Below are 112,594 nucleotides of genomic sequence, written 5' to 3' on the forward strand. Positions count from 1 at the left end.
CAGTACTCTGGAAAAGCTGCTAAAAACAGACGGCTTCCTGTAACCCCTTTCGGGCCCACAGCAACTGGCGGGCCCGCATCGGCTACATCAATAATCTCGTTTTCTCCCTCACGACACAGGCACGATCAGGTCGAGCTCTTTGCTTATTTCCTGATGATTCCCATGGGAAATAACATGTTGTGGGATCAACTGACCATGGGCGACAGATTTGGACGGAATATAAATGCCGTCAGTGAAGGGAATAAAACGCTTCGCCTGATATACTTAAAAATGCTAGGGGTATTCGAATACTTCACCAATAACCGATTGACGTAAAAGAGAAACCAGCACATTCAGGATGTGCTCACCAGAATAGTTTTCAGTATTAACCGCAACGGCAATCGCCTTAACATGGACTGAATACCTCCGTAGATAAAACATTTCAGCACGGGCATTCTTATTCTGATTCATTATGACGTATTCCTCACAGGATTGATTTAATAAGCATTCCTTAACTGTGGGTCCCCCTCTTTGAGACGAATTAAACAGACCAAAAAAAGCATCAACAATCTACGGATTTACCGGTATGATGGCGGATTAATTAACTAAAATTACTCTGTACCATGGCAGAAATTACCCCTGCAGAACTCTCCGCCAATAGTGACGAGACGCAGCTTTTCCGCCCAATGATCGGCGCACGCAATCCGCATATGCAAACCATGCTGCCGCGCCTGATACGCCGTCGGCTGCGCTTTACCCCCTGGTGGCAAAGAATCGATACGCCGGACGGCGATTTTATCGACCTCGCCTGGAGCGAACACCCGTCAAAAGCACAGCATAAGCCGCGCCTGGTGGTGTTTCACGGCCTGGAGGGCAGCCTGCACAGCCCATACGCTCACGGGTTGATGAATGCGGCAAAACAGCGCGGCTGGCTGGGCGTGGTGATGCACTTTCGCGGCTGTAGCGGCGAACCAAACCGCATGAACCGCATCTATCACTCCGGCGAAACTAACGATGCCAGCTACTTCCTGGACTGGCTGCGCCGGCGCTACGGCGCTCGTCCGACCGCCGCGGTGGGATTTTCGCTGGGCGGTAATATGCTGGCCTGCCTGATGGCCCAACAGGAAAAAGCCTGTTCGCTGGCGGCTGGCGTCGTGGTGTCGGCGCCGCTGATGCTGGAGCCCTGCTGCTACCATATGGAAAAAGGGTTTTCCCGTTTCTACCAGCGCTATCTGCTGAATCTGCTGAAGGCTAACGCCGGGCGAAAACTCAAGGCCTGGCCCGGAACCCTGCCCATCGACAGAGCCCGCCTGAAACGCATTCGCCGCATCCGGGAGTTCGACGATCTGATTACCTCGAAAATCCACGGTTTTCGTGATGCCCTGGACTACTACCGACGCTGTAGCGCACTGCCAATGCTGCCGCAAATAGCCCGACCGACGCTGATTATCCACGCGAAAGACGATCCCTTTATGGATCACCAGGTCATTCCGGATCTCGACCATCTGCCCCCCAACATTGAGTATCAGCTGACCGAGCACGGTGGCCACGTCGGCTTCGTGGGGGGAACACTACGACACCCGGAAATGTGGCTGGAAAAACGTATTCCCGACTGGTTAAGTCAATTCCTGGATGGATAAATGATTATTCCCTGGCAGCAGATATCGGCGGAAACGCTGGATAGTCTGATAGAAGCCTTTGTGTTGCGCGAAGGCACCGATTACGGTGAACATGAGCGTTCGCTCGAACAAAAAGTGGCGGATGTAAAGCATCAGCTACAAACCGGCGAAGCCGTTGTGGTATGGTCGGAACTTCATGAAACGGTCAACATCATGCCGCGCTCGCAATTCCGCGGCTAATATCTGGTTTACCAAACAATTCGCCGTGTTTCAGTGGCTACACCCCTGTACTCAAGGAGTTGCTCAGCTATGTCCACCAGGCATCCGATTATCGCCGTCACCGGTTCCAGCGGTGCGGGAACCACCACCACCAGCATCGCATTTCGTAAGATTTTCGCCGAACTTGGGCTCAGAGCCGCCGAGCTCGAAGGTGACAGTTTCCACCGCTATACCCGCCCGGAAATGGATATGGAGATTCGCAAGGCCCGGGATTTAGGGCGCCATATCAGCTATTTCGGCCCGGACGCCAATGACTTTGGTCTGCTGGAAAATACCTTTACCGAATATGGTCATAGCGGTACGGGAAAGTCCCGCAAATATCTACATACCTACGATGAAGCAGTGCCCTGGGATCAGGTGCCAGGCACCTTTACTCCCTGGCAGCCGCTACCAGAACCTACGGACGTGCTGTTCTACGAAGGGCTGCACGGCGGCGTGGTCACCTCGCAGCACGATGTGGCGCAGCATGTGGATCTACTGGTCGGCGTAGTACCCATCGTCAACCTGGAGTGGATTCAGAAACTGGTGCGCGACACCAGCGAGCGCGGCCATTCCCGTGAAGCCGTGATGGATTCGGTGGTGCGTTCGATGGAAGACTACATCAACTACATCACCCCGCAGTTCTCACGTACCCACATCAACTTCCAGCGCGTGCCGACGGTAGATACCTCTAATCCCTTCGCCGCCAGAGAGATCCCGTCGCTGGATGAAAGCTTTGTGGTGATCCACTTCCGGGATCTGGAGGTCGATTATCCCTGGCTGCTGGCGATGCTGCAGGGCTCGTTTATCTCGCATATCAATACGCTGGTGGTGCCGGGCGGCAAGATGGGACTGGCGATGGAGCTGATTATGACGCCGCTGGTGCGGCGCATTATGGAAGGTAAAAAGATAGCCTAATCCCTGGCTGGGGAGGGGAATCTGTCTCCCCTCCCCAGCCAGCATCAGCCTTCCACCACCTCATATGAATGGGTGATATTCACCGCTTTACCCAACATCAGCGCCACAGAGCAGTATTTCTCGGCAGACAAATCCACCGCACGCGACACCGCATTGTCTTTCAGATCCTGGCCGGTAACGATAAAGTGCAGATTGATATGAGTGAACAGGCGCGGCGCCTCTTCACGACGCTCCGAGGTTAGCTTCACCTCGCAGTCGGTCACGCCGTGGCGACCCTTTTGCAGAATAGAGACCACATCGATGGCGCTACAGCTTCCCACCGCCATCAGCACCATCTCCATCGGACTGGGGGCCTTGTCGCCGGAATTCCCGTCCATCAGCACCTGATGCCCGGAGGCGGACTCACCCAGGAAAGTCAGGCCCTCAACCCATTTTACTCGTGACTGCATGTTGTCGCTCCCATCAAGCCATTCTTCCCCACAGAGTAAGCCGCCGCAAAGAAAGTCGCAACAGAAGGCGATCCGGGTCAAGCTGAAACGAGACAATAGGAGACACCCGGAAAAAGCTATGCTAAAACACTGAGGATACCCTCTCGCGGCGCGGCGAAGCGCGTACGGGATGAAATTTCACGTGAAATTTATGTAGCTTACAGGCTTTTCTCATGCCAGATCCCCAAGAGCGGGGACAAACGATCAATACGCCCGGAGGCCCATATTCTTCCGGGCGTCAGCTTATAACCAGAGGATAACCGCGCATGGTGCTTGGCAAACCGCAAACAGACCCGACTCTCGAATGGTTTTTGTCTCATTGCCACATTCATAAGTATCCATCGAAGAGCACACTTATTCATCAGGGTGAAAAAGCCGAAACCCTCTATTACATCGTTAAGGGCTCTGTCGCAGTACTTATCAAAGATGAGGAAGGGAAAGAGATGATCCTCTCTTACCTGAATCAGGGGGATTTCATTGGTGAACTGGGGCTATTCGAAGAAGGCCAGGAGCGTAGCGCCTGGGTACGGGCGAAAACCGCCTGCGAAGTCGCTGAAATCTCCTATAAGAAATTCCGTCAGCTGATCCAGGTAAACCCGGACATTCTGATGCGCCTTTCCTCGCAGATGGCCCGCCGTCTGCAGGTCACCTCAGAGAAAGTGGGCAATCTCGCCTTCCTGGATGTGACAGGTCGTATCGCACAGACTCTGCTGAACCTGGCAAAACAGCCGGACGCAATGACCCATCCGGACGGAATGCAGATCAAAATCACCCGTCAGGAAATCGGGCAGATCGTGGGCTGTTCCCGCGAAACCGTTGGCCGTATTCTGAAGATGCTGGAAGATCAAAACCTGATCTCCGCACACGGGAAAACCATCGTCGTCTTCGGTACCCGTTAATCCCGGTCTGTAACGGCGTGTTGTGGCAACGCGCCGTTTTTCTCTTTGCCACTGACGCGTTACCCTGTGCCAATGCGCCGACTGATCTATCACCCCGAAGTTAACTACGCGCTGCGTCAGACCCTGGTACTGTCGCTGCCGGTGATTATCGGGCTAATATTCGGTAGCCTGCAACAGGGCCTGCTCTTCTCGCTGGTTCCCGCCTGTTGCAATATCGCGGGCCTGGATACCCCCCATAAACGTTTCTTTAAACGCCTGATCGTCGGCGGCTCGCTGTTCGCCTTTAGCAGCCTGATGGTGCAGCTACTGCTGATGGAAAAGCTGCCACTGGCCGCCATCTTCTTCGGAATGGCGCTGTTACTGGGCGTTACGGCGGAAATCAGCGCCCTGCATGGCCGCCTGTTGCCTGCTTCGCTTATCGCCGCGATCTTTACTCTGGGGCTGGCCGGCAATATGCCGGTCTGGCAGCCGATGCTGCTGTATGCGCTCGGCACCCTGTGGTACGGCGCCTTTAACTGGTTCTGGTTCTGGATGTGGCGTGAGCAGCCGCTACGCGAGACCCTGAGCCTGCTCTATCGCGAACTGGCGGACTACTGCGAAGCCAAATACAGCCTGCTGACCCAGCATACCGATCCGGAAAATGCGCTGCCGCCGCTGCTGATTCGTCAGCAAAAGGTGGTGGATCTCATCAGCCTCTGTTATCAGCAGTTGCATATGCTATCTGCCACCAGCCGCCAGAATGATTATAAGCGCCTGCTGCGCGTCTTTCAGGTGGCGCTGGATCTTCAGGAGCATATTTCCGTCAGCCTTCACCAGCCTGAAGAGGTACAGAAACTGGTAGAGCAGAGCCACGCGGAACCGGTGATTCGCTGGGCGGCCCGTACCGTGGCCGCCCGGCTGCGCGTAGTCAGCGACGATATACTCTACCACCGCTATCCCCGGCGCTTTAGCATGGAAAAACCCATCTCCGCGCTGGAAAAGATTGCCCGCCAGCATCCGGAAAACCCGGTGGGGCAGTTCTGCCACTATCACTTCAGCCGTATCGCCCGACTACTGCGCACCCAGCGCCCGCTCTATATTCGGGATCTGATGGCCGACCGGCAACAGCATCTTCCGCTGCTTCGGGCGCTGCGCAGCTATCTGTCGCTGAAGTCCTCGGCGCTGCGTAGCGCAGCGCGCATTGGAACCATGCTTGCCATCGCCAGTCTGCTTGGCGCCGCGCTCAATCTGCCCAAACCCTGGTGGATACTAATGACCATCATGTTTGTCACCCAGAACGGCTATGGCGCCACCCGGGTACGCATTCTGCACCGGGCGGGGGGAACTATCGCGGGTCTGTTAATTGCGGCGGGCGCGCTACACTTTAACGTACCCCAGGGCTATATTCTGGCGGGAATGCTGCTGATAACGCTGATTGGCTACCTGATAATCCGTAAACATTACGCGCTGGCGACCGTCGGATTTACCATCACTGCGGTTTACAGCCTGCAACTGCTTTCGCTGAGCGGTGAGCAGTTTATTATGACCCGACTGGTGGATACGCTGCTCGGTTGCCTGATCGCCTTTGGCGGCATGGTCTGGCTGTGGCCTCAGTGGCAGAGCGGCCTGCTACGACAGAATGCCCACGATGCGCTGGAGCGCGACCAGCAGGCCATCCGCCAGATCCTGAGCGACGATCCACAGCCCGGCCCGCTGGCCTGGGAGCGAATGCGGGTCAATCAGGCCCATAATGCGCTCTATAACTCGCTAAATCAGGCAATGCAGGAGCCATCATTCAATAACCGTTACCTGGCCGATATGAAGCTATGGGTAACCCACAGCCAGTTTATCGTCGAGCATATTAACGCCATGACGATCCTGGCGCGCGAGCATAATATGCTGACGCCAGCGCTGGCCCAACGCTATCTGCAATCCTGTGAAATCGCTATTCAGCGCTGCCAGCAACGGCTGACCTGGGACAACCCCGACGACAGCGGCGCCATTCACGTACTGGACGACCCCGAGGCGCTCACCATTGGCCCAATGAGCACCATGGAGCGCCATCTGGATCGCATCCTCAGCCATCTGAATGCGATGCATACCATCTCTTCCGTGGCCTGGCATCAGCGCCCCCACCACGGCGCCTGGCTACGCCGCCGTCTGCAAAGCCACAAATAATCATCCCAGGGCGATTTTCTGCACCGCTTTGGCGAAACGCGCCATGCCTTCATCGATGTCGGCGTCTTCCACCACCAGCGACGGCGCCAGACGAACCACGTCCGGCCCGGCATTCAACACCATAACGCCCTGCTCCGCTGCTGCGTTCAGCAGATCCCGGGCGCGCCCTTTATATGCTTCACTCAACTCAGCACCAATCAGTAGCCCCATACCGCGAACTTCGCTGAAAATATTGAATTGCTCGTTGATCTGACGCAGATGGTCGACAAAACGCTGACGCTTGCTCTGAATGCCACCCAGCACTTGTGGGGTATTAATGATGTCGAAGGCCGCTTCCGCCACCGCGCATGCCAGCGGGTTACCGCCATAGGTCGAGCCATGGGAGCCCACGTGGAAAGCAGAGGCAATCTCCTGGGTCGTCAGCATCGCGCTCACCGGGAAACCGCCGCCCAACGCTTTGGCGCTGGTCAGAATGTCCGGCGTCACACCGTAGTGCATATAGCTGAACAGCTTGCCCACGCGACCCATACCGCACTGTACCTCATCAAAGACCAGCAACGCCTGATAGTGATCGCACAGGTCACGCAGCCCCTGCAGGAACTCCGGCGTGGCGGCGGTGACTCCCCCTTCTCCCTGAATCGGCTCGACCACCACGGTACAGGTGTGGTCATCCATGACGGCTTTCACGGCGTGCAGATCGTTAAAGGGCACATGGATAATATCAGCAGGTTTAGGGCCGAAGCCGTCTGAATACTTGGGCTGTCCACCGACCGATACGGTAAACAGTGAACGCCCGTGGAAAGCATTATGGAAGGCGATAATTTTGGTTTTGTACGGACTGTAGCGCGTGGAAGCATAGTAACGCGCCAGCTTAAAGGCGGTTTCATTGGCTTCGGTGCCGGAGTTCATGAAAATCACCCGCTCAGCGAAGGTCGCGTCAATGATCTTACGACCCAGACGCAGCGCCGGTTCATTGGTGAACACATTGCTGGTATGCCACAGAGTCTCTCCCTGCTGCTTCAGCGCCGACACCAGAGCCGGGTGGCAGTGTCCCAGTGCCGTGACGGCAATACCACCGGCAAAGTCAACGTACTCTTTGCCCTGCTGGTCCCAGACCCTGCTGCCCTGCCCCTTCACCGGGATAAACTGCGCCGGTGCATAAACGGGCAGGATGACATCATCAAAAGTGGCGCGAGTAATCGCTGAATTTTCATTTGCCATGGGTTAACCGTCCCTTTTTTACGCACATCTTTAATTGAAAATATAATCATTAAATATGCATAAAAAATCACACACTGGCAAACATAAAATCAGCGCTTCAGGAAGTTTTCCAGCAACCGGTGCCCCTGTTCGCTCAGGATACTCTCGGGATGAAATTGCACCCCCTCCAGCGCCAGCGTCCGGTGGCGCAGCCCCATAATCTCCTGCTCATCACTCCAGGCCGTCGCTTCCAGACAGTCAGGTAAGGTAGCGGGGTCCACCAGCAGCGAATGATATCGGGTCACCGTCAGGGGATTATTCAGCCCCTGGAATACACCGACGCCCGTATGGCGGATAGCGGAGGTCTTGCCGTGCATCACCTTACCGGCACGTACCACCGATGCGCCAAACGCCTGGGCGATCGCCTGATGCCCCAGACAGACCCCCAGAATCGGCAGCCGACCGGCGAAATGGCGGATAGCAGCCAGAGAAATGCCTGCTTCATTGGGCGTGCAGGGACCGGGGGAGATCACCAGTTGCCGGGGTGCCAGCGCCGTTATCTCATCAAGCGAGAGCTCATCATTACGCTTCACCCTGACATCAGCCCCGAGTTCGCAGAAATACTGGTAGAGGTTCCAGGTAAAAGAGTCGTAGTTGTCGATCAGTAATAGCATAGCGGCTCCGGCAAAAATGATACCGCGCTATTCTACGCTTTTTCCCCTGCTACGCTCACGACAGTTGCGAACAACGCCTCCAGTGGCGCCGGATCGCCCATAGCGCTACTCTGGCAGGCATCGCGCCATGCCTGTGGGGTAACGGGTTTCCAGTCCAGACAGTAACCAGCGTGGATCGCCATCTGTTCAAAGAAAATACGCTGAGTACGACCGCTACCGAGCCGGAACGGATGCAGAACATTAATCTCGCCGTAATACCAGGCCAGCCGCGTCACAAAGCGATGGCGCTCCAGCCCCGCCAGATAGTGCTCATTCTCCAGCTTTTGCATCAGCGCATTACCCTCTTTTTCGATTCGGGTAAACAGGCAGAAAGGCGTATCTCCCAGCGAAATATCCACCTGGCGCAGTTCGCCGGCCCGATCGAACAGTTCGATAAACAGATGATGATGGATGGCGCACAGCCAGGGCAAGCCGCGCAGTACCGGGCCCAGCTCCAGCGTGGCAAGGCGTTGCGTCGTCAACGCCAGCGCTTCGCCGCTCAGTGCGTTACCCGCGGGCTCCGGCGCGCGCCCGGAATCAGGGATCTCCAGCCGACAGCTGTCCTGAAAGCAGGGCAAGCGTCGCTGTTCCCACAGGCGGATTTTTTGTTTGTCGGTGAGTTTTTTGGTCATGACACCTCCCGTACGCAGCCCGTTTGCCACAAGTATAAGCAGCAATTCCGGACCGCGTCGGGGGCAGAGCAGCACGCGGGCGTCAGGGCCCGCGCGCGAAGAGATTAAGGCAGAGGCTTCACAGACAGAATAACGATCGGTTTTGTCGGTACATTCTGGTAAGGGCCGACATCGTGAGTCTGGGTCTGAGAGATCTTATCGACAACGTCCATTCCTTTCACAACTTTACCAAATACCGCATAACCGAAGTCACGCTGGCCGTGGTCGAGGAAAGCGTTATCGGCCACGTTGATAAAGAACTGGCTGGTGGCGCTGTCTTTATCTGCCGTACGCGCCATCGCAATAGTGCCACGGGTATTACGCAGACCATTGTCCGCTTCGTTCTTAATCGGCGGCTTCGGCTGCTTCTGCTGCAATTCTTTGTTAAAACCGCCGCCCTGAACCATAAAGCCCGGAATCACGCGGTGGAAGACGGTACCGTTATAAAAACCGCTGTTGGCATAGTCCAGGAAGTTTTGTACTGAAACCGGCGCTTTCTGGCTATCCAGCTCAAGTTCAATATCGCCTGCAGAGGTATTCAACAGAACGTGCGGGGAGCCTTTTGCCGCCAGTGCGGCGGGAGAAAGCGTTGAAAGGGCAAACACGGTAACGACCGCTGCCAGGGTCGATTTCAGCATGAACGGTTCCTTTGAGAAGCTTGAGGGGAATTGATTGATTTTAAAGAGCCTCGCTGCGTCATGCCAGCCATTTACCTTTTTTTACGATGGCTCCATGACTGGCAGCTAAAACGGTTTTTTAGTTCAAAAACGGGACTCAAAACACAAAACAAAAAGCTTATTTCATAAAATAAACAGTAAAAAGTTTAAATTGATCACATTAATGTCTAGACTTCGAGCGCTTACCGCGCCGTCAATGCGCTTTACACTTCTATTCACAGGTTCGTTATGACCAGTCACAATCGTATCAAGCTTACCTGGATCAGTTTTCTCTCCTACGCCCTGACCGGGGCGCTGGTGATTATCACCGGAATGGTCATGGGAAATATCGCAGATTACTTCGGTCTGCCGGTCTCCAGCATGAGTAATACTTTCACCTTTCTTAACGCCGGGATCCTGATCTCCATCTTCCTGAATGCCTGGCTAATGGAAATCGTTCCGCTAAAAACCCAGCTGCGTTTTGGCTTCATATTGATGATCCTGGCGCTGGCGGGGCTGATACTCGGCCACAGCCTGGCTCTCTTTTCCGCCTCGATGTTCGTCATGGGCCTGGTCAGCGGTATTACCATGTCTATCGGTACCTTTCTGATTACCCATATGTATGAAGGCCGTCAGCGCGGCTCCCGGTTGCTGTTTACCGACTCCTTCTTCAGCATGGCAGGCATGATTTTTCCGATGCTGGCCGCCTTTCTGCTGGCGCGCAGCCTTACCTGGTACTGGGTGTACGTCTGCATCGGCCTGATCTACGTCGCCATTTTCCTGTTGACCCTGGGCTGCCAGTTTCCGGCCCTGGGGCGCCACGCCGCTCCTGAGCAGCAGAAAGCGCCGAAAGAGAAATGGGGAATCGGCGTTCTGTTCCTGTCCATCGCGGCACTCTGCTACATCCTCGGCCAGCTGGGTTTTATCTCCTGGGTCCCGGAATACGCCAGGCAGTTGGGAATGAATCTGAACGATGCCGGCAGGTTGGTCAGTAACTTCTGGATGTCCTATATGCTGGGCATGTGGGCCTTCAGCGTGATACTGCGTTTCTTCGATCTGCAGCGCATCCTGACGGTGCTGGCGCTACTTGCCACGCTGCTGATGTACGGCTTTATTACCAGCAGCGCCCCACATCTGCCGTGGTTTATTCTGGCGCTTGGCTTTTGCTCCAGCGCTATCTACACCTCGATTATCACCCTGGGCTCGCTACAGACCCGGGTGGCGTCACCGAAACTGGTTAACTTCGTGCTGACCTGCGGCACCATCGGCACCATGCTGACCTTTGTGGTCACCGGCCCAATAGTCGCCCACAGCGGGCCACAGGCAGCGCTGTTTACCGCCAATGGTCTCTATGCCGTGGTCTTCCTGATGTGCCTGCTACTGGGATTTGTCTCCCGTCACCGCCAGCATGCCAGTATCGTGAAACAGTGACCGATCTACTCACGACCGATTCCTCCCTCTCGGGGGGAATCGCTCCCCAACCTGCCAATATTCCCCCTAAAGAAACTGCTCAATTAAAAACCAGCATTTTCCGCCACTTAGATATCCACTTAAAAATCAAGAATATACCCATTAAGGGGTATACAGGAGCGAAATTGATCTGAATCAATAATAACCGGTGCTGAATCGTTAAAGTCATCGGTAATAGAAAAGAAATCGAGGCAAAAATGAGCAAAGTCAGACTCGCTATTATCGGTAACGGCATGGTCGGCCATCGCTTTATCGAAGAGCTTCTTGATAAAGCTGAACCCGGGCAATTTGATATCACCGTTTTTTGTGAAGAGCCCCGTATCGCCTACGACCGTGTCCACCTCTCCTCTTACTTTTCCCACCATACTGCTGAAGAACTGTCGCTGGTGCGGGAAGGCTACTACGAGAAACACGGCGTACAGGTGCTGGTTGGCGAACGCGCCATTACCATCAATCGCCAGGAGAAGGTTATCCACTCCAGCTCTGGTCGTACGCTTTACTACGACAAGCTGATTATGGCTACCGGCTCCTATCCATGGGTACCGCCCATTAAAGGCGCCGAAACCCAGGACTGCTTCGTCTACCGTACTATCGAAGACCTGAACGCCATTGAAGCCTGCGCCCGTCGCAGCAAGCGTGGTGCCGTAGTCGGCGGTGGGCTGCTGGGTCTGGAAGCGGCCGGTGCGCTGAAGAACCTGGGGGTAGAAACCCACGTCATCGAATTCGCCCCCATGTTGATGGCCGAACAGCTCGACCAGATGGGCGGCGAACAGCTGCGCAATAAGATCGAGCGCATGGGCGTGAAAGTTCACACCAGCAAGAACACCCAGGAGATCGTTCAGGGCGGCCAGGAAGCGCGTAAAACCATGCGCTTTGCCGACGGCAGCGAGCTGGAAATCGACTTTATCGTCTTCTCTACCGGTATTCGTCCCCAGGACAAGCTGGCGACCCAGTGCGGCCTTTCCGTAGCGCAACGTGGCGGTATTGTTATCAACGACCAGTGCCAGAGCTCTGACCCGGATATCTACGCCATCGGTGAATGCGCCAGCTGGCATAACCGCGTATTTGGTCTGGTCGCCCCTGGCTACAAGATGGCGCAGATCGCCGTTGACCATCTGCTGGGCAATATCAGCACCTTTGAAGGCGCCGATATGAGCGCCAAGCTGAAACTACTGGGCGTGGACGTCGGCGGTATCGGCGATGCGCACGGCCGCACGCCGGGCTGCCGCAGCTATGTCTACCTCGATGAAAACAAAGAAGTTTATAAGCGCCTGATCGTAAGCGAAGACAACAAAACCCTGCTGGGTGCGGTACTGGTCGGCGATACCAGTGACTACGGCAACCTGCTACAGCTGATGCTGAACGCCATTGAGCTGCCGGAAAACCCGGACTCGCTGATCCTGCCTGCCCATGCGGGCAGCGGCAAACCAGCTATCGGCGTGGATAAGCTCCCCGACAGCGCGCAGATCTGCTCCTGCTTCGATGTCACCAAAGGCGCCCTGGTCGCCGCCATCAACAAAGGCTGCCACACCGTTGCCGCGCTGAAGGCGGAAACCAAAGCCGGTACCGGCTGTGGGGGTTGTATCCCGCTGGTCACCCAGGTGCTGAACGCCGAACTGGCGAAACAGGGTATTGAAGTGAACAACCACTTGTGTGAACACTTCGCATTCTCCCGCCAGGAGCTGTACCACCTGATCCGCGTGGAAGGCATTAAAACCTTCAACCAATTACTGGAAAAATACGGTAAAGGCTACGGCTGTGAAGTCTGTAAGCCGACCGTAGGCTCCCTGCTGGCCTCCTGCTGGAATGAGTATGTGCTGGAGCCTCAGCACACGCCGCTGCAGGACACCAACGACAACTTCCTGGCGAACATCCAGAAAGACGGTACCTACTCGGTGATCCCCCGCTCCGCAGGCGGCGAAATCACCCCGGAAGGGCTGATAGAGGTAGGTCGTATCGCCCGTGAATTTAACCTCTACACCAAAATCACTGGCTCCCAGCGTATCGGCCTGTTCGGCGCCCAGAAAGACGATCTGCCGGAAATCTGGCGTCAGCTGATTGAAGCGGGCTTCGAAACCGGTCACGCCTATGCCAAAGCGCTGCGTATGGCGAAAACCTGCGTCGGCAGCACCTGGTGCCGCTACGGCGTGGGCGACAGCGTCGGCTTTGGCGTTGAGCTGGAAAACCGCTACAAAGGTATCCGCACCCCGCACAAAATGAAGTTCGGGGTTTCCGGCTGTACCCGTGAATGTGCCGAGGCCCAGGGCAAAGACGTTGGGGTTATCGCCACCGAAAAAGGCTGGAACCTTTACGTTTGCGGTAATGGCGGGATGAAACCGCGCCACGCCGATCTGCTGGCCGCAGATCTTGACCACGACACCCTGGTCCGCTACCTCGACCGCTTTATGATGTTCTACATCCGTACCGCCGACAAACTGCAGCGTACTTCGGTCTGGCTGGAAAACCTGGAAGGCGGCATCGACTACGTGAAGAGCGTCATCATCGACGACAAGCTGGGCCTTAACGCACAGCTTGAAGCTGAGTTGGCCCGTCTGCGCGAAGCCTTTGCCTGTGAATGGAGCGAAACGGTAAATAACCCGCAGGCCCAGGTTCGCTTCCATCACTTTATTAACAGCCCGCAGCGCGACCCGAATGTGCAGGTGGTGCCTGAGCGCCAGCAGCATCGTCCGGCCACGCCCTATGAACGCATTCCGGTAACCCTTGTGGAGGAGAACGCATGAGCCAGTGGACCACCGTCTGCCCGTTAGCCGACATCCTGCCCGCCACCGGCGTCTGCGCCCTGGTGGGTCAGCAGCAGGTGGCTATCTTCCGCCCGCGTGCGGATGAGCAGATCTACGCCATCAGCAATATTGACCCCTTCTTCGAAGCCAGCGTGCTGTCGCGCGGCATCATTGCCGAACACCTGGGCGACCTTTGGGTCGCCAGCCCGCTGAAGAAGCAGCGCTTCCGTCTGCGCGACGGACTGTGCATGGAAGATGAGGGCCGTTCCGTGGCGCACTTTGAAGCCCGCGTCCAGGACGGCCAGGTACAGATTAAAGCCTGATACACCACGCCCCCTTCGGCCACGCAGGGGGCGTTATTTTTTGGGGAAATACCCGATCATAAAGGGTATCCCCGGCCCATTTATTTTTCTTTTTTACTTTTTTATTTTGACTTAAGGATAACCACTGCATGTTCACCGACACCATCAAGCTGTGTGCGGCGAATGCCGCGCGCATTGCCCGCCTCAACCGCACCAATCCTCTGGGTTTCTGGATAGCCTCCGCTATGGCCGGCGCCTATGTCGGACTGGGTATCATCCTCATCTTCACCCTCGGTAATTTGCTCGATCCCTCAGTACGTCCGCTGGTAATGGGCGCAACCTTTGGTATCGCCCTGACGCTGGTGATTATCGCCGGTTCCGAACTCTTTACCGGCCATACCATGTTCCTGACACTGGGCGTCAAAGCAGGCACCATCAGTCAGCGCCAGATGTGGGGCATTCTGCCTCAGACCTGGCTCGGCAATCTGCTGGGCTCGGTGTTCGTGGCGCTGCTCTATTACTGGGGCGGCGGTAGCCTGCTGCCGGTAGACACCAGCCTTATCCACAGCGCGGCGCTGGCGAAAACCACGCAGCCGGGCATGGTGCTGTTCTTTAAAGGCATCTTGTGTAACTGGCTGGTTTGTCTGGCGATCTGGATGGCAATTCGCAGCGAAGGGGCGGCGAAGTTCATCGCTATCTGGTGGTGCCTGCTGGCCTTTATCGCTTCTGGCTACGAGCACTCCATCGCCAATATGACGCTGTTCGCCCTCTCCTGGTTCGGTAACCACGGCGACAGCTTCACCCTGGCAGGGATCGGCCATAATTTACTGTGGGTCACCCTGGGTAACACCGTCTCCGGCGCTATTCTGATGGGGCTGGGTTACTGGTACGCCACACCGCGCGCCGAACGCCCGCAGCCTCAGCGCACAGAGGCTCAGGAGCAGGTCGCAGGCTAACCCCTTCTCTCTCCCCGCCCGCGCCATATTCAGCGGGCGGGGTTGCTGGTATGCTGTTTTGCCTTGCCGGGTGTCCCAACGGACGCCATCGCAGCCCGGCGAGCATTACCGATAAAAGATGAGGAAAAAGACACCGTGGATCACCTGCCCATATTTTGCCAGTTACGTGACCGCGCCTGCCTGCTGGTAGGCGGCGGCGATGTCGCAGAGCGCAAGGCGCGGCTTCTGCTGGAGGCAGGCGCCAGTCTGACCGTTAACGCGCTCGACTTTGTTCCTCAGTTTCAGGCCTGGGCAAATGCCGGGCTGCTGACCCTGGCGCAGGGCCCCTTTGACGAAGCGCTGCTGGATGAGTGCTGGCTGGCCATTGCCGCCACCGACGATGACGCGGTCAACCAGCAGGTCAGCGACGCTGCCGAAGCGCGGCGTATCTTCTGCAACGTGGTGGATGCCCCTAAGCAGGCCAGCTTTATCATGCCCTCCATTATCGACCGTTCCCCGCTGATGGTCGCCATCTCTTCCGGTGGTACCTCTCCGGTGCTGGCGCGTCTGCTGCGTGAAAAGCTGGAATCGATACTGCCTTTGCACCTGGGCCAGGTCGCCCACTACGCGGGCCAGTTACGCAAGCGCGTGAAAGACCGTTTTACCACCATGGGCGAACGACGCCGCTTCTGGGAGAAGTTTTTCGTCAACGATCGGCTGGCCCAATCGCTGGCCAACCGCGATGACAAAGCGGTTACCCAGGTCACCGAAGCGCTGTTCAATGAACCGCTGGATAATCGCGGCGAAGTGGTACTGGTGGGCGCCGGGCCGGGCGACGCCGGTCTGCTGACCCTGAAAGGGCTACAGCAGATCCAGCAGGCCGATATTGTGGTTTACGATCGGCTGGTTTCCGACGACATCATGAACCTGGTGCGTCGCGATGCGGATCGGGTTTTCGTCGGCAAGCGGGCAGGCTATCACTGCGTTCCCCAGGAGGAGATTAACCAGATCCTGCTGCGCGAGGCCCAACGCGGTAAGCGCGTGGTGCGTCTTAAAGGCGGGGATCCTTTTATCTTCGGGCGCGGAGGCGAAGAGCTGGAGGTGCTGTGCAACGCCGGCATTCCCTTCTCGGTAGTTCCGGGGATTACCGCCGCATCGGGCTGTTCCGCCTACGCCGGTATTCCGCTGACTCACCGGGACTACGCCCGGGGCGTGCGCCTGATCACCGGCCATCTTAAGCACGATGGCGAAGAGCTTAACTGGCAGAGCCTGGCGGCTGAAAAACAGACTCTGGTGTTCTATATGGGCCTGAATCAGGCGGCAGAGATCCAACAAAACCTGATTGCCCACGGAATGTCGCCGAAAGTGCCGGTGGCGCTGGTGGAAAATGGCACTGCCATTACCCAGCGGGTAGTGGACGGGACTCTGGCGCAGTTAGGCGAACTGGCACAGCAGGTCAAAAGCCCCAGCCTGATTATCGTCGGCCGCGTGGTGGCCCTGCGCGATAAGCTGAACTGGTTCTCTAACCACTGATTCGCAATAACAAAAAAGCTCCCGGTGGGAGCTTTTTTGTTGGTTAGTTGCGGTTACGGCTGCGCGACAAAGCCGATAGCCTCATAGACCTTTTTCAGCGTCTCCTGGGCGCGGGCGCGGGCTTTATCCGACCCTTCCTTCATCACCTTTTGCAGGAAAGCTTCGTCATTGCGGTAGCGGTGATAACGCTCCTGCAGCTCGCTCAGCATTCCGGAAACCGCATCCGCCACTTCGCCTTTCAGATGGCCATACATCTTGCCTTCGAAGTGCTGTTCCAGCTCGCTGATGCTCTGGCCGGTAACGCCGGAAAGAATATCCAGCAGGTTAGAAACCCCGGCTTTGTTGGTCAGGTCATAGCGCACTACCGGCGGCTCGTCGGAGTCGGTTACCGCGCGTTTGATCTTCTTCACTACCGCTTTCGGCTCTTCCAGCAGGCCGATCACGTTGTTGCGGTTATCGTCCGACTTGGACATCTTTTTGGTCGGCTCCAGCAGCGACATCACGCGGGCGCCGGACTTAGGAATGAACGGCTCAGGGATCCGGAAAATCTCGCCATAAATGGCGTTAAAGCGCTGGGCCACATCGCGGCTCAGTTCCAGATGCTGCTTCTGATCTTCCCCAACCGGAACCTGATTGGTCTGATACAGCAGGATATCCGCCGCCATCAGCACCGGGTAGTCAAACAGACCGGCGTTGATATTTTCCGCATAGCGGGACGACTTATCCTTAAACTGAGTCATGCGGCTCAGCTCGCCGAAATAGGTGTAGCAGTTCAGCACCCAACTCAGCTGCGCATGCTCCGGCACGTGCGACTGAACGAAGATGGTGCTTTTTTCCGGGTCGATGCCGCAGGCCAGATAGAGCGCCAGGGTATCCAGAGTCGCCTTACGCAGCTGCGCAGGATCCTGGCGAACCGTAATCGCGTGCTGGTCGACGATGCAGTAGATGCAGTGGTAATCATCCTGCATGTTCACCCACTGACGCAGCGCACCCATATAGTTCCCGATGGTTAACTCTCCTGACGGCTGCGCGCCGCTAAAGACGATGGGCTTAGTCATTGGCTCATTCCTGATGTTCGTATTGGGGAAGCCCAAGCAAGGGCAAAAGTTCATGGAAGCGATCGAGCACCTTGTCAGGGTTGCTAAGCGCGATCGCTTCGCCGTAATTGTAACCGTAAGTCATACCGACCGAGGGACAACCCGCGGCCCGGGCGGCCTGAATATCATTACGCGAATCGCCGACGAAGAGCAATGCTTGCGGGGAAATGCCCAGCCGCTCCGCCACCCGAAGAATCGGTTCCGGGTGCGGCTTTTTGTTCTCGACATCGTCGCCGCCGATAATCGGCTCGAAGTAACCCGACAGCCCCAGGCTTTCCAGGATCGGCCGCACAAAGGGGGTGGGCTTATTGGTGACCAGCGCCAGCGCCACACCATGCTGTTTTAGCGCGGCCAGGGTTTCTGCAACCGCCGGGAACAGGAAGCTCCCCTGTTCAGCGACTTCGCCATAATAGCGATCGAACAGTTTGCGCATCATACGGCGCATTTCGTCGTCCGGCTGCGGTTCGCCTTTACCTTCGGCCTTTTCTTTCAGAGCCCAGCATAACGCCCGCTCCGCCAGCACATCGGCGCCATTGCCAATCCAGGTAATGACCCGATCTTCACCGGCCCGAGGCAGCTCCAGCGCGTAAAGCGCGTTATCCACCGCCTCGGTCAGACCCGGAGCGCTGTCCACCAGGGTGCCGTCAAGATCGAAGGCAACGGCACGCAGGGTTGAAAACTTATCCATGACTCACCTTTGCCAGTTCACTACGCATCTGATCAATTACCGCTTTATAATCCGGCTTCCCGAAGATAGCCGATCCCGCGACAAACATATCGGCTCCCGCCGCGGCAATCTCGCCAATGTTGTCGGCCTTCACGCCGCCATCCACTTCCAAGCGGATATCCAGACCAGAGGCATCAATGCGCTCACGTACCTGACGTAGTTTTTCCAGGGTATGGGGAATAAACGACTGTCCACCGAAACCGGGGTTGACTGACATCAGCAGGATCACGTCCAGCTTATCCATCACGTGGTCCAGATAAGTCAGCGGCGTGGCGGGATTAAAGACCAGTCCGGCCTTACAGCCGTGCTCTTTAATAAGCTGCAAAGAGCGATCGATATGTTCAGAAGCTTCAGGGTGGAAGGTGATGATGCTGGCGCCCGCCGCCGCAAAGTCGGGAATGATGCGATCCACCGGTTTCACCATCAGATGTACATCAATCGGCGCGGTAATACCGTAATCGCACAGCGCCTTAAGCACCATGGGACCAATGGTCAGGTTAGGGACATAGTGGTTGTCCATAACGTCGAAGTGCACCACATCGGCACCGGCCGCCAGCGCCTTCGCGGTATCTTCCCCCAGCCGTGCAAAATCGGCCGAGAGGATAGAGGGGGCAATCAGATACTGTTTCATCCACTTCTCCTGTTCAACGCTTCGTCTGCGGCGGCTAAGGCCTGAAGCGGCTTGTAGAGCGCCAGTAGTTCGTCTACCTTCTTACGCGTTCCGCCATTGCTGCTGATGCTGCGCCGGACGCTCACCTTGTACAAATCCGTCGCCTGCTGGTACCAGTCCTGAGTCAGCACGGTATCGTGGTTGGAGATCAACACCGGAATGCCGCGCCCGGACAGCTCTTCCGCCAGACGGGCCAGCTGTTGCTGATGCGCCAGGCTAAAGCTGTTGGTGTGGTAAGCCGTAAAGTTGGCCGTTGCGGAAAGCGGCGCATAGGGCGGATCGCAGTAGACCACCGAACCCGGCGGCGCATCACCCATGCTATCGATATAGGACTGGCAGTGGAAGGTGGCCTTCTGCGCCTGAGCCGCAAAGTGATACAGCTCAACCTCAGGAAAATAAGGGCGGCTGTATCGGCCAAACGGCACATTAAATTCGCCGCTCAGATTATACCGGCACAGGCCATTGTAACCGTGGCGATTAAGATAGAGGAACAGCACCGAACGCCGCAGCGCGTCGCGGCTCTGATTGAACTCATCGCGCAACGCATAATAGGCATCCGAGGTGTTATTCGCTACACAAAACAGCGCCCGCGCTTCACGTACATACTCCTCCGGCCGTTCCTTCACGATGTTATAGAGCTGGATCAGATCGCTGTTGATATCAGCCAGAACATAACGCTGGTAATCGGTATTGAGGAATACCGAACCTGCGCCAACGAAAGGTTCGATCAAACAGTCACCTTTGGGAAGGTGACGTTTGATCTCTTCCAGCAGGGGGTATTTCCCCCCCGCCCATTTCAAAAAAGCGCGATTCTTTTTCATGCTGCCTGACAATTTTATACCTTCTCCAGCTGTGGAGAAGCTCCGACAGCATACTGCGCTTCGATCATTGTTTCAGGTCGGACTGCACCTGAGCAACAGGTTTGGTCCACGGATTTCTGGCCTGTACGCCGGAAGGCAGTGAGGCCACTGCGCTTTTCGCCGCATCTTTAGAGGCGTAGACGCCTTTGACCAACACGTACCAGGGTTTACCGTTACGTACCGTCTGATAAACCACATAGTCCTGCAGGTTCTCTTTCTTCGCCCAGGCGCTCAGATTGTTGTAGTTCGAAGAGCTGCTCAACTGCAGCGTATAGTGACCGGAAGGCGCGGACTGCAACGCACCGCCGTTACCGCTCAATACCTTGCTGGTAGCGGCGACCGTCGGTGCCGTCTGCTGAGTCGAACTGGTGGTCGCCGCTTTCTGCGTCGGCTCAGGCTTGCTGCTGGCCGTGGTCGCAACCTTCTGCGCAGGCTGAGTGGTTTCGCTCTTCGCTTTCACCGGCTCGCGAGTCGCCTTTGCGGTGGAAGCCGTACTCTTCGGCGCGCTGGCATGCTGCTGCGTGCTGGTCCGCGGCGGCTGTTCACTTACCGTTTTCTTACGCTCCTGACGAGGCTCACTGCGGTGAGAGGGCTGCTGAGACGCGGTCTGATGCGGCGCGCTGCTCGCCGTGCTGCGGTGGCCATTACCGACCGGCGCCACAGTAGCTGGCTGGGTCGGCAGCGTTGAAGAGCCTGGGCTTGCGACAACATCCATCTGCTGTTGATTCTGCTGACCCCGATCGCCGGTCAGCGCAGTGTTCAGATCGCCCTGAACCTCAACGCGCTGCTGGCCCTGTTGTGCGACCTGAGGCTGGGACTGCGTCGGCGTTTGGGAAACCGGCGGCAGAGAGATATCCTGCGGGTTACCGTTGTTCTGCGCATCGCTGCCCTGAGGCGCCATGGCATTATTATCAGGCTGCGGGTTGCCGTTATCGGCACCGTTGGCGGAAAGGTCAATATTCTTCTCGCCGCCGCTGTCTGCCGTACGGTTATCGTCAGAAGAAGGCCCCTTCAGCGCAGAGCCAATACCGATAATCACCAGCAGCAGTACCAGAATCCCCACCCCCATCATAATGTGCTGACGCGAGGCAGGTTTACGGGCCGGGGTAGCTTTACGGCGGCGCGGGCGACGCTCATCGTCGTCATCGGCCGCGGGGCGGACAGTTTCACGCTGCGGCTCGTCATCCGCCGTCTCTTCACGGCGACGACCGGGACGAACATCATCTTCATCAATATCAACATCATCGACGTTGATACTGGGTTCATTATCACGCTCATGGCTGGCGCCGTTACGCTGGCGGCCAGAACGTCGGTCACTGGGATCGGGTTTCAGCTCGTCTTCCGGTTTAAACTCATCCATTTAACACCCCCACTCACAGGCCAACGCCTGATAAAAAAGCACTGTTAGCGCATCAACTACGGAGCCGCCCGCGGGCGGCTACCTGTCTGCCCGATATTGGTCCGGGCATCTGTTAACTCTTATTGTTCACGCTGGCAGGCAATCGGCAATAGCCTCCAGCACTAAATCGTGCGCCACGCCCGCGCGAACTTCACTTTTCCCGATAGCCTGCGGCAATACCAGACGTAATTCGCCGCCCAGCACTTTTTTGTCACGCAGCATATGGGGAAGATAACTTTGCGGCGCCATCTGTACCGGGCCTTCCACCGGCAGCCCCGCACGCGTCAGCAGCGCTATAATACGCCGGGTATCGTCTTCGGAGAACTGTCCAAGGCGCTGGGCGGTGCGTGCCGCCATCACCATACCCGCAGCAACGGCTTCGCCGTGCAGCCAGTTGCCATAGCCCATTTCAGCTTCGATGGCATGACCAAAGGTATGGCCCAGATTCAGTAAAGCACGCAGACCACTTTCCCGCTCGTCGGCCGCCACAACCTCTGCCTTCAGTTCACAGCAACGACGGATACACCAGGACATCGCCGCTTCATCATGTGCCAGCAGCGCATCCAGATTCTGTTCAAGCCACGTAAAGAATTCGGCATCGAGAATCACGCCATATTTGATGACTTCCGCCAGGCCGGAGGCCAGCTCACGGGCGGGCAGCGTCTTCAGACAGTCGAGATCGATAATCACCGAGGCAGGCTGCCAGAAGGCGCCAATCATATTTTTACCCAGCGGATGGTTAACCGCCGTTTTGCCTCCTACCGAGGAGTCTACCTGCGCCAGCAGGGTGGTGGGCACCTGGATAAAACGCACGCCGCGCTGATAGCAGGCGGCAGCAAAACCGGTAAGGTCACCAATCACACCGCCACCAAGGGCAACCAGCGTGGTATCGCGACCGTGAGGCTTTTTCAGTAGTGCGGTAAACACCGAATCCAGCGAAGTCAGGCTTTTATACTGTTCGCCATCCGGCAGAATAATCTGGTCAACCTTAACGCCCGCCTGTTCCAGCACGGCGCGCACAGGTTCAAGGTAGAGAGGCGCCAGGGTTTCGTTGCTGACCAGCATAACCCGATCGCCAGCAGCCAGGGGCCAGAATGCATCCGCTGAGTTGAACAATCCGGATGCGATGGTGATGGGGTAACTGCGTTCCCCAAGGGTGACGGTCAACCTCTCCATGACGCTCAGTACCTTTTTTGCTTGTGCTGACGAACGAGTCTGTTATCTAAACAGAATTAGTTGTTTTCCAACATATGAATAATCTGGTTGGCAACAACTTTAGCACTTTGATCGTCAGTGCGGATCGTCACATCAGCAATCTCTTCATACAGCGGATTGCGTTCACCGGCCAGATTTTCCAGAACCTCGCGCGGCGGCGCATCGACCTGCAGCAGCGGGCGCTTTTTATCGCGCTGAGTGCGTGCCAGCTGTTTCTCGATGGTCGTCTCCAGATAGACAACTACGCCGCGTGCAGAGAGACGATTGCGGGTTTCGCGGGATTTGACAGAGCCACCGCCCGTAGCCAGCACGATACCCTGCTTCTCTGTGAGTTCATTAATGATTTTTTCTTCACGATGGCGGAAACCTTCTTCGCCTTCAACGTCGAAGACCCATCCCACATCCGCTCCGGTTCGTTTCTCAATCTCTTGATCAGAATCGTAGAATTCCATATTGAGCTGCTGAGCTAACTGGCGCCCAATAGTGCTTTTGCCGGCACCCATAGGCCCAACCAGAAAGATATTGCGTTTCTCTGCCATTTTTTCGGTACTACGTAAGACAATTCGTTGATGATAAACCCACCCCATTCGTACCCTGGGGGCGAGACATGAACTGAAACCTCATTGCGTGAGTTCGAGAATCAGACTGAAAATTATCTCAACACTCAAGGTAGTTTGGCAACCGAATAAATCAGCGTCGGGGCGCGAAAACCGCCGCAGACGCCATCGTCGCTACCAACGCAAGGGAAAGCGCCGGACTACCTGTCCCGGAATCGGTACACCTTGTATGATAATTCCCTGCCGCCGTCAAATTCCTGAGGCACATCTGCCGTAAAAATAGCATATCGCGCCATTCGTGCACGGATGAATCGCATTCTACCGGCCCGTTATCTCAATAAGTTATCCCTCTTTAAGCAGATGCGGTGTGATAAACACCACCAGTTCGCGCCGCTCTTTGCTACGCCCATCATGGCTGAACAGGTGCCCCAGAACGGGAATCGCCCCCAGTAGCGGTACGCTGTCTTTATCGCTCTGGCGCCGCTGCTGAAAAATACCGCCCAGCGCAATGGTTTCCCCTTCCCGCAGCTCTATCTGGGTTTCGATTTCCTGTTTATCGATGATGAGCGTTTCGCCATCAGCCTGTTTAAGTTTCTGGCCAGGCATGTTCTGACTGATTCTCAGCTTCAACCGAACCCGACTGTGGGGCAGGATAGTGGGCGTCACCTCCATGCCCAACACTGCTTCCCGAAACTCAATCCTGCCACTGCCCTTCTCAGTACCGGCGACCTGATAGGGGATCTCGCTGCCCTGTTTAATGCTGGCAGGCTGCTGGTGCGCCGCCAGCAGCCGCGGGCTGGCGATAAACGCCAGTTGGTGTTTCTGCTCCAGCGCCGACAGTTCTATTTCCAGCAGGCGCCCATTGATACGACCCACACTAAACCCGATACGGCTGCTGGCTGCCGCCACAGACAAATCAGCGCTCAATGAACTTCGACCCTCCGCACGGGCAGCGCGGGACCATTTGATGCCCAGCTCCCGCAGGCTGCTTTGGGTCATAGAGACGATATGCGCAATCAGTTCGACCTGCCCCATCGGACGATCCATCTCGGTGACCCACGAGCGAATACGCGGTAGCGCAGCGCGGATATCATCCACCAGCAGCCGGTTGGTTCGGGCATCTACGGTAATAGTTCCGCGAGCGCTTAATACATGCTCCCCGGATTCCCGTAACGCCGCAGCCAGCTCGCCCGCGCTGGCGTGGCTCAGGGGGAAGATCTCTCGCAGTAGCGGTCGCCTGTCCCGTGGCGTATTACGGGCAGCTTCCTGTTGTTCGGTACCCGGCGTTTTTCGTCCCGCAGGCCAGACGCTCACCAGATTGCCTTTACGCTCCCAGGCCAGCCCCGCAGCCTGGGTCACCGCGCCGAACGCCTGCTTCCAGGACAGGGCCGTCAGATGTAAAGAGAGCTCGCCTTCCACGCCTGGGGCCACCACCAGGCTGACCTCCTGGCTTTCCGCCAGCGCCTGTAGCACCTGCACTACCGGCGCCTCATCCGCACTGAGTGAAACTTCATCAGGGACTGCCGCCAGCCCCGTGACGGCCCAGAGAAATCCGAACAGCATCAGGCTCCTTCCTGCCATAGCCTCCTCCTTGCGGCTCGCGTTCCAGCACAATGGCCGGGCAGCGCGCCTGTGATTTCAGATAAACCCGACGTTCCACAATCTCCGTCACTTGCCAATCTGGCCAGGGAGTTTCGCCGTGATACAGGCGACGCCAGCCTTCCGGCACGGCGACAATCGCGACCGCACGCCCCCCATTGCCCTGCACCGTCGCATGCAAGCGCCAGGTGTGAAAAGGGACGGCGCAGGGATCCGGCAACGCCTGAAAAGGGTCGCGTAGCGTAGCCTGAAGCGGTACGTTCAATACCAGCAGAACCATCCATCGCCAGCGCTTCATTGTTCTGCCTCCAGCCGTAAGGTCAGGTTAAGCGCCGGGGCGCCAGGCTCCAGTTGAAATCCGCGCAGTACAACATCGCTTTCCGCCAGTAACCGAAAAAGCCGTGGCAAAGTCGGCCAATCCACCGAGAGGATCAGCACGCCCTCATCCGCCTGCCACGACGTTATTTGCCCGCCGCTGGCCCGGGCCAGCCTCAGGGCAGAAAAAGGACGCACTGGCGGCAGCAACGTCGCAGTGGTTTCCTGCTCCTGCAACCACATCTGACGTAGCCTGATACGCTGCTGCACCCACTCCCGATCGGCCTCACGCAACTGCACCGCCGGGCCTGATGGTAGCGCCGTCATCCCGACCATCACCAGTCCCCATATAAAACCGCAGATCGCACGACGCCTGCGCGGCCCCAGTAACCAGTCGTCAAGGCGCGGCGGCATCATGACCTAACCCAAATTGCCAGGTGAACTGCCATTCACGGGGCCCTTTGTGTACCAGCGCCCCGGCGCGGGCATGGCGAAAATCTGAATGTTGACCGATCGCCTGCTCCAGAGCGCTTAGCGCATCGGAAGTGCGCGCCAAACCGGAGATGCGCCATCGACTTGCATCCCCTTCCAGCCGGGTAAGCCAGACGTCGTCAGGCAACAATCCCGACAGAGACAGCATGGCATCACGCCATGCCAGAACCTGCGCGCGCCTGGCATGCCGGCGCTGATTTTCCTGCTGTTGCGCCTCACGCTGACGCTGCCGAATATCGGCCTGTTCCAGCGCCTGCGTCAGCCATTCACGGTGTTGCCGATCGCTTTCGACCAACAGCATCTGGCGCCGGGAGTCCAGAGAGCCGAGCGCAATGCGATACCCGTGAACGGCCAGCATCGCCATCAGGCTCCCGGACATCACCGCCCCCCAGAAGCGCAAGCGCTGCTGCGCCAGACTGCGGCGCCAGGGAAGCAAATTAATAAGCCTCATTGCGGTAGCCTCGCCAGCGCCAGTCCCAGCGCGATCGCATAGCATTCCCCCTGTTCCGGCAGCGGCGGTTGCAGACGAGACAGGACCCGCCAGGGATCAAATTCACGCACCTCATCGTTTGTCAGCTCGCCAGGCGAACAGCAGATCAGATGCCGGGCCGTCACCGACAGACGCTGGCACAGCGTCACGCAGTCGGGAACCTCCTGACAGGGAAGCGATCCCCAGCGGGCATGGCGAACCCATAGCCACTCCGTCGCCGTTCTGCAGACCAGGCAGGCATCATCGCTATCGTGAATAAAAGGCAAAAAGCTGAACAATGCGCAGGCTTCCGGCGCTATCGCCGTGAGCCTCAACCGGGCCTGGCGCATGCTTGCGACCAGCCGATCCACATCGCTGGCGCGGGCCGCGGTGACCGCAAAACGCGGCTCACCGGGAACGGGGCGGAAATCCAGACACAGCGTCTGTTCCGCCATCTGGAGCTGACGCCCGGTCGCACTGGCCACATAGTGGCTATACTGAAGTTCGCTCAACTCCGGTGGGGGCGCCGGGATCTCCCGTTGCAGCGTGCGGCGGGTGGGAAAGCCCAGACACAGGCAATAGCCCAACGGAAGCTGCCGGTGCCAGCCATTAAGTGCGACGCTCAGCTTTTCCCCTTCATTTTCCCCGTCGACAGGCAGCCGCCACCAGCGCTGTAAGCACCACGCGCCGCGCCGCCGTGAGACCGCCACCGCCCTGATGACATCTTCCTGAATATCCACACCAATTCGCCAGTTACCGAACGCCATAAATGCTCCTCCCTGATGTCTGTTCTGAAATATGGCGACACCCCCACTAATTCGGGCGACGGAGACAGTCCGAATGACGACGGGTGTATCAAAGCGCCTGGCTTGCCTTTATACTACCGCGCGTTTGTTTATAAACTGCCCGGTCCAAACGAAATGGGAAATTCCGAGTGAAGTTCGTAAAGTATTTATTCATCCTTGCAGTGTGTTGCATCCTGCTGGGAGCGGGCTCGATATATGGTTTATATAAATATGTTGAGCCTCAGTTGCCGGATGTGGCCACGCTGAAAGAGGTACGGCTCCAGATCCCCATGCAGGTCTATAGCGCCGACGGTGAACTGATGGCGCAGTACGGCGAAAAGCGTCGTATCCCCCTGAAGTTAAACCAGATCCCTCCCCAAATGGTGAAGGCGTTTATCGCGACCGAAGACAGCCGCTTCTTTGAGCATCACGGTGTAGATCCCATTGGTATCTTCCGCGCCGGTAGCGTCGCTATGTTCTCCGGCCATGCCTCTCAGGGCGCCAGTACCATTACCCAGCAGTTAGCGCGTAACTTCTTCCTTAGCCCGGAACGTACCCTGATCCGTAAGATCAAAGAGGTCTTTCTGGCGATTCGCATTGAGCAGTTGCTGAGCAAGGATGAGATCCTGGAGCTTTACCTGAATAAGATTTACCTCGGCTACCGCGCCTATGGCGTGGGCGCAGCCGCACAGGTTTATTTTGGTAAATCGGTGGATCAGCTCACGCTGAGCGAAATGGCGATGATCGCGGGTCTTCCCAAAGCGCCTTCCACCTTCAACCCGCTCTACTCGCTGGAGCGCGCCACCGCACGTCGTAACGTGGTGCTATCGCGGATGGAGCATGAAGGCTATATCACCGCCCAGCAGTATGCTCAGGCGAGCAGAGAGCCGATTGACGCTAACTATCACGCGCCGAAAATCGCCTTTTCCGCCCCCTGGCTGACGGAGATGGTGCGCCAGGAGATGGTGAAGCGCTACGGTGAGGACGCCTATAACGACGGTTATCGGGTCTATACCACTGTTAATCGCCAGGTCCAGCAGGCGGCTGAAAAAGCGCTGCGTGATAACGTGATCGCTTACGATATGCGCCACGGCTATCGCGGCCCATCGAATCAGTTGTGGAAAGTCGGTGAGACGCCCTGGCCCCAGAAAAAAATCATCAGCGAACTGAAAAAGTTACCCACCTACGGTCCCCTGGTGCCGGCAGTGGTGACCTCCAGCTCTCCTATAGAGGCCGTGGCACAAATCGCTGACGGTAGCGCCGTGTCCCTGAAGATGGAAGGCATGCGCTGGGCCCGCCCCTGGCGTTCTGATACTCAGCAGGGCCCGACACCCCGTAAGGTGACCGATGTGGTCCAGACCGGGCAGCAGATTTGGGTGCGTAAGGTCGATGACAACTGGTGGCTGGCTCAGGTACCGGAAGTGAATTCATCCATCGTCTCCCTGAATCCGAAAGATGGCGCGGTACGGGCGTTGGTTGGCGGTTTTGACTTCAGCCAGAGCATGTTTAACCGCGCCACTCAGGCGCTGCGTCAGGTCGGCTCCAACATTAAGCCGTTCCTGTATACCGCAGCGATGGACAAAGGCTTTACCCTGGCCAGCATCATCAACGACGTACCGATTTCACGCTGGGATGCCGGGTCCGGCACCGACTGGCGACCGAAAAACTCACCACCTCAGTATGCCGGCCCTATTCGCCTGCGCCAGGGACTGGGTCAGTCGAAGAACGTAGTGATGGTGCGTGCCATGCGCGCTATGGGCGTCGACTACGCCGCCGAATATCTGCAGCGCTTTGGCTTCCCGGCGCAGAACATCGTACGTACCGAGTCACTGGCGCTGGGTTCCGCCTCTTTCACGCCGCTCCAGGTTGCCCGAGGCTATGCGGTCATGGCTAATGGCGGTTTTCTGGTGGATCCTTACTTCATCACCCGCATCGTTAATGCTCAGGGCGAAACCCAGTTTGAGGCCAGACCGAAAATCGCCTGCCCTGAATGTAATCTGCCGGTGATTTACGGCGATACCCAGAAATCCAACGTGATGGAAAATCAGGACGTGGAGAATGTGACGACCTCTCAGCAGCAGCGCAATATGGGTCTTCCCCAGCCGCAGCTTGAGCAGGCGAATCAGGATCTGGTTTCCCGTAGTACGGCGCCAGAGTATGCGCCGCACGTGATCAACACGCCGCTGACCTTCCTGATTAAGAGCGCGCTGAACACCAATATCTATGGCGAACCCGGCTGGATGGGTACCGGCTGGCGTGCGGCCCGTGACCTGAAGCGTCACGATATTGGCGGTAAGACCGGAACCACCAACAGCTCGAAAGATGCCTGGTTCTCTGGTTACGGTCCGGGCGTGGTGACATCGGTGTGGATCGGCTTTGACGATCATCGCCGTAATCTGGGGCGTACCACCGCATCTGGCGCCATTAAGGATCAGGTTTCCGGCTACGAAGGCGGCGCGAAAACCGCGCAACCCGCCTGGGATGCCTTTATGAAGGTGATTCTGGAAGGGGTTCCTGAAGAACCGCTAACGCCGCCGCCAGGCGTGGTCACCATCAAGATCGACCGGGCGACCGGGCAGCTCTCTAACGGCGGAAACAGCCGCGATGAGTACTTCATTGAGGGAACCCAGCCCACGCACCATGCGGTGCGCGATGTCGGTACCACCATTATCGATAATGGCGAAACCCAGGAACTGTTCTGATTAACAAAAAACGCCCGTAACGGGCGTTTTTTTATGGTGCATTGAAAAAAATCAGCCAGTCACCGCCGGCGGCAGACGCCCCTGGGCTATCAGCCACTCCCGCAGCAGGAACAGCGCGCTGATATTGCGCGCTTCACTGAAGTCGGGTTCGTTCAGCAGATCCATCATTCTGGCAAGCGGCCAACGCACCAGCGGCAGCGGCTCTGGCTCATCGCCTTCCAGCTTTTCAGGATAGAGCGATTCAGCCACCAGAATATTCATTTTGCTGGAGAAATAAGAAGGTGCCATCCCTACCTGTTTCAGGAAAGTCAGCTCGCGCGCGCCGAAGCCGATTTCCTCTTTCAGTTCCCGGTTCGCCGACTGCTCTACCGTTTCTCCGGGATCCATCAACCCTTTGGGGAAACCCAGTTCGTAACTTTCAGTGCCCACGGTATATTCGCGAATCAGCAGCAGGTGGTCATCGAGAAGCGGCGCAATCATCACCGCTTCGCGATCGGTAGGACGCATGCGTTCATAAACACGACATTCACCATTGCTGAAAGTCAGATCTACTGCTTCAATAGTAAACAGTCGGGAACGTGCGACCGTTTCGACATGTTGAATTTTCGGTTTTTGCAGATTACTCATCTCGACCGCTTTAGCAGGTACATTTCGGGCATTGTGCGACATGGCGCACGGTTTCGGCAATGTCAATTGCCTCTTATTTACATTTCTGAAACTTTCATATCACCAACCACGTATCACACTCCCCTGTCAAGTTATTGTTCCTGAAATGAGAATTTGCCGATGTAACCATCGAAGCGGCTCTGCTACCATTGCTCTACCGCTGGTATGCCTGAAAAATAATTCCTGTCACGCGTCATACCTGCCAATGATTATCTGTTTTCCAACGCGCTGGAAGGGTCACTGTTTGCTGCGCTTAGAGAAGAATATTGACGGTTTGACGGAAAAAGCATGAGCACTGTATCTTTTTTCATCGCAGCCATGCTGGCCTGTCTGGCAGTAGCCGGGTGGAGGTTCTGGCGTAGTCCGCGCTTCCAGTTGCGCAGGGAGCTGCACGCCTTCACCGGCACTACCACCCGTAAGCTGACGGGCGACGAACGTTCGGCGATTGAGAACTACCTGTCGTCGCTGTCACGCACGCGCCAGGAGATTACCCCAACCGGGGCCAGCACCACATCTGCCACTCTGGCGCTTAACGCCCTGAGCGACGAAGTGCTGTGCCTGACGCGATCCATTACCCGCTACGGTCTGTCTACGGACGATCCCAACAAGTGGCGCTATTACCTCGACGCGGTTGAAGTCCATCTGCCCCCGTTCTGGGAGCAGTACATCACCGACGATAACAGCGTGGAGCTAATCCGTACCGACTCAATGCCGCTGGTGATTGCGCTTAACGGCCACAGCCTTCTGGAATATCAGCAGGAAGCCGATGCCTTCCCCGCCACGCAGCCCAATAACCGTCAGGCATCTATCCGCGGCGAAGAGAGCGAACAGATTGAACTGCTCAATATCCGCCAGGAGAGCCCGGAAGAGTATGCCCTGAGCCGCCCGGATGGCATGCGCGAAGCCTTTCTGGTCGTCGCTTCGCTGCTGCTAATGTTCCTGTGTCTGGTGACGCCGGGCGTCATTATTCCCTGGCTGTTAGGGGGAGCGTTGCTGCTGTTGGGGGCCGGTATGTGGGGGCTGTTTGCCCGCCCGGCTAAAAACACCTTGCGTGAGATCCACTGCTTGCGCGGTACGCCAAAGCGCTGGGGGCTGTTTGGCGAAGCCGATCGGGACCACATCAACAATATCTCGCTGGGCATCATCGATCTGATCTATCCTCCCCACTGGCAGCCGTGGATTACTCAGGATCTGGGGCAAAAGACCGATATTGATATCTATCTCGACAGGCATGTGGTGCGTCAGGGGCGCTTCCTGTCGCTGCATGACGAGGTGAAGAACTTTCCGCTACAGCACTGGAAACGTAATCTGACCATCGCCTGCGGCTCCCTGTTAGTGCTGGTGATGCTGACCATCTGGGTACCGCTGGAAATGCCGCTGAAGCTGACCGTCTCCTGGTTAAAAGGCGCCCAGACCGTTGAAGCTACCAGCCTGGAGGCCCTGGCGAAAGCGGGCGTCAGAGTCGGTGACACACTGCGCGTTAAGGGCTCCGGTATGTGCAACATTCATACGCCAGGCGCCTATCCGTCACGTCAGAGCTCCCCCTTTATGCCGTTCGACTGCTCGCGTATTGTCTGGAACAACGCCCGCCCACTGCCCGTGCCTGACTCCCCTATCGTCGAAAAAGCAACGGCGCTAAGCGATGCCGTGCACGCTCAGCTCCATCCGGAAACCCGGGAAGACAGAAAGGTAAACCCGCAGTTGGCCTCCGCCATTCAAAAGTCGGGTCTGGTGCTATTGGATGATTTCGCCGATATCGTGCTGAAAACCCAGGCGCTGTGCACCGGGGAAGATGAGTGTACCCGCCTGAAGAATGCGCTGGTTAACCTGGGGAACTCCCGTGACTGGGCATCCCTGACCCGACGCGCCGACACCGGCAAGCTGGACGGGGTTAACATCACGCTACGCCCGGTTAGCGCGGAGTCGCTGGATAATCTGGTCACCACCTCGACCGCGCCGTTCTTTATGCGTGAAACGACCCGTGCCGCCCAGTCGCTCAACAGCCCGGCGCCGGGTGGCTTTATGATTATCAGCGATGAAGGTACCGATCTGGTGGATCAGCCCTTCCCACCAATGGGGCTCTATGATTACCCGGCTCGCGATCAGTGGCCGGAGTTCCGCCGCCTGGCCAACATGCTGATGCACACCCAGTTCAGCGCCGAAGGGATCGTCACTGGCATTCGTACCGACGCCAACGGTACCCGCCATATCACGCTGCACAGCATTCCGGATAGTCTGGGCCAGTGGCGTTTCGTGGGCACCACACTGCTGCTGCTGGGCCTGATTGTCAGCCTGCTCGCCAACTGCTGGCTCGCCGTACGCCGCTATCGCCGCAACCGCCACCGCCTGCAATCCATCCAGCAGTATTACGAGAGTTGCTTTAACCCGGTACTGCTGCCGGGGCCGGATATTCAACCGCGCTTCTGAGTCCCACCCGGCGACGGGTTATGCTAACCTGTCGCCCATCCCTTTCCCGCGCGCTGAATGGAGCCCGTTATCGCTATTTCGCTCCCCTGGCAGGAGATCGACACAATCCTGCTCGATATGGATGGCACCCTGCTGGATTTGGCCTTCGATCGCCACTTCTGGCTGACCCTGGTGCCCGAAACCCTGAGCCGGACCCGCGGTATTTCACTACCGCAGGCCAGAGCGCTGATAGACCAGGAGTATCAGGCGGTGCAGCATACGCTAAACTGGTACTGTCTGGATTACTGGAGCGAGCGGCTGAGTCTGGATATCCGCGGCATGACCAGCGAGATGGGACCGAACGCCGCACTGCGCAAAGATACCGTCCCTTTCCTGAACTGGCTGCAGCGTCAGGGGAAACGCCGGATCCTGCTGACGAACGCACATCCGCACAATCTGGCGGTGAAGTTACAGCATACAGGGCTGGGACAGCACCTTGATTTATTACTTTCCACCCACACATTTGGATATCCGAAAGAGGATCGTCGGCTCTGGCAGGCCGTTGTCGAACATACCGGTCTTGATATCCAAAAGACACTGTTTATCGACGACGGCGAACCCATCCTGGATGCCGCCGCCCGCTTTGGTATTCGCTTCTGTCTGGGCGTTGGCAATCCGGATTCCGGCATGGCGGAAAAACGTTACGTTCGCCATCCGGCGCTGAATGACTATCGCCATCTGATTCCACAGCCATCGGAGTCGTCATGAAAGAGAAACAGACTGAAGAGGTTCGCCTCGACAAATGGCTCTGGGCGGCCCGCTTTTATAAAACCCGCGCCCTCGCCCGCGAGATGATAGAAGGCGGGAAAGTGCACTATAACGGGCAGCGCAGCAAGCCCGGGAAGATTGTGGAACTGAATGCACGGCTGACGCTACGTCAGGGCAATGATGAACGCGAAGTGCTGATCAAAGGTATCAGCAGCCGACGCGGCCCGGCGAGCGTTGCGGTGCAGCTCTATGAGGAGACGGCAGAAAGCCAGAGCAAGCGGGAAAAAATGGCGCTGGCGCGCAAGATGAACGCCCTGTCGATGCCGCATCCGGATCGCCGCCCGGACAAAAAAGAGCGCCGCGACCTGATGAAATTTAAATATGGCGATGCTGACTGAGCGTCGCCCGGAGAGAGAAGTTATGTCCCAACACGACCAATTACACCGCTATCTGTTCCAGAACTATGCCGTACGCGGCGAACTGGTGACGGTTTCTGAAACCTGGCAGCAGATCCTGGAAAACCACGACTATCCCCAGCCGGTGAAGAATATTCTTGGCGAACTGCTGGTGGCCACCAGCCTGTTGACCGCCACCCTGAAGTTCACCGGCGATATCACCGTGCAGCTTCAGGGCGATGGCCCGATGAATCTGGCGGTGATCAACGGTGACAACCAGCAGCAGATGCGCGGCGTGGCACGGGTACAGGGTGAGATCCCGGAAGATGCTACGCTGAAGACCCTGGTGGGTAATGGCTATCTGGTCATTACTATTACGCCGAGCGACGGCGAGCGATATCAGGGCGTGGTCGGTCTGGAAGGCGATACCCTGGCGGCCTGCCTGGAAGATTACTTCCAGCGCTCAGAGCAGCTGCAGACCCGTCTGTTTATCTGCACCGGCGAAGCTGAAGGCAAACCGGCCGCGGGCGGTATGCTGCTGCAGGTCCTGCCGGCGCAGGAGTCTCAGGCCGACGATTTCAATCACCTGGCGACCCTGACCGAAACCATTCGCGCTGACGAGCTGCTGACCCTGCCGGCTCAGGAAGTGCTGTGGCGCCTCTATCATGAGGAAGAGGTAGAGCTCTACGACCCGCAATCGGTGACCTTTAAGTGCACCTGCTCACGCGAACGCTGCGCGGACGCGTTGAAAACCCTGCCTGACGATGAGCTTAAAGGCATCCTCGAAGAAGACGGTGAAATCGATATGCACTGCGACTACTGCGGTAGCCACTACATCTTTACGCCGGAGCAGATCGTCACGCTGCGTGCTGAAGAGAGCAGCTCCGGGCATCAGTTGCATTAATCCCCTCTCGTTAATTCTCCCTCTCCCTTCAGGGAGAGGGCTGGGGTGAGGGTATCCGGCATGCGCTCACGTATAACAATGCCCTGATATCAGGCGTCGTTTCATACATTTTCCTGAGAAAGCGCTTACACTCACAAACCGCCTCCAAACTGCACATTTTTTTAACATATTCGGAATATTTTCACCGACACCACGTAAAATGCTGGCATACTCTCGAGCAACTGTGACGGGCCTCACAGCGTTTGCCCCGACGCTGGTTTGTGCAAATTCACAAATCTATGATTCCGGTCGCGGTTAACAACCTCGAAACACCCCTACAATCTCAGGCAGTATAAGTTAGCTAAGGAGTAGTGAAATGGGCGCTAATGGCATGACCCCACAGGATCTCGCTCAATACGGTATTGTTGATGTCACCGAGATCGTCCATAACCCCGATTACGATACCCTCTATAAAGAAGAGCTCGACCCGAGCCTGGAGGGCTTTGAGCGTGGCACCCTGACCAACTCTGGCGCCGTCGCTGTCGATACCGGCATCTTTACCGGTCGTTCTCCGAAAGATAAGTACATCGTCCGCGACGACACCACCCGCGATACTCTGTGGTGGAACGATAACGCGAAAAGCAAAAACGATAATAAACCACTCAGTCAGGAAACCTGGCAGCACCTGAAAGGGCTGGTCACCAGCGAACTTTCCGGCAAGCGATTGTTCGTGGTGGACGCTTACTGCGGCGCCAACCCCGACACCCGCCTTTCCGTACGCTTTATTACCGAGGTCGCCTGGCAGGCGCACTTCGTGAAGAACATGTTTATTCGCCCGAGCGACGAAGAGCTGGCGAGCTTTACGCCGGACTTTATCGTGATGAACGGCGCGAAGTGCACTAATCCGCAGTGGCAGGAGCAGGGGCTGAACTCGGAAAACTTTGTCGCCTTTAACCTGACCGAACGCATGCAGTTGATCGGCGGCACCTGGTATGGCGGCGAAATGAAGAAAGGGATGTTCGCCATCATGAACTACCTGCTGCCGCTGCGTGGCATCGCTTCAATGCACTGTTCCGCCAACGTGGGCGAAAAAGGCGACGTGGCGGTCTTCTTCGGCCTTTCCGGCACCGGCAAAACCACCCTGTCCACCGATCCTAAACGCCGCCTGATCGGCGATGACGAACACGGCTGGGACGACGACGGCGTCTTTAACTTTGAAGGCGGCTGCTACGCCAAGACCATCCGTCTGTCGGAAGAGGCCGAGCCGGATATCTGGCGCGCGATCCGCCGCGATGCCCTGCTGGAAAACGTGACCGTACGTGACGACAGCTCCATCGACTTTGACGATGCTTCGAAAACCGAAAACACCCGCGTTTCCTATCCGATCTACCATATCGACAATATCGTTAAGCCAGTGTCGAAAGCGGGCCATGCCACTAAGGTTATCTTCCTGACTGCCGACGCCTTCGGCGTGCTGCCGCCGGTTTCGCGCCTGACCGCCAGCCAGACCCAGTACCACTTCCTGTCCGGCTTTACCGCCAAACTGGCCGGTACCGAGCGCGGCGTGACCGAACCAACGCCGACCTTCTCCGCCTGCTTCGGTGCCGCCTTCCTGACCCTGCACCCGACCCAGTACTCCGAAGTGCTGGTGAAGCGAATGCAGGAAGCTGGCGCTCAGGCCTATCTGGTGAATACCGGCTGGAACGGTACCGGCAAGCGTATCTCCATCAAGGATACCCGCGCCATTATCGATGCCATCCTTAATGGCTCACTGGACGATGCCGAAACCTTTACCCTGCCGCTGTTCAATCTGGCTATCCCCACTTCGCTGCCTGGCGTGAATCCGGAGATTCTCGATCCGCGCAACACCTGGAGCTCACGGGAAGCCTGGCAGGAGAAAGCGACCCAGCTGGCACAGCTGTTTATCGCTAACTTCGATAAATATACCGATACCCCCGCAGGCGCCGAACTGGTTAGCGCCGGTCCGCAGCTTTAACTGCCTCTGGGTAAAAAAAATGGTCGCCCGGGCGACCATTTTTTATGGGCGAAGTATCACTCCCCTTTCGGATGTGACGAGTGCCCACCCGCCAGCGGCATCGGCAGCCAGGCACGAATGCGCAGACCGCCCCGCTCGCTGGTGCCAATATCCAGAGTACCGTTATGGTTGTTCACGATACGCTGGACGATGGCCAGCCCCAACCCGGTGCCGCTGGTGCTGCGCGCGCTATCGCCGCGCACAAACGGCTGTAGCAACTGATTAAGCTGTTCCGGCTTAATCCCCGGGCCGTCGTCTTCCACCTGGAACCAGGCACGGTTCAGTTCAGTACCGCTGGCTACCCGAATCCAGCCGTTGCCATAGCGGGCGGCGTTCACCACCATATTGGCTGCGGCGCGCTTGATCGACAGCGGATGGATATGCAGCGGAATCTCGCCGGGCTTCAGATCGGTTTCAATCTCGCGCTCATAGCCGCTCTCTGAAGCGACCACCTCACCCAGCACCGCGTTCAGATCGGCATCTTCCAGCGACACCTCCTGTCCGGTCCGCAGGAAGTCGATAAACTGCTCGATGATGGCGTTACACTCTTCGATATCTTTATTGATCGATTCCGCCAGGTAGCCATCCTGCTCGCCCATCATCTCCGTCGCCAGGCGAATACGGGTTAGAGGCGTTCGCAGGTCGTGACTGACCCCGGCCATCAACAGGGTACGGTCATCCGCCAGCTGTTTCACCCCGGCCGCCATATGGTTAAAGGCCCGGGTTACGGAACGCACCTCAGAAGCGCCGTATTCCCGCAGCGGCGGCGGAATAATCCCCCGCCCTACCTGCATGGCGGCGTGTTCCAGCTCCACTAATGGTCGGTTCTGAATACGGATAAACAGCCAGGCGCCGCCAATGGCCAGCAGCATAATCGCCAGGGTATAGCGGAACAGCGGCGAAAAATCGCCCTGATGGATCTCGGTCAGCGGCACCCGAACCCAGATATTGGGCGACAGCCAGGTTTTAAGCCACACCACCGGCGAGCTCTTATTGACCTCGACCCGGACCTCGGTAGGTCCCCCCAACTGCTGCGCCATCTGCTGACTCAGAAACTCATAGTGTTGCGCCCAGCGCAGTCCCGCCTCCTCGGCCGCCTCGTTAGAGTAGAGCGAGATCCCAAGCTCCCGGTAAATCTCACGCCGGAAGGCCGGCGGTACCACCAGTTGGGTTCCATCTTCCAGCTGCAGCTTATCGGTCATCAGCATACGCACTTCGTAGGCGAGGACTTTATTGAACTGCTGCAAACTGGGAAGAATGGCAAAGTTCAGCACCACCAGATAGGTCGTCACCAGGCTGACGAACAGCAGAGTGACGATCAGAAGCAGGGTGCGGGCAAATGAACTTCGTGGCGAGAAGCGCAGTCGCTTCATGCTTTAGAGCCGTCCGGTACAAAGACGTAGCCCAGGCCCCAAACGGTCTGGATATAACGCGGATGCGCCGGGTCCTCTTCCACCATGCGGCGCAGGCGGGAGATCTGTACGTCGATGGAGCGCTCCATGGCGCTGTATTCGCGACCACGGGCCAGGTTCATCAGCTTATCGCGGGACAGCGGCTCACGCGGATGACTGACCAGCGCTTTCAGTACCGCGAATTCACCGCTGGTCAGCGGCATCGGCTCATCTTCGCGGAACATTTCGCGGGTGCCCAGATTGAGCCGGAACTTACCAAAAGCGATAACCGCTTCTTCCTGGGAAGGGGCTCCCGGCAGCTCATTGGCCTGGCGACGCAGCACCGCACGGATACGGGCCAGCAGCTCACGGGGGTTAAAGGGTTTGGGAATATAGTCGTCGGCGCCAATCTCCAGCCCGACAATACGGTCGACCTCTTCACCCTTGGCGGTAACCATAATGATCGGCATCGGGTTGCTCTGGCTACGCAGTCGGCGGCAAATGGACAGGCCATCTTCGCCAGGCAGCATCAGATCCAGCACCATCAGGTGGAATGATTCACGGGTCAGCAGACGGTCCATCTGCTCGGCGTTAGCCACGCTACGAACCTGGAAGCCTTGCTCAGTCAGATAGCGCTCCAGCAGAGCTCGCAAACGCATATCGTCATCCACAACCAGAATCTTATAATTCTCTTGCATTGTTAAACTCCCAAAGGCTCTCTGTAGCAGAGTATTCTAAAAAAGCAGGCGCCCACCACCAGTTAAAACTGGTATATATTCCAGGCAAAATTGTTACAAAGCATATTTAACAGCAGGTTATGCTACCGATCCATCTCTATTTCCGGTGTGACCTCATAAAAATTGTAGTTAAAAAAACGGGCGGGGTTTCCCCCGCCCGCGCATACGCCAGAATCTTTTTACCCCGCGACGCTGTGGCGCCGCTGGCTCAGACCGTAAATCAGCACCACGGCGAAACAGATCAACGGCAGCCCGTAGGAGAGCGCGGTGCTGCTGCTGTCGGCAATCGCCCCCATACACCAGGGCATCACCGCCCCGCCCACGATCGCCATCACCATAAATGAACTGGCGCGGCGGGTGTGGCCGCCCATGTTTTTCACCCCCAGTGCGAAAATGGTGGGGAACATAGTGGACATAAAAAAGAACACGGCGATCAGCGCCACCACAGAAACGCCGCCGTCGATGCCCATCATCACTACGCCACACAGCGCCATATTCACCAGGGCGTAGGTCGCCAGCAGCGTGGCGGGTTTAATTCGCCCCATCAGCCAGGTACTGAAGAAGCGCCCGACCATAAAGCTAATCATCGCCACAGACAGCAGATAAGAGGCCTGGCGGCTGGTGACCCCCTGCCAGTGCTCGGTGGCATAGTTGATAAAGAAGGCCCCCACACCCACCTGAGCCGCCACATAGAAGAACTGCGCCACCACGCCACCGGCAAAATGGCGATGCGACCACAGCCCGCGCGAGCTGTCATTCGCCTCACGCGCATCGCGGATATCCGGAAGCGAGGTGCGCCGAAACAGCAGCGCAATCCCCAGCACCACCACGGCAATCCCGACATAGGTCAGTTTTACCGCTCCCTGCTCATCCCCGACGCTCTGGGTGCCGGAAAAAAACAGCGAGCCGCCGATCACCGGGCCAATAAACTGCCCCAGACCGTTAAAGGATTGCGCCAGGTTCAGACGCCGTTCGGCTCCGGAGGGATCGCCCAGTACCGTGGCATAGGGGTTGGCGGCCGTCTCCAGGCAGCCCAGGCCGCTGGCGATAACAAACAACGCGAACAGGAACATCCCGAAGTTGCCTACGGAGGCGGCGGGCACAAACAGCAGCGCGCCCAGGGCGTACAGGCAAAGCCCCGCCAGAATACCGGCCTTATAGCCGCGTTTGTCCATAAAGTAGCCCGCTGGCAGCGCCACCAGGAAGTAAGCCCCAAAATAAGCGGCCTGTAACAGCCCGGACTGGGCCTTAGTGACATGCAGCGTTTCCTGGAAGTGTTTGTTCAGGACATCTAACAGGCCGTAGGAGAGACCCCACATAAAGAACAGGCTGGTGACCAGCATAAAGGCCCAGCGCATACCGGTGGTCGCGCGCGTCGGCGCGCCTGCGGCCGACGTTTTCTCGTTTACCAGCATGATTATATCCTCACAAGACGTACAGAGTGGTATTGCCCCGACACGCCCGAACGGCAGCCTGCCGTTACTCGGGGGATTGATCCTGCAACGAAAATATCCTCGTCATCGCCGTCCACTTTTCCCCTTCCGGGGTCCAGGGGGTCGGCACCTGGTAGCGCCACATCAACGACTCCCAGCGCTGAATCACCGGGTGATCCAGGCTCTGCCGCGCAAAACGCCGTTCATCAAAGTCCGCGTCCACCGCCATAATCATGAACAGCCGGGTGCCCAGCCGGTAAATCTCCATCTGCGCGACCCCCTGCTCACGCAGGTGTGCCGCCACTTCAGGCCAGATTTGCCGGTGGTACTCCTCGTACTCCGCAATCAACGCCGGGGAATCCACCAGATCGAGCGCCAGGCAGTAGCGCCTGCGCCCCCCGTTCACGTTATCGCCCTGTCGAGATGCAGATAGCCGCCATCGACCGACAACCACTGACCGGTGGTGTGCGATGCACGCGCCGACAGCAGAAACACCGCGGTACTGGCGATCTCCTCCGGCGTGGTCATCCGCTGCCCCAGAGGAATATGGGCGCTGATGGCCGCCAGTTGACGCTGCGGTTCTTCAAAGGTTTCGATCCAGCGTTGGTACTGCGGCGTCATCACCTCTGCCGGAACTACGGCGTTCACCCGCACCCCGCTGTGTCGCAGGGAGACGGCCCACTCCCGGGTCAGCGCCAGGATTGCCCCTTTGGCGGCGGTGTAACCGCTGGTTCCCCCCTGACCGCTCAGGGCGGTTTTTGAGGCGATATTCACAATGGCGCCCCGGGCCCGCTCCAGCGCCGACTGACACAGATGCGCCATCTGGTAGTAGTGCACCAGGTTCTTCTCCAGAGAGCCGATAAAAGCGGTGCGCCCGGCCTCCAGCCCGACACCGTCATTCACTCCGGCGTTATTCACCAGTCCATCGATACGCCCGAAGCGCGTCAGAGTTTGGGTCACAGCGCTGTCGCACGCGGCTTCCTGACACAGATCGGCCAGAATAAACAGACTGTCGGGCTGATGCCGGGTCAGTTGCGCCATAAATTGCGCGTCCGGTTCGACATTACTGACAATGACCGGAATCGCCCCTTCCTGCGCCAGCAGTTGCGCGATCGCGCCGCCAATGCCGGAACCGCCGCCAGTGACGATAACGACCTTATCTTCCAGAAACAGATCCATACTCAGACCTCCGTCAGTCGGTAAACCCGTGCGGCGTTATTGCCTGCGATATCCGCCTGCTCTGCCGGACTCAGCTTACTCAGTGCCCGTTCGCTTAACGCAACCACTTGTCCATATTCCGCCGCCGGCAGGCAGACCGGCCAGTCGGAACCAAACAGCAAACGCTGCGGCCCGAATGCCTCCAGCGCCGCATCGATAAAGGGCCGTAGCTCTTCAGCCTTCCACTGCCCGCCGGGCGCCTCGGTAACCAACCCGGAAAGCTTGCACATCACATGGGACTGCGCTGCCAGAGGGGCGATTTGCTGAGCCCAGCGCCGTGCCCCGGCGGTAATATCCGGCTTGCCGCAATGGTCCAGCACCAGCCAGTGGCGGTCATGACGACGGGCAAAACGGGTGACGTCCTCCAGATGACGCCAGGTCACCAGCAGCTCCCAGACGTAGCCAGCGCGCTGTACCTGTTCAACGCCCGCATTCACCGCGCTGTCATCCAGCCAGGCGGCGGGATCGGGTTCGTCCTGCGCCTGATGACGCACGCCGCACAGCAGCGGTTCATGGGACCACTGCGCCAGCTTATCGCCAAGACTCGTCGCCCTGACATCCAGCCAGCCCACCACGCCGCGCAAGCCAGGAAGCGTTCGCACCTGCTCCACCAGCCACGCATTTTCTTGCTCGCTGTGGCGGGCCTGCACCGTAATGGCGCCGTCGCAGCCGTGCTGCTCCAGCAGCGGTTGCAACTGCTGCGGGCCAAAATCACGCTGTAGCACCGCCATTTGCGAGTTTATCCACGGGAAATCCTGGGGCCGGTAGCGCCAGAAGTGCTGATGGGCGTCGATGCGCGGCATCAGGCATTCCCTTCGCGAAAGCGGTAACGCTCGATAGATTCCGGATACATTTCAATGGAGTAGCCCGGCGCGGTTGGTGCCATATAGGCTGCGCCTTTGATGACGCACGGATCGACAAAGTGCTCATGCAGATGATCCACATACTCAATCACCCGTCCTTCACGGCTGCCCGAAATGCACAGGTAATCGATCATCGACAGGTGCTGGACGTATTCGCACAGGCCAACGCCCCCGGCATGAGGACAGACCGGTAGCTGATACTTCGCCGCCATCAGCATCACCGCCAGCGCTTCGTTAACACCGCCCAGGCGACAGGCGTCTATCTGCACCACATCTACGGCGTCGCGCATAATAAACTGCTTAAACAGAATCCGGTTCTGGCACATCTCGCCGGTGGCGACCTTCACCGGCGCCACCCCTTCCCGGATGCGGCGATGCCCTTCCACATCGTCCGGGCTGGTGGGTTCTTCGATAAACCAGGGCTCGGCAAAGGCCAACTGGCGTACCCATTCGATAGCTTCATCGACCTCCCAGACCTGGTTGGCGTCGATCATCAGATGCCGGTCCGGCCCCAGCACTTCCCGGGCGATGCGTACCCGGCGGATATCGTCTTCCAGGTCGCGCCCGACCTTCAGTTTGATATGGGAAAATCCGGCGTCCACCGCCTGCTGACACAGGCGTCGCAGTTTATCGTCCGGATAACCGAGCCAACCGGCAGAGGTGGTGTAGCAGGGATAGCCTTCCGCCAGCAGGGTTTCCAGCCGCCGGGCCTTGCCCTCTGCCCGTTCAGTCAGCAGCGTTTCCGCCTCCTGTGGCGTGATGCAATCAGTCAGGTAGCGGAAGTCGATGCAGCGCACCAGCTCCTGGGGCGACATCTCTGCCACCAGTCGCCACAGCGGCTTACCTTCAGCCTTTGCCCACAGATCCCAGACTGCATTGACCACCGCGCCGGTGGCCAGATGAATAGCGCCCTTATCCGGGCCAATCCAGCGTAGCTGGCTGTCGCCGGTAAAGCGTCGCCAGAAGGCTCCCATATCGGCGGCGATGGTTTGCAGACTTTCACCGACAATCAGCGGCGCCAGGGCACGGATAGCCGTACAGCAGATCTCATTGCCGCGACCGATGGTGAAAGTCAGGCCGTGCCCGCTCAGTTGTGGATCGTCGGTCTCCAGAACCACATAGGCGGCGGAATAGTCGGGATCCGGGTTCATGGCATCCGAGCCGTCCAGGTGTTGGGAGGTGGGAAAGCGAATATCCTCCACGCGCAGGCCAACGATCGTCGTCATGATCAGGCCCCCCGGGTTTGCTGACGCTGTTCGCCCAGTCCCTCAATCCCCAGACGCATGGTCTGACCGGGACGCAGGTACACCGGATGCGGTTTCTGGCCCATTCCCACGCCCGGCGGCGTGCCGGTAGAAATCACATCCCCGGGTTGCAGGCTCATAAAACGGCTCAGGTAGCTGACTATCTGCGGCACGTTAAAGATCATGGTGCTGGTGCTGCCGTTCTGATAGCGCTTGCCGTCCACCTCCAGCCACATCTTCAGGTTATGAGGAGCCGGCACCTCATCGGTTGTGACCAGCCACGGGCCAATGGGGCCGAAAGTGTCGCAGCCCTTGCCTTTATCCCAGGTGCCGCCGCGCTCGATCTGGTATTCGCGCTCGGAGACATCGTTCACCACGCAGTACCCCGCCACGTAATCCATCGCCTCCTGTTCGCTGATGTAGCTGGCGGCACGGCCGATCACCACCCCAAGCTCCACTTCCCAGTCGGTCTTCTCTGAACCGCGTGGGATCAGCACATTGTCATAAGGGCCCACCACCGCGCTGGTCCACTTGTTAAATACCACTGGCTCCTTCGGAATCTCAGCGCCGGTCTCCGCCGCATGGTCGGCGTAGTTCAGGCCGATACAGATAAATTTGCCGATATTGCCCACACAGGCACCGATGCGCGGCTGTCCCGGCACGTGAGGCAGCGCCTCGATATCCAAACTCTTCAGATGGTCCAGGCTTTTTGCCGATAGCGCAGGACCTGCCACATCCGGGATATACCCGGAAAGATCGCGAATCAGCCCCGCTTTATCCAGTACCCCCGGACGCTCCTGGCCCGGCTCTCCATAACGCAGTAATTTCATGTGGTTCCCCAATTTTTGAAGGTAAACAGGCGTCAGTTGCTCCAGCCGCCGTCAATAATCTGTGTGGTGCCGGTGGTATAGCCGCTTGCGTCAGAGGCCAGATAGAGCGCCAGTTGCGCAATTTCTTCAGACTTACCGATGCGGCCAATGGGCTGGCGGGCCACAAAGGCCTGGTACACTTCCTCCACGCTTTTGCCCTGGGCCTGAGCCTGGCTGGCAATGCGATCGCGTAGCGATGGCGACTCCACGGTGCCCGGACAAATGGCGTTACAGCGAACTCCCCGGGTGATGTAGTCCGCCGCCACCGAACGGGTCAGACCGATGACCGCCGCTTTACTGGCGCCATAGGCAAAACGGTTAGCCACCCCTTTGATGCTGGAGGCCACCGATGACATATTGATAATGGAGCCGCCGCCGCGCTCGAGCATGGCGGGCAGAAAGGCGCGAATGGTGTGGAACATCGCCGTCACGTTAAGATCCATGGCGAAACGCCACTCCTCTTCGCGACACTCAAGAATCGAGCCGTTGTGCACCACTCCGGCGCAGTTGAACAGTACATCCACTGGCCCCAGCCTTTGAGCTGCCGCCGCGACCGCAGCACCGTCAGTCACATCCAGGGTAACGGCCTGAATACCGGCGATCGCCTCCAGAGACGCGGGATTCAGATCGCAACCAATCACTTCGGCACCGGCCTCCACGAATAGTCTGGCGGTGCTATAGCCAATCCCCTGTCCGGCGCCGGTTATCAGCGCTCGCTTACCTGCTAAATCCATAGTGACTCCTTCGCTACTTCGGTCTAATGGTCAGGCCTTTAGCCGCCGACGGCACCATGACAAAACCGGAGTAACGGGTTATTGTGTGTACAGTTATGGGTTATTCAGATCTCAAAACAGCGTTTCGGATTAACTATTTTTTTACACCCAGATAACGATTACTCAAGTTTCCTGATTGTTTTTTGTGCACTCAGTCACTTCAAACTGGTAAGAAAAGGTAACCCATGCCGATCACCCGACTTGAAAACCCAAGGATATACAGACAGATAGCCGATCAACTGCACAAGCTCATCGAGAATGGCGAGTTTCCTCCCGGTAGCCGCCTGCCGCCGGAACGCGAACTGGCGCGTCAGCTTCAGGTGAGCCGGGCTTCGGTGCGTGAAGCGCTGATTGCGCTGGAAGTGATAGGACTGGTGGATGTGAAGGTCGGTAACGGGGTGATTGTGAAGGCGCAGACGCCAGACGCCCGCCAGGAGCCGGTAATGACTCAGGCCGGGCGCGATCAGTGGGGCGACGTGGATAACGAACTGGGTATCAGTCTGGATTTGAACGCCGAACTGCCGCCGTTTTCGCTACTGCAAACCCGACTGCTGATTGAACCGGAAACCGCAGCGCTGGCGGCGCGCCACGCAAGCCATGAGGAGCTGGCGGGGATCCGCAGCGCCTGGGAACAGAACTGCCGCGATAACCGCGCGGGCTCGGTCACTCATCCCGGGGATCGCCTGTTTCATATTCGCATCGCCCGGGCCAGCGGTAATCCTACGCTTGCCTTTATCATCAGCCATTTGCTGGGCCACCGCTACGGCAGTATGTTCCGTATGCTGCAGCGCCATTACACGCCGCAGGATATGCCGCACCGCTCGGAACTGGAGCACCGCGCCATTCTGGAAGCGCTGGAAGCCCGGGACGTACGCGCAGCGCGCCAGGCGATGAAGGCGCACCTGACGCAGGTCATCGCCATTTTCAGCCGCGGAGCGGTCTGAAGCCGGTATCATCCAACGCGGCATCGCCCTTCGGATACTCAATGGCATTGATAAACCAGAGTTTTTCGCCTTCCGGTGTCTGGACCACAAACTCTTCGTCCACCTGCTTTTTCAGCAGCGCCCGGGCCATAGGCGAATCAATGGAGATATAGTCTTTGCGCTCGCTGTAGATCTCCTCCGGGCCGACAATGCGAAACTTCTTCACATCTCCTGCTTCGTTTTCAATTTCCACCCACGCGCCAAAGAAAACGCGTCCTTCCTGCTGCGGCGAATAATCGACGATTGAAAGCACCGGTAGCAGCTTCCTCAGAAAGCGCACCCGACGATCGATCTGGCGCAGCAGTCGCTTGTTATAGGTGTAGTCGGCATTTTCCGAGCGGTCACCCAGACTCGCAGCCCAGGAGACGATTTTAGTGATCTCCGGGCGTTTCTCGTTCCACAGGTAATCGTGCTCTTGTTTCAGCTTGTTATACCCTTCCCGGGTAATCAGTTTGGTGCCCACAGCCATATTCCCGAATTCAAACGCTGACATAAATCATAACAGCAATATCCACATGCGAGGAACTGTCTGATTCCCCGCTGCCCGGCCGCTGCGACTGGCATTTTTCGCCGTCAGTCCGTATAACTGTCCCCTGACTTTTGGTACTCACAAGATGAAATTTTAGCCATGATGAATGATTCGCTCTGTCGCATTATCGCCGGTGAGCTGCAGGCCCGGGCCGAACAGGTAGAAGCCGCGGTTCGTCTGCTGGATGAAGGGAACACCGTGCCGTTTATCGCACGTTATCGTAAGGAGGTCACCGGCGGGCTGGACGATACCCAGTTGCGCCAACTGGAGACCCGTCTGGGCTACCTGCGCGAGCTGTCCGATCGCCGCCAGGCGATTCTGAAATCCATCGATGAGCAGGGCAAGCTGACCAGTGAACTGGCCACGGCCATTAATGGCACCCTGAGCAAAACCGAACTGGAAGATCTCTACCTTCCCTATAAGCCCAGGCGCCGTACCCGTGGGCAGATCGCCATCGAAGCCGGTCTGGAACCACTGGCGGACAGCCTGTGGAACACGCCTTCCCTCACCCCGGAACAGGAAGCGGAAAGCTATATCGATGCCGATAAAGGGGTCGCCGACGCGAAAGCCGCCCTGGACGGCGCTCGCTACATTCTGATGGAGCGCTTCGCAGAAGACGCGGCCCTGCTGGCTAAAGTGCGTGACTACCTGTGGAAGAACGCCGATCTGGTAGCAAGTGTCGTGAGCGGCAAGGAAGAAGAAGGAGCCAAGTTTCGCGACTATTTCGACCATCATGAACCCATCGCCAAAGTGCCTTCCCACCGCGCTCTGGCAATGTTCCGCGGTCGTAACGAAGGCGTACTGCAACTTTCCCTGAACCCCGATCCGCAGTTCGACGAGCCGCCGAAAGAGAGTCACGGCGAACAGATTATTATCGACCACCTGGGCCTGCGTCTGAACAACGCTCCGGCGGATAGCTGGCGCCGTGCGGTAGTGAGCTGGACCTGGCGTATTAAGGTGCTGATGCACCTGGAAACTGAGCTGATGGGCACGGTGCGGGAACGCGCCGAAGACGAGGCTATCAACGTTTTCGCCCGTAATCTGCATGACCTGCTGATGGCGGCCCCAGCCGGGCTGCGCGCCACTATGGGCCTCGATCCCGGTCTACGCACCGGCGTTAAGGTCGCAGTGGTGGACGCCACCGGTAAGCTGGTCGCCACCGACACGATTTACCCCCACACCGGTCAGGCGGCCAAAGCGGCGACCGTAGTAGCCGCGCTCTGCGAAAAATACAACGTTGAGCTGGTGGCGATCGGTAACGGTACGGCTTCCCGCGAGACCGAGCGTTTCTACCTGGACGTTCAGAAGCAGTTCCCCAAAGTGACCGCCCAGAAGGTGATCGTTAGCGAGGCCGGGGCGTCGGTTTATTCCGCTTCCGAGCTGGCGGCGCTGGAATTCCCGGATCTCGACGTGTCGCTGCGCGGCGCGGTCTCTATCGCCCGCCGCCTTCAGGATCCGCTGGCAGAGCTGGTGAAGATCGATCCTAAATCCATCGGGGTGGGCCAGTATCAGCACGATGTCAGCCAGAGCCAGCTTGCGAAGAAGCTGGACGCGGTGGTGGAAGACTGCGTAAACGCCGTTGGCGTTGACCTGAACACCGCTTCGGTCCCTCTGCTGACCCGGGTAGCGGGTCTGACGCGCATGATGGCGCAAAATATCGTGGCCTGGCGCGACGAAAACGGCCAGTTCAGCAACCGCCAGCAGTTACTGAAGGTAAGCCGTCTGGGGCCGAAGGCCTTTGAACAGTGCGCTGGCTTCCTGCGTATTAACCACGGCGATAACCCACTGGATGCCTCCACCGTTCACCCGGAAGCCTACCCGGTGGTGGAACGCATTCTGGCGGCGACTGAGCAGGCGTTGCGCGATCTGATGGGCAACGGCAGCGCCCTGCGTAATCTGAAGGCCGTGGACTTTACCGACGACAAATTCGGGGTGCCGACCGTCAGCGATATCATCAAAGAGTTGGAAAAACCGGGCCGCGATCCGCGCCCCGAGTTTAAGACCGCCAAATTCGCCGACGGCGTGGAAACCATGAACGATCTGCTGCCCGGCATGGTGCTGGAAGGGGCGGTCACTAACGTCACCAACTTCGGCGCCTTCGTGGATATCGGCGTTCATCAGGACGGCCTGGTCCATATTTCTTCATTGTCCGACAGCTTCGTTGACGATCCCCACAAAGTAGTGAAAGCGGGCGATATCGTGAAGGTGAAGGTGCTGGATGTGGATATGGCGCGTAAGCGTATCGCGCTGACCATGCGGCTGGATGAACAACCCGGCGATACCGGTAGCCGCCGTTCCGCTTCCGGCAACGCCGGTAACGGCAATGGCCGCGATCGTAGCCGTCCGGCGGGTAAACCCCGGCGGGCAGAAAGCACGCCTGCGGGTAACAGCGCCATGAGCGATGCTCTGGCGGCCGCCTTCGGCAAGAAGCGCTAACCCAGAAAGCCGCCGGTATCCTGCACCGGCGGCCTCTTTCCGCGCCAACATAAAAGTAACATTGGCCCATTTTCTAAAACCTTCTTACCGACAGATAACTTTATTAACCCTTCGTTATCCCGCCCCGAGCGCTAAATTTGTTTACGCTCAAAAAAAACGCATTTAACCCCCTTCTTCAGATTGAAGATAAAAATTGTTCTCATTATCATTGCCTCATACTTTTTCAGGTTTTTTCCTGGTCGCCTGCGGTGGCCAGGTTTTTTGCCGATCGGTCTCGTTCACAGGGGATTCTATGCATATGCACGCGAACAGTTCGTGGAAAATTACCGGATTTTCCCGGGAAATCAGTCCGGCCTGGCGTCAGAAGCTGCTCTCTCTCGGGATGCTGCCTGGCTCTTCATTCCGGGTCGTGCGGGTGGCGCCTTTCGGCGATCCGGTACAGATAGAAACGCGCCGTATCAGCCTGGTACTACGTAAGAAAGACCTGGCGCTACTCTCCCTGGAAGCGCTCGCCTGACCGGACTGGCGCCTGGAGCTTCAGGCGCCGCGAACCACTTTCACGTTGCGATACTACAAATGAAAAAACTCACTATCGGTCTTATTGGCAACCCTAACTCCGGCAAAACCACGCTGTTCAATCAGTTGACCGGTTCCCGCCAGCGGGTCGGCAACTGGTCTGGCGTAACTGTCGAACGTAAAGAGGGGCAGTTCACCACCACCGACCATGCGGTCACACTGGTGGATCTGCCCGGCACCTACTCCCTGACCACTATCTCTTCCCAGACCTCTCTCGATGAGCAGATCGCCTGCCACTACATTCTGAGCAACGACGCCGATATGCTGATAAACGTAGTGGATGCCTCGAACCTGGAGCGTAACCTCTATCTGACGCTGCAGTTGCTGGAGCTGGGCATTCCCTGCGTGGTAGCGCTGAACATGCTGGATATTGCCGAAAAGCAGCAGATCCGTATCGATATCGACGCCCTTTCCGCCCGTCTGGGCTGCCCGGTAGTACCGCTGGTCTCCACCCGCGCCCGGGGTATCGACGGTCTGAAACTGGCTGTTGACCGCCATCGCGGTAATACCGCCATCGAGCTGGTGCACTATCCTCAGCCGCTGCTGGCGGAAGCCGAACAGCTTGCCGAGCGGATGCCAGCCACCCAACCCCACAGCGAACGGCGCTGGCTGGCGCTACAAATGCTGGAAGGCGATATTTATAGCCGCCATCTGGCGGGCAGCGTTGCCGGGGATCTCGACGGCGCCCTGGCGCGGCTGAGCACCCAAATTGAGGATCCGGCATTGAGCATTGCCGATGCCCGCTATCAGAGCATCGCCGCAATATGCGATGAGGTCAGCAACAGCCTGACCGCCGCGCCTAATCGTCTGACCGTGGCGCTGGACAAAATCGTGCTCAGCCGTCTGCTGGGGCTGCCGGTGTTTCTGCTGGTGATGTACCTGATGTTCCTGCTGGCGATCAATATCGGCGGCGCCCTTCAGCCCATCTTTGACGGCGGTTCGGTAGCAATCTTTATTCACGGTACCCGCTGGCTGGGAGATGCGTTGCACTTCCCGGAATGGCTGACCATCTTCCTGGCCCAGGGGGTGGGCGGCGGTATCAACACCGTGCTACCGCTGGTGCCGCAGATTGGCATGATGTACCTGTTCCTCTCCTTCCTGGAAGACTCCGGCTATATGGCACGCGCCGCCTTCGTTATGGACCGCCTGATGCAGGCGCTGGGGCTGCCTGGTAAATCTTTCGTGCCGCTGATCGTCGGCTTCGGCTGTAATGTGCCGTCGGTCATGGGGGCCCGTACCCTGGATGCGCCGCGCGAACGTCTGATGACCATTATGATGGCGCCCTTTATGTCCTGCGGCGCCCGTCTGGCGATTTTCGCCGTCTTCGCCTCCGCCTTCTTCGGCAAGCAGGGCGCCACGGTGGTCTTTTCGCTCTATCTGCTGGGGATTGTGATGGCGATCGTCACCGGGCTGGTGCTGAAATATACGCTGATGCGCGGCGAAGCGACCCCCTTTGTGATGGAGCTTCCGGTTTATCACGTTCCCCATATGAAGAGCCTGCTGCTGCAAACCTGGCAGCGCCTGAAAGGCTTCGTGCTGCGGGCCGGTAAGGTGATTGTCATCGTCAGTATCTTTATCGGTGCTCTGAACAGCTTTTCGTTCAGCGGCAAGACCGTCGATAGCATTAACGACTCCGCGCTCGCTTCGGTGAGTAAAGTGCTAACGCCACTGCTGGCGCCGATCGGCGTTCATCAGGATAACTGGCAGGCTACCGTCGGGCTGTTTACCGGCGCCATGGCAAAAGAGGTGGTGGTCGGCACCCTGAACACCCTGTATACCGCCGAGGATATCCACGCTGACGAGTTTGATCCCGCCACCTTCAGCCTGAGCGACGAACTGAAAGGCGCGGTTGATGACACCTGGCAGAGCCTGAAAGAGACCTTCAGCCTGAGCGTGTTGGCTAACCCCATCGAAGCCAGCAAGGGTGACGGCGAGATGGCCAGCGGCGCCATGGGTGTGATGAGCAGTAAGTTCGGCAGCGATGCCGCCGCCTACAGCTATCTGATTTTCGTGCTGCTCTACATCCCCTGTATCTCGGTAATGGGGGCTATCGCCCGCGAATCGAGCCGTGGCTGGATGACCTTTTCGGTGCTGTGGGGGCTGAACATCGGCTACTCGCTGGCGACCCTCTACTATCAGTGCGCCACCTTTAGCGAACATCCACGCTATAGTACGACAGCCATTGCCGTGGTGGTGCTGTTTAACCTGGCGCTGCTCGTGACGCTGCGGCGGATGCGTAGCCGGGTGGACGTCAACCTGCTGGCGCCAGCCAGGAAACCGGACGGCTGTCGGTCCCACGCTGGCGACTGCCACTAAGGAGACCAGGCTACCTATGGCTACCCTGACTCAGGTTCGGGATTTGCTGGCGCTGCGCGGGCGGATGGAAGCGCGTCAGATTAGCGAGACGCTGGGCGCCCCACTGCCGCTGGTCACCGCCATGCTGGAGCGGCTGGAAGCCATGGGCAGAACGGTGCGGGTGCCCGATGAAGCCGATGGCTGCCTTTCCGGCAGCTGCCGCAGTTGCCCGGAAGGCCAGCGCTGCCTGACGGAGCGCTGGATGCTGAAGGTCTGAAGAGACGAGCACCCGCATTTCAGAACATACCGGAGCGCTGTCGTACTTCCTGCCTATGATGTGGCTTAAGCCTGACGAATAGCTTTTGCCGTTTGCTGTAGCAGTATCCATGCCTCATAGCGCCGAACATGCAGTTCTGATACATCACTGGAAGGTTCATAGCGAGTATCAGCCACAACCATGTTCGCCATGGCATCACCCACACTGGGTGCTAATCCACCAGCCACTGTGCCAAGAATAGCGGCTCCCAGTAACACAGGCTCCTGAGAGCGGGTAGAAAGTACTGGTAAGCCACAGGCATCCGCCAGCAGTTGCCGCACCAGTGGGTGCTGCCCGGCGCCTCCGCTGATGACGATATTTTCCGTTTTGATGCCCCGCTCACTCTGAACGCCGAGTATCTGTCGCAGACCGTAACCGATACCGCAGATCCCCGCGATATAGAGTGATATCAGGCTTTTTAGATCCTGCTCCATACCCAGTCCAACAATAACGGCACGCGCGTCTGGATCGGCAAACGGCGCCCGATTTCCCAGAAATTCCGGCACGATATGTAAACCGTTCGCCAGCTCGACAGCGTATGAAGCATCGGATACGGCTTCCAGCGCTCTGTCCGCCAGCCAGACAGGCAGAGAAACACCGGTAAGTTTCGCCTGCTCTCTGGCCTCCGGGGCTGCGGGATGGAGTGCCAGCAATAGGTCTATCGCTGCGCCAGCGGCACTTTGTCCCCCCTCGTTCAGCCACAACCCCGGGACCATTGCCGAATAGTAAGGCCCCCAGACGCCCGGCACGAATACCGGCTCACGGGTTGAGGTCATGGTGCAGGATGAGGTGCCAAAGACGTATCCAAGGCTGCGAGTGGCTCCCCCACTCACCCCCACGGTGCCAATACCGCCCGCATGCGCATCAATCAGACCAGCCGCAACCGATGTACCCACCGGTAGCCCCATCGCGGTTGCGGCTTCCTCTGTTAATCCCTGCCCGCAAGGTGTGCCTGGTTCGACAATACGCTGGCCGATACGCGCAAAATCGTCATCCGCCAGATCGTGCAGACCAATGGCGCGGAAATAATCCGGATCCCAACGTTGCTCATGCGCAAGGTAGGTCCATTTACAGGTGACGGTGCAAACGGAACGAGCGAGATCCCCGGTAGCGCGCCACGTCAGAAAATCGGCCAGATCAAAAAATTGCCAGGCGCCGTTATATATTTCAGGGCGCTGCTCTTTCAGCCAGGCTAGCTTGGGCGTTTCCATTTCCGGTGAGATACGCCCTCCGACATAGCGAAGCACCGGATGTTGTGTGGCATTAATACGTTCGGCCTGAGCCGTCGCCCGATGATCCATCCAGACAATAATATTGCGTTCAGGAGCTTCACTCTCACCCACCGGCAGCGGCTCTCCCCCTGCTCCCAGCACAACCAGGGAACAGGTTGCGTCAAACCCCATCCCCGCAATCGCTAATGGCGATACGCCGGAGGTAACTACCGCCTCCCGGACGCAGTGGCAAACCGCCAGCCAAATCTCCCGGCTGGACTGTTCCGCCCGATCGCCGCTATCACGGTAAAGGGTTATTTTTCGCGATGCGTGTGCCAGCAGATTGCCGTCAGCATCAAATACACCCGCTCGTGCGCTTCCTGAACCAACATCCACGCCAATAACAGCTTTATCACAGTTCATCATGCATTATCCGGAAAGAGGGAGAAGGTCAGAGGTCAACGTTATTTGGCAGGATGACCAGATCGCGAATGGTGACATGTTTTGGCCGTGTAACCATAAACAGCACAGCATCAGCCACATCTGTTGGCTGCATCAGACTACCGCTGTCTAATGCCTCTTCCAGCTTAGCCTTCGGCCAGTCATCCAACAGTGCGGTTACCACTGGCCCGGGAAGTACAGCACCGACCCGCACCCCATGCTGCGCCACCTGTCGACGCGTGGTGTGCACAAAGGCCTGAACGGCAAATTTAGAGGCGGTATAAATGGGTTCCCAAATCACAGGCACAATACCAGCAATAGAACTGGTGAACAGAATATCGCCGGATTTCTGCTCAATCAGATGAGGCAGGACGGCACGTACACAACGGAAGGCCGCATTAATATTCAGATTCAAAACCCGATCCCAAACATCCGGATCCCCCTCGGCCGCAGGGCCGCCCACATAGGCACCAGCGTTAGCATGGAAAATATCCAGTCGACCAGCCAGCTTCAGGATCCCCTCCAGCAGGCCATCGACCTGTTCAGGCTTCATCAGGTCAATTTGCAATGCGAAGGCATTTTCACCCATTTCAGTAACGCTTTTTTGCAGACTGGCGGCATCACGGTCGATTAGTATTACCGTGGCGCCAGCGCTGTGCAGGGCCTGGGCACAGGCAAGCCCGATACCCGATGCGGCGCCGGTGATAGCGGCTACTTTCCCCTGGAGGGGGTGATTCATGGCGGTAACAGAGTTGCTCATTTTATATTCCTCCGATGATGGCTATTGGCTAATTCACAACCAGCTCAATCGATGAAGCAGATCTAGCAACTCTAAATAGTAGTAACAAGCGAAATATAAAGCGGAGAAGTTAACCTGTGACTGACATCAAAAAAAACAGGAAGACCACGATTTACGATCTGGCGCAACTGACGGGAATATCGGCCAGTGCCGTCAGTGCAATCCTTAATGGCTCATGGAAAAAGCGCCGCATCAGCCCCGGACGAGCCGAACAGGTTATGCGTATTGCCGAACAGCAGGGATACACAGTCAACCGACAGGCCAGTCTACTACGCAGCCGCAAGTCTGGCGTCATTGGTATGATCGTTCCCAAATATGACAACCGTTATTTTGGCGCAATTGTGGAAAAGTTTGAGGCCATGGCGCGCGCACGCGGCCTGTTTCCCTTTGTGACCTGTACCAGCAGAGATCCCGATCTGGAGCTGGAAGCCGCACGAAATATGCTCTCCTGGCAGGTGGATTGGGTCATCGCCACCGGAGCCACGCAGCCCGACAAAATCACCCAGCTCTGTGTTCAGGCAGGTGTACGTTCTCTGAATCTGGACCTGCCGGGAACCCTGGCACCATCAGTCATCTCCGATAACTACGCCGGGGCCAAAGCGTTGACCAGCCGCATTCTGGACAATGTGATGCGCCACAAAGGAAGCGCATTGCCCCTGGTGTTCATCGGCGGTCGCGGGTCAGACTACAACACCCGGGAGCGGCTGCGCGGATTCCTTGATGCGCACTCCGACTATCGCGTGGCCGTGCCAGACGCCTGTCTGTTGCCCTGTGGATATGCATCAGAAAAGGCAGAAACCGCCCTTGCCGACTTCTGTTCCGGACCAGAAAATCAACTTAACGGACTATTCGTTAACTCCACGATTTCACTGGAAGGCGTGCTAAGAGAGCTATCCAGGAACAGAACAACCGCACAGCCACTACCGCCGTTGGGATGCTTCGACTGGGATCCCTTCGTGACGCTCCTCAACCGAAATATTGATATGGTTAAGCAGGATGTACCGAAAATGCTCGAAGCGGCATTCACTCTTATAGACATGGACAATACCACTCCGGAGATAGTGCAGATCCCGCCGCTTCACGTTAAGGCGTAAACGATAAAATATGCACGTTATCCTGCGGAAATTTTCCTGCAGAAGTCTTCCACCGCCTGACAAAACGCCTCGGGATGAGAGATAAAAGGCGCATGGGCCGCTTTCGGCAGCACCAGCGATTCGCTGCGAGGCCAGTGCTCATCCAACAGCGGCGCCACCTTGCGCGGTACCAGACCGTCCAGAGAGCCGTAAATCCGCAGGAAAGGCAGCGTCAGGTCGACCATCGGCTCGCGCAGATCTTCCTGCTTAAGGATCTCCAGCCCGCCATTCAACACTTCCACCGTCGGCATCGGCTGGTTAAGCACCACCTCTTTCAGGCGGCGGGCATCCTGACGCGCGGTTTCAGTCCCCAGCGTTTGCAGCGCCAGAAAGCGCTCGACGGTACGACGAAAATCTTCGCTTAGTTGCTGCTGAAAGCCTGACAGCACCTCCGGCTTAATGCCCGGCCATGCCTCCCTGGCGGCAAAACAGGGCGAAGAAGCCACGCTAATCAACCCGCTTACCCGCTCCGGCTGCGTTAGCGCCGCCTGGCTCGCGACCAGCCCGCCCAGACTCCAGCCTAACCACAAGGCCCGCGGCGGCGCGTGACGCATCACCTCTTCCGCCATCGCCGCCAGCGTCATCGGCCCATAATCCTGGCTGCGGCCATATCCCGGCAGATCCACCAGATGCAGAGTAAATTGCGAGGCCAGCCGATCGCTGATGCAACGCCACACCTCCGCATTCAGTCCCCATCCGTGCAACAGCACAAGATGCTCTTTCCCCGTACCCAGGGTCTGCCACCAGAGCTTACTCATCGGTTATGGTCTCATCATCGTGAAGGAGGTACGTATGCTATCAATCCCGACCCGCTGTTGGCTATGCCAGATGCCCCTGACGCTCGCGTCTCACGGGCTGTGCAGTTGCTGTACTCGCGTTCTGATTCGACCGCGTCATCGCTGTCCGTGCTGCGGCCTGCCTGCCCGTACCAGCCCCTCGCTCTGCGGACGCTGTGTGGCTAAACCGCCTCCCTGGCAACATATGGTGGCCGTGGGTGATTACCAGCGTCCGCTCAGCACGCTGGTGCACCAGTTCAAATTCAGCGGCGGCGTGGCGCTGGCGTCACCGCTGGCTCGCCTGATGTTGCTGAACATTCTGGCCGCCCGCCGCGATCGGGCGTTACCGCTCCCGGACTTGATCGTTAGCGTCCCTCTGGCCCTGCGCCGCCAGTGGCGACGTGGATTTAACCAAAGCGCGCTACTGGCAGAACCGCTCGCTCGCTGGCTGGGATGCGATCACCCGCCGGCAGCGCTGCGCCGTCTGCGCGCCGCGCCGCTACAGCACCATCTCAACGCCAGACGGCGGGCAGCCAACCTGAAAAACGCCTTTCAGCTTGAATTCCCGGTCGCCGGGCGCCATATCGCTATTGTGGACGATGTGATCACCACCGGGAGTACCGTCGGCGAAATCGCCAGACTGCTGGCGCGCCATGGCGCCGCGGCCACCCAGGTATGGTGCCTGTGCCGCACCTTGTAGCCCCTCCCGGATGGGCGTATTATAACCGAGTAAACCAGTCAACTATCAGGCCAATGCTATGATCCGTATTTCCGATGCTGCACAAGCACACTTCGCCAAACTGCTGGCCAATCAAGAGGAAGGGACCCAGATTCGCGTATTCGTCATCAACCCGGGTACCCCGAATGCGGAATGCGGCGTCTCCTACTGTCCGCCGGATGCCGTAGAGGCGACGGATACCGAACTGAAATTCGAACAGCTGACCGCTTATGTCGATGAATTAAGCGCACCGTTCCTGGAAGATGCAGAAATTGACTTCGTGACCGATCAGTTGGGTTCCCAGCTCACACTGAAGGCGCCGAATGCCAAAATGCGTAAAGTGTCTGACGATGCGCCGCTGATCGAGCGCGTGGAGTATATGATTCAGTCTCAGGTTAACCCGCAACTGGCGGGCCACGGCGGTCGGGTATCGCTGATGGAAATCACCGATGACGGTTACGCCATTCTGCAATTTGGCGGTGGCTGTAACGGCTGCTCAATGGTCGATATCACTCTGAAAGAGGGTATCGAGAAGCAACTGCTGAATGAGTTCCCTGAACTGAAAGGGGTGCGCGATCTCACTGAACATCAGCGCGGCGAGCACTCATACTACTAAGTCCTTTTCCCTCTCCCCAATGGGGAGAGGGACGTCACGCCCGAATTAACACAGTTCCAGTTGCACATTATGGGCGCTTATCACCTGCATTACCCCCGCTGGCGGCATCACATCGGTATAGACTGCATCCACCAGACTGATACTGCCCAGATTCACCATCGCATTACGACCGAACTTGGAGTGATCCACCACCAGCATCACGTGGCGTGAGTTGTCGATAATGGCGCGTTTAGTGCGCACTTCGTGGTAGTCGAACTCCAGCAACGAACCGTCGCCGTCCACCCCACTAATGCCCAGGATGCCATAATCGAGCCGGAATTGAGAGATGAAATCCAGAGTCGCCTCGCCGATTATGCCGCCGTCACGACTGCGCAGCTCGCCACCGGCGAGGATAATGCGAAAATCCTCTTTCGCCATCAGCGTGGTCGCCACATTCAGATTATTGGTCACAACCCGCAAATCCTGGTGATCGAGCAGCGCGTGGGCCACCGCTTCCGGCGTGGTGCCGATATCGATAAACAGCGTCGCCCCATTGGGAATCTCGCTCGCCACCCTATGGGCAATGCGCTCCTTTTCAGCGGTCTGAGTCGCCTTACGGTCATGCCAGGGGGTATTGACCGAGCTGGAGGGCAGCGCCGCACCGCCGTGATGGCGCATAATCATATTCTGCTCGGCCAGGTCGTTCAGATCGCGACGGATAGTCTGAGGACTGACGGAAAACTGCGCCACCAGTTCCTCGGTGCTGACGTATCCCTGCTGCTTAACCAGCTCAATAATCGCGTCATGACGTTGTGTTTGCTTCACATTTCTACTCCTGATTACGTTCGTTTACGCGCATGCAGGGTGTCCACCAGCGCCATCGCCAGCCCCACCAGCAGCCCGGTCACGTGGGCACCGTTGGCGATGGAGAGCCCGAACAGATCGAACCACCCCGCAATCAACCAGATCAGCGCAAAGGCGATCAGCCCGCGCGGTAGCTGAATCCCGCTATCGGGATCGCGTTCGCCGCGTAGCCAGACATAGCCCATCAGCGCGTAAACCACGCCGGAAAGGCCGCCAAACCAGGCTCCGCTAAACTTATGCTGTATAAAACCGCTCAGCAGGGCGGAGATCAACGTCAGCACCAGCAGTTTGCCGGTACCGAGCCGTTTTTCCACCGGCCCGCCCAGATACCACCACCATATCAGGTTAAAAAGGATATGCAGTAACGAGAAGTGGAGCAGTGCATGGGTAAAGTAGCGCCACAATTCGTATTTGAGCGCCGGATCGAACGGCCAGGCCAGCCATAACATCACCCTCTGATCTCCGACGATCTGCATCAGGATAAAAACGGCAATACAGGCGGCGACCACCAGGAAAGTCAGCGGTCCGGCGCGCTGGCGCAGCGTTTCCATAAAGGGATAGCGCTGGTAACGCAGCCCGGTGCCGGTCTGACCGGTCTGCCAGCTGGCGGCCAGATAACGGGGATCTTCAGGATGTTCCAGAAAGTGGGCCAGCGCCTCGCGCACCCGCCCCTCTTCACGAGGATCCGTCAGCCAGACGTCGCTGCGCGCATGCTGCTGGATGGTGAGCACGACCCCCTGGGTCGCCATATAATCGACAAACGCCTGCGCCACGCGCGGGTTGTCGAACGAGGTAATCATTAACATAGACGTTCGCCGGGATTATCCATACAGAGGGGGGAAGTATACCCCGTCCCCCCGCTAACGCCGACCTTTAACCGGCCTCATGGCTGACTTGTTCGGGGAACTGGCGATGCCAGGCCTCGAAACCGCCCGCCACGCTATAAACCTGCTCGAAGCCCTGCTGCAGCAGATACTGGGCCGCCCCCTGGCTACTCACGCCGTGATAGCACATCACTATCACCGGCGTTTCGAAGTCGGTTTGCTGCATAAAAGACACCAGGGTGTCATTGGTGAGGTGAAACGCGTCCGGCACGTGAGCCAGGGCGAAACTTTGCGGATCGCGAATATCCACCAGTACCGCACTGCCCTGTTTCAGTTTCTGGTGCGTCTCTTCAATCGTGATTGTTTCAAACTGATCCATATAACTCTCTATATCTCTTGTTATCGCAGGTGAAAACCCGGTGGCAGGCGCCCGACAAAGCACAGCGCCACGGCCTCCAATGGTAACGCCAGGTTTACGTTCCCGGATAGCTAAAACGCCATTGTGTTATGTATATCACGCGAAAATGTTTTTTCCTGGTTACCAAAAGCGCGTTCTCTTTGCTATCATGAGCGATAACGAACATTTTTGAGCTATAACGAAAGTGATGAGGACAGCATGGAAACCAAAGATCTGATTGTTATAGGTGGCGGCATCAACGGTGCCGGTATCGCGGCAGACGCCGCCGGACGCGGCCTCTCCGTGCTGATGCTCGAGGCCCAGGATCTGGCTTGCGCCACCTCTTCCGCCAGTTCCAAACTGATTCACGGTGGCCTGCGCTACCTGGAACATTATGAATTCCGCCTGGTTAGCGAAGCGCTGGCCGAGCGTGAAGTACTGTTGAAGCTGGCCCCCCATATCGCCTTCCCGATGCGCTTCCGCCTGCCGCACCGTCCGCACCTGCGCCCGGCCTGGATGATCCGCACCGGACTGTTTCTGTACGATCACCTGGGTAAGCGCACCAGCCTTCCGGGTTCCTGTGGTTTGCGTTTTGGCGCGGATTCGGTCCTGAAGCCGGAAATCGTGCGCGGTTTCGAATATTCTGACTGCTGGGTGGATGACGCCCGTCTGGTGCTGGCGAATGCCCAGATGGTGGTGCGTAAAGGCGGTGAAGTGCTGACCCGTACCCGTGCCACCTCGGCCCGCCGCGAAAACGGTCTCTGGATTGTGGAAGCCGAGGATATCGATACCGGCGAGCGTTTCAGCTGGCAGGCGCGCGGTCTGGTCAACGCTACCGGCCCCTGGGTGAAATCCTTCTTTGACGAAGGGCTGCATCTGCCTTCGCCTTACGGCATCCGCCTGATCAAAGGTAGCCACATCGTGGTGCCACGCGCTCATAATCAGCCTCAGTCCTACATTCTGCAGAACGAAGATAAGCGTATTGTGTTTGTGATTCCGTGGCTGGACGAGTTTTCGATTATCGGAACCACGGACCAGGAATATCACGGCGATCCGCAGGACGTGAAGATCGATGACGGTGAAATCGATTACCTGCTGAAGGTCTACAACGCACACTTTAAAAAACAGCTCAGCCGCAACGATATTGTCTGGACCTACTCCGGCGTGCGTCCGCTGTGCGATGACGAATCCGATTCGCCGCAGGCCATCACCCGCGACTACACCCTGGACGTCCACGACGAGCACGGCAAAGCACCGCTGCTGTCAGTGTTCGGCGGTAAGCTTACCACCTACCGCAAGCTGGCTGAGCACGCCATGGAAAAACTGACCCACTACTACAGCAATATCGGTCCGGCCTGGACCAAAACCGGAGTTCTGCCCGGTGGTGAATTCCAGGGCAATCGCGACGACTATGCTGCAGAGCTGCGCCGTCGCCATAGCTGGCTCAGCGAAAGCCTGGCGCGCCACTACGCCCACACCTACGGTAGCAACAGCGAGAAGATTTTTGAGAATGTCCACTCACTGAGCGATCTGGGTGAGGATTTCGGTCACGAGTTCTATGAAGCCGAACTGCGCTACCTGGTGGAACACGAGTGGGTGCGCAAGCTGGACGACGCCATCTGGCGCCGCACCAAACTCGGCATGTGGCTGAACGAAGAACAGCAGGCCCGCGTGGCCCAGTGGCTGGCGGAACATCCCGGCAAGACCGCGTTATCGCTGGCGTCCTAAGACAACACCAACATCTTAAAGAGAAGGGAGCCGAAGGCTCCCTCAGGTTGATGACAAAGAGGGAAAAAACGTGGTTTTTCCCTCTTTGTGGTTGAGCTGCCGAAAATCAATAAATTGATTTTCCTTGTTTATATTTCTGATGATTCAGGCCGAACGAGTTCGGTCTGGGGTTTGTCATCAGTCTCAGGGAGCCGAAGGCTCCCTGAGACTGATACCGGTATACTATCAGGCCAGTTGGCGCAACATACGACGCAGCGGCTCTGCGGCGCCCCATAGCAGCTGATCGCCAACGGTAAAGGCAGAGAGATACTCTGGCCCCATATTCAGCTTACGCAGACGCCCAACCGGCGTATTCAGAGTGCCGGTCACGGCCGCCGGGGTCAGTTCACGCATCGACAGTTCGCGATCGTTGGGAATCACCTTCACCCAGTCATTGTGGGTAGCCAGCATCTCTTCGATAGTGGCGATAGAGATATCTTTCTTTAGCTTCAGGGTAAACGCCTGGCTATGACAGCGCAGGGCACCGACGCGCACGCACAGACCATCTACCGGAATCACTGAATCTGTGGCCAAAATCTTGTTGGTTTCCGCCTGCCCTTTCCACTCTTCGCGGCTCTGGCCATTTTCCAGCTGCTTGTCGATCCACGGGATCAGGCTACCTGCCAGCGGCACGCCAAAGTTATCAACTGGCAGCTCGCCGCTACGGGTCAGACCGGTCACCTTGCGTTCGATATCGAGGATCGCGGAAGCCGGATCGGCCAGTTCCTCCGCCACGTAACCATGCAACTGCCCCATCTGGGTCAGCAGTTCACGCATATGGCGCGCCCCGCCGCCGGACGCCGCCTGATAGGTCGCCACGGAAGCCCACTCCACCAGATCGTTGGCAAACAGACCACCCAGTGACATCAGCATCAGACTAACGGTGCAGTTACCCCCCACAAAGGTTTTCACACCATTATTCAGGGCTGCGTCGATAACCTGCTGGTTGACCGGATCCAGAATAATAATGGCGTCGTCTTTCATGCGCAGCGATGAGGCTGCATCAATCCAGTACCCCTGCCAGCCGCTGTCACGCAGCTTAGGGTAGATTTCGTTGGTATAATCGCCGCCCTGACAGGTCACAATAATGTCCAGCGCCTTCAGTGCCTCCAGATCGTAAGCGTTCTGCAACGTACTGCCGACGTTCCCGGCAAATGCGGGAGCCGCCTGGCCAGTCTGAGAGGTAGAGAAGAAGACGGGGCGAATGGCGTCGAAGTCGCGCTCTTCCTGCATGCGCTGCATCAATACGGAGCCGACCATGCCACGCCAGCCGATAAAACCAACATTTTTCATAATGAGTAATTCCTGAGAGGTATGTGCCTGTTGTGCATCCCAGCGGTGATACTGGTACAGTCATTCACCATACAAAATGCAGCCAAAGTCGCAAGTGAAATTAATCAATGATCGCGGCCCCATTAGTAACCCGGCTTATCATAAGGTCAGGGCTACCGTCGCCAGAGAAAACCCGCTATGAGTGAAATTATCTCCGCAGCAGTGTTGCTAATCCTGATTATGGATCCGCTGGGCAACCTGCCAATATTTATGTCGGTGCTGAAGCACACGGAGCCGAAGCGCCGTCGTGCGATTATGATTCGCGAGCTGTTTATCGCATTACTACTGATGCTTGTCTTCCTGTTCGCGGGCGAAAGGATTCTGAGCTTTCTGAATCTGCGGGCGGAGACGGTTTCGATCTCCGGCGGTATTATTCTGTTCCTGATAGCGATTCGGATGATCTTCCCAGGTCAGGAAGGGAATGCCAGCGGCCTGCCCGCTGGCGAGGAGCCTTTTATCGTGCCGCTGGCGATTCCGCTGCTGGCGGGACCGACGCTACTGGCCACCCTGATGCTGCTCTCTCACCAGTATCCCGGCCAGATGAGCGAGCTGGTGATCGCCCTGCTGGTCGCCTGGGGCGGTACCGCGCTGATTCTATTGCAGTCTTCGCTGTTTCTGCGTCTGCTGGGAGAAAAGGGCGTTAACGCGCTGGAACGCCTGATGGGGCTGGTGCTGGTGATGATCGCCACCCAGATGTTCCTGGATGGTATCCGTGCCTGGATAAAGGGCCTGTAAATCGCAGCTAGCCGCCCGGAACAGACGACGGCATCATTTACGATCAATACGGGTCGGATTCCGGGATTATTTTCTCCGTTGCAGAAACGATAAAGGGCTTCCATTCGGAAGCCCTTTATTCGCCTAACCCAACCGCTATCAGGAAAGCAGTTGGAAGGCTACCATACCGACAATCGCGCCAACGGTACCAAGAATGGTTTCCATCAGCGTCCAGGTCTTCAGGGTCTGAGCCTCGGTGGCGCCGGTAAAGCGACCATACAGCCAGAAGCCTGCGTCGTTCACATGGCTAACCACAATGGAGCCGCCAGCGATACAGATAGAGAGTGCCGCCATCTGCGCGCCGCTGTAGTTAAGCTGCTCGATAACCGGCATCACCAGCCCGACCGCAGTCAGACAGGCTACAGTGGCGGAGCCCTGAATAATACGAACCGCCGCCGCCAGCACAAAGCAGGTAATCGCGATAGGCAGACCCATACCGGTCAGCGCTTCGCCCAGTGCCGGACCTACGCCAGAATCTACCAGCACCTGCTTAAATACGCCGCCTGCGCCAATCACCAGCAGGATAATCCCCGCCGGCTGCAGCGCCTGGCCGCAGATATCCATCACCTTGTCTTTCGGCATACCCTGACGCATCGCCAGGCCGTAGATCGCCACCAGACAGGCCACCAGGATAGCGGTGAAGGGATGACCGATAAACTCCAGCCACTCATAGAGGGTCGAGCCTTCTACGGTAAAGCGAGCGGCGATGGTTTTCAGTCCCACCAGTACCAGCGGCAGCAGAATCAGCGACAGGCTGAAGCCAAAGGAGGGCAATTTCCCCTCGCCCAGATGGGGCTCGGTGATATCGTCGGGGATATTCAATTCCACGTGGCGGCTGATAAAGTTACCGAACAGCGGTCCGGCAATCAGCATTCCCGGAATTGCCGCACACAGGCCGATGAGGATCATCCAACCAAAATCGGCATGCATCTGGGAAGCCAGCAGCATCGGCGCCGGTCCCGGCAGCAGGAAGGCAGCCGCAGCGGCCACCCCGGCGAACAGCGGAATCACCAGTTTCACCAGGTTGGTACCGGTATGACGCGCCATTGAGAAAGCCACGCTAATCAGCAGCACGATAGCCACTTCGAAGAACAGCGGCAGTGCACAAATCAGGCCCGCCAGACCGATGGCATAGTGGGCGCGGCTGTGGCCGAAGGACTTCAACATCTTCACCGCAATCTGATCCACCGCACCGGTTTCATGCAGGATCTTGCCGAACATGGCGCCCAGCGCCACCACCACCGCCAGGAAGCCCAGGGTTCCCCCCATGCCTTTTTCCATGGTCTTGGCAATTTTATCCAGCGGCATCCCGGAAAACAGGCCCGCGCCAATAGAAACAACCATCAAAGCCACGAAAGCATGCATACGTGCCTTCATAACTAAAAACAGCAGCAGCAATACTGAACCTACCGCTGTTAAAACAAGCGTTAATGTACTCACAACACAGCCTTTATTTTTTATTGATCAGGTCAATGGTGCTTGCCACCACACCATCCAACGGCTGGTTAATATCCACAACCAGTACGTCACGTTCATCGGCATGAGGCTCTTCCAGAGTCTCAAACTGCGTTACCAGCATCTGCGGTTTAAAAAAGTGGCCTTTACGCGACTTCAGGCGGCTTTCGATCAGGTCGTAGTCCCCTTTCAGGTAGATGAAAGAGAGGTTATCGTTACCTTCACGCAGCAGGTCGCGGTAGCGTTTTTTCAGCGCGGAACAGACAATGAGCGATACTTTATTAGTACGCTGCATAGCAAAAGCGGCGTCATTCAGAGCGCGCAGCCATGGGGTGCGGTCATCATCGTTCAGCGGTTCACCGGACGCCATCTTAACGATGTTGCTGCGCGGGTGAAGGAAGTCGCCGTCCAGGAACGCCGCGTTCAACTGATGGGCTACTTCGCTGGCGACGGCGGATTTACCGCTACCAGAAACGCCCATCAGGACGTAGACGTGATGATCGTGATTGATAGTGCTCATAGCGTAACTCCGACTGGCACAAAAGAAAGAAAACAACTAATTACGGAAAGAAATAATGTTACGGGTAACTGTTATCGGTAACATTGTCGATGCCGCTAACATAAGAAGCAACCACCATCCCGTGCTAAGATCGAATATTGTGAACTACATCAAATATTGAGGTCATTCAGATTGAGCCTCCCGGAGAAAGGGTAAAGCCCAGATCGAGCATCTGCGGGGAGATTGCCTCACCGCGAATGCGCGCCAGCAGGCGTTCAGCGCCGATGCGTCCCATCCGTTCACGCGGCGTCAGCACGCTGGCCAGCTGCGGCTCCATCGCCTGACCAATATCGTGGCCGTGAAAACCGGCAATGGCCATATCATCGGGAATACGCAGCCCCAGACGCTGGCACTCAAACGCAGCGCCAACCGCCAGGTCATCGTTAGTACAGAAGATGCCATCCAGTTCCGGATACTCGCGCCGGGCCTGACGAAACAGCTCTACGCCAGAAGAATAAGAAGAGGATCGTTCCGCCATTACGCTATAGGGCGTCAGACCCGCGTCACGCATCGCCTGTTCATATCCCTGCTGCTTCATCAGGGTACGTTCATCCAGACGCGCCCCCAGATAGGCAACATTTTTATGGCCACGGGCAAGGATGGCGGCGGTCATCTGACGGGCGGCTTCAATGTTGTCGAACCCCACAGCGATATCCAGGCAGGGTGAAACGCTGTCCATTAACTCCACCACCGGAATACCGGAGATCTCGATCATCTTCAGGGTACGCGGCGTGTGGGTACGTTCCGACAGGATAAGGCCGTCGATATTCCAGGAAAGCATCGAGGTCAGGCGCTCCTCCTCCATCTCCGGCTTATAGCCGTAGTGCGCCAGCATGGTCTGATAGCCATGCGCATCAACAACGCTTTCAATACCGCGCAGCACCTCGGCAAAAACCTGGTTGGTCAGGGACGGCAGCAGCACGCCAATCGCACGACTGGTCGCGTTAGAGAGTATGTCAGGCGCGCGGTTGGGTATATAGCCCAGCTCATCCAGCGCAGCGGCAATTTTGTCCCGCAGCGCGACGGAGACCTGTTCGGGATTACGTAAAAATCGGCTGACCGTCATTTTGGTCACGCCAACGCGATCGGCCACATCCTGAAGTACGGGTCTTTTCTTTTTCATCGTCCTGAAGCGTTTATCGGTGATAATCGCCTCAGTTTAGCATGGACAGGGCTCAACCTTCCCCTGTTACGGAGAAGGTTGAGAGGTCTGGCAGCGCGCTCACACCGGCGGCAGATCGAAGAGCAGAATTTCACTGTCCTGACTGGCCTGAACCGACAGCATCTGTTCATCCCAGATTGCCAGACCGTCACTGGTGGTGGCTGTGGTGCCATTTACCGTAACTTCGCCTTTTACCACCTGAATCCAGACGTGGCGCCCTTCGCGAACCTCAAAGCGGCTCTCTTCCCCATTGTTCAGGGCCCAGCGCCAAAGCTCCATGTCCTGATACACCTTCAGGGAGCCGTCACGGGCATCCGGCGACAGCACCAACTGGCGCCCCTGCAGGGCGTCGAAGCGACGCTGTTCATAGCGCGGCGTAATGCCGGTCCGCTCAGGGATTATCCAGATCTGATACAGGCGCAGACGCTGGTCGCTGTTCGGGTTGTATTCCGAATGGCGAATGCCGGTTCCGGCACTCATAATCTGGAACTCACCGGCGGGTACCTGTTCCTTATTCCCCATGCTGTCCTGATGCTCCACCGCGCCTTCCAGCACATAGGTCAGGATCTCCATATCTTTATGGGGGTGGGTACCGAAGCCCTGCCCGGCGTCTACCACATCTTCATTAATCACCCGCAGCGCGGAGAAGCCCATAAAGTTCGGATCGTAGTAATCGGCGAAAGAGAATGAGTGCCAGGTATCCAACCAGCCGTGGTTAGCGTGGCCGCGATCGTTCGCTTTGCGTAAGTAAATCATCTGTACCCCCTCATGAATTCGTTGATGTCCTAAGTGTGGACGCGAACCGCTTGCAATCATAGAGGGTGAAAATTGACTCCTCTGTTCAAAAAAAATGAACAAGTCACAGGCAATAAGGAAACGGGCCTACACAACCCGGAAGGCAGAAGGCGTCGGTTCACCTTACCGCCTGGTGCGATAAGCTTCAGTTTCTCTGAACCAGAACAGAAGGTCGGGATAAAAAAAAGCCAGCGCAAGGCTGGCTAAGAAATACTGGAAGCAATGTGAGCAATGTCGTGCTTTCAGGACTTCACCCTGGGAGGGTGTCCCCTGAATGCATGGCAATAATAATCATTATCATTCGCATGTGTCCAGCCTTTTTTAGAAAAAAATGCGATTAAAACCCAGGTAAAAGCCAATGATGTTTAAAGGGTTTTCGATAACCCACTGAGGCGGGTAGAAAAACGGCGACGCGCTACGCCGCCGCTATGGTTAATAGCCAGCCGCCAAATCATCGACTGAACGGGGATCGGCCGCGCCATACAGCGTACCGTCCGGCGCCACCATAATGCTCTGGGTGCTGCCCATAGCCGGTTTCACCACCACATTCTGTCCCTTCTGTTTTAACAGCCTGATGGTATCCGGACTAAAACCCTTTTCCAGTCGCAGCTCATCCGGCTGCCACTGGTGATGAAAACGTGGCGCATTGCTGGCTTCCGCCACGTTCATTCCAAAATCAATGGTATTGAGTACCATCTGCAACACCGTGGTGATAATCCGGCTACCGCCAGGGCTGCCGGTCACCAACCAGGTCTTACCATCTTTTAGCACCAGGGTTGGCGACATCGAAGAGAGCGGTCGCTTGCGCGGTCCCACGGCGTTAGCTTCGCCGCCCACCAGCCCGTAAACGTTAGGCGTGCCCGGTTTAGCGGAAAAATCGTCCATCTCGTTATTCATCAGAATCCCGGTATCCCCTGCCACAATGCCGGTACCGAAGGTGGTGTTCAGCGTATAGGTTACGGCCACGGCGTTACCGGCCTTATCGACCACCGAAAAATGGGTGGTTTGATCGCTCTCATAAGGCGTCAGATTCCCTGGTCCTATCTCTGACGACGGGCGCGCCCTGTTCAGATCAATCTTTTGTGCCAGCGACTTGGCGTAGGCTTTGCTGGTCAGTGCGGCTTCCGGCACCTTCACAAAATCGGGATCGCCCAGATACTTCGAACGGTCGGCATAGGCATATTTTTCCGCTTCCGCCACCAGTTGAATGGCGTCGGCACTGCCGAAGCCGTACTTCGCCAGGTCGAAATTCTCAAGGATATTGAGGATCTGAATGATATGGATCCCGCCAGAGGAAGGTGGCGGCATGGCGTAAATCTGATAGCCGCGATAGTCGCCGCGTACCGGCGTGCGTTCCACCGCCCGATAGCCCGCCAGATCGGCTTTATCAATCAGACCGCCGTGCTTCGCCATCTCAGTGGCGATCTGCTCAGCGATATGGCCTTTATAAAAGGCATCTGCACCGTTTTCGGCAATCATCTCCAGGCTTTTCGCCAGGTTCGTCTGTACCAGCCGTTCCCCTTTCGCCAGCGGCTTATCCGCTTTCCAGAAAATAGCGCGGCTGTTGGCGTGCTGCGGCAGCACTTCGCTCCCGTATTGCTTCAGATCGTCCGCCAGCGCGTCGTTAACCACGATCCCCTTCCGGGCCAGACCAATCGCGGGTTGCATCACTTTATTTAGCGGTAACGAACCGTATTTTCCCAGCGCCAGGGTCAGCCCCGCCACGGTACCTGGCGTGCCGGAAGCCAGATGCGAGGTCAGCGACTTTTTGCTGTCGGCGTTGCCTTTGTCATCAAGAAACATATCGCGGCTGGCCCGAGCCGGCGCCGTTTCGCGAAAGTCGATGGCCGTCACCTTGCCCGAGGCGGTATGCAGCATCATAAAGCCCCCGCCCCCCAGATTCCCCGCCTGAGGGTGGGTCACCGCCAGCGCGAATCCGACCGCCACCGCAGCATCCACCGCATTGCCGCCCTGTTTAAGAATATCCACCCCAACCCGGGTCGCGATAGCGTCCACCGATGACACCATCCCGTTACGGGCTTTCACCGGGTGAAAGACATCTTCCTCCACGCTATAAGAGACCGGCGGCGGCGCCGCCATCACCTGAAAACTTAAGCCCAGCGCCAACCCAATAATCCACTGCTTCATCTTGTTTTTCTCCCATTTTCCCGAACAATTCCAGTTTAATACTGGCCCAATGTGGCTGAAAAACCATCGGCAGGGATAAAAAAGCGATATAATTATCAAAACCTTCCGGGAAGGAGAACGCAGATGAAAAACGTATTAATTATCGCGGCGCTACTGTTGCCGCTGACCGCCATGGCCCAGCCGCTGACGCCGCAACAGCAACACCAGCGCCAGCAGATTCGTAATCAGCAGATGATGAATAACCCGACCCAGCAGCGAATGCAGCAGGAGTCACAAAGCCGACAGATCCAGCAACAGGGCAGGCTGAATCAGGGCATTCAGAATCAACAGCAGCAGCAGCAACAGCGGCTGCAAAACCAGATACGCGATAACCGCGAACGCACTATCCAGTCGCAGCCGGGAAATAACCATAACAACCTGCGCTAAATCTGGCGGGCGAAGTCCGGCCCAATCCTGTCGATACGGTCGGTACAGATAATATCTACCCCCTGGCGCAGCAGTTGTTCCGCGCGCCGGGGGTTGTTCACCGTCCAGGCCAGAATCCGCAACCCTTTGGCCTTCAGTGCAGTAATACGCTCGGCCGTTAAGTCCCGATGCCAGACGTGAATCGCCACGCATTCCAGACGGCGGGCCAGTTCAGCCCAGTCATCGCGCCAGTTTTCCAGCAATAATCCACGCGGCAGCGTCGGCGCCGCATCGCGGGCCGCGGCCAGCGCCTCGATAGAAAACGAAGAGATCAGCGGCGGCGTCATGCCCTGCCACAGCCTTTGTGCTGCCAGCGCCACTTCGCGCCCGGTTTGCACCTCGGAGCCGGTGGTGGGTTTTATTTCGATATTAATTTGCAGGTTAAGCCGACGACAGCGCTCAGCCACTTCGCTAAGCAGCGGCAGCGGCTCCCCTTTAAAGCGATGGCTGAACCAACCGCCCGCATCGACCTGCCGCAGTTGTTCCCAACTCAGGTCACCCGCCACGCCCCAGCCGGAACTGGTGCGCTCCAGGGTATCGTCATGTAGCAGGAAGATCTGGCCATCCTTCGACAGTTTGGCGTCGCACTCGAACAGGCGATGGCCCAGCGCGGCCCCTGCATCAATCGCCGCCAGGGTGTTTTCTGGCGCCAGTTTACCGCCGCCCCGATGGGCGGCGATGGTTGCATAATTCCACGATGTCACAGACTCTTCCTGTATCAAATTCGGGAGTCCGTGAGCTTAGCGCAGAATCCGGCAAGCTACGACATGATCAGACCGCCATCGACGTTAATGGTCTGGCCGGTAATGTAACGGGCATCGTCAGAGGCCAGGAAGGCGACCAGCCCGGCAACGTCTTCCGGCTGTCCGGCGCGTTTAAGCGGGATACCTTCCACCCATTCGGCCATTAGCTCGCCTTTTCCGTAACGCTTGCGGTCATCACTCAGAATCTCGCCCCAGACCCGATCGTTGTAGTCCCACATTTCGCTTTCGATAATGCCGGGACAGAAGGCGTTAACGGTAATGTTCCACGGTGCCAGTTCATGAGCCAGACTCTGGGTAATGCCGATGACCCCCATCTTGCTGGCGGCATAGTGCGGGGTATAGATAAATCCCTGACGCCCCTGGCCAGATGAGGTGTTAATCAGACAACCGCCGTTCTGCTGCACCATATATTTCGCGGCTTCCCGGCAGCACAGCCAGACGCCGGTAGTATTCACCGCCAGCACCCGCTCAAAATCGGCTTTCGGCATCTGATCGAAGCGATCGATGGTAATCACGCCCGCATTCTGAATCGAGACATCGATGCCCCCGAAGCGCGCCGCAGCCTGTTGATACAGTTGCTGAACCTGCTGTTCGTCAGTGACATCCACTTTCAGCGGCAGGATGGCGACGTCGTAACGCGACTGGATTTCGGCCGCGGTCTCAAAAACGCGATCCGCATTGGAAACCATCACCAGATTCGCGCCATCCCGGGCAAAGCGCTCTGCGATCCCCGCCCCAATCCCCCGGCAGGCGCCGGTGATCACCACCGTTTTTCCATGAAAATTTCGCTGCATTCTCTTTCTCCTGGTATCAGGCCGGGGCGCCGCAGCGCCCGGCGCAATGAGTGTCGGATTCGCTTTTCCAGTGGGTGCGGCTCACCGCCTCGCGCCACCCCTGGTAGCTTTCCTGAAGTCGCCGATGCCGGGCGGCATCGGGCTGCCAGACCTCATGCTGCGGTAACAGCGCCTGCAGGGATTCATCGCTCAGACCATCCAGCACGCGCCGTGCCAGCAGGCCCGCCCCCAGCGCGGAAAGCTCTGCGGTAACGCTGCGCGCCACCGGGCAGTTGAGCAGATCGGCCTGGAACTGCATCAGCCAGCCGTTGCGCGTTGGCCCACCGTCCACCATCAGCGTACTGAGGTGGAAATCAGGATGCTGCGTCATCGAGTCGATCACATCGGCTATCTGATAAGCAATGGCCTCCAGCGCCGCACGCACCAGATGCGCCGGGCTGCTACCACGGCTCAGCCCGCAGATAAGCCCGCGAGCGCGATCGTCCCACCAGGGCGCGCCGGAGCCGGTCAGCGCCGGCACGAAATAGACACCGTCAGTAGAAGGAACAGAAGCTGGCAGACTCTGTAGCACATCGCTCCTTTGTACATCGGCCAGCGCGTTCATTCCGGTCAGTTGCAGCATCCAGGCCAGGCCGTCGCCGGTATGGGGAATATTGCCCTCCAGCCCGTAGACCGCTCGCTCGCCGTCATGCCAGGCAACCGTGGTGGCGAGCTGGGTGATGCGGGTATCCGGCGCAGGCAGCGGCGCCATCACCGAAGAGCCGGTGCCATAGGTGGCTTTGATGCCTCCCGGGCGCCCCAGTCCGTGCCCGTACAGCGCCGCGTGGGAATCTCCCACCATAGCGAGGATCGGAATACCGTCAGCGATACCCGTTATGCCTTTGGTGACGCCAAACTCGCTGGCCGACGGGCAAATCTCTGGCAGTGCGGCTTGCGGTATGCCGAACAGCGCCAGCATGGCGTCGTCCCACGCCAGGCTTTGCAGGTTGAGTAACTGAGTGCGGGCGGCGTTCGAGTAATCACAGCGGAACTGCGCGCCGCCGGTCAGACGCCACAGCAGCCAGGCATCGATGGTGCCCAGGCAGATTTCACCGCGCTGCGCACGTTCATGCCCCTGAGGCGTGTTATCCAGCAGCCAGCGCATTTTGGAGCCAGAAAAGAGCGGTGCGACAGGCAAACCGGTGGTGGAACGAATCACTTCGTCCAGCCTGTCGCGCCGCAACCGTTCGCAGAAGGGGCCGGAGCGGGAGCACTGCCAGGTCAGCGCCGGGCCCAGCGGCTGACCGCTCTCCCGCTCCCAGCCAATGGCCGTTTCCCGCTGATTGCTGATTGCCAGCGCCGCAACCCGGGCTTCCCCTACCGCGCTAATCACTTCACGTAACACCACAACGGATTCGGCGAACAGCACATCGCCATCCTGCTCCACCCAACCCGGCCGCGGCGTGGCGAGCGTCAGCCCCCGGGAAGCGGTGGCAACCACGGCTCCCCGGCTATCGATGGCGACCGCCTTAACGTTACTGGTGCCTTCATCCAGCGCGACAATCACATCCTTATCCATGACTCACCTCCGACACCGGCGCCACCGCCTGTTTCTTTTCATGACGCCGCAGCAACAGAACTTTGTTCTGTAGCCGCTGCTGGAACTGGTCGATGACCACTGCGGTGACGATCACCAGCCCTTTAATCACCATCTGCCAGAAGTCGCTGACCCCCATCATCACCATACCGTCGGCCAGGAAGACGATGACGAAAGCGCCGATAATCGAACCGGAGACCCGGCCGCGACCGCCCGCCAGCGCCGTACCGCCCAGCACCGTGGCGCCAATGGCATCCATCTCGAACATATTGCCGGTCATCGGGTGCGCGGTCTGAAGCTGAGAAGCCACCACCAGTCCCACCAGTGCCGCACACAATCCAGAAAAGGCGTAAACGAAGATTTTGACGTTCACAATAGGCACCCCCGCCAGGCGGGCGGCGGATTCATTACCGCCGATGGCGTAGATATAGCGGCCCAGCGGCGTTTTGCGGGTCAGCCACAGCCCCAGCGCCAGGAAGCCGACCATCAGCCAGATCGGGAAATAGACGCCCAGTAGCGTACCGGAACCAAGCCAGGCGAAGCCGGTGTTGCCCAGCGCCTCGGCGCCATTAAGATTGGCGTAGGTGCTGCCGTCGTTAAACAGCAGCGCCGCGCCGCGGGCGACATACATCATGCCCAGAGTGCAGATAAAAGGAGCGACCCCAAGTCGGGTGATGACGGCACCGTTGATAAAACCAATAGCCAGCCCCACCAGCGCCACAAAGACGATGACTTCCGGGACGTTTAAAAACAGGATGTTATCTCCCCAAAGAGGAATTCCGTTGGTGAGCAGCGCTCCCGCCACCATGCCGCAGATTCCTGCCACCGCCCCAACGGAAAGATCGATACCGCCGGTCAGGATAACCAGGGTCATACCGATCGCCAGCAGGCCGGTAATCGCCACGTGCTGAGTCATAATCAGCAGGTTAGAGGGCGTCAGGAAGTTCGGGACCATCACGCTGAAAAAGCCGATGACGATCAGCAATGCGATGAAGGTTCGGGCCTTCAGCAAGGTCATGTACAGCCGATATTTCTGGTTCATTGTTTCACTCCTGGCTGATTATTCATGGGGCGTCGAAGCCGCTATCAGCTTTTCACGCGTCACCCCGGCTCGCGCCAGGTCCGCCGTAATGCGGCCATCCGCCATCACCAGCACCCGGTCGGCAAGGGCCATCACTTCATCAAGTTCGCTGGACGAGAACATCACCGCCAGTCCCTGACGCGCCATCTGACCAATCAGGTGGTAGACGTCGGTCCTGGCGCCTACGTCAATGCCGCGGGTGGGCTCATCCAGCAGTACCACTTCCGGCCGGGTCATTAACGCCTTGCCCAGCACCACCTTCTGCTGGTTACCGCCGCTCAGCGAGGTGATGGGCTGTTCGCTGTCGCCGACTTTAATAGCCAGTCGCTGAACCATCTCCTGAACCCGCTCGTGTTCCTGGTTTTCGCGCAGCCAGGAGCATGAATGCCAGAAGCCGCGCAGGCTGTGGTCGGAAAGGGTCATATTGGATTTGATGGACATCATCTGCACCACGCCTTCCCCCTGCCGGTCTTCCGGCACCAGCGCCACGCCGCGCTTCAGGCGCTGTTGGAAGTTCAGACCGTCGAGAGCCTCACCGTTCAGCACGACCTTGCCTTCCTGACAGGGCATCAAACCAATTAGCCCCTTAAACAGCTCGGTACGCCCGGCGCCCAGCAGACCGTAAATGCCCACCACTTCGCCCTTACGCAGGCTGAAGGTCACGTCATTAAGCCGATAGCCGCCGTTCTGGTGTAGCGCGGTCAGCCCCGTGACCTCCAGCGCTGTCTCCCCTTGTTCGGCGGGCTGATAGTCGAAATGCTTTTTCTTGTCGCCCACCATCTGTTCGATAATCCAGGGCACGCTGGCGTCGCACACCTCGCGTTCGCAGATGAAGCGGCCATCGCGGAAGATGGTGATGTGATCGCCAATCTCCATCAGCTCTTCCAGCCGGTGGGAGATATAGATAATGGTGACGCCGCGCCGCTTAAGCTGTTCCATCACGTTAAACAACACTTTCACTTCCGACTGGCTGAGGGCCGAAGTAGGTTCATCCATAATCAGCACCCTGGTGTCTTTAGAGAGCGCCCGGGCTATCTCTACCAGTTGCTGATGACCAATGCCCAGTTCACCCAACGGCGTATAAGGGTCGACATCCAGCTCCAGCCGTTCGAGCAACGACTTCGCCAGCGCGTACTGGTACTTTTCGTTAATCCGCCCGCGCTGGAAAAACTCGTTACCGATGAAGATGTTGTCCATCACGTTCATGTTCGGGAACAGATTAAGCTCCTGGAAGATGATGCTGATGCCATGCCGTTCCGCCTGGTGGGTCGAATTCAGGGTAACTGGCTCGCCATCAAGCCAGATCTCGCCGGACGAAGGGCTTTCCACTCCGGCCAGCATCTTCATCATCGTCGACTTTCCGGCGCCGTTTTCGCCGATGAGCACATTCACCCGGTTGCGATAGACCCGGTAATTAACGCTATCCAGCGCGGTTACGCCGGGGTAGATCCGGGACAGGTTGCGGGTTTCCAGAATCACCTCGTCCTGGGGAGTTGAAGTAGGCTGCGTCATGGCTGTCCCCCTTGCTGACGGGTCGCCCGGGCGGGCGTAATATCCGGTAGCCGTTCCGGCGTATCCCAGGCGCTGAAGACGCCATCCACCGTAATCTGTTGACCCGGCTCAGGCGCAAGCGCTTTCATCATGGCGGAAGCTTTATCGTTAATCGCCCGGCTGTAGCTGCCGAACAGTACCTGATCGTTAAAATCCTGGTAGCTCACCTTGCGGTAGCCGTCGCGCAGCGCGGTGCCGCGAATGGTCGGCCCCAATTGCACGACTGCCCGCGTGCCGTCACTTGCCAGCAGCGTCATTTTGCCGCTGCGCGAGCGGGTATCCACCTTTTCCACCACACCGCTGAACTTAACGAAAAACACGCAGGGATTTTCGGCCTGACTGCGCCAGCCCAGTTGTTTACAGACGCTATCGAAATCCGGCGCCGCCCGCAGCGCGGCCATCAGTTCACCGGCGGGACGGGCCTCATTCACCACCTGCGGCACCAGGCTCTGCTGCCACGTCTGCGCCACGTTCGCCATATGCGGATTGGGAGGATTTTTCAGATCCGCCAGCTCCTGCTGGGAGACAATGCGGCAACCGCCCAGCACCGGCGCGATAAGCGCCAGCGCCAGCCAGAGTTGTCTGGACATATTCTTCTCCTCTGCGCCCCGAACGGGGCGCCACAGCCGGTCCTCAGGACCCAAAATTAAAATCCTGCACCTTACTGGCGTTGTCCTTATCGACCAGAATGCCGCGGAACATCACACGCTGTTTGGCGGGCTTCTCCCCTTTCTGGAGATAAGCGTCGAGGTCGATCACCCCCTGAGCGGCGATGGCCTGGGCCTGCAGCATCACGGTGGCTTTCAGGGTTCCGGCTTTCACCGCATCGCGTTCATCGTTGCTGCCATCAATGCCCACCACCGTCACATCGTTACGCCCGGCGGCCTTCAGCGCCGCAATCGCGCCCAGCGCCACCGGTCCGTTACCGCAAATCACCCCTTTCACATCCGGATGGGCCTGCAGAATGCTGTCCATAATGCGCTTGCCATCCAGCAGGGTGCCTTTGGCGTCCTGGCGGGCGATGCTCACCATATCCGGATACTGATCGATGACCTGATGGAATGAACGGGAGCGGGTCACGCAGTTATTGTCGGCCAGATTGCAGGTCAGCTCGGCATATTTGCCCTGCTCGCCCATGCTTTCGACAAAGACGTTGGCGACCTCTGAACCGGCCTGGAAGTTGTTGTGGGTGATCTGCACCAGCGCCACGTCATCCACCGGAATTTCCCGGTTGATCAGCACCACCGGAATACCGGCCTGCTTCGCTTTCTTAATGGCCGCTACGCTGGCGGTGGAGTCGGCATTGTCGAGAATAATGCCCTGAACTTTCTTACCGATGGCGGCATCGATCAGCTCGTTCTGTTTTTTCACATCCTCGCCGTGCGAAAGGACGCTGGTTTTATACCCCAGTTCCTTCGCTTTACTGCTGGCGCCTTTGGCCTCTGAGGCGTAGTAGGGGTTATCGAGGGAGTTCACCATTATCAGGATGGTGCCTTTTTCTGCAGCGGTAGCCGCCAGGCTGAGGGTACAGGCAGCCGCCGCGGTAAGTAATAAACGCAATTTCATAAGATGTTCTCTCTGTAATATCGTTATTGTCGGGTACAGCGAAACAGCGTTACTTCGGGGCTTACCAGATGGTGAAGCCCCCATCGATCATCAGATCGGCACCGGTAATCATGTCGCTGCCGTTACCGGCGAAGAACAGCACGGCGGCGGCAATCTCATCGGTGTAGGCGAAACGACCCAGCGGAATTAGCTGCTTCATGGTTTCGCCTTTCTCGCCACGCCAGGCCTTTTCGCCCATCGGCGTCAGCACCACAGTGGGCGAAAGGGTATTGACGTTGATATTCCAGGCGGCCAGCTCCTTAGCCATCACTTTGGTCATGCCCAGCAGCCCCGCTTTGGCGGAGGTATAAGCCACGTGGTTATCGATGGCGATGGATGCCGCCTGAGAGGCGATATTGATAATCTTGCCGCCGCGCCCGGCCTTCACCATCAGTCGGGCCGCCGCCTGGCTGCACAGGAATGGGCCGGTCAGATTCACGTCCAGTTGCTTACGCCACTCGGCGATATCAGTTTCCAGCACCGGTTGCAGCATGACGTAGCCTGCGCAGTTAATCAGAATGTCGATTTGCCCGTAGTGGCGCTCGACTTGTGCAAACGCCTGTTCGACCGAGGCCGGGTCAGTGACATCGCACTCCACGAACAGCACCCGGTCAGCATCGAAGCGCTCCGCCTCCTGCTGCGCCTTTTCACGCTCGAACCCCGGATAAAGCAGCGCCAGCCTGGCGCCCTTTTCCAGCAGCATCTCATTGCTGGCCATAGCGATTCCGCCCAGACCACCGGTCACCACCGCCACTTTGTCGCTCAAATCACCGGAGGTATCTACGCCGTAGCGCAGGTTGACGTCGTATTCACCGCTCATTGTTGTCTCCTTAATCAAGCCAGGGGGGAAGTCGCAACCTGCTCCAGCACCTGACGCAGCCCCTGTGCATCAATGCGGAACTGGCGGCGCAGCGCTTTACGGCTGCTACTGTGGGTAAACTCATAGGGCGGTACGCCCAGCGGCGTGAAGCGCTGAGGCAGGCGATATTTGTGCAGAATCTCACCAATAATGCTGCTAAGGCCACCGCTAAGAACGTGTTCTTCTACCGCGATCGCATGTGGATGCGCGTTAATGAGCGCGACGATCGCCTGTTCGTCCAGCGGCCATAGCGAAGGCAGAGAGACGATGGTGACATTGGGGAGGGAGGCGGCCAGCGCTTCGTGCACAATGGTGCCCAGGCAGAACACCACTGCATCGCCCCCTTCCTGCAACACCACCGGCTTACCCGGCGTAAAGCGCCAGTCGTTGTCATGCAGCACCGGCAGCTTATCGCTGTCCATCCGGATATAGACCGGCCCCTGATGAGCAATGGCATGGCGGGTAATCTCCCTGGCCTGGCTGGCATCCGCAGGAGCGAAGATTTGCAGGTTGCCGAAGCTACGGGCAATGGCGATATCGTTCATGCAGTGGTGGGTGGCCCCCAGCGGGCCGTAGGCAAAACCGGCATTCAGCCCCAGCATTTTTACATTGGTATCGGAATAGCAAATGTCGTTCTTCACCTGCTCGTTGGAGCGCGCCAGCAGAAAGGGGGCGGCATTGGCCGTAAAAACCGTGCGTCCGCTCAGGGCTATACCCGCCGCCATACCGACCATGTTCTGTTCGGCAATCCCCACGTTGACGACCCTGTCGGGGTACGCCTTTTCGAAGGGCGCGATTTTCGATGTGGAGGTGGAATCCGCCACCATTACGTTCAGATTGGCCCCCTGTTGCTGGGCTTCCAGTAAGGTTGCAATCACTGCATCACGTAAATCTTGCATGGTTAGTCCTCCAGTTCCGCCAGCCCCTGGGCAAGCTGTTCATCATCAGGTACGGCGTGATGCCAGGCGGGAACATTCGCCATAAAGGAAATGCCGTGGCCCTTTTCGGTATTGGCCAGAATGACGCGCGGTTTATCCATCGAAGGCGCCGTCGCCGCCTGGTAAATAGACAGCGGGTTGTGTCCGTCGCACTCCAGCACTTCGAAACCAAAGGCGCGCCACTTTTCGCCCAAAGGCTCCAGCGGCATGATCTCCTCGGTGGCCCCGGCCAGTTGCAGCCGGTTGCGATCGACAATGGCGACCAGGTTGTCGAGCCGGAACTTACTGGCAGACATCGCCGCCTCCCAATTGGAGCCTTCCGCCAGTTCGCCATCTCCCAGCAGAACAAAGGCCCGGCGGTGACCGCGACCGGCCAGCTTATTGCCCAATGCCAGTCCGACCGCAATCGGCAGGCCATGGCCCAGGCCGCCGGAGTTAATCTCGACCAGATCCGGCAGCTTCTGACGCACCGGATGCCCGGCCAGTAAGGTGTCATCCCCCATAAACTGCGTCAGTACCCCTGGGTCGAGCAGCCCCATCGCCGCCGCGCTGCAGTAAAGGCCGCCGGCACCGTGCCCCTTGGACAAAATAAAACGATCCTGGTCCGGACGCGGTCCTGAGCGATCCATTACCGCCATATACAGCGTGCAGAGAATGTCGATCTCTGAGAGATCGGCCCCGGTGTGCCCCTTGCCTGCTCTGTGGTTCATTTCCAGCACATAGCGCCGGGCCTGACGCGCCGTCTGTTTGATTGCCTGTAGGTCCACGTTTACCTCCGGATCTTAACGATCGTGATGACAGAATTCGCTTCGATCGCTTTCATTTGATTTTCGATCGAAAATGTATATGGTTTATTTAGCCGATTCTGTGGCGTTGATCAAATATAAAACAAAAATCATTCGAAAATATGACGGTAATAAAACGGCAAATTCGCTTTCCTTACAGCGCAGCGCTAAACTGCGGAGCACGGAAAAGAGCACCACTTCATTACGTTCACAGAAAGGAGCGTTTCGATTGAAAAGCAAGACCGAACAACTGGCGGATATGCAGCAGCGCAGGGATAAGATCCTTGAGATGATCCGTGAAGATGGCACGGCTTCCGTGAAGCAGTTAACGGAAACCTTTGGTCTGACGGAAGCGACTATCCGTACCGATCTGCGTGAACTACAGAAGGCGGGCTTTGTGCAGCGCTACTACGGCGGCGCCACACTGGTGACCGGCAAACAGAATACCGGGGCGTTACTGCTGGAACGCCAGACTCATCTGGAACAGAAAGACGCCATCGGCCGACTGGCTGCCCAACAGATCGAAAATGGCGATACCGTGATCTTTGATTCCGGTACGACCACCACCGCCATTGTCGAACATATGCAGCATATTCACCGCCTGTCGGTGACCACGACCGCGGTAAATATCGCCCTGAAGCTGGGTGGCGAGCCCGGCATCAACATCCTTCTGACCGGCGGCACCTTTAAGTTTCCGACCCTCTCCACCTCTGGCGAAAAGGCCGCCAGCTTTTTCGAAAATGTGCTGGCCGAAAAGCTGTTTCTTGCCACCGCGGCCATCTCGCCGCGTATGGGTCTGAGCTTTCCCAGCGAAACCGATATTAAGGTGAAGAGTGCGATGATCCGTTCGGCGAAAACGGTCTACGTGGTGGCGGACTCCAGCAAGATCGACAAGGTGTCGATGTTCGCCCTACCCTGCGACTGGAGCAGCATTCACTATCTGATTACCGACAGCGGCATCAGTGATGAGTCAGTCCGCGCCTTTGAAGCGCTGGGGGTGGAGGTGCTGGTGGCCTGAAGGGTATCGCGTATCGCTCTTTTTGATCGCAGAAAATGATTCTCGTTGCGCAACACGAATCACCACGCTATACTCTCATCCAGCCGTATTACACGGAAAGTAATATGCGATGATTTTAAAAATTAATGAATCCTACATGGAGGTAACACAATGATCCGAAACTTTAAGCATAAGGGACTAAAGCGATTTTTTGAAACAGGCTCTACAAGCGGCATCAACGCCAGACAGGCAGATAAAATCGCCAACCGCCTTGCGGTTCTGAATCATGCAACCACCATTAACGATATTGATCTGCCTGGATTCTTTCTTCATCCACTGACCAGTAACCGGCAGGGGCAGTGGTCTGTCACTGTTACCGGCAACTGGCGCATCACGTTCGAAATGGCTGATGGCGACGTTTATGTCGTTAATTACGAGGATTATCACTAATGTCTACGATGCACAATCCGCCTCATCCGGGATGCCTTATTCGCGAAAGCATGGAAGCGCTGAATATCAGCGCCCGCGAACTGGCAGGCCAGCTCGGCGTTGCCCCTTCCACGCTCCAGAGGGTGCTCAGTGAAAAATCGGCGATCTCTCCGGAAATGGCAGTGCGCTTATCAGCGGTTATTGGCAGCTCAGATCGCATATGGCTCGGCCTACAGGCTGATTATGATCTGTGGCAGGCCCGCCAGGCCGTCGATACCACACAGCTACGGCGTCTGGCATAAAGTAAAATACGATGCCGCTCCAGAGAGCGGCATCGCTATATTACCCGCCCAGATAAGCGCTTCTCACCGCTTCGTTAGCCAGTAGCGCTTCGCCGGTATCTTCCAGCACCACCCGACCGTTTTCCAGCACGTAACCGCGATCCGCCAGCTTGAGAGCCTGATTGGCGTTCTGCTCCACCAGGAAAATGGTCATTCCTTCACGTCTGAGCTGTTCGATAGTGTCAAAGATCTGCTGGATAATAATCGGCGCCAGCCCCAGAGAAGGTTCGTCCAGCAGCAGCAGCCGCGGGTTGCTCATTAGCGCCCGGCCAATGGCCAGCATTTGCTGTTCGCCGCCAGACATGGTCCCGGCGCGCTGAGTGCGGCGTTCCAGCAGGCGGGGAAACAGTTCATAAACCCAGCGCTGGCGCTCCTGGTACTGCTGTTTGTCGCTAAAGAAACCGCCCATGGCCAGGTTCTCTTCCACCGTCATCCGGGCGAATACCCGCCGCCCTTCCGGCACGATGGCCACCGCCTCGCGCATAATTTTTGCAGTAGGCCAGTCGGTGATGGTTTTACCGTCGAATGCAATGGTGCCGTGAGTGGCACGGGGATCGCCGCACAGGGTGCCGAGCAGCGTGGTTTTCCCGGCGCCGTTGGCGCCGATAAGCGTGACTATTTCTCCCTTGTTAACGGTCAGGCTCACCTCATGCAGCGCCTGTATTTTCCCGTAATGCGCGCTCACCCGGTCGAAAGTCAACATCGTCTTTTCCATCTCAGGCTTCTCCCAGATAAGCGCGAATAACATCAGGATGATTACGGATCTGTTCCGGCGTACCGTTGGCCAGCGGCGTTCCCTGGTTCACGACATAGATACGGTCTGAAATCCCCATCACCAGCTTCATATCATGCTCAATCAGCAGCACCGTGGTGTTATGGCGATCGCGCAGCTCCACAATCAGTTCATCGAGCTCTTTGGTTTCGCGAGGATTCAGCCCCGCAGCCGGTTCGTCGAGCATCAGGATCTGCGGCTGAGTCACCATACAGCGGGCGATCTCCAGCCGCCGCTGCTGACCGTAGGCCAGGTTACTGGCCTGACGGTTGGCGTGCTCCAGCAAACCAACGCGCTCCAGCCATACGGCAGCGCGATCCAGCGCTTCACTCTGAGTCCGGCGGAAGGCCGGGGTCTTGAGCAGACCGGAAAACAGACCGGTTTTCAGTTGCAGATGCTGTGCCACCAGCAGGTTTTCAATTACCGTCATTTCGCGAAACAGCCGCACATGCTGGAACGTTCGTACCACCCCAAGGCGGGCAATAGCCTGGCCCGGTAACCCTTCCAGATGACGATCGCCCAGCATAATGGTGCCGCCGGTGGGCTTATAAAAGCCGGTCAGGCAGTTAAAGACCGTGGTTTTACCGGCGCCGTTGGGGCCGATTAGCGAAACGATCTCGCCTGCGTTTAGCGACAGCTCCACATTGTTGACCGCCAGCAGGCCGCCGAAGCGCATCATCAGGCCGCTAACGGCAAGTAATGGCTGACTCATGCGCGCTCTCCTTTGCTATTTTTTAGCTTCAGTTTTGGGCGGGTCATTGGCAGCAGCCCCTGAGGACGCCAGATCATCATCAACACCATCAGCCCCCCCAGTACCAGCATGCTGTACTCATTGAGATCGCGCATCAGTTCGCGCGACACCACCAGCAGAATCGCGGCCAGAATCACCGCAAACTGGGAACCCATACCGCCCAGTACGACAATCGCCAGCACAAAGGCCGACTCGGCAAAGGTGAAGGATTCCGGGCTGACAAAACCCTGGCGCGCAGCGAACAGAGTTCCGGCGAACCCCGCGAAAGCGGCGCTGATGGTAAAGGCCGTCAGCTTAATGCGCGTCGGGTTCAACCCCAACGAACGGCAGGCGATCTCATCCTCGCGCAGCGCTTCCCACGCCCGGCCCAGCGGCATGCGCAGCAGGCGGTTAATCACAAACAGCGTGACCACCACCAGCAGCAACGCCACCAGGTAGAGGAAGATCATGCGATCGCCGGGATCGTACTTAATATCGAAGAAGTGGCTGAAGGTATCCCAGCCGCCATCGCGAGCGGTACGGCCGAACTCCAGGCCAAACAGCGTCGGCTTGGGGATCTGGCTGATCCCGTTGGGCCCCCCGGTAAACTCAGTGTTATTCAGTAGCAGAATACGCACGATCTCACCGAATCCCAGCGTCACAATCGCCAGATAATCCCCTCGCAACCGTAATACCGGGAACCCCAGCAGGAACCCCGCAGCGGCGGCCACCAGCCCGGCCAGCGGCAGGCAGGTCCAGAATCCCAGACCGTAATAGTGATTCAGTAGGGCAAAGGTGTAGGCGCCGATCGCATAAAAACCGCCATAACCCAGCACCAACAGGCCGGACAGCCCCACCACCACGTTCAGCCCCAGGCCGAGGATAATGTAGATCATGGTCAGGGTGGCGATATCCACCGAACCGCGAGTCACCATGAACGGCCAGGCGACGGCGGCCAGCAGCAGCGCCAGCAGGAACAGCTTCTGACGCGGCGTGGAGCCGTCAATGGCGGGCAGCACCCACTTCGGCCCGCTCACCCCTTTCAGACGCTGCTGAATCACAGGACGCAGCAGTTGCACCACAAACACCGCGCCGCAGCCAATCGCAATCCAGTGCCAGCGAACGTCGGCGGCACTGCCTACCACCAGCCGGGTGCCGTCCAGCCCCAACTGCACGCCCATAAAGATGGCGGACAAAATAAAGAACAGAGCGGTGGAAATCAGCGCGCCCAGAATATGCGTCGGCTTCATACCTTTTCCACCTCCGGACGGCCAAGAATGCCGGTCGGCATCACCAGCAGCACGCCAATCAGCAGTGCGAAGGAGACCACATCTTTATATTCCGTGCTCAGGTAGGCAGAGGTTAGCGCCTCGGCCACGCCAAGCAGCAGGCCGCCTATCATAGCGCCAGGAATACTGCCAATACCGCCCAGCACTGCGGCGGTAAAGGCTTTCATCCCCGCCATAAAGCCAATGTAGGGATTGATCACGCCGTAGAACTGTCCCAGCAATACCCCGGCCACTGCCGCCATGATCGCGCCGATCACAAAGGTCAGGGAGATTACCCGGTCGGTATTGATGCCCAGCAGGCTCGCCATCTTCAAATCTTCAGCGCAGGCGCGACAGGCCCGGCCCATCTTTGAGTAGCGAATAAACAGAGTCAGCGCCAGCATCGATATCAGGGTCACGCCCCAAATCACCAGTTGCATGGTGGTGACAGTGGCAGAGAAGTTTTCACCGTGAGCCACGGCCCAGCGCCCGGTAAACAGGCTGGGCAGGGCCACATCCCGGGATCCTTCGGTCAGGCTGACGGTGTTTTGCAGGAAAATAGACATTCCGATCGCCGAGATCAGCGCGATCAGACGCTTGGAGCTGCGCACAGGCCGATAGGCAACCCGTTCAATGCTCCAGCCATACACGCTGGCAATGACAATCGCACCGACAAAAGCGGCGCCAATCAGCAGCCAGCCAGCGTCTATGCCCATCATCAGTAGCGCCGCGATAATCATAAAAGAGACATAGCTACCGATCATATAGACTTCGCCGTGAGCGAAGTTAATCATACCGATAATGCCGTAAACCATGGTGTAACCGATGGCGATCAGCGCATAGGTGCTGCCAAGGGTTACGCCATTAAACATCTGCTGCAAAAAATAGAGAAACTGCTCAGACATAGCTTAACCTTTGAGAGTATGTGTAACGCGGTAGGAATGGGGGTTACGGCTGGCCTGATGTCGCCCGCCGTCGGCAAAAGCAGGCATCCCTGCCGCTAAACGCGCTGACTCCCAGGCGGATATGCCAGACTGGCTTCCTGATATCATCATCGATAATTCCCGTGTGTGTTGAAGTGGTTATTGTGTTTATCTTTTTCTTTTTTCAGAGTCGCCTGTGACTGAAGGCGAAGCGCCACCTTCAATATTAAGCGTAATCGGGAGTGGCCCCCCAATATTTCAGGGATATTATTCTGGTTTATGGCGTAGATAAACAATAAACGTGGTACTACATTCAGGAGCGTTTTAGGTTATTAAACCAATTTATCCGGACCATTCCGGATATTTATTCCTTTTATTTTTCCAGTTTCATTTTTATAAACCATGCCAGGTTAATAATATAAACAAATTCACTGGCAATTTCGGTGGCGATGAGACGCTAAAAAACGACGCAGGAAGGCCACTTGCGCCACCAGGGGATTGGGGTACACTTTCCCCTCCTCATTCCTGATGTTATGAATCCTTATGAAGCTGACCATTGTTCGCCTCACGGCACTCTCCCCCCAGGATAAAATCGATCTGGAAAAAATCTGGCCAGAATACGCGCCTGCCGACCTGACGCTGGATGAAAGCCACCGTCTTTACGCGGCCCGATTCAATGAACGCCTGCTTGGCGCGCTGCGGGTTACCTGCAACGGAACACATGGCGAACTGGATTCCCTGCGAGTGCGGGAACTGACCCGACGCCGTGGGGTGGGTAAATATCTGCTGGAAGAAGCCATGCGCGATAACCCGCAGGTCAGCGACTGGCGGATGTCAGCCCAGGGTGTGGAGGATAATGCGGTGATGACGGCGTTTATGCTGGCCATGGGATTCCAGGCTGAAGCCGACGGCTGGCGCCGGTGAATGACCGGCGCCATACACGGCGCCAGTCGATCGTCTGTTACTTCGCGTCGCTGGCCGTGCCATCGGCATGCCAGGTAAAGACCCCGAACTCAAAACCTTTGAGATCGCCCTTCTCGTCCCAGGTCAGCGGCCCCATCACGGTTTTCGCGCCTTTGGCCTTCAGGTCTTTTGACAGATCCTCCGGCTCTTCACTGCCGGTACGCTCCAGCGCCTGAGCCAGCGACTGTACCGCTGCATAGGTAGTCCAGACGAAGGCGCCACTCGGGTCGCGTTTCTTCGCGCGAATCGCATCCACAACCGGTTTGTTTTCCGGCATCTGGTCATAGTTCTTGGGCTTGGTCACCAGCATCCCTTCCGCCGCTTCTCCTGCAATGTTAGACAGCGATACGTTGGCGACCCCTTCCGGCCCCATAAACTGCGTTTTCAGACCTGCGGCCCGGGCCTGGCGCAGCATCTGCCCCATTTCAGGGTGGTAGCCACCGTAGTAAACAAAGTCGATATTCTCTTTTTTCAGACGCGCGACCAGGGTGGAGAAGTCCTTATCGCCTGCGGTAATACCGTCGAAGAAGACCACATCAGTGCCGCCTTTCTTCAGCCCGTCGCGCACCGCGCGCGCCAGCCCCTCGCCGTACTGCTGCTTATCGTGAATCACCGCAATGCGCTGGGGTTTAACCTTTTCCAGAATATAACGCGCTGCGGTGGGACCCTGATCGGAGTCCAGACCAGTGGTGCGCAGAATCAACTGATAACCGCGAGCGGTCAGTTCCGGCGCGGTAGCCGCCGGGGTAATCATCAGGATCCCTTCATCTTCATAGATATCGGAAGCGGGCTGGGTAGAAGAAGAGCAGAGGTGACCAATCACATAGCGCACGCCGTCATTCACCACTTTGTTCGCCACCGCCACGGCCTGCTTCGGGTCACAGGCGTCGTCATATTTCACCGCCACCAGCTTATCCCCTTTAATGCCCCCTTTCGCGTTAATATCGGCAATCGCCTGCTCCGCGCCGGTAAACTGCTGGTCGCCATACTGCGCCACCGGGCCAGACATTGCGCCGACGACCGCCACTTTAATATCCTTCGCCAGCAGCGAATGGCTAAACGCTAACGCAATACATCCCGTAAGTAACGCCTTACCCTTGATATTCATCCTGATGTTCCCCTTATTGTTGTGTTTTAAATTGTGTTTGCATTTATAACCAGAAGATTATTTTTTACCGTTCCGCTTTGATTTGGAAATAATTAACGGACTCCGCTAGAACATACTCTATTTCTTGCGGTCGGGAATAATAATTTTACTGGATGAAGCCTGAGAGAGTGACCGGGGCAAAAAAAATCCCGCCAGGGATGAAGTCCGGGCGGGAAAAAGGGCCCACGCGGGAATTACCAGCCCGCAGGCAGATAACCCAGCGCGGAAGCCACGGCGTAAACGGCACTGGCAAGATAGAGCAGCACAATAAGGGCCTGAATCGCCGGATGCGTGATCGGGGAGCGGCACTGCCAGGTCGGGGTGATATCCCCATTCTGGCGGGCACCTTTCAGGATCAGAATCGGCATGATCGAGAGGATCACTCCGCTAAACGCCCCGGCAAAGTAGAGTGCGTTCACAAACGAAACCATGCCGCTGTAGGCCAGAATAAACGGCGGGATCGCCACAATCAGCAGCACCAGAAAACGTCGCCCCATTTGGGTATCTTCGCCTAACCGGAATTTATCGAAGATATTGGTCAGAAAGCTGCCACCCAGCCCCCAGTAGGAGGTCAGCATGGCGCACAGGGCGAAAATATTGGCCGAAAAGAAGGCCCATTCCCCAAGCGCCCGCCCCCAGGAGATGGTGGCGACATCGGTAATCTCATCCAGACCATTCAGTACGATAACCGAAAGCGGCACCAGCGCCAGTAGCGTAAAGGTAATGCCCATACCGGTCATGATGGCCCGCGGTAGCTGTTCCGGTTTATCGGCGAAGCCGCGCGCCATTTCCGGCACGATATACTGCGCCGCGAAACAGAAAGCCACCACGTTAAACACCGGCACCATGTAGCGCCAGTCGCCATCCAGCAGATAGCGCATCTGGGTGGTTTCTTTCAACAGGGTGGCTACCACCAGCACGGAGATCATCACCACCATTCCGACACTGATAAATTTCTCGCCGCGGCCAATAGCCTTCAGGCCCAGCCACAGCACTCCGGCGGCGGGAATAAAGAATAAAAGACTGCCCAGCGCCGGGGAGATCCCCAACAATGATTGCAGAAGCTTTCCGCTGCCGGTCATATAGGCGGTTAACGCCCCTACGCTATTAACGCAGACCGACAGGAACATCAGCCAGGCGCCGGGTTTGCCGACATAGCGCTCTGACAGGCCGCTGAGCTGCAGATGTTTACGGGTACGCAGCGTGGCTTCCGCCACATACAGCATGGTGATGGTGGTTAATCCTCCCACCAGCGCCAGCCAGAACAGCAGCGGAAAGAATCCCGCTTTGCTGGAGGCATAGGCGATAGACAGTACGCCAGCACCGATATTGGTACCGACGATCATCGCCACGCCTTCCAGAAAACTGAGCGATTTGGCGGGGACGGTTACCCGCTCTCGGGCGGTATAAGCCCCGGACAACGTGGTGTTCTCGGACATAAGTCTTCCTTCGGGTACCGGCAGCCTGCGCCGCCGGAACAGGTGGATTTCATGATGATTAACGGCTTACATCGATGCACAGATACTTAAGTTCCAGATACTCTTCGATGCCGTAGCGGGAGCCTTCACGACCCAGCCCGGACTGTTTTACGCCGCCAAACGGCGCCACTTCGTTAGAGATAAGCCCGGTATTCACGCCGACCATGCCGTATTCCAAAGCTTCCCCCACCCGCCACTGACGAGCGGCATTAGCGGTAAACAGGTAAGCGGCCAGACCAAATTCGGTATCGTTAGCCATTGATACCACTTCGGTTTCATCGCGAAAGCGGAAGACAGGCGCCACCGGTCCGAAGGTCTCTTCACGGGCGAAGCGCATTTCCTGAGTGACGCCAGTGACCAGCGTCGGCTGGAAGAAGGTGCCACCCAGCGCGTGCGGCTGACCGCCAGCGACCAGCGTGGCGCCCTTATCCAGGGCATCACGGATATGGATCTGTACCTTTTCCACCGCCTGGGTATCGATAAGCGGCCCCTGGCTGGTTTCAGCCCGGGAACCATCGCCAACCTGCAAGTCGGCAACGGCGGCAGCCAGTTTTTCGACCAGCGCATCGTGAATGCCATCCTGAACGTAGATGCGGTTGGCGCAGACGCAGGTCTGGCCGCTGTTACGAAACTTCGACGCCATAATCCCTGCTACGGCGGCATCCAGATCCGCATCGTCAAAGACGATGACCGGCGCGTTTCCGCCCAGCTCCAGCGACAGTTTTTTGATGGTCGGCGCGCACTGGGCCATCAGCAACCGCCCCACTTCCGTGGAGCCGGTAAAGCTCAGCTTGCGTACCACCGGGCTGTCACACAGGGTTTTACCCACCTGCGCCGCGTCGCCGGTGATCACCTGCAGCACCCCTGCCGGAATCCCCGCTTCCACCGCCAGTTGGCCTAACGCCAGGGCAGTCAGCGGCGTCTGTTCGGCGGGTTTGACTATCATGACGCAGCCCGCGGCCAGCGCTGGTGCCGCCTTGCGGGTGATCATGGCAGCCGGGAAGTTCCACGGCGTGATGGCCGCGCAAACCCCAACCGGCTGCTTCACCACCACCAGACGCTGATTAGCCTGCGGCGACTGCAATACCGAGCCGTCCACCCGCAGCGCTTCAGCCGCGAACCAGCTAATAAACGACGCCGCATAGGCCACTTCGCCACGGGCTTCAGCCAGTGGCTTGCCCTGTTCGGCAGTGATAAGCCGGGCCAGATCCTCCTGGGCCGCCATCATCTTCTCTGCCCAGGCGTTGAGCAGTGCCCCACGAGCTTTGGCGGTGAGCTGTTTCCACGCCTGCCAGGCCTGATTAGCGCTTTCTATTGCCTGTAAGGTTTCCGCCTCGCTAAACTGCGGCACGCTGGCAAGGGTTTCGCCGGTCGCCGGATTCATCACCGGCTCCCGGGCGCCGCTCATGGCATCACACCATTCGCCATTGACCAGGCACTGCTGACGTAATAAATCGGGTTGATTCAGTTTGAGCATCGCTGGGGCCTCCTTAGATCCGGGACAGAATGCGGGACAGAATGTCGAGAGCGCGGCTGAACTGCGCATCCGGAATAGTCAGCGGATAGAGGAAGCGGATCACGTTGCCGTAAATCCCACAGCTCAGCAGCAGCAGCCCTTCTTCCCTGGCCTGTTTCAGCACCTGCTGGACCAGGGCAGGAGAAGGCTCGCCGCTTTTAGGATCGTTAAGCTCCACGGCGACCATCGACCCCAGAGCCCGGATATCTGCAATGGCCGGACAGTGCTGACGCGCCTGGGTGAGCGTTTCCACCAGATGACTGCCCAGTTCATCAGCGCGCTGGCACAGCTTCTCTTCGGCAATCACATCCAGTACCGCATGGGCCGCGGCTACCGCCAGCGGGTTACCGGCGTAAGTGCCACCCAGACCGCCTGGTGCCGGGGCGTCCATAATCTCTGCGCGCCCAGCCACAGCGGAAAGCGGCATGCCGCCTGCCAGGCTTTTCGCCATGGTGATCAGATCCGGTTTAACGTCGTGGTGCTCCATCGCAAACAGACGACCGGTACGGGCAAAGCCAGTCTGGACTTCATCCGCCACCAGCAGGATGCCGTGCTGGTCGCACAGCGCTCGCAGGGCTTTGGTGAACGCCGGCGGCGCCACGTTAAAGCCCCCTTCACCCTGAACCGGCTCCAGGATGATGGCGGCCACCTGATCCGCCGCGATATCGGTTTTAAACAGGCGATGCAGGCTGGCCATGGCATCGTCAACCGAAACGCCGTGGGCGGCATTAGGGTACTGAGCGTGGAACACCGAGCCCGGGAAAGGGCCAAAACCGATTTTGTAAGGAGCCACTTTGCCGGTCAGCGCCATGGTCATAAAGGTACGACCGTGGAAACCGCCGCCGAAGGTGATTAGCCCCGGGCGACCGGTAGCGGCGCGGGCGATTTTCACCGCGTTTTCCACCGCTTCCGCTCCGGTAGTGAAGAACGCGGTCTTACAGGGACCTTCAACAGGCGCGCAGGCGTTGATGCGCTCCGCCAGCGACACATAGCTTTCATAAGGAACAATCTGGTAAGCGGTATGGGTAAAGGCCTGGAGCTGCTGTTCTACAGCCGCCGTGATTCGCGGGTGGCGATGCCCGGTATTCAGCACCGCAATCCCCGCCGCGAAGTCGATCACCTCATTGCCTTCCACATCCCACAGCGTGGCGTTTTCCGCCTTCTGCGCATAAAAATCACACATTACCCCCACGCCACGCGGCGTGGCGCTAAGACGGCGCTGGTTCAGTTCTGAATTGTTCATCCCGATCTCCTCCCGGTCATAAGTTACTTTTATGCAACAAATTTGAAACAGTCACCTTTATTTACCCGGGGATTGGCCCTACAATCGAGTGCCAGTCTGGAATATTTAATGGATCCAATTGTGCAAACTCTGGTCGGCGATCTTCTGTGGGTCAGGCTCAATGAGGAGCCGGATAAGCGGCTACAGCGACGGCTTTATAACGCGATTCGCCGCACAATTCTTGACGGTAGCCTGCTGCCCGGCAGCCGGATGCCCGGTTCGCGGGATCTGGCGCAGCAGCTTGGGCTATCAAGAAACACTGTTTTAACCGTTTATGAACAACTTCTGGCGGAAGGTTATATTGTCGCCAGGCGGGGAAGTGGTACTTTTGTCGCGGATACCGCACCGGATAGCTTTTTATCCTGCCAGAGCGAGCAGGACGACGGGGGAGAAGGCGCCACGCCATCGGGCCTTTCCCGACGCGGGGAGCAGTTGCTCAACCGGGCCAGCGCCAGCCCACGTCAGTGGGGAGCCTTTATTCCCGGCGTGCCGGACGTTAGCGCCTTTCCCCACCGCCTGTTCAGTAAAATTCAGGCGCGACTCGGCCGCCGCCCGCCACCGGAACGATTAACCTATAGTGGCCAGGGCGGCACTCCCGAACTCAGAAACGCGCTGGTGGATTACCTGCGGGTCGCCCGCTCGGTGCGCTGTCATGCCGATCAGATTCTGATTACCGAAGGGACACATCAGGCCATCGATCTGGTGGCCCGTATGCTGTGCGACGCCGGGGATCACGCCTGGATCGAGGAGCCCTCCTACTGGGGGATTCGCAACGTGCTGAAGATAAACGAAATCAATATGCATCCAATACCGGTGGATCATCACGGCATGATCGCGCCGGAACAGGTGAATAAACCACCGCGTCTGATCTTCGTCACCCCCTCCCATCAGTATCCGCTGGGCGCCGTGATGAGCCTGGAGCGGCGCCGTCATCTGCTGGCGCTGGCGCGCCATACCGGCGCCTGGATTGTGGAAGATGACTACGACAGCGAATTCCGCTTTTCCGGGCAGCCGATTCCGGCATTGCAGGGGCTGGTGGCCGATGCACCGGTTATCTATATGGGCACCTTTAGCAAGACGCTCTACCCGGGGCTGCGCATCGGTTATGTGGTGCTGCCACGCCCGCTGGCAGAGCGTATGAAAACGGCCCACGCCGAACTGTATCGCAGCGGTCATTCGATAATCCAGGCAGCGCTGGCGGAATTTATTCAGGCCGGGCACTACACCGCCCATATTCGCCGGATGCGGTTGCTCTACGGCAGACGCCGGGCGTTCGTCCGCGCTCTGATTGAACATGAGCTCGGCCCCGATGCCGTGAGCGATTTCAGCGATAACGCCGGACTGCATATGATCCTTAATCTGCCGTCGGGCAGCGATGATGTCGCCATCGCTCAACTGGCCAACCAGCGCAATATTCTGGTACGTCCACTGTCGCGCTATTATCTGACCGACAGACGGCGCAGCGGCCTGATTATGGGGTTTGCCAGCCAGCCGGAAGAGCAGATGGCAGCGGCGTTTCAGACCCTGTTGACCTGTATTCGCGAGGCATAAAAATCAGCCAGGAGCCACCATGCGCGGAAATGAATTCGCTGAACTGCAGGCATTTGTCTGTATCACCGAGCAGGGGAGTTTCGTCCGTGCGGCGGAAAGGCTACAGGTTTCCCCCTCGGCACTGAGCCAGACCATCAAAGGGCTGGAAGCGCGGCTTGGCGTGCGCCTGTTTCATCGCACCACCCGACGGGTCGGAATGACGCAAGCGGGTGAAAGGCTGTTGAAACGACTCAAACCCGCCTTCGCCGAGATTGAATCCGCCATTACCGATACCACAGAACTGGGAGAGCAGCCACGCGGTAAGCTGCGGCTTCACACCTTCCGCGTTGGCTATCAACTCTATCTCGAACCGTTACTGGCGGCGTTCGCCGAAACCTGTCCCGAAATTGAACTGGATCTGACGCTGGATGACCACCCGGTGGATATGATCGAATCCGGATTCGATGGCGCTATTCGCCTTGGCGAACTGCTCGAACAGGACATGGTGGCAATCCCGCTGGGACCGATGTTGCGCCATTGCGTAGTGGCTTCGCCCGACTATGTGGCGAGGTACGGCAAACCCCGCACTCCTTCTGAACTGCATCAACACCGCTGCATCAACTGGCGCTGGCCAGGGCAGATACACCCTTATCAGTGGGAGTTTCAGCGCGATAGTGGCTGGTTCCGGGTGGCGGTTAACGGCCCTTTGATCGTCAACGATCTCCGGGCGATGCTCGACGCTGCCGTCAACGGCGTTGGCATCGCCTTTAGCGTTGAAGCCTGGGCGACGCCGCTAATCCGCGAGGGGCGTCTGGTCACCATGCTCGAACCCTGGTGCGCGCCGTTCGACGGCTTTTATTTCTGCTATCCGCGCCAGAGGCACCACCTGGCCGCCATGCGGGCATTCATCGACTTCCTGAAGCAACATGTCAGGTAAAACGCCTGATTATATACATCTGACTTCATAATCTATGAAGTTTCCCGCCGATTATTCTTGCTGACTTAATCCATAGACTGCTCTTCGTGAACAGGGCGCATGCCCGATCGCCATCAACAGAAGGAATGACCATGAACGATATATCCAACAAAGTCGTCCTGATAACGGGAGCCAGTAGCGGTATTGGCGCAGCTACGGCACGCCATCTTGCCGGTTCAGGGGCCAGATTAATGCTGGGCGCGCGGCGCGGCGACCGCCTGGAACAACTGGTAAGCGAGATTCGCGAAGCGGGCGGCGAAGCCGACTTTCGCGAACTGGACGTTACCGACATCGAATCGATGCAGGCCTTTGTCGCCGCGGCGCGGGAAAGCTATGGCTGTATCGACGTGATAATCAACAATGCCGGTGTGATGCCACTATCGAAGCTGGAGGCACTCAAGCTCGACGAGTGGAACAGGATGATCGACGTTAACATCCGCGGCGTGCTCCACGGTATCGCAGCGGCACTTCCCCTCATGCAAAGCCAGGGCTCAGGGCAGGTCATCAACCTGTCGTCGATCGGCGGCCATAGCGTAGTACCGACGGCTGCGGTCTATTCCGCCACCAAGTTTGCCGTTATGGCTATTTCCGAAGGTTTGCGTCAGGAGGTCGGCGGCAATATTCGCGTTAGCGTTATCAGTCCGGGAGTGACCGAATCCGAACTGGCGGATACCATCACCGATGCCTCCGCCCGTGAGGCCATGAAGTCGTTCCGTGCCGGTGCGATGCCGGCAGAAGCTATCGCCCGCGCCATCGCCTTTGCCATTGCGCAACCGCCCGATGTCGATGTCAGCGAAATCATCGTGCGGCCAACGGCAAGCCCGTACTGATTTCTCCTGCCAATAAAAAACCCCGGCGTCCGGAGACGTCGGGGTTTGTTAGCTGCGAGCGCTTTATCAGGCTTCGATCGCGGCTCGCAGCTTTTTCATCGCGTTCTTTTCAAGCTGACGCACACGTTCGGCGGAAACGCCGTAGCAGTCGGCCAGTTCCTGCAGCGTGCTCTTGTTGTCTTCATCGAGCCAGCGGGCGCGAATAATATGCTGGCTACGCTCGTCCAGACCCTGCATCGCGTCAGAGAGCTTATCCGCGGCGTGCTCTTCCCAGTTATCATCCTCAATGCCATCGGCAAAGTTCGAGGTTTTGTCCTGCAAAAAGAGCACCGGCGCCATCGGCTGGCCGTCGTGGGAATCATCGTCGGACGGCATATCGAACGTCATGTCCTGGGCCGCCATTCGCGACTCCATTTCACGCACGTCCTTACTGCTGACGCCCAGTTCCCTGGCCACCATCTCGACTTCGTCCTGATTAAACCAGCCAAGACGCTGCTTGGTTTTACGCAGGTTGAAGAACAGCTTGCGCTGGGCTTTGGTGGTCGCCACTTTAACGATACGCCAGTTGCGCAGCACATACTCGTGGATCTCCGCCTTGATCCAGTGAACGGCGAAAGAGACCAGACGCACCCCGACCTCCGGGTTAAAGCGGCGCACCGCTTTCATCAGGCCGATATTCCCTTCCTGGATCAGGTCCGCCTGCGGCAGGCCATAGCCGGCATAGTTACGAGCGATATGAACAACAAAGCGCAGGTGGGACAGGATCAGCTTCTTAGCTGCTTCCAGATCGCCCTGGTAATGCAGCCTTTCAGCAAGCGCCCGCTCTTCCTCAGCCGACAACATCGGCCAGGCATTGGCGGCCCGGATATAAGACTCCAGGTTACCCACCGGGGCTAAAGCTAAATTTTGCATCTCGTTGGTCATTCAAATCCTCACAATTCTTTTTTACTCCGCGTCGTCCCCATCAGGCAACGCCGCTCCGGAGCGACATTTGCTGTTGCGAGCATACGCGCTTCAGTAACATCAGACAGTGATTTTATCCACAAGTTCAATGTCGAATTGTGAATAAGAATATCAAAAAAATGTGACGATGCTATGAAAGCGCAGGCAGGGAGTAGAAAGAGTCAACATACTGCTCATTCCCTGCTGACGGGATCTCGCAAGCAGGGAATGAGTATACCAGAGATTTATCAGTCAGGGGTAAAGTGACGTAAATGTTGCACAGTGGCAAGCCAGGCTGCCACCCAACCAATCATCGAGGAGACCAGTAGCAGCAGCAGACACTCGTCGAATGACAGGCCGCTGAGTTCGAACTTAGTACCAAACACCCGGGCCACTTCGCTAACGGCAGACGAAAGCCGCAGCACCAGCACCTCTGACAGAATCAACGACAGAAAAGCGCCGCTAAAGCCCAGCAGCGCCCCGCCGTACAGGAAGGGACGCAGAATAAAGCCGTCGGTGGCGCCAATCAGCTTCTGCACGTTGATCGTGTCGCGGCGGGCGAAGATGCTCAACCGCACGCTGTTGCCGATAACCAGGAACACTGCGGCGACCATCAGCACGCCGATCATTGCCGCCACGCGGCCCACCAGTCCGGTCAGCGCCGCCAGCCGGGCAAACCAGCTGTCGTCCATACGCACTTCATCAATTCCCTGAACCCGGGAAATTCTGTCACGTAGCGTATTCAGCGAATCGGTCCCCTGGAAGTCTACCTTCGGCTCCACCACCGCCACGGCCGGTAGCGGGTTTTCTTCCAGCATATCCAGCGCGCCGCCAAAGCCGGACCAGTTACGGAATTCCCCCAGGGCTTCGTCTCTGGAGAGGTAGTTCACCTTCTCTACCCCCTCTTCGCTCTGAATCTGCGCCACCACCTGCTGGGCTGCGCTATCATCCAGCGTCTTATCCATATAAACGGTGATTTGCGGAGAGGGATAATACTGGGTCGCCGCATGGTTCACGTTTTTGTACACCATGTAGCAGACGCTCGGCAGCGTCAGGGAGATGGCAATCACCATCACTGTCAGAAAGGTGGCGAAGGGTTTATCCCGCAGATCCTGCAGGGCTCCCTGCCAGGCATAGCGAAACTGTTCGTTAACGCCGCCCTTCACGCCCTTGCGCCTTGGCTGGGAGGAACGATTACCGCCGCTACTGACCCGCTGTTTCGCCAGGCGGCCCAGTTCGCCCAGTCGACCGGAGGATTTCCCGCCGCGCGGGTTCCGGCTGTTAAATTGCTTGATCCTGGATACCAGCTTGCGTCTATTCACCGGCGGCGCCTCCGTGCAGATGTCCTTCGCTCAGGTTCAGCACCCGATACGGGCACCGTGAAATCAGCGCAAGGTCGTGGGTCGCCATCAGCACCGTGACCCCTACGCGGTTAAACTCCTCGAACAGGCGCAGAATGCCTTCCGACAGGGCGCCGTCCAGGTTACCGGTCGGTTCATCCGCCAGCAACACGGCGGGCTTATTCACCACGGCGCGGGCGATGCCCACCCGCTGTTGTTCACCACCGGAAAGCTGAATAGGAAAACTTTTCGCTTTGTCGAGCAGCCCGACCTTGTCCAGCGCCGCGCTGACGCGGCGGCGAATATCTTCACCGCTGGCACCCGCAATAATCAGCGGGATCGCCACGTTGTCATATACGGTACGGTCCATTAACAGGTGGTGGTCCTGGAAAATCATGCCGATCTGACGTCGCAGGAAGGGAACCTCACGCGCTTTCAGGCGGCTGATATCATGGCCGCCAAACCAGATCTGGCCAGCGCTGGGACGTTCAATGCCGCAAATCAGCTTTAACAGGGTGCTTTTCCCGGCCCCTGAGTGGCCGGTCAGAAACGCCATCTCGCCCTGTCGCAGATGGAAAGAGACGCCCTGCAGCGCTTTCCTCCCGCCGCGATAGGCCTTGCTGACTTGTTCAAAGCGAATCATAGTCAATCCTCTCGGGCAAACAGTGCCTCAATAAAATCGTCCGCGTTGAAGGGACGTAAATCTTCAATCCGCTCACCGACGCCGATGTAGCGAATCGGAATACCAAACTGGTCCGCCACAGAGAAGATGACTCCCCCTTTCGCGGTCCCATCCAGTTTGGTCAGGGTGATGCCAGTCAGGCCCACTGCTTCATGGAACAGTTTCGCCTGGCTAACGGCGTTCTGGCCGGTGCTGGCATCAATGGTGAGCATAACCTCATGGGGCGCCTCTTCGTCCAGCTTTTTCATCACCCGCACGATCTTCTTAAGCTCTTCCATCAGGTGCGCCTTGTTCTGCAAACGCCCTGCGGTATCGGCGATCAGTACGTCGACATCCCGCGCTTTGGCGGCCTGAATGGCGTCGAAAATCACCGAGGCGGAGTCGGCACCGGTATGCTGCGCCACCACAGGAATATCGTTACGCTGGCCCCAGACCTGGAGCTGTTCCACCGCGGCGGCGCGGAAGGTATCCCCCGCAGCCAGCATCACCGACTTACCCTGCTGCTGAAACTGACGCGCCAGCTTGCCGATGGTGGTGGTCTTACCCACGCCGTTAACGCCAACCATCAGGATCACGAACGGGGTTTTACCTTCTACGTTCAGCGGTTCGTCCACCTTCGCCAGGATACCGCTCATCTCATCTTTCAGCAGGCCGTAGAGCGCTTCGGCGTCGCGCAGCTGCTTACGGGAAGCCCCTTCGGTCAGGTTAGCGATGATCTTACGCGTGGTTTCTACGCCAACGTCCGCCACCAGCAGCTGTTCTTCCAGCTCCTCAAACAGTTCGTCGTCAATCTTCTTACCGCGGAACAGGCTGATAAAGCCGGAGCCCAGATTCTGTTTGGTTTTCACCAGGCTGCGTTTCAGACGCGCGAAGAAGCCCTCTTTGGTCGGCTTTTCCTGTTCTGCCTGAGCGGCAGGCTGCGGCGCTTCTGCTTCTGCTTCTGCTTCTGCTTCTGCTTCTGCTTCTGCTTCTGCTTCTGCACGATCCTCGTCAGGCGCAGCGGATTGCGCAACCGCCTCTTGCTGTTCCTGCTCCGGCGCGGCATCCGCAACGGGCGCCTGCGCGTCGGCTTCATCTTCCGCCAACTGGCCTGACGCACTGTCGCGCAGTTCGGCGCGGGCGATATCCAGCTCTTCGTCTACGATACGCGACTGCTCATCCTGCCAGACGTCGCGACCAGCCGATTCAGGTTCCGGCTCCGGCGCCTTATCTTCAACAACCGGCGCTTCCGGCTGTGTTTCGCTTAACGGTTCACGGGGTTGTTCTTGCTCTTCCGGCGGCTGCGGATGCGGTTTCTCGCTTTCCGTCAGTTGCTCATTGATCTCCACCACCGAGTGGGCAAATTTTTCAGACTCTTCCTCAGAGTGAGGAGCCTGTTCTACAGGGGTTGCCGACTCTGACGACTCGACGGAGGCAGGCGCCTCTTCGCGCGGTGGCTGCTCTGTGCCGTCAGTGGCCTCTTCCTGGGGTTGCTGTTCGGCTTCCGGCTCCTTTGCCAGGTCCTTCTGGCCGAATCCCAGCCAGGAAAAAAGGCCCCTTTTTTTCTCTTTTGCCATTGGCGACCATGCTCCTCGCTGTTGATTCATGGCGCAGCCCCGTCTTCTGCGCGGACGGGAGCCTGATTATGAAATAAATTGAATGCGTTAGTTTAACACTTTCCCGGGCTGGCAGCACTCCAGGTGATTAAGGTTTCCCCCGCCTTCCGGGCCCGCTAAAATAGCCGGTCAGAATCGCATTTTAGTGAGAGTTATGAAAAGACCCCATAGCGCAGGCGGCGGCCAGATCCGAATTATCGGCGGTCAGTGGCGTAGCCGAAAACTCCCGGTGCCGGACAGCCCCGGACTGCGCCCCACCACCGACCGGGTGCGGGAAACGCTGTTTAACTGGCTGGCTCCCTGGGTAACCCGGGCGCGCTGCCTCGATTGCTTCGCAGGTAGCGGCGCTCTGGGGCTGGAGGCGCTCTCCCGCTACGCCGCCAGCGCGACGCTGCTGGAAAAGGATCGCATCGTGGCCCAGCAGTTGCGTAAGAACCTGGAGACGCTTAAGGCTCCCCAGGGCGAGGTAGTCAACACCGATACCCTGAGCTTTCTTGCCCGCCCGGGCACACCCTTTGATCTCGTGTTTGTCGATCCGCCATTTCGAAAAGGGCTGCTAAACGAGACCCTTCACCTGCTGGAGCACAACGGCTGGCTGGCCGACGAAGCGCTGATCTATGTGGAAAGCGAAGTCGAAAACGGCCCCCCGAACGTGCCGCACACCTGGTCACTACACCGGGAAAAGGTCGCAGGCCAGGTGGCCTGGCGCCTCTATCATCGCGAAGTAACTACTGGAGAATAAAAAATGTTAATTAATCTGGGGCGCCTGCTCATGCTCGGGGTGTGGGGCTTTATGCTGCTCAACCTGGTGCAGCCCTTTCCTCGTCCGCTCAATATCTTCGTTAATGTGGCGATGGTTTTCACCATCCTGATGCACGGCCTGCAGCTGACCCTGCTGAAGGCCTCTCAGGCTGCCGATAAAAATGGTAAAGCCGACCAGCCGCTGGGCGCCGCCCAGCAGATCCGAATCTTCCTGTTTGGGGTGTTCGAACTACTGGCCTGGCAGAAGAAACAGCAGCAGAAACGTTAACGGGTAGAAAAACCTTCAAACCGCGTGCCGCGATACTGTAGCGTGCCTGCCTGTCCGGGCGTTAGCTGCTGGTACTGCGTGGCACTTACCCGAAAGCGCAACGCTTCGCCTCCTTGCTGGGGGAGAAAGCTGACTTCATAACGTAAGGTATCCTCCGGCGGCGTCACCTGACGCTGCCGCGATCGTCGTTCGCTCGCGGGCGTCTGACTCTTTTCTTCCACCACCGCCTGGCGCGTTTGCAGCGGCGCCGCATCATTCAGCGCATTCTGACGTCGCTGGTGCATATAGCGAAATGAGGCGAGCACCACAATTAGTGCAATGATAATTATGAAGAAAAGCGGCATTTTATTCATTTGACTGTCTCTGCTTTGCCGGTAGATTTAAGAATAGCCTGCACAAAGTGCTCTTGTCATTCCCGCTCCGGCGCACCAGACTGGAGACAGGACCGTACGCCGCGAGCGTGCCTAATCATAACGGATTCAGAGGCTTAATATGCTGTGGTCATTTATCGCTGTCTTCTTTTCCGGCTGGCTGTATGTGGATGCCACCTACCGCGGGCCCGCCTGGCAACGTTGGGTATTTAAACCCATTACCCTGTTACTGCTGCTGATGCTGGCCTGGCAGGCGCCGATGTTCAGCGCTATCGGCTATCTGGTGGTGGCGGGGCTGCTGGCCAGTATGGTGGGGGATGCGCTAACGATGCTGCCCGGCCAGCGCATGCTCTACGCCATTGGCGCCTTCTTCCTTTCCCATCTGCTCTATACCATCTGGTTCGCCAGCAGTATGGCGCTTAACTTTTTCTGGCCGATTCCGCTGGCGCTGCTCATCATCGGCGCTCTGCTTATCGCCGCCATCTGGACCCGGCTGGAAACCTTCCGCTGGCCGGTCTGCACCTTTATCGGTATGACGCTGGTGATGGTGTGGCTGGCGGCGGAGCAGTGGTTCCTGCGCCCCACCGCCACCGCGCTTTCGGGATTTATCGGCGCCGCTCTGCTGCTGCTCGGCAATATTATCTGGCTGATTAGCCACTATCGCCGCAGCTTCCGCGCCGCCAATGCGGTAGGGGCCGCCTGCTACTTCGCCGGTCACTTTATGATCGTGCGCGCACTTTATCTGTAACCCGTGCGGGCGACCCGGGTCGCCCGCTACATCATCCCCAGCAGTTTCGGCAGCCAGAGCGAGATAGCCGGTATCCAGGTAATCAACGCCAGTACCACCAGCAGCACGCCGTAAAACGGCAGCATATTGCGCACCACGGTTTCAATATTCTGCTTACTGACCGCGCTGGCGACGAACAGCACCGACCCCACTGGCGGCGTAATCAGGCCAATCCCCAGATTGACCATCATAATCATGCCGAAATGTACCGGATCGATACCCAGCGCGTTGGTGACCGGCAGCAACACCGGCGTCAGAATCAGGATAATCGGCGCCATATCCATCAGGGTGCCAATCAACAGCAGCAGGATGTTGATATACATCAGGATGACGTATTTGTTATCCGACAGCGAAGTGAAGAATTCAGTGATCCGCGTCGGGAGTTGCATCCAGGTCATCACCGCGCCGAACCCGGCAGCAAAGCCAATCAGGATCATCACGATGGTCACCGTCTTCACCGTGCGGAACATCAGCTTCGGTAATTCGTTCCAGCGGTAGTCGCGATAGATAAACATGGTGACGAAAAAGGCCCACAGACAGGCTACCGCCGCCGATTCGGTCGCGGTGAAGATGCCGGAAAGTATACCGCCCAGGATAATGACCACCGTCATCAGCCCCCACAGGGCATCCATACTGATCTTCAGCGCCGCTTTCAGAGTGACAGGTTCCCCTTTCGGGTAGCCGCGACGCCGGGCGAACAGCATACACATCAGCATCAGCGAACCACCGAGTAGTAGCCCCGGCAACACCCCGGCGATAAACAGCGCGGCGACCGAAACCGTTCCCCCCGCCGCCAGCGAGTAAATCACCGAGTTATGGCTGGGCGGAATCAGGATCGCCTGCACCGAGCCGCTGGCGGTCACCGCCGCGGCGTAGGCCCGCGGATAGCCTTTCTTTTCCATTTCCGGAATCATCACGCTACCCACCGAGGCGGTGTCCGCCACCGACGAGCCGGAAATAGCGCCAAAAAAGGTGGAGGCCATAATATTTACCAGCGACAAACCACCGCGGATAAAGCCGACGAACAGATAGGCGAAGTTCACCAGACGTTGGGCGATACCGCCCTCCGCCATAATGGCTCCCGCCAGAATAAAAAAGGGTATCGCCAGCAGGGTAAACTTATTCACCCCGCTGGTTATCTGAATCATCAGCGCTTCCAGCGGCAGGCCAATCCACAGTGCGCCCACTACCGCGCTCAGTCCCACCGCGAAAGCGACGGGCATGCCCACGGCCAGCAGCGCCGCCAGAGTCAGTAATAACACCAGTGCGTCCATCCGTTACCTCCGTCTATTCCGGGTTGCCAAGCATCACCAGCGGTCGCTGGGCCTGAGAGCCAAACAGCAGTCGCTCGATAACGAACAGAATCAGAATGGCCGAACCCACCGGCAGCGGCAGGTAGGTTTGTCCGGCGGTGAGTAGCGGGAACTCCGCCACCGGCTGGTGCCACAGTCCCTGGCACAAAAAGAAGCTGTACCACAGCATCAGCGCCGAAATCACCAGCATCAGCAGATCCACCAGCCGCGCCAGCAAGCGCTGACAGCCTTCCGGCACCCTGTCGGTCAACATTTTGACGGCAATATGCCCGCCCGCGCGGTAGCTGACCGCAGCGCCAATAAAGGTAAAAGTCACCATACAGAGGATAGCTACCGGCTCCGGCCATGGAATGCCGCGGTTCAGAACGTAGCGGAAGAAGATTCCCACCGGAATCACCACGGTCATCACCAGCAATGCCATGCCGGAAACCACCATAGCGGCCAGGTACAGGCGATCCATCCACGTGATATAGAGACGGGCCATAGGTCCTCCCTAAGGGCCGGGCTAATACCCGGCCACAGGTTAGTGAACGTCAGCGATCGCCTTCATCAGCTCCGGATACGCCTTGCCATATTTCTCGCGTACCGGCGCCGTCGCCTCAATAAACGGGGTTTTGTCTATCTTGTGGAACTGCACGCCGCCGGCCTTCATTTTCTCCAGCGCCTGCTGGTTGTAGGCCTGCCACAGCTTGCGCTGTTCGAACTGCGCTTCATGAGCCAGTTTCATGATGAGTTGCTGTTGGTCGGCGCTCAGTTTGTCCCATTTCACCCGGGAATAGAGCAGCATTTCCGGCACGATCATATGCTCGCTCAGGGTATAGTGCTTCGCCACCGGCATATAGTTGTGGGCGACATAGGTAGGAGGATTGTTTTCGGCCCCGTCAACCACACCGGTTTGCAAGCCGCTGAATACCTCACTCACCCCCATCGCCACCGCGTTAGCGCCCATCGCCTTTAAAGAATCAATCGCGACCGGGCTGCCCTGCACCCGGATCTTCATCCCTTTAAGATCCTCCGCTTTAAGCACTGGCTTCTTGGTTATCAGGTTACGGGTGCCAGGATCCATCCAGCCCAGAAATACCAGCCGTGAGTTAGGATCCTGGGTCAGCATGGTCCCCAGTTTCTTACCGACCGGGCCATCAATCACTTTGTGCATATGATCTTCGTCGCGAAACACATAGGGCAGCGTAAAGACTTCTGTTGCGGGCAGAATGGAAGAAACCGGCGCCATAGAGACGCGAATCATATCAATAGCGCCTACCTGAGCCTGTTCGATGAGTTGTTTTTCATCGCCCAGAACGCCATTGGGAAAGGTTTTAATTTCCAGCTCTCCGTTGGTCGCTTTTTCCAGCTTTTCGCCCATTTGTTGGACGGCAACCACGTTGGGATAGCCTTCGGGATGGACATCCGCCGCTTTAATCACTTGCGCCGCAGCAACGGGCGCAAACAGCAGTGACGCGGTGCTCAAACAGAAACCGGCTAACGCCGGCAGTATGCTTTTATGGGTCATCGTGTCAGCTCCGGCAGGTCTTTTTTTGGTTAAAATTTTGTTACATGGCCGTTTAAAACTAGACCAGCGGAGACAAAGCGGGAGTGAAGCGCTTCACAAAAGCGCCAATTTTTAAAACAGGGGTTTAAATTGGATGTGACCGGGGTTCAGGACAGCAGCCTGGCTGTCCGTGAACTCAGTGGCTTTTGCGCAGCAGATAGCGGTAAGGCAGGGCTTCCGTCTGCTGGGCCAGCAGCTCATGTTCCATAAAGCGGCAAAAGCCGGGGATATCCCGGGTGGTAGCCGGATCGTCGGCGATAATCAACAGTGTTTCACCGGTCTGCATAGTGCGTACCGTTTTACGCACCATCATTACCGGCTCCGGGCAGCGCAGTCCCTGGGCGTCCAGGGTATGGTTCGCGCAATCGAAAGGATCGGACATACTCTTCTCATCAGCTTCTGAAAATCGCATTAGTTTACGCCTGGTAATTCTTCGTGCAAGCGAGGTGAACGATTGCGTGAAAATCATCCATTGCAATAGCCTGCCAAAGCAGTATGATGCGGCGTTTTCAGCGCGCCAGGCCTTGTAACCCTGTCGCAACTGGGTTCCCTCACCCCATTTATCAAAAAGGTCGTTGATATGATCGCATTAACGCTGCGCCAGCATCGTCGGGCGCTAATTGGGCTTTCGCTATTTCATTTGCTGGTGATTATCTCCAGTAACTATCTGGTTCAGCTCCCCGTCAACATTCTGGGTTTCCACACCACCTGGGGCGCCTTCAGCTTCCCGTTTATCTTTCTGGCGACCGATCTGACGGTGCGCATCTTCGGCGCGCCGCTGGCGCGACGCATTATCTTCGCGGTGATGATTCCGGCGCTGCTGCTCTCCTGGATTATCTCGTCGCTGTTCTATATGGGAAGCTGGCAGGGACTGGCGGCGCTCGGCGGGCTGAACATCTTTGTACTGCGTATCGCCTGCGCCAGCTTTATGGCCTATGTGCTGGGACAGATTCTGGATGTACACGTCTTTAACCGGCTGCGCCAGAGCCGCCGCTGGTGGCTGGCGCCGACCGCCTCAACCTTCTTCGGTAATTTCAGCGATACCCTGGCGTTCTTCTTTATCGCGTTCTGGCGCAGTCCCGACCCCTTTATGGCCCAGAACTGGGTGGAGATCGCAACGGTCGATTACTGCTTTAAAGTACTTATCAGTATTATCTTCTTCCTGCCAGCCTACGGCGTGTTGTTGAATATGTTGCTGAAACGGCTGGCAAAGGGGCACTCCCCTTCCGCGCTACAGCCGCTCTGACAGCTCGCATCTTGTGTTAAGATGCAAGGAGAGGCACAACCCTGGTGCTAAATAACCTGTAAGGAAGAATCAATGCGCAACCTGGTAAAATATGTCGGTATCGGCCTGCTGGTGTTTGGGTTGGCGGCCTGCGATAACAGTGACAGCCAAACGCCTGCCCAGGGCGGCGATGAAGCACAAAGCAGCGAAAACGGCCAGTCTGTCTCGCTGCTGGACGGCAAACTGACCTTCTCACTGCCAGCGGATATGTCCGATCAGAGCGGTAAGGTCGGTACCCAGAGCAACAACATGCATGTCTATTCCGATCCGACCGGCCAGAAAGCCGTGATCGTCATTGTGGGCGATACCACCAACGAATCGCTGGAAGTTCTGGCGAAGCGTCTGGAAGAGCAGCAGCGTAACCGCGATCCGCAGCTCCAGGTGGTTTCCAACAAATCACTGGAAGTAAACGGCCAGACCCTGCAACAGTTGGACAGCATTGTCTCCGCCCGTGGTCAGAGCGCCTGGTCCACCGTCCTGCTGGGCAAAGTGGATAACAAATTGCTGACCATGCAGGTCACCCTGCCTGCCGACGATCAGCAGAAAGCCCAGAGCGACGCCAACAACATCGTTAAGACCCTCAAGATTCAGTAACCGGTTACGATGATGTGGCCTGCCCGGTCGTCCGGGCAGGCCAGAATTTCAGGCGCCAGGCCAGCAGTAACGCCAGCGCCGCCAGCCCCGATGCCGCAAGGTAGATAGAGGCAACTCCGGTCCAGGCCATGATCAGCCCGGCCAGCGGCCCGGTAATCCCTAAAGACAAATCCATAAATACCGTATAGGTCGCCAGCGCGCTGCCCTGATTTTGCTGCGGCACCGCTTTCACCGCCACCACGCCTAATGCCGGGAATACCAGTGAAAAACCGGCACCGGCCAGCAGCGTTCCCGCCTTTGCCATCAGCGGCGACGGCGCCAGACCGACCAAAAGCAGCCCCAGACACTCTACGCTAAAGCAGATCATCGCCACATTCAGGCCCCCCAGGCGATTAATGCCGTTGGGGAACAACAGTCGGGTGCCGACAAAAGCGCAGCTAAACAGCGTCAGCGCAAAGGCGGCGCCTTCCCAACCACGGGCGTCGTAAAACAGCGTAATAAAGGTGGCGATAGCTCCAAATCCGGCGGATCCAAAGGCCAGCGCCAGCCCAAATGGCCACACCTTACCCAGCACCGCCCGGAACGGCAGCGATTTGCCCTTACTGGCCGCTACCGCCGGGCGCGGCAGGGCCAGTACCACCGCCAGCAGCGCTACGCCCATAATGATCGCGGCCAGCAGCGACAGCCCGCCATAGTGCCAGATCCAGACCCCCAGCGGCGCGCCCACGGCCATGGCCCCGTAGGTGACAATACCATTCCAGGAGATTACCCGGGCGATATGAGGCGTTCCCACCAGTCCCACGCCCCATAGCGTCGAGCCGGTCCCGGCCAGGCTCTGCCCGATGCCCAGCGCCACCCGTCCCAGGCACAATAGTCCCAGGCTCAACAGCGGCCAGCCGCGGGTTTGATCCGCCAGCAGATAACCCAGGCCGCTCAGGAAACAACCGCACAGGCCAAGAATCACCACCTTTTTAGGCCCCAACTGGTCGGCATAGCGCCCGGCATGGGGGCGACTTAACAGCGTGGCGAAGTATTGCAGACTGATGGCAAGCCCCGCCCAGAAGGCGCTGTAGCCCATCCCTTCGTGGATATAACCGGGCAACACCGCCAACGGCAAGCCGATGGTGAAATAGCTGGCAAAGTTAAAAATAACAACGGAAACGATCCGCACATTAAGGCGCCACCCGCTCAACGCGGGCTCGCTTGCCTGATCGGGCATGAAAGTACCACTGGTTTATACGACAAAACGCCCAGTATAAACGCAATCTTCAGCAGGCGACTGCGCGTTTTTCAGATATCATCCGTCGTAAATGCGCCAGATATCGCTACACTTTCTGGCGCCCCACCTGCTACCACTCATAGAAAAGGATTGATGATGTCAGGCTATGACCCTGAGAAAGCCGGGCTGCATATGCTGCAGAAGCTGGCGGCGTTGGTCATTATTGTGGCCGGTATCCGCGCAGCGTCGGATATTATTGTGCCGCTACTGCTGGCGGTATTTTTTGCTATCGTGCTCAACCCGCTGGTGGTCTGGTTTATGCGCCGCGGATTGCAGCGCGGCCTGGCGGTCACCGTGGTGGTGATTACCATGCTGATCCTGATGTCGCTGGTCATTGGCGTGCTGGCCAGCTCGCTCAATGAATTCGCTACCCGACTGCCCGAATTCAACCAGATGTTGACCGAAAGAGCGCTTCAACTGGAACGGTTGATTCCCGGTAATCAGCATCTTTCGCCGGAACGCCTGCTACAGCGCATGGATTCCGAACGAATGGTCTCTTTCGCCACCACCCTGATGACCCAGCTTTCTGGCGCCATGGTCAGCGTGGTGGTGCTGGTAATGACCGTCATCTTTATGCTGATGGAAGTGCGCCACATTCCCTATAAGCTGCGCTTCGCCCTGAATAATCCGCGGATTCACATCGCCAGCCTGCACCGCGCCCTGAAAGGGGTGAGCCACTATCTGGCGCTCAAAACCCTGATGAGTCTGTTAACCGGGATAACTACCTGGATGGGGCTGAAATTGCTGGGGGTGGAGTTCGCACTGATGTGGAGCGTGCTGGCCTTTCTGCTGAACTTTATTCCCAATATCGGCGCGACTATCTCCGCCATTCCCCCCATGATACAGGCGATGCTGTTTAACGGCTGGTACGAATGCCTGATGGTGGGCGCGCTGTTTTCCGCCATTCATATGGTCATCGGCAATATGATAGAACCAAGGGTGATGGGCCGTCGTCTGGGAATGTCAACGCTGGTGGTTTTTCTGTCGTTGCTGTTCTGGGGTTGGCTGCTGGGGCCGGTGGGAATGCTGCTTTCGGTGCCGCTAACCAGCGTCTGTAAGATCTGGATGGAGACCACCAAAGGGGGAAGCAAACTGGCGATTTTGCTGGGCCCCGGGCGCCCGAAGCAGCGCCCGTTGCCATAACGCGTTATTTCAGATTGTTGGGGAAATCCGCAGGCAATTCGCTAGCCGGGCAGTTGATGACGCTGTCGTCATCTGCCCCACAGTCGCGAACGAAGGTAATGGTGGCGAACTCATCGATAACTTCGGTGGGATACGCCGGGCCCGCTTCGCGATACGCCTCCATCTGCGCAATATGGTCGTTCTGGAAGCAAACCGTTTTTTCCGGGTTATTCATCACCCAGCGCGGGAAGAAGATGGTGCCGTGGAACAGGCGATCGCCCAGGTTCGCAATCAGGCTGACGTCGGTCCCGGTCGGCTCAGTCCAGGAAATTTTATAGATATTCTCTCCCACCCGCACAATATAAGCATGCTGATCTTTCACCCAGCGATTACCGACAATCCCGCTGTGAATGCGGTAATCCAGGGTGCTGGCGTTTTTTACGTAAATTTCGTAATTCCAGCCGTTATCGTAGGTATACACCAGATGTTTGCCCACAAAACCGCTCAGATCCTGTTTATCGAAGTTGCTCATGTTGTACCTCCTGATGAATTGATGAGATAAGAATACCTCTTCACTTTTTGGGTGAATAACGCTAATTTTTCATTAAATTCATCGGATAATTAAATCAATTATGCACAAAACAACCCTTGAGCAGTGGGCGCTACTGGAAAAAGTAGTCGAACTGGGTAGCTTTGCCCGGGCGGCAGAGGCAAGCAACCGCAGCCAGTCATCGGTCAGTTATAACCTGAACCTGCTCCAGGAAAGGCTTGGTGTGGCGTTGCTACAGCCACAAGGGCGCAGGGCGGTGCTGACTCCGGCGGGAGAGCTGCTTCTTGCCCAGGCCAGGCCACTGCTCAGTGCCTTTTACTATCTTGAATCCCGCGCCGCCACCCTGCGCGACGGCGTACGCGCTCGCCTAGATCTGGTGGTGGATGCTATTTATCCCCGCGCCCGATTGTTCAGACTGCTTAAACGCTTTCAGCAGTTGCACCCCGCCACCCGCATCCATCTGACCGAAGTGCTGGAATACGAACCGCTAAGCGCCGATGCCGACGTAATGGTGCTGACCCGCCGTCAGGACATCAGCGGTCGCGGTCAGTGGCTGATGAATATCGACTTTGTGGCCGTGGCGCATCGCGATCATCCCCTGAGCCATATTGATGAACCGCTTAGTGAAGAGTTGCTTGCCCGCTACCCTTTAATCCAGATTGCCGGTCGCGATCCCCGGGAAAGCCCTGACCACTCACCGGGGGAAAACTGGATCTTTTCGACCATTGATGCCGCGACTGAAGCGGTACTACACCAGGTGGGCTACGGCTGGCTGCCGGAAGAGCGTATTGCCGGGCCGCTTGCCGACGGCACCCTGCTTCCGCTCCCCCTCAGCCACGGAGCGCGTCGCGCCACGCCGCTACACCTGCTGGTACGCCAGGATCTCACTCCGTTGGATGCCCCGGTTGCCACCCTGCTGCGCCTGTTTAACGAAGCCTGAACCGCACGACTGCTACCCTTATAGGTGATAATTCATCAGACATGAGGAGCAGCAGCATGTATATCGACCTTTCCGGAAAGCGCGCCCTGGTCACCGCCTCTACTGGCGGAATAAGCCTGGCGATTGCGCACGGGCTGGCGGAAAGCGGCGCCGAAGTGATCATTAACGGACGCAGCGATGACTCGGTGAACCACGGTCTGGAGACGCTGCGCTCGGCGCTTCCGGCCGCGAATCTACGCGGCGTGGCGGCGAATCTGGACAGCGCACAGGGCGTTGAAACCCTGCTGAAACAGGTCGCCGGAGTAGACATTCTGGTGAATAACGCCGGTATCTACGGCCCGCAACCCTTTGATGAGGTCGATGACGCCACCTGGGATCGCTTCTGGCAGACCAACGTGATGTCCGGCGTGCGCCTTTCCCGAGCCCTGCTCCCGGCCATGATGACCAAAGGCTGGGGCCGGGTGGTGTTTATCTCCTCCGAATCGGCCCGCAATATCCCCGCCGATATGATCCACTATGGCGTTAGTAAAACGGCGCAACTGGCGCTGTCCCGCGGGCTGGCGAAATATGCCGCGGGCAGCGGCGTCACGGTCAACAGCGTACTGCCCGGGCCAACGATGTCGGATGGATTCGAAGCAATGATGCAGGAAGAGATGGCCAAAACCGGTAAGTCGCTGGAAGAACTGGCAAAGGCGTTCGTAATGGCCGAGCGGCCCGCCTCAGTGATTCAGCGGGCCGCCACGGTAGAGGAAGTGGCGAATATGGTGGTATACGTCTGCTCACCCCAGGCCTCCGCCACCTCGGGCGCCGCCCTGCGGGTGGACGGCGGCGTGGTGGACGATATCGTCTGACTCAGGAGAGCGCCACCGGCCACTGATTCAGACTGATGCCGCGCTGGCGGGCGTTCTCGCCAAAGTCGGCCAGAACCGCCTTTACGTCGGGATCCATCCAGCTGGCATTATCGTGTTCGACGATCACCACGCTGTTTTCCGGAATCTCCGCCAGCAGATTCTGCAGGCGCGGGTTGTGCATGAAGGTCAGGTTCTGCTGAAAGCGCAGCACATAGTGGTCATCGTAGCGGGTAAGCTGCAGCGCGTTACGATGGCTCTTATAGATGCTGTAGAGAATCTGCGTCGCCAGCCCCAGCCCGATCCCCGCCAGCATGCCAAACAGAATGATGCCGACAATGGTGGTGATAAAGGGAACAAACTGCTGGGCGCCCATGCGGGCATGGTCGACAAACAGCCGCGGCGACGCCAGCTTATAGCCGGTATGCAGCAGCACCGCCGCCAGACTCGCCAGCGGGATCAGGGAAAGCAGACCGCTGAACCAAAGACCGCAGATCAACAGCAGCCCGCCATGTATCAGAATAGAAAGCTTCGACTGCGCCCCGGAACTGACGTTTACCGAACTGCGGACAATGACCGCGGTAATCGGCATGGCGCCCAACAGGCCGGACAGCAGATTACCCACCCCCTGAGCGCGTAGCTCTTTATTGGGCGACGGCGACGGATGCTGGGGACGCAGCTTATTCAGCGCCTCCTGGCTGAGCAGTGTTTCCAGGCTCGCCACCAGCGCCAGGGTCAGTGCCACCACATAGACCGATGGATTCTGCCAGGCCGC

At 57.7% G+C, this 112,594-nt stretch carries 114 protein-coding genes (2 of these 114 only partly in view); 43 read left to right on the forward strand and 71 right to left on the reverse strand.

Annotated elements, in window-relative coordinates; translation table 11 throughout:
- Window positions 1–43: the 3' end of a 5-bromo-4-chloroindolyl phosphate hydrolysis family protein gene (locus tag FEM41_RS03495; RefSeq protein ID WP_138094477.1), read on the forward strand. 956 nt of this gene lie to the left of the window's left edge; 43 of the gene's 999 nt are visible here — the last part of the coding sequence; the start codon falls outside the window, past its left edge; the stop codon is at window positions 41–43.
- A gap of 230 nt (window positions 44–273) precedes the next feature.
- On the opposite strand, the gene FEM41_RS24480 is transcribed toward FEM41_RS03495, so the two are convergent.
- Window positions 274–450, reverse strand: a complete 177-nt coding sequence (locus tag FEM41_RS24480) for a hypothetical protein (protein WP_168198754.1) — start codon at window positions 448–450, stop codon at window positions 274–276.
- Window positions 451–602: 152 nt separating this feature from the next.
- Between FEM41_RS24480 and FEM41_RS03500 the strand changes: the two genes are divergently transcribed.
- The 3 genes from FEM41_RS03500 to FEM41_RS03510 all read left to right on the forward strand — a co-directional run bounded on the left by FEM41_RS03500 (window position 603) and on the right by FEM41_RS03510 (window position 2,774).
- The gene (locus FEM41_RS03500) at window positions 603–1,619 is read left to right on the forward strand and encodes a hydrolase (protein WP_138094479.1); all 1,017 of its coding nucleotides are present in this window, start codon (window positions 603–605) and stop codon (window positions 1,617–1,619) included.
- Window positions 1,620–1,838 (forward strand): YheU family protein, encoded by a 219-nt coding sequence (locus FEM41_RS03505; protein ID WP_138094481.1) that lies wholly within the window; start codon window positions 1,620–1,622, stop codon window positions 1,836–1,838.
- Between the two features lie 69 nt (window positions 1,839–1,907).
- Window positions 1,908–2,774: a phosphoribulokinase gene (locus tag FEM41_RS03510; RefSeq protein WP_138094483.1), complete on the forward strand. Its 867-nt coding sequence runs from the start codon at window positions 1,908–1,910 to the stop codon at window positions 2,772–2,774.
- Window positions 2,775–2,818: 44 nt separating this feature from the next.
- On the opposite strand, the gene FEM41_RS03515 is transcribed toward FEM41_RS03510, so the two are convergent.
- Window positions 2,819–3,223 carry an OsmC family protein gene (locus tag FEM41_RS03515; RefSeq protein ID WP_138094485.1) on the reverse strand — a complete coding sequence of 135 codons (405 nt, stop codon included), beginning with the start codon at window positions 3,221–3,223 and terminating at the stop codon, window positions 2,819–2,821.
- A 305-nt stretch (window positions 3,224–3,528) separates the two neighbouring features.
- On the opposite strand from FEM41_RS03515, the gene crp reads away from it, so the two are divergent.
- Both crp and FEM41_RS03525 read left to right on the forward strand, forming a co-directional pair.
- Window positions 3,529–4,161 carry a cAMP-activated global transcriptional regulator CRP gene (gene crp, locus FEM41_RS03520; protein ID WP_138094487.1) on the forward strand — a complete coding sequence of 211 codons (633 nt, stop codon included), beginning with the start codon at window positions 3,529–3,531 and terminating at the stop codon, window positions 4,159–4,161.
- Between the two features lie 72 nt (window positions 4,162–4,233).
- On the forward strand, window positions 4,234–6,318 hold the full coding sequence (locus FEM41_RS03525; RefSeq protein ID WP_138094489.1) for a YccS/YhfK family putative transporter: 2,085 nt from the start codon (window positions 4,234–4,236) through the stop codon (window positions 6,316–6,318).
- Here the strand turns inward: FEM41_RS03525 and argD are convergent, their stop codons facing one another.
- The 4 genes from argD to ppiA all read right to left on the reverse strand — a co-directional run bounded on the left by argD (window position 6,319) and on the right by ppiA (window position 9,540).
- Complete coding sequence (argD, locus tag FEM41_RS03530; RefSeq protein ID WP_138094491.1) at window positions 6,319–7,539, reverse strand: bifunctional acetylornithine/succinyldiaminopimelate transaminase; 1,221 nt, start codon at window positions 7,537–7,539, stop codon at window positions 6,319–6,321.
- Window positions 7,540–7,628: 89 nt separating this feature from the next.
- Window positions 7,629–8,192, reverse strand: a complete 564-nt coding sequence (pabA, locus tag FEM41_RS03535) for an aminodeoxychorismate synthase component 2 (protein WP_138094493.1) — start codon at window positions 8,190–8,192, stop codon at window positions 7,629–7,631.
- A gap of 32 nt (window positions 8,193–8,224) precedes the next feature.
- On the reverse strand, window positions 8,225–8,863 hold the full coding sequence (locus FEM41_RS03540) for a putative adenosine monophosphate-protein transferase Fic (protein ID WP_138094495.1): 639 nt from the start codon (window positions 8,861–8,863) through the stop codon (window positions 8,225–8,227).
- A 104-nt stretch (window positions 8,864–8,967) separates the two neighbouring features.
- A complete protein-coding gene (ppiA, locus tag FEM41_RS03545) occupies window positions 8,968–9,540 on the reverse strand; it encodes a peptidylprolyl isomerase A (protein ID WP_138094497.1) in 573 nt (190 codons plus the stop codon).
- Window positions 9,541–9,807: 267 nt separating this feature from the next.
- Between ppiA and tsgA the strand changes: the two genes are divergently transcribed.
- The 5 genes from tsgA to cysG all read left to right on the forward strand — a co-directional run bounded on the left by tsgA (window position 9,808) and on the right by cysG (window position 16,539).
- Window positions 9,808–10,989 (forward strand): MFS transporter TsgA, encoded by a 1,182-nt coding sequence (gene tsgA, locus FEM41_RS03550; protein WP_138094499.1) that lies wholly within the window; start codon window positions 9,808–9,810, stop codon window positions 10,987–10,989.
- 236 nt (window positions 10,990–11,225) lie between these two features.
- The gene (gene nirB / locus FEM41_RS03555; RefSeq protein ID WP_138094502.1) at window positions 11,226–13,769 is read left to right on the forward strand and encodes a nitrite reductase large subunit NirB; all 2,544 of its coding nucleotides are present in this window, start codon (window positions 11,226–11,228) and stop codon (window positions 13,767–13,769) included.
- Window positions 13,766–14,092, forward strand: a complete 327-nt coding sequence (nirD, locus tag FEM41_RS03560) for a nitrite reductase small subunit NirD (protein ID WP_138094504.1) — start codon at window positions 13,766–13,768, stop codon at window positions 14,090–14,092. The genes nirB and nirD overlap by 4 nt, the downstream gene beginning before the upstream one ends.
- Window positions 14,093–14,220: 128 nt before the next feature.
- The gene (gene nirC / locus FEM41_RS03565; protein WP_138094506.1) at window positions 14,221–15,027 is read left to right on the forward strand and encodes a nitrite transporter NirC; all 807 of its coding nucleotides are present in this window, start codon (window positions 14,221–14,223) and stop codon (window positions 15,025–15,027) included.
- 135 nt (window positions 15,028–15,162) lie between these two features.
- Window positions 15,163–16,539 (forward strand): siroheme synthase CysG, encoded by a 1,377-nt coding sequence (gene cysG, locus FEM41_RS03570; protein ID WP_138094508.1) that lies wholly within the window; start codon window positions 15,163–15,165, stop codon window positions 16,537–16,539.
- Window positions 16,540–16,592: 53 nt separating this feature from the next.
- Here cysG and trpS read toward each other — a convergent pair whose 3' ends face one another.
- The 12 genes from trpS to FEM41_RS25030 all read right to left on the reverse strand — a co-directional run bounded on the left by trpS (window position 16,593) and on the right by FEM41_RS25030 (window position 26,706).
- Window positions 16,593–17,597, reverse strand: a complete 1,005-nt coding sequence (gene trpS, locus FEM41_RS03575; RefSeq protein ID WP_138094510.1) for a tryptophan--tRNA ligase — start codon at window positions 17,595–17,597, stop codon at window positions 16,593–16,595.
- Window positions 17,598–17,601: 4 nt separating this feature from the next.
- A complete protein-coding gene (locus FEM41_RS03580; protein WP_138094512.1) occupies window positions 17,602–18,324 on the reverse strand; it encodes a phosphoglycolate phosphatase in 723 nt (240 codons plus the stop codon).
- Window positions 18,317–18,994 (reverse strand): ribulose-phosphate 3-epimerase, encoded by a 678-nt coding sequence (gene rpe, locus FEM41_RS03585; RefSeq protein ID WP_138094514.1) that lies wholly within the window; start codon window positions 18,992–18,994, stop codon window positions 18,317–18,319. The genes FEM41_RS03580 and rpe overlap by 8 nt, the downstream gene beginning before the upstream one ends.
- Window positions 18,991–19,854, reverse strand: a complete 864-nt coding sequence (gene dam / locus FEM41_RS03590) for an adenine-specific DNA-methyltransferase (RefSeq protein WP_138094516.1) — start codon at window positions 19,852–19,854, stop codon at window positions 18,991–18,993. The genes rpe and dam overlap by 4 nt, the downstream gene beginning before the upstream one ends.
- A gap of 64 nt (window positions 19,855–19,918) precedes the next feature.
- Entirely contained in the window at window positions 19,919–21,253 is a 1,335-nt protein-coding gene (damX, locus tag FEM41_RS03595) for a cell division protein DamX (protein WP_138094518.1), read from the reverse strand.
- Between the two features lie 126 nt (window positions 21,254–21,379).
- Window positions 21,380–22,468, reverse strand: a complete 1,089-nt coding sequence (aroB, locus tag FEM41_RS03600; RefSeq protein ID WP_138094520.1) for a 3-dehydroquinate synthase — start codon at window positions 22,466–22,468, stop codon at window positions 21,380–21,382.
- A 56-nt stretch (window positions 22,469–22,524) separates the two neighbouring features.
- The gene (gene aroK, locus FEM41_RS03605) at window positions 22,525–23,046 is read right to left on the reverse strand and encodes a shikimate kinase AroK (protein ID WP_138094522.1); all 522 of its coding nucleotides are present in this window, start codon (window positions 23,044–23,046) and stop codon (window positions 22,525–22,527) included.
- A 360-nt stretch (window positions 23,047–23,406) separates the two neighbouring features.
- Entirely contained in the window at window positions 23,407–24,627 is a 1,221-nt protein-coding gene (locus FEM41_RS03610) for a secretin N-terminal domain-containing protein (RefSeq protein ID WP_138099098.1), read from the reverse strand.
- Complete coding sequence (locus FEM41_RS03615) at window positions 24,578–24,961, reverse strand: DNA utilization family protein (protein ID WP_138094524.1); 384 nt, start codon at window positions 24,959–24,961, stop codon at window positions 24,578–24,580. Before FEM41_RS03615 ends, FEM41_RS03610 begins: the two co-directional genes overlap by 50 nt.
- Window positions 24,958–25,395 (reverse strand): HofO family protein, encoded by a 438-nt coding sequence (locus FEM41_RS03620; RefSeq protein WP_138094526.1) that lies wholly within the window; start codon window positions 25,393–25,395, stop codon window positions 24,958–24,960. Before FEM41_RS03620 ends, FEM41_RS03615 begins: the two co-directional genes overlap by 4 nt.
- A complete protein-coding gene (locus tag FEM41_RS03625; RefSeq protein WP_421805395.1) occupies window positions 25,376–25,771 on the reverse strand; it encodes a PilN domain-containing protein in 396 nt (131 codons plus the stop codon). The genes FEM41_RS03620 and FEM41_RS03625 overlap by 20 nt, the downstream gene beginning before the upstream one ends.
- A gap of 146 nt (window positions 25,772–25,917) precedes the next feature.
- On the reverse strand, window positions 25,918–26,706 hold the full coding sequence (locus tag FEM41_RS25030; protein ID WP_138094530.1) for a type IV pilus biogenesis protein PilM: 789 nt from the start codon (window positions 26,704–26,706) through the stop codon (window positions 25,918–25,920).
- Between the two features lie 167 nt (window positions 26,707–26,873).
- Between FEM41_RS25030 and mrcA the strand changes: the two genes are divergently transcribed.
- The gene (gene mrcA, locus FEM41_RS03635; RefSeq protein ID WP_138094532.1) at window positions 26,874–29,426 is read left to right on the forward strand and encodes a peptidoglycan glycosyltransferase/peptidoglycan DD-transpeptidase MrcA; all 2,553 of its coding nucleotides are present in this window, start codon (window positions 26,874–26,876) and stop codon (window positions 29,424–29,426) included.
- Window positions 29,427–29,477: 51 nt separating this feature from the next.
- Here mrcA and nudE read toward each other — a convergent pair whose 3' ends face one another.
- The gene (gene nudE / locus FEM41_RS03640) at window positions 29,478–30,053 is read right to left on the reverse strand and encodes an ADP compounds hydrolase NudE (RefSeq protein ID WP_138094534.1); all 576 of its coding nucleotides are present in this window, start codon (window positions 30,051–30,053) and stop codon (window positions 29,478–29,480) included.
- A gap of 327 nt (window positions 30,054–30,380) precedes the next feature.
- Here nudE and FEM41_RS03645 point away from each other — a divergent pair, with 327 nt between their 5' ends.
- The 5 genes from FEM41_RS03645 to pckA all read left to right on the forward strand — a co-directional run bounded on the left by FEM41_RS03645 (window position 30,381) and on the right by pckA (window position 36,540).
- A complete protein-coding gene (locus tag FEM41_RS03645; protein WP_138094536.1) occupies window positions 30,381–32,519 on the forward strand; it encodes an intracellular growth attenuator family protein in 2,139 nt (712 codons plus the stop codon).
- 57 nt (window positions 32,520–32,576) lie between these two features.
- Window positions 32,577–33,266, forward strand: a complete 690-nt coding sequence (gene yrfG / locus FEM41_RS03650; RefSeq protein ID WP_421804914.1) for a GMP/IMP nucleotidase — start codon at window positions 32,577–32,579, stop codon at window positions 33,264–33,266.
- The gene (hslR, locus tag FEM41_RS03655; protein ID WP_138094538.1) at window positions 33,263–33,664 is read left to right on the forward strand and encodes a ribosome-associated heat shock protein Hsp15; all 402 of its coding nucleotides are present in this window, start codon (window positions 33,263–33,265) and stop codon (window positions 33,662–33,664) included. The genes yrfG and hslR overlap by 4 nt, the downstream gene beginning before the upstream one ends.
- Before the next feature lie 22 nt (window positions 33,665–33,686).
- Entirely contained in the window at window positions 33,687–34,565 is an 879-nt protein-coding gene (gene hslO / locus FEM41_RS03660) for an Hsp33 family molecular chaperone HslO (RefSeq protein WP_138094540.1), read from the forward strand.
- Between the two features lie 355 nt (window positions 34,566–34,920).
- Complete coding sequence (gene pckA / locus FEM41_RS03665; RefSeq protein WP_138094542.1) at window positions 34,921–36,540, forward strand: phosphoenolpyruvate carboxykinase (ATP); 1,620 nt, start codon at window positions 34,921–34,923, stop codon at window positions 36,538–36,540.
- Between the two features lie 56 nt (window positions 36,541–36,596).
- On the opposite strand, the gene envZ is transcribed toward pckA, so the two are convergent.
- From envZ to FEM41_RS03710, 9 genes are all read right to left on the reverse strand, one after another.
- Window positions 36,597–37,952, reverse strand: coding sequence for a two-component system sensor histidine kinase EnvZ (envZ, locus tag FEM41_RS03670; RefSeq protein ID WP_138094544.1), 1,356 nt, complete (start codon window positions 37,950–37,952; stop codon window positions 36,597–36,599).
- Window positions 37,949–38,668, reverse strand: a complete 720-nt coding sequence (gene ompR / locus FEM41_RS03675) for an osmolarity response regulator transcription factor OmpR (protein ID WP_138094546.1) — start codon at window positions 38,666–38,668, stop codon at window positions 37,949–37,951. The genes envZ and ompR overlap by 4 nt, the downstream gene beginning before the upstream one ends.
- A 218-nt stretch (window positions 38,669–38,886) precedes the next feature.
- Entirely contained in the window at window positions 38,887–40,122 is a 1,236-nt protein-coding gene (locus FEM41_RS03680; protein ID WP_138094547.1) for a sugar MFS transporter, read from the reverse strand.
- A gap of 64 nt (window positions 40,123–40,186) precedes the next feature.
- Window positions 40,187–40,546 carry an L-rhamnose mutarotase gene (locus FEM41_RS03685; RefSeq protein ID WP_138094549.1) on the reverse strand — a complete coding sequence of 120 codons (360 nt, stop codon included), beginning with the start codon at window positions 40,544–40,546 and terminating at the stop codon, window positions 40,187–40,189.
- On the reverse strand, window positions 40,543–41,319 hold the full coding sequence (locus tag FEM41_RS03690) for an L-fucose dehydrogenase (RefSeq protein WP_138094551.1): 777 nt from the start codon (window positions 41,317–41,319) through the stop codon (window positions 40,543–40,545). The genes FEM41_RS03685 and FEM41_RS03690 overlap by 4 nt, the downstream gene beginning before the upstream one ends.
- A 2-nt stretch (window positions 41,320–41,321) precedes the next feature.
- Complete coding sequence (locus tag FEM41_RS03695; RefSeq protein WP_138094553.1) at window positions 41,322–42,161, reverse strand: amidohydrolase family protein; 840 nt, start codon at window positions 42,159–42,161, stop codon at window positions 41,322–41,324.
- Window positions 42,161–43,447: an L-fuconate dehydratase gene (locus tag FEM41_RS03700; RefSeq protein ID WP_138094555.1), complete on the reverse strand. Its 1,287-nt coding sequence runs from the start codon at window positions 43,445–43,447 to the stop codon at window positions 42,161–42,163. The genes FEM41_RS03695 and FEM41_RS03700 overlap by 1 nt, the downstream gene beginning before the upstream one ends.
- 2 nt (window positions 43,448–43,449) lie before the next feature.
- The gene (locus FEM41_RS03705) at window positions 43,450–44,295 is read right to left on the reverse strand and encodes a fumarylacetoacetate hydrolase family protein (RefSeq protein ID WP_138094557.1); all 846 of its coding nucleotides are present in this window, start codon (window positions 44,293–44,295) and stop codon (window positions 43,450–43,452) included.
- Window positions 44,296–44,327: 32 nt separating this feature from the next.
- Entirely contained in the window at window positions 44,328–45,068 is a 741-nt protein-coding gene (locus FEM41_RS03710; RefSeq protein ID WP_138094559.1) for an SDR family oxidoreductase, read from the reverse strand.
- 224 nt (window positions 45,069–45,292) lie between these two features.
- Here FEM41_RS03710 and FEM41_RS03715 point away from each other — a divergent pair, with 224 nt between their 5' ends.
- Window positions 45,293–46,051 carry a FadR/GntR family transcriptional regulator gene (locus FEM41_RS03715; protein WP_138094561.1) on the forward strand — a complete coding sequence of 253 codons (759 nt, stop codon included), beginning with the start codon at window positions 45,293–45,295 and terminating at the stop codon, window positions 46,049–46,051.
- Here FEM41_RS03715 and greB read toward each other — a convergent pair.
- Window positions 46,032–46,553, reverse strand: coding sequence for a transcription elongation factor GreB (greB, locus tag FEM41_RS03720; RefSeq protein ID WP_138094563.1), 522 nt, complete (start codon window positions 46,551–46,553; stop codon window positions 46,032–46,034). The two genes, FEM41_RS03715 and greB, sit on opposite strands and share 20 nt — an antisense overlap.
- A gap of 165 nt (window positions 46,554–46,718) precedes the next feature.
- On the opposite strand from greB, the gene FEM41_RS03725 reads away from it, so the two are divergent.
- The 4 genes from FEM41_RS03725 (at window position 46,719) to feoC (ending at window position 52,203) form a co-directional block, all read left to right on the forward strand.
- Window positions 46,719–49,055: a Tex family protein gene (locus FEM41_RS03725; RefSeq protein ID WP_138094565.1), complete on the forward strand. Its 2,337-nt coding sequence runs from the start codon at window positions 46,719–46,721 to the stop codon at window positions 49,053–49,055.
- Window positions 49,056–49,347: 292 nt separating this feature from the next.
- Window positions 49,348–49,572: a ferrous iron transporter A gene (gene feoA, locus FEM41_RS03730; protein ID WP_138094567.1), complete on the forward strand. Its 225-nt coding sequence runs from the start codon at window positions 49,348–49,350 to the stop codon at window positions 49,570–49,572.
- Between the two features lie 59 nt (window positions 49,573–49,631).
- Complete coding sequence (feoB, locus tag FEM41_RS03735) at window positions 49,632–51,947, forward strand: Fe(2+) transporter permease subunit FeoB (protein ID WP_138094569.1); 2,316 nt, start codon at window positions 49,632–49,634, stop codon at window positions 51,945–51,947.
- A 16-nt stretch (window positions 51,948–51,963) separates the two neighbouring features.
- Window positions 51,964–52,203 carry a [Fe-S]-dependent transcriptional repressor FeoC gene (gene feoC, locus FEM41_RS03740; protein ID WP_138094571.1) on the forward strand — a complete coding sequence of 80 codons (240 nt, stop codon included), beginning with the start codon at window positions 51,964–51,966 and terminating at the stop codon, window positions 52,201–52,203.
- Between the two features lie 65 nt (window positions 52,204–52,268).
- Here feoC and FEM41_RS03745 read toward each other — a convergent pair whose 3' ends face one another.
- Together FEM41_RS03745 and FEM41_RS03750 are read right to left on the reverse strand one after the other, a co-directional pair.
- Window positions 52,269–53,876 (reverse strand): FGGY-family carbohydrate kinase, encoded by a 1,608-nt coding sequence (locus FEM41_RS03745; protein WP_421805397.1) that lies wholly within the window; start codon window positions 53,874–53,876, stop codon window positions 52,269–52,271.
- A 28-nt stretch (window positions 53,877–53,904) separates the two neighbouring features.
- On the reverse strand, window positions 53,905–54,654 hold the full coding sequence (locus tag FEM41_RS03750; protein ID WP_168198756.1) for an SDR family oxidoreductase: 750 nt from the start codon (window positions 54,652–54,654) through the stop codon (window positions 53,905–53,907).
- 116 nt (window positions 54,655–54,770) lie between these two features.
- Between FEM41_RS03750 and FEM41_RS03755 the strand changes: the two genes are divergently transcribed.
- Window positions 54,771–55,787: a helix-turn-helix transcriptional regulator gene (locus FEM41_RS03755; protein ID WP_138094575.1), complete on the forward strand. Its 1,017-nt coding sequence runs from the start codon at window positions 54,771–54,773 to the stop codon at window positions 55,785–55,787.
- A gap of 17 nt (window positions 55,788–55,804) precedes the next feature.
- Here FEM41_RS03755 and bioH read toward each other — a convergent pair whose 3' ends face one another.
- On the reverse strand, window positions 55,805–56,584 hold the full coding sequence (bioH, locus tag FEM41_RS03760; RefSeq protein ID WP_138094577.1) for a pimeloyl-ACP methyl ester esterase BioH: 780 nt from the start codon (window positions 56,582–56,584) through the stop codon (window positions 55,805–55,807).
- A gap of 34 nt (window positions 56,585–56,618) precedes the next feature.
- Here bioH and gntX point away from each other — a divergent pair, with 34 nt between their 5' ends.
- Both gntX and nfuA read left to right on the forward strand, forming a co-directional pair.
- Window positions 56,619–57,302 carry a DNA utilization protein GntX gene (gene gntX / locus FEM41_RS03765; RefSeq protein ID WP_138094579.1) on the forward strand — a complete coding sequence of 228 codons (684 nt, stop codon included), beginning with the start codon at window positions 56,619–56,621 and terminating at the stop codon, window positions 57,300–57,302.
- Between the two features lie 58 nt (window positions 57,303–57,360).
- A complete protein-coding gene (gene nfuA, locus FEM41_RS03770) occupies window positions 57,361–57,936 on the forward strand; it encodes a Fe-S biogenesis protein NfuA (RefSeq protein WP_138094581.1) in 576 nt (191 codons plus the stop codon).
- A gap of 45 nt (window positions 57,937–57,981) precedes the next feature.
- Here nfuA and FEM41_RS03775 read toward each other — a convergent pair whose 3' ends face one another.
- The 3 genes from FEM41_RS03775 to glpE all read right to left on the reverse strand — a co-directional run bounded on the left by FEM41_RS03775 (window position 57,982) and on the right by glpE (window position 59,982).
- Window positions 57,982–58,740, reverse strand: a complete 759-nt coding sequence (locus tag FEM41_RS03775; RefSeq protein WP_138094583.1) for a DeoR/GlpR family transcriptional regulator — start codon at window positions 58,738–58,740, stop codon at window positions 57,982–57,984.
- Between the two features lie 14 nt (window positions 58,741–58,754).
- Window positions 58,755–59,585 (reverse strand): rhomboid family intramembrane serine protease GlpG, encoded by an 831-nt coding sequence (gene glpG / locus FEM41_RS03780; RefSeq protein ID WP_138094585.1) that lies wholly within the window; start codon window positions 59,583–59,585, stop codon window positions 58,755–58,757.
- 67 nt (window positions 59,586–59,652) lie between these two features.
- The gene (gene glpE, locus FEM41_RS03785) at window positions 59,653–59,982 is read right to left on the reverse strand and encodes a thiosulfate sulfurtransferase GlpE (protein ID WP_138094587.1); all 330 of its coding nucleotides are present in this window, start codon (window positions 59,980–59,982) and stop codon (window positions 59,653–59,655) included.
- Between the two features lie 237 nt (window positions 59,983–60,219).
- On the opposite strand from glpE, the gene glpD reads away from it, so the two are divergent.
- On the forward strand, window positions 60,220–61,728 hold the full coding sequence (gene glpD / locus FEM41_RS03790) for a glycerol-3-phosphate dehydrogenase (RefSeq protein ID WP_138094589.1): 1,509 nt from the start codon (window positions 60,220–60,222) through the stop codon (window positions 61,726–61,728).
- Window positions 61,729–61,953: 225 nt separating this feature from the next.
- Here glpD and asd read toward each other — a convergent pair whose 3' ends face one another.
- On the reverse strand, window positions 61,954–63,060 hold the full coding sequence (gene asd / locus FEM41_RS03795; RefSeq protein ID WP_138094591.1) for an aspartate-semialdehyde dehydrogenase: 1,107 nt from the start codon (window positions 63,058–63,060) through the stop codon (window positions 61,954–61,956).
- Window positions 63,061–63,237: 177 nt separating this feature from the next.
- Between asd and FEM41_RS03800 the strand changes: the two genes are divergently transcribed.
- Window positions 63,238–63,834 carry a YhgN family NAAT transporter gene (locus tag FEM41_RS03800; RefSeq protein WP_138094593.1) on the forward strand — a complete coding sequence of 199 codons (597 nt, stop codon included), beginning with the start codon at window positions 63,238–63,240 and terminating at the stop codon, window positions 63,832–63,834.
- Between the two features lie 138 nt (window positions 63,835–63,972).
- Here FEM41_RS03800 and gntU read toward each other — a convergent pair whose 3' ends face one another.
- The 5 genes from gntU to ggt all read right to left on the reverse strand — a co-directional run bounded on the left by gntU (window position 63,973) and on the right by ggt (window position 69,992).
- The gene (gntU, locus tag FEM41_RS03805; RefSeq protein ID WP_138094595.1) at window positions 63,973–65,313 is read right to left on the reverse strand and encodes a gluconate transporter; all 1,341 of its coding nucleotides are present in this window, start codon (window positions 65,311–65,313) and stop codon (window positions 63,973–63,975) included.
- Between the two features lie 10 nt (window positions 65,314–65,323).
- The gene (gntK, locus tag FEM41_RS03810; protein WP_138094597.1) at window positions 65,324–65,848 is read right to left on the reverse strand and encodes a gluconokinase; all 525 of its coding nucleotides are present in this window, start codon (window positions 65,846–65,848) and stop codon (window positions 65,324–65,326) included.
- A 166-nt stretch (window positions 65,849–66,014) separates the two neighbouring features.
- Window positions 66,015–67,010, reverse strand: coding sequence for a gluconate operon transcriptional repressor GntR (gene gntR / locus FEM41_RS03815; RefSeq protein ID WP_138094599.1), 996 nt, complete (start codon window positions 67,008–67,010; stop codon window positions 66,015–66,017).
- 99 nt (window positions 67,011–67,109) lie between these two features.
- Entirely contained in the window at window positions 67,110–67,805 is a 696-nt protein-coding gene (locus FEM41_RS03820) for a pirin family protein (RefSeq protein WP_138094601.1), read from the reverse strand.
- Between the two features lie 471 nt (window positions 67,806–68,276).
- Window positions 68,277–69,992 (reverse strand): gamma-glutamyltransferase, encoded by a 1,716-nt coding sequence (ggt, locus tag FEM41_RS03825; RefSeq protein WP_138094603.1) that lies wholly within the window; start codon window positions 69,990–69,992, stop codon window positions 68,277–68,279.
- A gap of 123 nt (window positions 69,993–70,115) precedes the next feature.
- Here ggt and FEM41_RS03830 point away from each other — a divergent pair, with 123 nt between their 5' ends.
- Window positions 70,116–70,418 (forward strand): DUF2756 domain-containing protein, encoded by a 303-nt coding sequence (locus FEM41_RS03830; protein ID WP_138094605.1) that lies wholly within the window; start codon window positions 70,116–70,118, stop codon window positions 70,416–70,418.
- On the opposite strand, the gene ugpQ is transcribed toward FEM41_RS03830, so the two are convergent.
- The 10 genes from ugpQ to FEM41_RS03880 form a co-directional block, all read right to left on the reverse strand.
- Window positions 70,415–71,161: a glycerophosphodiester phosphodiesterase gene (gene ugpQ, locus FEM41_RS03835; protein ID WP_138094607.1), complete on the reverse strand. Its 747-nt coding sequence runs from the start codon at window positions 71,159–71,161 to the stop codon at window positions 70,415–70,417. The genes FEM41_RS03830 and ugpQ overlap by 4 nt on opposite strands.
- A gap of 56 nt (window positions 71,162–71,217) precedes the next feature.
- Window positions 71,218–72,015, reverse strand: coding sequence for a glucose 1-dehydrogenase (locus FEM41_RS03840; protein ID WP_138094609.1), 798 nt, complete (start codon window positions 72,013–72,015; stop codon window positions 71,218–71,220).
- 16 nt (window positions 72,016–72,031) lie between these two features.
- On the reverse strand, window positions 72,032–73,573 hold the full coding sequence (locus tag FEM41_RS03845) for an FGGY family carbohydrate kinase (protein ID WP_138094611.1): 1,542 nt from the start codon (window positions 73,571–73,573) through the stop codon (window positions 72,032–72,034).
- On the reverse strand, window positions 73,566–74,633 hold the full coding sequence (locus FEM41_RS03850) for an ABC transporter permease (protein ID WP_138094613.1): 1,068 nt from the start codon (window positions 74,631–74,633) through the stop codon (window positions 73,566–73,568). Before FEM41_RS03850 ends, FEM41_RS03845 begins: the two co-directional genes overlap by 8 nt.
- 18 nt (window positions 74,634–74,651) lie before the next feature.
- Complete coding sequence (locus FEM41_RS03855) at window positions 74,652–76,184, reverse strand: sugar ABC transporter ATP-binding protein (protein WP_138094615.1); 1,533 nt, start codon at window positions 76,182–76,184, stop codon at window positions 74,652–74,654.
- Window positions 76,181–76,813 carry a DUF2291 family protein gene (locus FEM41_RS03860; protein ID WP_138094617.1) on the reverse strand — a complete coding sequence of 211 codons (633 nt, stop codon included), beginning with the start codon at window positions 76,811–76,813 and terminating at the stop codon, window positions 76,181–76,183. The genes FEM41_RS03855 and FEM41_RS03860 overlap by 4 nt, the downstream gene beginning before the upstream one ends.
- Window positions 76,814–76,856: 43 nt before the next feature.
- The gene (locus tag FEM41_RS03865) at window positions 76,857–77,789 is read right to left on the reverse strand and encodes a D-ribose ABC transporter substrate-binding protein (RefSeq protein ID WP_138094619.1); all 933 of its coding nucleotides are present in this window, start codon (window positions 77,787–77,789) and stop codon (window positions 76,857–76,859) included.
- Window positions 77,790–77,850: 61 nt separating this feature from the next.
- Window positions 77,851–78,648, reverse strand: coding sequence for a GolD/DthD family dehydrogenase (locus FEM41_RS03870; protein ID WP_138094621.1), 798 nt, complete (start codon window positions 78,646–78,648; stop codon window positions 77,851–77,853).
- Between the two features lie 14 nt (window positions 78,649–78,662).
- A complete protein-coding gene (locus tag FEM41_RS03875) occupies window positions 78,663–79,586 on the reverse strand; it encodes a transketolase family protein (RefSeq protein ID WP_138094623.1) in 924 nt (307 codons plus the stop codon).
- Between the two features lie 2 nt (window positions 79,587–79,588).
- A complete protein-coding gene (locus tag FEM41_RS03880; protein ID WP_138094625.1) occupies window positions 79,589–80,392 on the reverse strand; it encodes a transketolase in 804 nt (267 codons plus the stop codon).
- Between the two features lie 247 nt (window positions 80,393–80,639).
- On the opposite strand from FEM41_RS03880, the gene FEM41_RS03885 reads away from it, so the two are divergent.
- The 3 genes from FEM41_RS03885 to FEM41_RS03895 all read left to right on the forward strand — a co-directional run bounded on the left by FEM41_RS03885 (window position 80,640) and on the right by FEM41_RS03895 (window position 82,138).
- The gene (locus FEM41_RS03885) at window positions 80,640–81,428 is read left to right on the forward strand and encodes a DeoR/GlpR family DNA-binding transcription regulator (protein ID WP_138094627.1); all 789 of its coding nucleotides are present in this window, start codon (window positions 80,640–80,642) and stop codon (window positions 81,426–81,428) included.
- 150 nt (window positions 81,429–81,578) lie between these two features.
- On the forward strand, window positions 81,579–81,857 hold the full coding sequence (locus FEM41_RS03890; RefSeq protein ID WP_138094629.1) for a type II toxin-antitoxin system RelE/ParE family toxin: 279 nt from the start codon (window positions 81,579–81,581) through the stop codon (window positions 81,855–81,857).
- Entirely contained in the window at window positions 81,857–82,138 is a 282-nt protein-coding gene (locus FEM41_RS03895; RefSeq protein ID WP_138094631.1) for a HigA family addiction module antitoxin, read from the forward strand. The genes FEM41_RS03890 and FEM41_RS03895 overlap by 1 nt, the downstream gene beginning before the upstream one ends.
- A 40-nt stretch (window positions 82,139–82,178) precedes the next feature.
- Here FEM41_RS03895 and livF read toward each other — a convergent pair whose 3' ends face one another.
- From livF to livH, 4 genes are read right to left on the reverse strand one after another with little or no spacing between them, the layout of a single operon-like run.
- Window positions 82,179–82,892: a high-affinity branched-chain amino acid ABC transporter ATP-binding protein LivF gene (livF, locus tag FEM41_RS03900; protein ID WP_138094633.1), complete on the reverse strand. Its 714-nt coding sequence runs from the start codon at window positions 82,890–82,892 to the stop codon at window positions 82,179–82,181.
- A gap of 1 nt (window position 82,893) precedes the next feature.
- Window positions 82,894–83,661, reverse strand: coding sequence for a high-affinity branched-chain amino acid ABC transporter ATP-binding protein LivG (livG, locus tag FEM41_RS03905; RefSeq protein WP_138094635.1), 768 nt, complete (start codon window positions 83,659–83,661; stop codon window positions 82,894–82,896).
- Complete coding sequence (locus tag FEM41_RS03910; RefSeq protein ID WP_138094637.1) at window positions 83,658–84,929, reverse strand: high-affinity branched-chain amino acid ABC transporter permease LivM; 1,272 nt, start codon at window positions 84,927–84,929, stop codon at window positions 83,658–83,660. Before FEM41_RS03910 ends, livG begins: the two co-directional genes overlap by 4 nt.
- Window positions 84,926–85,852 carry a high-affinity branched-chain amino acid ABC transporter permease LivH gene (livH, locus tag FEM41_RS03915; protein WP_138094639.1) on the reverse strand — a complete coding sequence of 309 codons (927 nt, stop codon included), beginning with the start codon at window positions 85,850–85,852 and terminating at the stop codon, window positions 84,926–84,928. Before livH ends, FEM41_RS03910 begins: the two co-directional genes overlap by 4 nt.
- Before the next feature lie 561 nt (window positions 85,853–86,413).
- On the opposite strand from livH, the gene panM reads away from it, so the two are divergent.
- Window positions 86,414–86,794, forward strand: coding sequence for an aspartate 1-decarboxylase autocleavage activator PanM (gene panM / locus FEM41_RS03920; RefSeq protein ID WP_138094641.1), 381 nt, complete (start codon window positions 86,414–86,416; stop codon window positions 86,792–86,794).
- Between the two features lie 37 nt (window positions 86,795–86,831).
- On the opposite strand, the gene FEM41_RS03925 is transcribed toward panM, so the two are convergent.
- From FEM41_RS03925 to FEM41_RS03940, 4 genes are all read right to left on the reverse strand, one after another.
- A complete protein-coding gene (locus FEM41_RS03925) occupies window positions 86,832–87,941 on the reverse strand; it encodes a branched-chain amino acid ABC transporter substrate-binding protein (RefSeq protein WP_138094643.1) in 1,110 nt (369 codons plus the stop codon).
- Window positions 87,942–88,174: 233 nt separating this feature from the next.
- A complete protein-coding gene (locus FEM41_RS03930) occupies window positions 88,175–89,419 on the reverse strand; it encodes an aromatic amino acid transport family protein (protein ID WP_138094645.1) in 1,245 nt (414 codons plus the stop codon).
- A gap of 58 nt (window positions 89,420–89,477) precedes the next feature.
- The gene (locus FEM41_RS03935; RefSeq protein WP_138094647.1) at window positions 89,478–90,935 is read right to left on the reverse strand and encodes an NAD-dependent succinate-semialdehyde dehydrogenase; all 1,458 of its coding nucleotides are present in this window, start codon (window positions 90,933–90,935) and stop codon (window positions 89,478–89,480) included.
- 13 nt (window positions 90,936–90,948) lie between these two features.
- On the reverse strand, window positions 90,949–92,217 hold the full coding sequence (locus tag FEM41_RS03940) for a 4-aminobutyrate--2-oxoglutarate transaminase (protein WP_138094649.1): 1,269 nt from the start codon (window positions 92,215–92,217) through the stop codon (window positions 90,949–90,951).
- Window positions 92,218–92,337: 120 nt separating this feature from the next.
- On the opposite strand from FEM41_RS03940, the gene pdxR reads away from it, so the two are divergent.
- The 3 genes from pdxR (at window position 92,338) to FEM41_RS03955 (ending at window position 95,592) form a co-directional block, all read left to right on the forward strand.
- Window positions 92,338–93,807 (forward strand): MocR-like pyridoxine biosynthesis transcription factor PdxR, encoded by a 1,470-nt coding sequence (gene pdxR / locus FEM41_RS03945; protein WP_138099101.1) that lies wholly within the window; start codon window positions 92,338–92,340, stop codon window positions 93,805–93,807.
- A 19-nt stretch (window positions 93,808–93,826) separates the two neighbouring features.
- The gene (locus FEM41_RS03950) at window positions 93,827–94,723 is read left to right on the forward strand and encodes a LysR family transcriptional regulator (RefSeq protein ID WP_138094651.1); all 897 of its coding nucleotides are present in this window, start codon (window positions 93,827–93,829) and stop codon (window positions 94,721–94,723) included.
- 125 nt (window positions 94,724–94,848) lie between these two features.
- Window positions 94,849–95,592: an SDR family oxidoreductase gene (locus tag FEM41_RS03955; protein ID WP_206665545.1), complete on the forward strand. Its 744-nt coding sequence runs from the start codon at window positions 94,849–94,851 to the stop codon at window positions 95,590–95,592.
- Window positions 95,593–95,658: 66 nt separating this feature from the next.
- Here FEM41_RS03955 and rpoH read toward each other — a convergent pair whose 3' ends face one another.
- The 4 genes from rpoH to ftsY all read right to left on the reverse strand — a co-directional run bounded on the left by rpoH (window position 95,659) and on the right by ftsY (window position 100,112).
- The gene (gene rpoH / locus FEM41_RS03960; RefSeq protein ID WP_138094655.1) at window positions 95,659–96,516 is read right to left on the reverse strand and encodes an RNA polymerase sigma factor RpoH; all 858 of its coding nucleotides are present in this window, start codon (window positions 96,514–96,516) and stop codon (window positions 95,659–95,661) included.
- 266 nt (window positions 96,517–96,782) lie between these two features.
- Window positions 96,783–97,856, reverse strand: coding sequence for a permease-like cell division protein FtsX (gene ftsX, locus FEM41_RS03965; protein ID WP_138094657.1), 1,074 nt, complete (start codon window positions 97,854–97,856; stop codon window positions 96,783–96,785).
- Window positions 97,849–98,517, reverse strand: coding sequence for a cell division ATP-binding protein FtsE (ftsE, locus tag FEM41_RS03970; RefSeq protein ID WP_138094659.1), 669 nt, complete (start codon window positions 98,515–98,517; stop codon window positions 97,849–97,851). The genes ftsX and ftsE overlap by 8 nt, the downstream gene beginning before the upstream one ends.
- A 2-nt stretch (window positions 98,518–98,519) precedes the next feature.
- The gene (ftsY, locus tag FEM41_RS03975) at window positions 98,520–100,112 is read right to left on the reverse strand and encodes a signal recognition particle-docking protein FtsY (protein ID WP_138099102.1); all 1,593 of its coding nucleotides are present in this window, start codon (window positions 100,110–100,112) and stop codon (window positions 98,520–98,522) included.
- Between the two features lie 193 nt (window positions 100,113–100,305).
- On the opposite strand from ftsY, the gene rsmD reads away from it, so the two are divergent.
- Together rsmD and FEM41_RS03985 are read left to right on the forward strand one after the other, a co-directional pair.
- Entirely contained in the window at window positions 100,306–100,893 is a 588-nt protein-coding gene (rsmD, locus tag FEM41_RS03980) for a 16S rRNA (guanine(966)-N(2))-methyltransferase (RefSeq protein WP_138094661.1), read from the forward strand.
- A 3-nt stretch (window positions 100,894–100,896) separates the two neighbouring features.
- Window positions 100,897–101,181 carry a DUF1145 family protein gene (locus tag FEM41_RS03985; RefSeq protein WP_138094663.1) on the forward strand — a complete coding sequence of 95 codons (285 nt, stop codon included), beginning with the start codon at window positions 100,897–100,899 and terminating at the stop codon, window positions 101,179–101,181.
- Here FEM41_RS03985 and FEM41_RS03990 read toward each other — a convergent pair.
- Window positions 101,178–101,534: a DUF2500 domain-containing protein gene (locus tag FEM41_RS03990; protein WP_138094665.1), complete on the reverse strand. Its 357-nt coding sequence runs from the start codon at window positions 101,532–101,534 to the stop codon at window positions 101,178–101,180. The two genes, FEM41_RS03985 and FEM41_RS03990, sit on opposite strands and share 4 nt — an antisense overlap.
- Window positions 101,535–101,673: 139 nt before the next feature.
- On the opposite strand from FEM41_RS03990, the gene FEM41_RS03995 reads away from it, so the two are divergent.
- Complete coding sequence (locus tag FEM41_RS03995; RefSeq protein WP_138094667.1) at window positions 101,674–102,300, forward strand: lysoplasmalogenase; 627 nt, start codon at window positions 101,674–101,676, stop codon at window positions 102,298–102,300.
- 26 nt (window positions 102,301–102,326) lie between these two features.
- On the opposite strand, the gene FEM41_RS04000 is transcribed toward FEM41_RS03995, so the two are convergent.
- The 4 genes from FEM41_RS04000 to tusA all read right to left on the reverse strand — a co-directional run bounded on the left by FEM41_RS04000 (window position 102,327) and on the right by tusA (window position 105,583).
- Window positions 102,327–103,613 carry a TRAP transporter large permease gene (locus tag FEM41_RS04000; protein ID WP_138094669.1) on the reverse strand — a complete coding sequence of 429 codons (1,287 nt, stop codon included), beginning with the start codon at window positions 103,611–103,613 and terminating at the stop codon, window positions 102,327–102,329.
- Between the two features lie 13 nt (window positions 103,614–103,626).
- Window positions 103,627–104,136 (reverse strand): TRAP transporter small permease, encoded by a 510-nt coding sequence (locus FEM41_RS04005; RefSeq protein WP_138094671.1) that lies wholly within the window; start codon window positions 104,134–104,136, stop codon window positions 103,627–103,629.
- Between the two features lie 39 nt (window positions 104,137–104,175).
- Window positions 104,176–105,162: a TRAP transporter substrate-binding protein gene (locus FEM41_RS04010; protein WP_138094673.1), complete on the reverse strand. Its 987-nt coding sequence runs from the start codon at window positions 105,160–105,162 to the stop codon at window positions 104,176–104,178.
- A 175-nt stretch (window positions 105,163–105,337) separates the two neighbouring features.
- Window positions 105,338–105,583, reverse strand: a complete 246-nt coding sequence (tusA, locus tag FEM41_RS04015; RefSeq protein ID WP_138099103.1) for a sulfurtransferase TusA — start codon at window positions 105,581–105,583, stop codon at window positions 105,338–105,340.
- Between the two features lie 198 nt (window positions 105,584–105,781).
- On the opposite strand from tusA, the gene FEM41_RS04020 reads away from it, so the two are divergent.
- Window positions 105,782–106,447 (forward strand): 7-cyano-7-deazaguanine/7-aminomethyl-7-deazaguanine transporter, encoded by a 666-nt coding sequence (locus tag FEM41_RS04020; protein WP_138094676.1) that lies wholly within the window; start codon window positions 105,782–105,784, stop codon window positions 106,445–106,447.
- A gap of 72 nt (window positions 106,448–106,519) precedes the next feature.
- Complete coding sequence (locus FEM41_RS04025; protein WP_138094678.1) at window positions 106,520–107,080, forward strand: DcrB family lipoprotein; 561 nt, start codon at window positions 106,520–106,522, stop codon at window positions 107,078–107,080.
- Between the two features lie 4 nt (window positions 107,081–107,084).
- On the opposite strand, the gene FEM41_RS04030 is transcribed toward FEM41_RS04025, so the two are convergent.
- A complete protein-coding gene (locus FEM41_RS04030; RefSeq protein ID WP_138094680.1) occupies window positions 107,085–108,299 on the reverse strand; it encodes an MFS transporter in 1,215 nt (404 codons plus the stop codon).
- 156 nt (window positions 108,300–108,455) lie between these two features.
- Here FEM41_RS04030 and FEM41_RS04035 point away from each other — a divergent pair, with 156 nt between their 5' ends.
- Window positions 108,456–109,502, forward strand: coding sequence for an AI-2E family transporter (locus FEM41_RS04035; RefSeq protein ID WP_138099104.1), 1,047 nt, complete (start codon window positions 108,456–108,458; stop codon window positions 109,500–109,502).
- A gap of 4 nt (window positions 109,503–109,506) precedes the next feature.
- Here the strand turns inward: FEM41_RS04035 and FEM41_RS04040 are convergent, their stop codons facing one another.
- A complete protein-coding gene (locus FEM41_RS04040; RefSeq protein WP_138094688.1) occupies window positions 109,507–110,013 on the reverse strand; it encodes a phenolic acid decarboxylase in 507 nt (168 codons plus the stop codon).
- A 100-nt stretch (window positions 110,014–110,113) separates the two neighbouring features.
- On the opposite strand from FEM41_RS04040, the gene FEM41_RS04045 reads away from it, so the two are divergent.
- Complete coding sequence (locus FEM41_RS04045) at window positions 110,114–110,971, forward strand: LysR family transcriptional regulator (protein ID WP_138094690.1); 858 nt, start codon at window positions 110,114–110,116, stop codon at window positions 110,969–110,971.
- A gap of 56 nt (window positions 110,972–111,027) precedes the next feature.
- On the forward strand, window positions 111,028–111,822 hold the full coding sequence (locus FEM41_RS04050) for an SDR family NAD(P)-dependent oxidoreductase (RefSeq protein WP_138094692.1): 795 nt from the start codon (window positions 111,028–111,030) through the stop codon (window positions 111,820–111,822).
- A gap of 1 nt (window position 111,823) precedes the next feature.
- On the opposite strand, the gene FEM41_RS04055 is transcribed toward FEM41_RS04050, so the two are convergent.
- A protein-coding gene (locus FEM41_RS04055; RefSeq protein ID WP_138099105.1) for a SulP family inorganic anion transporter crosses the window boundary here: on the reverse strand, window positions 111,824–112,594 show its 3' portion. Its footprint extends 699 nt past the window's final position; 771 of the gene's 1,470 nt are visible here — the last part of the coding sequence; its start codon lies off the right edge, out of view; its stop codon occupies window positions 111,824–111,826.

The sequence above is a fragment of the Jejubacter calystegiae genome, from assembly GCF_005671395.1.
Classification (GTDB): Bacteria; Pseudomonadota; Gammaproteobacteria; order Enterobacterales; family Enterobacteriaceae; genus Jejubacter; species Jejubacter calystegiae.

Bases quoted from the DNA above. Each gene is read 5' to 3' on its own strand.
- FEM41_RS24480 (WP_168198754.1), bottom strand. From the start codon at position 450: ATGAATCAGAATAAGAATGCCCGTGCTGAAATGTTTTATCTACGGAGG.
- FEM41_RS03500 (WP_138094479.1), top strand. From the start codon at position 603: ATGGCAGAAATTACCCCTGCAGAACTCTCCGCCAATAGTGACGAGACG.
- FEM41_RS03505 (WP_138094481.1), top strand. From the start codon at position 1,620: ATGATTATTCCCTGGCAGCAGATATCGGCGGAAACGCTGGATAGTCTG.
- FEM41_RS03510 (WP_138094483.1), top strand. From the start codon at position 1,908: ATGTCCACCAGGCATCCGATTATCGCCGTCACCGGTTCCAGCGGTGCG.
- FEM41_RS03515 (WP_138094485.1), bottom strand. From the start codon at position 3,223: ATGCAGTCACGAGTAAAATGGGTTGAGGGCCTGACTTTCCTGGGTGAG.
- crp (WP_138094487.1), top strand. From the start codon at position 3,529: ATGGTGCTTGGCAAACCGCAAACAGACCCGACTCTCGAATGGTTTTTG.
- FEM41_RS03525 (WP_138094489.1), top strand. From the start codon at position 4,234: ATGCGCCGACTGATCTATCACCCCGAAGTTAACTACGCGCTGCGTCAG.
- argD (WP_138094491.1), bottom strand. From the start codon at position 7,539: ATGGCAAATGAAAATTCAGCGATTACTCGCGCCACTTTTGATGATGTC.
- pabA (WP_138094493.1), bottom strand. From the start codon at position 8,192: ATGCTATTACTGATCGACAACTACGACTCTTTTACCTGGAACCTCTAC.
- FEM41_RS03540 (WP_138094495.1), bottom strand. From the start codon at position 8,863: ATGACCAAAAAACTCACCGACAAACAAAAAATCCGCCTGTGGGAACAG.
- ppiA (WP_138094497.1), bottom strand. From the start codon at position 9,540: ATGCTGAAATCGACCCTGGCAGCGGTCGTTACCGTGTTTGCCCTTTCA.
- tsgA (WP_138094499.1), top strand. From the start codon at position 9,808: ATGACCAGTCACAATCGTATCAAGCTTACCTGGATCAGTTTTCTCTCC.
- nirB (WP_138094502.1), top strand. From the start codon at position 11,226: ATGAGCAAAGTCAGACTCGCTATTATCGGTAACGGCATGGTCGGCCAT.
- nirD (WP_138094504.1), top strand. From the start codon at position 13,766: ATGAGCCAGTGGACCACCGTCTGCCCGTTAGCCGACATCCTGCCCGCC.
- nirC (WP_138094506.1), top strand. From the start codon at position 14,221: ATGTTCACCGACACCATCAAGCTGTGTGCGGCGAATGCCGCGCGCATT.
- trpS (WP_138094510.1), bottom strand. From the start codon at position 17,597: ATGACTAAGCCCATCGTCTTTAGCGGCGCGCAGCCGTCAGGAGAGTTA.
- FEM41_RS03580 (WP_138094512.1), bottom strand. From the start codon at position 18,324: ATGGATAAGTTTTCAACCCTGCGTGCCGTTGCCTTCGATCTTGACGGC.
- rpe (WP_138094514.1), bottom strand. From the start codon at position 18,994: ATGAAACAGTATCTGATTGCCCCCTCTATCCTCTCGGCCGATTTTGCA.
- dam (WP_138094516.1), bottom strand. From the start codon at position 19,854: ATGAAAAAGAATCGCGCTTTTTTGAAATGGGCGGGGGGGAAATACCCC.
- damX (WP_138094518.1), bottom strand. From the start codon at position 21,253: ATGGATGAGTTTAAACCGGAAGACGAGCTGAAACCCGATCCCAGTGAC.
- aroB (WP_138094520.1), bottom strand. From the start codon at position 22,468: ATGGAGAGGTTGACCGTCACCCTTGGGGAACGCAGTTACCCCATCACC.
- aroK (WP_138094522.1), bottom strand. From the start codon at position 23,046: ATGGCAGAGAAACGCAATATCTTTCTGGTTGGGCCTATGGGTGCCGGC.
- FEM41_RS03610 (WP_138099098.1), bottom strand. From the start codon at position 24,627: ATGCTGTTCGGATTTCTCTGGGCCGTCACGGGGCTGGCGGCAGTCCCT.
- FEM41_RS03615 (WP_138094524.1), bottom strand. From the start codon at position 24,961: ATGAAGCGCTGGCGATGGATGGTTCTGCTGGTATTGAACGTACCGCTT.
- FEM41_RS03620 (WP_138094526.1), bottom strand. From the start codon at position 25,395: ATGATGCCGCCGCGCCTTGACGACTGGTTACTGGGGCCGCGCAGGCGT.
- FEM41_RS03625 (WP_421805395.1), bottom strand. From the start codon at position 25,771: ATGCTGTTGGTCGAAAGCGATCGGCAACACCGTGAATGGCTGACGCAG.
- FEM41_RS25030 (WP_138094530.1), bottom strand. From the start codon at position 26,706: ATGGCGTTCGGTAACTGGCGAATTGGTGTGGATATTCAGGAAGATGTC.
- nudE (WP_138094534.1), bottom strand. From the start codon at position 30,053: ATGAGTAATCTGCAAAAACCGAAAATTCAACATGTCGAAACGGTCGCA.
- FEM41_RS03645 (WP_138094536.1), top strand. From the start codon at position 30,381: ATGAGCACTGTATCTTTTTTCATCGCAGCCATGCTGGCCTGTCTGGCA.
- yrfG (WP_421804914.1), top strand. From the start codon at position 32,577: ATGGAGCCCGTTATCGCTATTTCGCTCCCCTGGCAGGAGATCGACACA.
- hslR (WP_138094538.1), top strand. From the start codon at position 33,263: ATGAAAGAGAAACAGACTGAAGAGGTTCGCCTCGACAAATGGCTCTGG.
- hslO (WP_138094540.1), top strand. From the start codon at position 33,687: ATGTCCCAACACGACCAATTACACCGCTATCTGTTCCAGAACTATGCC.
- pckA (WP_138094542.1), top strand. From the start codon at position 34,921: ATGGGCGCTAATGGCATGACCCCACAGGATCTCGCTCAATACGGTATT.
- envZ (WP_138094544.1), bottom strand. From the start codon at position 37,952: ATGAAGCGACTGCGCTTCTCGCCACGAAGTTCATTTGCCCGCACCCTG.
- ompR (WP_138094546.1), bottom strand. From the start codon at position 38,668: ATGCAAGAGAATTATAAGATTCTGGTTGTGGATGACGATATGCGTTTG.
- FEM41_RS03680 (WP_138094547.1), bottom strand. From the start codon at position 40,122: ATGCTGGTAAACGAGAAAACGTCGGCCGCAGGCGCGCCGACGCGCGCG.
- FEM41_RS03690 (WP_138094551.1), bottom strand. From the start codon at position 41,319: ATGGATCTGTTTCTGGAAGATAAGGTCGTTATCGTCACTGGCGGCGGT.
- FEM41_RS03695 (WP_138094553.1), bottom strand. From the start codon at position 42,161: ATGCCGCGCATCGACGCCCATCAGCACTTCTGGCGCTACCGGCCCCAG.
- FEM41_RS03700 (WP_138094555.1), bottom strand. From the start codon at position 43,447: ATGACGACGATCGTTGGCCTGCGCGTGGAGGATATTCGCTTTCCCACC.
- FEM41_RS03705 (WP_138094557.1), bottom strand. From the start codon at position 44,295: ATGAAATTACTGCGTTATGGAGAGCCGGGCCAGGAGCGTCCGGGGGTA.
- FEM41_RS03710 (WP_138094559.1), bottom strand. From the start codon at position 45,068: ATGGATTTAGCAGGTAAGCGAGCGCTGATAACCGGCGCCGGACAGGGG.
- FEM41_RS03715 (WP_138094561.1), top strand. From the start codon at position 45,293: ATGCCGATCACCCGACTTGAAAACCCAAGGATATACAGACAGATAGCC.
- FEM41_RS03725 (WP_138094565.1), top strand. From the start codon at position 46,719: ATGATGAATGATTCGCTCTGTCGCATTATCGCCGGTGAGCTGCAGGCC.
- feoA (WP_138094567.1), top strand. From the start codon at position 49,348: ATGCATATGCACGCGAACAGTTCGTGGAAAATTACCGGATTTTCCCGG.
- feoB (WP_138094569.1), top strand. From the start codon at position 49,632: ATGAAAAAACTCACTATCGGTCTTATTGGCAACCCTAACTCCGGCAAA.
- feoC (WP_138094571.1), top strand. From the start codon at position 51,964: ATGGCTACCCTGACTCAGGTTCGGGATTTGCTGGCGCTGCGCGGGCGG.
- FEM41_RS03745 (WP_421805397.1), bottom strand. From the start codon at position 53,876: ATGAACTGTGATAAAGCTGTTATTGGCGTGGATGTTGGTTCAGGAAGC.
- FEM41_RS03750 (WP_168198756.1), bottom strand. From the start codon at position 54,654: ATGAGCAACTCTGTTACCGCCATGAATCACCCCCTCCAGGGGAAAGTA.
- bioH (WP_138094577.1), bottom strand. From the start codon at position 56,584: ATGAGTAAGCTCTGGTGGCAGACCCTGGGTACGGGGAAAGAGCATCTT.
- gntX (WP_138094579.1), top strand. From the start codon at position 56,619: ATGCTATCAATCCCGACCCGCTGTTGGCTATGCCAGATGCCCCTGACG.
- nfuA (WP_138094581.1), top strand. From the start codon at position 57,361: ATGATCCGTATTTCCGATGCTGCACAAGCACACTTCGCCAAACTGCTG.
- glpG (WP_138094585.1), bottom strand. From the start codon at position 59,585: ATGTTAATGATTACCTCGTTCGACAACCCGCGCGTGGCGCAGGCGTTT.
- glpE (WP_138094587.1), bottom strand. From the start codon at position 59,982: ATGGATCAGTTTGAAACAATCACGATTGAAGAGACGCACCAGAAACTG.
- glpD (WP_138094589.1), top strand. From the start codon at position 60,220: ATGGAAACCAAAGATCTGATTGTTATAGGTGGCGGCATCAACGGTGCC.
- asd (WP_138094591.1), bottom strand. From the start codon at position 63,060: ATGAAAAATGTTGGTTTTATCGGCTGGCGTGGCATGGTCGGCTCCGTA.
- FEM41_RS03800 (WP_138094593.1), top strand. From the start codon at position 63,238: ATGAGTGAAATTATCTCCGCAGCAGTGTTGCTAATCCTGATTATGGAT.
- gntK (WP_138094597.1), bottom strand. From the start codon at position 65,848: ATGAGCACTATCAATCACGATCATCACGTCTACGTCCTGATGGGCGTT.
- gntR (WP_138094599.1), bottom strand. From the start codon at position 67,010: ATGAAAAAGAAAAGACCCGTACTTCAGGATGTGGCCGATCGCGTTGGC.
- FEM41_RS03820 (WP_138094601.1), bottom strand. From the start codon at position 67,805: ATGATTTACTTACGCAAAGCGAACGATCGCGGCCACGCTAACCACGGC.
- ggt (WP_138094603.1), bottom strand. From the start codon at position 69,992: ATGAAGCAGTGGATTATTGGGTTGGCGCTGGGCTTAAGTTTTCAGGTG.
- FEM41_RS03830 (WP_138094605.1), top strand. From the start codon at position 70,116: ATGAAAAACGTATTAATTATCGCGGCGCTACTGTTGCCGCTGACCGCC.
- FEM41_RS03840 (WP_138094609.1), bottom strand. From the start codon at position 72,015: ATGCAGCGAAATTTTCATGGAAAAACGGTGGTGATCACCGGCGCCTGC.
- FEM41_RS03845 (WP_138094611.1), bottom strand. From the start codon at position 73,573: ATGGATAAGGATGTGATTGTCGCGCTGGATGAAGGCACCAGTAACGTT.
- FEM41_RS03850 (WP_138094613.1), bottom strand. From the start codon at position 74,633: ATGAACCAGAAATATCGGCTGTACATGACCTTGCTGAAGGCCCGAACC.
- FEM41_RS03855 (WP_138094615.1), bottom strand. From the start codon at position 76,184: ATGACGCAGCCTACTTCAACTCCCCAGGACGAGGTGATTCTGGAAACC.
- FEM41_RS03860 (WP_138094617.1), bottom strand. From the start codon at position 76,813: ATGTCCAGACAACTCTGGCTGGCGCTGGCGCTTATCGCGCCGGTGCTG.
- FEM41_RS03865 (WP_138094619.1), bottom strand. From the start codon at position 77,789: ATGAAATTGCGTTTATTACTTACCGCGGCGGCTGCCTGTACCCTCAGC.
- FEM41_RS03870 (WP_138094621.1), bottom strand. From the start codon at position 78,648: ATGAGCGGTGAATACGACGTCAACCTGCGCTACGGCGTAGATACCTCC.
- FEM41_RS03875 (WP_138094623.1), bottom strand. From the start codon at position 79,586: ATGCAAGATTTACGTGATGCAGTGATTGCAACCTTACTGGAAGCCCAG.
- FEM41_RS03890 (WP_138094629.1), top strand. From the start codon at position 81,579: ATGATCCGAAACTTTAAGCATAAGGGACTAAAGCGATTTTTTGAAACA.
- FEM41_RS03895 (WP_138094631.1), top strand. From the start codon at position 81,857: ATGTCTACGATGCACAATCCGCCTCATCCGGGATGCCTTATTCGCGAA.
- livF (WP_138094633.1), bottom strand. From the start codon at position 82,892: ATGGAAAAGACGATGTTGACTTTCGACCGGGTGAGCGCGCATTACGGG.
- livG (WP_138094635.1), bottom strand. From the start codon at position 83,661: ATGAGTCAGCCATTACTTGCCGTTAGCGGCCTGATGATGCGCTTCGGC.
- FEM41_RS03910 (WP_138094637.1), bottom strand. From the start codon at position 84,929: ATGAAGCCGACGCATATTCTGGGCGCGCTGATTTCCACCGCTCTGTTC.
- livH (WP_138094639.1), bottom strand. From the start codon at position 85,852: ATGTCTGAGCAGTTTCTCTATTTTTTGCAGCAGATGTTTAATGGCGTA.
- panM (WP_138094641.1), top strand. From the start codon at position 86,414: ATGAAGCTGACCATTGTTCGCCTCACGGCACTCTCCCCCCAGGATAAA.
- FEM41_RS03925 (WP_138094643.1), bottom strand. From the start codon at position 87,941: ATGAATATCAAGGGTAAGGCGTTACTTACGGGATGTATTGCGTTAGCG.
- FEM41_RS03930 (WP_138094645.1), bottom strand. From the start codon at position 89,419: ATGTCCGAGAACACCACGTTGTCCGGGGCTTATACCGCCCGAGAGCGG.
- FEM41_RS03935 (WP_138094647.1), bottom strand. From the start codon at position 90,935: ATGCTCAAACTGAATCAACCCGATTTATTACGTCAGCAGTGCCTGGTC.
- FEM41_RS03940 (WP_138094649.1), bottom strand. From the start codon at position 92,217: ATGAACAATTCAGAACTGAACCAGCGCCGTCTTAGCGCCACGCCGCGT.
- FEM41_RS03950 (WP_138094651.1), top strand. From the start codon at position 93,827: ATGCGCGGAAATGAATTCGCTGAACTGCAGGCATTTGTCTGTATCACC.
- FEM41_RS03955 (WP_206665545.1), top strand. From the start codon at position 94,849: ATGACCATGAACGATATATCCAACAAAGTCGTCCTGATAACGGGAGCC.
- rpoH (WP_138094655.1), bottom strand. From the start codon at position 96,516: ATGACCAACGAGATGCAAAATTTAGCTTTAGCCCCGGTGGGTAACCTG.
- ftsE (WP_138094659.1), bottom strand. From the start codon at position 98,517: ATGATTCGCTTTGAACAAGTCAGCAAGGCCTATCGCGGCGGGAGGAAA.
- ftsY (WP_138099102.1), bottom strand. From the start codon at position 100,112: ATGGCAAAAGAGAAAAAAAGGGGCCTTTTTTCCTGGCTGGGATTCGGC.
- rsmD (WP_138094661.1), top strand. From the start codon at position 100,306: ATGAAAAGACCCCATAGCGCAGGCGGCGGCCAGATCCGAATTATCGGC.
- FEM41_RS03985 (WP_138094663.1), top strand. From the start codon at position 100,897: ATGTTAATTAATCTGGGGCGCCTGCTCATGCTCGGGGTGTGGGGCTTT.
- FEM41_RS03990 (WP_138094665.1), bottom strand. From the start codon at position 101,534: ATGAATAAAATGCCGCTTTTCTTCATAATTATCATTGCACTAATTGTG.
- FEM41_RS03995 (WP_138094667.1), top strand. From the start codon at position 101,674: ATGCTGTGGTCATTTATCGCTGTCTTCTTTTCCGGCTGGCTGTATGTG.
- FEM41_RS04000 (WP_138094669.1), bottom strand. From the start codon at position 103,613: ATGGACGCACTGGTGTTATTACTGACTCTGGCGGCGCTGCTGGCCGTG.
- FEM41_RS04005 (WP_138094671.1), bottom strand. From the start codon at position 104,136: ATGGCCCGTCTCTATATCACGTGGATGGATCGCCTGTACCTGGCCGCT.
- FEM41_RS04010 (WP_138094673.1), bottom strand. From the start codon at position 105,162: ATGACCCATAAAAGCATACTGCCGGCGTTAGCCGGTTTCTGTTTGAGC.
- tusA (WP_138099103.1), bottom strand. From the start codon at position 105,583: ATGTCCGATCCTTTCGATTGCGCGAACCATACCCTGGACGCCCAGGGA.
- FEM41_RS04020 (WP_138094676.1), top strand. From the start codon at position 105,782: ATGATCGCATTAACGCTGCGCCAGCATCGTCGGGCGCTAATTGGGCTT.
- FEM41_RS04025 (WP_138094678.1), top strand. From the start codon at position 106,520: ATGCGCAACCTGGTAAAATATGTCGGTATCGGCCTGCTGGTGTTTGGG.
- FEM41_RS04030 (WP_138094680.1), bottom strand. From the start codon at position 108,299: ATGCCCGATCAGGCAAGCGAGCCCGCGTTGAGCGGGTGGCGCCTTAAT.
- FEM41_RS04035 (WP_138099104.1), top strand. From the start codon at position 108,456: ATGTCAGGCTATGACCCTGAGAAAGCCGGGCTGCATATGCTGCAGAAG.
- FEM41_RS04040 (WP_138094688.1), bottom strand. From the start codon at position 110,013: ATGAGCAACTTCGATAAACAGGATCTGAGCGGTTTTGTGGGCAAACAT.
- FEM41_RS04045 (WP_138094690.1), top strand. From the start codon at position 110,114: ATGCACAAAACAACCCTTGAGCAGTGGGCGCTACTGGAAAAAGTAGTC.
- FEM41_RS04050 (WP_138094692.1), top strand. From the start codon at position 111,028: ATGTATATCGACCTTTCCGGAAAGCGCGCCCTGGTCACCGCCTCTACT.